Annotated in this window: 110 protein-coding genes, 2 pseudogenes and 1 riboswitch (1 of these 113 running past the window's edge); of the genes and pseudogenes, 40 read left to right on the forward strand and 72 right to left on the reverse strand. The window is 58.1% G+C overall.

Annotated elements, in window-relative coordinates; genetic code table 11:
- Window positions 1–254: 254 nt before the first annotated feature.
- Both K3727_19200 and K3727_19205 read right to left on the reverse strand, forming a co-directional pair.
- Complete coding sequence (locus K3727_19200) at window positions 255–602, reverse strand: AraC family transcriptional regulator (protein UWQ90850.1); 348 nt, start codon at window positions 600–602, stop codon at window positions 255–257.
- Between the two features lie 403 nt (window positions 603–1,005).
- Window positions 1,006–1,920, reverse strand: coding sequence for a LysR family transcriptional regulator (locus tag K3727_19205; protein UWQ90851.1), 915 nt, complete (start codon window positions 1,918–1,920; stop codon window positions 1,006–1,008).
- A 249-nt stretch (window positions 1,921–2,169) separates the two neighbouring features.
- Between K3727_19205 and K3727_19210 the strand changes: the two genes are divergently transcribed.
- The 4 genes from K3727_19210 to K3727_19225 are packed head-to-tail and all read left to right on the forward strand — an operon-like array spanning window position 2,170 to window position 4,342.
- The gene (locus K3727_19210; protein ID UWQ90852.1) at window positions 2,170–2,658 is read left to right on the forward strand and encodes a nuclear transport factor 2 family protein; all 489 of its coding nucleotides are present in this window, start codon (window positions 2,170–2,172) and stop codon (window positions 2,656–2,658) included.
- A gap of 24 nt (window positions 2,659–2,682) precedes the next feature.
- Window positions 2,683–3,339, forward strand: a complete 657-nt coding sequence (locus tag K3727_19215; protein ID UWQ90853.1) for an SDR family NAD(P)-dependent oxidoreductase — start codon at window positions 2,683–2,685, stop codon at window positions 3,337–3,339.
- 5 nt (window positions 3,340–3,344) lie between these two features.
- The gene (locus tag K3727_19220; GenBank protein UWQ90854.1) at window positions 3,345–3,743 is read left to right on the forward strand and encodes a hypothetical protein; all 399 of its coding nucleotides are present in this window, start codon (window positions 3,345–3,347) and stop codon (window positions 3,741–3,743) included.
- On the forward strand, window positions 3,740–4,342 hold the full coding sequence (locus K3727_19225) for an NAD(P)H-dependent oxidoreductase (GenBank protein ID UWQ90855.1): 603 nt from the start codon (window positions 3,740–3,742) through the stop codon (window positions 4,340–4,342). Before K3727_19220 ends, K3727_19225 begins: the two co-directional genes overlap by 4 nt.
- A gap of 43 nt (window positions 4,343–4,385) precedes the next feature.
- On the opposite strand, the pseudogene K3727_19230 reads toward K3727_19225, so the two are convergent.
- Together K3727_19230 and K3727_19235 are read right to left on the reverse strand one after the other, a co-directional pair.
- Window positions 4,386–4,478, reverse strand: a pseudogene (locus K3727_19230) (IS6 family transposase).
- Window positions 4,479–4,661: 183 nt separating this feature from the next.
- Complete coding sequence (locus K3727_19235; GenBank protein ID UWQ90856.1) at window positions 4,662–5,657, reverse strand: zinc-binding dehydrogenase; 996 nt, start codon at window positions 5,655–5,657, stop codon at window positions 4,662–4,664.
- Between the two features lie 92 nt (window positions 5,658–5,749).
- Here K3727_19235 and K3727_19240 point away from each other — a divergent pair, with 92 nt between their 5' ends.
- Window positions 5,750–6,586: a LysR family transcriptional regulator gene (locus K3727_19240; GenBank protein ID UWQ90857.1), complete on the forward strand. Its 837-nt coding sequence runs from the start codon at window positions 5,750–5,752 to the stop codon at window positions 6,584–6,586.
- 341 nt (window positions 6,587–6,927) lie between these two features.
- Here K3727_19240 and K3727_19245 read toward each other — a convergent pair whose 3' ends face one another.
- Together K3727_19245 and K3727_19250 are read right to left on the reverse strand one after the other, a co-directional pair.
- The gene (locus K3727_19245; protein UWQ90858.1) at window positions 6,928–8,433 is read right to left on the reverse strand and encodes a M81 family metallopeptidase; all 1,506 of its coding nucleotides are present in this window, start codon (window positions 8,431–8,433) and stop codon (window positions 6,928–6,930) included.
- A gap of 77 nt (window positions 8,434–8,510) precedes the next feature.
- Complete coding sequence (locus tag K3727_19250; GenBank protein ID UWQ93460.1) at window positions 8,511–10,085, reverse strand: ABC transporter substrate-binding protein; 1,575 nt, start codon at window positions 10,083–10,085, stop codon at window positions 8,511–8,513.
- Between the two features lie 160 nt (window positions 10,086–10,245).
- Between K3727_19250 and K3727_19255 the strand changes: the two genes are divergently transcribed.
- Window positions 10,246–11,055, forward strand: a complete 810-nt coding sequence (locus K3727_19255) for a helix-turn-helix domain-containing protein (protein ID UWQ90859.1) — start codon at window positions 10,246–10,248, stop codon at window positions 11,053–11,055.
- A 558-nt stretch (window positions 11,056–11,613) separates the two neighbouring features.
- On the opposite strand, the gene K3727_19260 is transcribed toward K3727_19255, so the two are convergent.
- The 7 genes from K3727_19260 to K3727_19290 all read right to left on the reverse strand — a co-directional run bounded on the left by K3727_19260 (window position 11,614) and on the right by K3727_19290 (window position 18,938).
- Complete coding sequence (locus K3727_19260; protein ID UWQ93461.1) at window positions 11,614–12,105, reverse strand: DUF2165 domain-containing protein; 492 nt, start codon at window positions 12,103–12,105, stop codon at window positions 11,614–11,616.
- Window positions 12,106–12,165: 60 nt separating this feature from the next.
- Window positions 12,166–13,827, reverse strand: a complete 1,662-nt coding sequence (locus tag K3727_19265; protein ID UWQ90860.1) for an ABC transporter substrate-binding protein — start codon at window positions 13,825–13,827, stop codon at window positions 12,166–12,168.
- An 85-nt stretch (window positions 13,828–13,912) separates the two neighbouring features.
- Window positions 13,913–14,797 (reverse strand): TauD/TfdA family dioxygenase, encoded by an 885-nt coding sequence (locus K3727_19270; GenBank protein UWQ90861.1) that lies wholly within the window; start codon window positions 14,795–14,797, stop codon window positions 13,913–13,915.
- 10 nt (window positions 14,798–14,807) lie between these two features.
- The gene (locus K3727_19275) at window positions 14,808–16,214 is read right to left on the reverse strand and encodes an FAD-binding oxidoreductase (GenBank protein ID UWQ90862.1); all 1,407 of its coding nucleotides are present in this window, start codon (window positions 16,212–16,214) and stop codon (window positions 14,808–14,810) included.
- Window positions 16,211–17,458 carry an amidohydrolase family protein gene (locus tag K3727_19280; GenBank protein UWQ90863.1) on the reverse strand — a complete coding sequence of 416 codons (1,248 nt, stop codon included), beginning with the start codon at window positions 17,456–17,458 and terminating at the stop codon, window positions 16,211–16,213. Before K3727_19280 ends, K3727_19275 begins: the two co-directional genes overlap by 4 nt.
- Window positions 17,455–18,246, reverse strand: a complete 792-nt coding sequence (locus tag K3727_19285; GenBank protein UWQ90864.1) for a creatininase family protein — start codon at window positions 18,244–18,246, stop codon at window positions 17,455–17,457. The genes K3727_19280 and K3727_19285 overlap by 4 nt, the downstream gene beginning before the upstream one ends.
- Window positions 18,243–18,938, reverse strand: coding sequence for a glutamine amidotransferase (locus K3727_19290; GenBank protein UWQ90865.1), 696 nt, complete (start codon window positions 18,936–18,938; stop codon window positions 18,243–18,245). Before K3727_19290 ends, K3727_19285 begins: the two co-directional genes overlap by 4 nt.
- Before the next feature lie 134 nt (window positions 18,939–19,072).
- Here K3727_19290 and K3727_19295 point away from each other — a divergent pair, with 134 nt between their 5' ends.
- A complete protein-coding gene (locus K3727_19295; protein UWQ90866.1) occupies window positions 19,073–19,462 on the forward strand; it encodes a RidA family protein in 390 nt (129 codons plus the stop codon).
- Between the two features lie 104 nt (window positions 19,463–19,566).
- Here the strand turns inward: K3727_19295 and gap are convergent, their stop codons facing one another.
- From gap to K3727_19355, 12 genes are all read right to left on the reverse strand, one after another.
- The gene (gene gap, locus K3727_19300; GenBank protein UWQ90867.1) at window positions 19,567–20,598 is read right to left on the reverse strand and encodes a type I glyceraldehyde-3-phosphate dehydrogenase; all 1,032 of its coding nucleotides are present in this window, start codon (window positions 20,596–20,598) and stop codon (window positions 19,567–19,569) included.
- Between the two features lie 142 nt (window positions 20,599–20,740).
- The gene (locus K3727_19305; GenBank protein ID UWQ90868.1) at window positions 20,741–21,145 is read right to left on the reverse strand and encodes a methylglyoxal synthase; all 405 of its coding nucleotides are present in this window, start codon (window positions 21,143–21,145) and stop codon (window positions 20,741–20,743) included.
- Window positions 21,123–21,617 carry a 2,4'-dihydroxyacetophenone dioxygenase family protein gene (locus K3727_19310; GenBank protein UWQ93462.1) on the reverse strand — a complete coding sequence of 165 codons (495 nt, stop codon included), beginning with the start codon at window positions 21,615–21,617 and terminating at the stop codon, window positions 21,123–21,125. The genes K3727_19305 and K3727_19310 overlap by 23 nt, the downstream gene beginning before the upstream one ends.
- Window positions 21,618–21,663: 46 nt before the next feature.
- Window positions 21,664–22,368, reverse strand: a complete 705-nt coding sequence (locus K3727_19315; protein ID UWQ90869.1) for an SDR family oxidoreductase — start codon at window positions 22,366–22,368, stop codon at window positions 21,664–21,666.
- A gap of 3 nt (window positions 22,369–22,371) precedes the next feature.
- Window positions 22,372–23,289, reverse strand: a complete 918-nt coding sequence (locus K3727_19320; protein UWQ90870.1) for a sugar kinase — start codon at window positions 23,287–23,289, stop codon at window positions 22,372–22,374.
- A gap of 68 nt (window positions 23,290–23,357) precedes the next feature.
- Window positions 23,358–24,548: an SMP-30/gluconolactonase/LRE family protein gene (locus K3727_19325; GenBank protein UWQ90871.1), complete on the reverse strand. Its 1,191-nt coding sequence runs from the start codon at window positions 24,546–24,548 to the stop codon at window positions 23,358–23,360.
- Between the two features lie 72 nt (window positions 24,549–24,620).
- A complete protein-coding gene (locus K3727_19330; GenBank protein UWQ90872.1) occupies window positions 24,621–25,271 on the reverse strand; it encodes an RraA family protein in 651 nt (216 codons plus the stop codon).
- A gap of 17 nt (window positions 25,272–25,288) precedes the next feature.
- A complete protein-coding gene (locus K3727_19335) occupies window positions 25,289–25,927 on the reverse strand; it encodes a bifunctional 4-hydroxy-2-oxoglutarate aldolase/2-dehydro-3-deoxy-phosphogluconate aldolase (protein ID UWQ90873.1) in 639 nt (212 codons plus the stop codon).
- Window positions 25,921–26,889: a C-terminal binding protein gene (locus tag K3727_19340; protein UWQ90874.1), complete on the reverse strand. Its 969-nt coding sequence runs from the start codon at window positions 26,887–26,889 to the stop codon at window positions 25,921–25,923. The genes K3727_19335 and K3727_19340 overlap by 7 nt, the downstream gene beginning before the upstream one ends.
- Before the next feature lie 21 nt (window positions 26,890–26,910).
- Entirely contained in the window at window positions 26,911–27,912 is a 1,002-nt protein-coding gene (locus K3727_19345; protein UWQ93463.1) for a DctP family TRAP transporter solute-binding subunit, read from the reverse strand.
- A 28-nt stretch (window positions 27,913–27,940) separates the two neighbouring features.
- Complete coding sequence (locus tag K3727_19350) at window positions 27,941–29,227, reverse strand: TRAP transporter large permease (GenBank protein ID UWQ90875.1); 1,287 nt, start codon at window positions 29,225–29,227, stop codon at window positions 27,941–27,943.
- A gap of 4 nt (window positions 29,228–29,231) precedes the next feature.
- Window positions 29,232–29,702 (reverse strand): TRAP transporter small permease, encoded by a 471-nt coding sequence (locus K3727_19355; protein ID UWQ90876.1) that lies wholly within the window; start codon window positions 29,700–29,702, stop codon window positions 29,232–29,234.
- A gap of 132 nt (window positions 29,703–29,834) precedes the next feature.
- On the opposite strand from K3727_19355, the gene K3727_19360 reads away from it, so the two are divergent.
- Window positions 29,835–30,503, forward strand: coding sequence for a GntR family transcriptional regulator (locus K3727_19360; GenBank protein UWQ90877.1), 669 nt, complete (start codon window positions 29,835–29,837; stop codon window positions 30,501–30,503).
- A gap of 516 nt (window positions 30,504–31,019) precedes the next feature.
- Here the strand turns inward: K3727_19360 and K3727_19365 are convergent.
- On the reverse strand, window positions 31,020–32,036 hold the full coding sequence (locus K3727_19365; protein UWQ90878.1) for an aldo/keto reductase: 1,017 nt from the start codon (window positions 32,034–32,036) through the stop codon (window positions 31,020–31,022).
- A gap of 254 nt (window positions 32,037–32,290) precedes the next feature.
- Here K3727_19365 and K3727_19370 point away from each other — a divergent pair, with 254 nt between their 5' ends.
- The 7 genes from K3727_19370 to K3727_19400 all read left to right on the forward strand — a co-directional run bounded on the left by K3727_19370 (window position 32,291) and on the right by K3727_19400 (window position 40,649).
- Window positions 32,291–33,436: an acyl-CoA dehydrogenase family protein gene (locus tag K3727_19370; GenBank protein ID UWQ90879.1), complete on the forward strand. Its 1,146-nt coding sequence runs from the start codon at window positions 32,291–32,293 to the stop codon at window positions 33,434–33,436.
- Window positions 33,433–34,233, forward strand: coding sequence for a 3-ketoacyl-ACP reductase (locus K3727_19375; protein UWQ90880.1), 801 nt, complete (start codon window positions 33,433–33,435; stop codon window positions 34,231–34,233). Before K3727_19370 ends, K3727_19375 begins: the two co-directional genes overlap by 4 nt.
- A gap of 10 nt (window positions 34,234–34,243) precedes the next feature.
- Window positions 34,244–35,392, forward strand: coding sequence for a dihydrodipicolinate synthase family protein (locus K3727_19380; protein ID UWQ90881.1), 1,149 nt, complete (start codon window positions 34,244–34,246; stop codon window positions 35,390–35,392).
- A gap of 3 nt (window positions 35,393–35,395) precedes the next feature.
- The gene (locus K3727_19385) at window positions 35,396–36,292 is read left to right on the forward strand and encodes a sugar phosphate isomerase/epimerase (protein ID UWQ90882.1); all 897 of its coding nucleotides are present in this window, start codon (window positions 35,396–35,398) and stop codon (window positions 36,290–36,292) included.
- Window positions 36,293–36,323: 31 nt separating this feature from the next.
- Window positions 36,324–37,082, forward strand: coding sequence for an electron transfer flavoprotein subunit beta/FixA family protein (locus K3727_19390; protein UWQ90883.1), 759 nt, complete (start codon window positions 36,324–36,326; stop codon window positions 37,080–37,082).
- Window positions 37,082–38,011, forward strand: a complete 930-nt coding sequence (locus K3727_19395; protein UWQ90884.1) for an FAD-binding protein — start codon at window positions 37,082–37,084, stop codon at window positions 38,009–38,011. The genes K3727_19390 and K3727_19395 overlap by 1 nt, the downstream gene beginning before the upstream one ends.
- 82 nt (window positions 38,012–38,093) lie before the next feature.
- Window positions 38,094–40,649, forward strand: coding sequence for a phosphoenolpyruvate carboxylase (locus K3727_19400; GenBank protein UWQ90885.1), 2,556 nt, complete (start codon window positions 38,094–38,096; stop codon window positions 40,647–40,649).
- A gap of 62 nt (window positions 40,650–40,711) precedes the next feature.
- On the opposite strand, the gene K3727_19405 is transcribed toward K3727_19400, so the two are convergent.
- From K3727_19405 to K3727_19420, 4 genes are read right to left on the reverse strand one after another with little or no spacing between them, the layout of a single operon-like run.
- Window positions 40,712–41,983 carry a glycerate kinase gene (locus tag K3727_19405; protein ID UWQ90886.1) on the reverse strand — a complete coding sequence of 424 codons (1,272 nt, stop codon included), beginning with the start codon at window positions 41,981–41,983 and terminating at the stop codon, window positions 40,712–40,714.
- Window positions 41,983–42,294, reverse strand: coding sequence for a Dabb family protein (locus K3727_19410; GenBank protein ID UWQ90887.1), 312 nt, complete (start codon window positions 42,292–42,294; stop codon window positions 41,983–41,985). Before K3727_19410 ends, K3727_19405 begins: the two co-directional genes overlap by 1 nt.
- 30 nt (window positions 42,295–42,324) lie before the next feature.
- Window positions 42,325–43,098 (reverse strand): enoyl-CoA hydratase/isomerase family protein, encoded by a 774-nt coding sequence (locus K3727_19415; protein ID UWQ90888.1) that lies wholly within the window; start codon window positions 43,096–43,098, stop codon window positions 42,325–42,327.
- Window positions 43,095–44,678, reverse strand: a complete 1,584-nt coding sequence (locus K3727_19420) for an acyl CoA:acetate/3-ketoacid CoA transferase (protein UWQ90889.1) — start codon at window positions 44,676–44,678, stop codon at window positions 43,095–43,097. The genes K3727_19415 and K3727_19420 overlap by 4 nt, the downstream gene beginning before the upstream one ends.
- Before the next feature lie 157 nt (window positions 44,679–44,835).
- Between K3727_19420 and K3727_19425 the strand changes: the two genes are divergently transcribed.
- Window positions 44,836–45,654 (forward strand): aldo/keto reductase, encoded by an 819-nt coding sequence (locus K3727_19425; GenBank protein ID UWQ90890.1) that lies wholly within the window; start codon window positions 44,836–44,838, stop codon window positions 45,652–45,654.
- A gap of 404 nt (window positions 45,655–46,058) precedes the next feature.
- Window positions 46,059–46,376 (forward strand): hypothetical protein, encoded by a 318-nt coding sequence (locus tag K3727_19430; GenBank protein UWQ90891.1) that lies wholly within the window; start codon window positions 46,059–46,061, stop codon window positions 46,374–46,376.
- Between the two features lie 271 nt (window positions 46,377–46,647).
- Here K3727_19430 and K3727_19435 read toward each other — a convergent pair whose 3' ends face one another.
- The 9 genes from K3727_19435 to K3727_19475 form a co-directional block, all read right to left on the reverse strand.
- Complete coding sequence (locus K3727_19435) at window positions 46,648–48,249, reverse strand: GMC family oxidoreductase N-terminal domain-containing protein (protein ID UWQ90892.1); 1,602 nt, start codon at window positions 48,247–48,249, stop codon at window positions 46,648–46,650.
- Between the two features lie 99 nt (window positions 48,250–48,348).
- Window positions 48,349–49,851: an aldehyde dehydrogenase family protein gene (locus K3727_19440; GenBank protein ID UWQ90893.1), complete on the reverse strand. Its 1,503-nt coding sequence runs from the start codon at window positions 49,849–49,851 to the stop codon at window positions 48,349–48,351.
- A gap of 54 nt (window positions 49,852–49,905) precedes the next feature.
- Window positions 49,906–50,205 (reverse strand): antibiotic biosynthesis monooxygenase, encoded by a 300-nt coding sequence (locus tag K3727_19445; GenBank protein ID UWQ90894.1) that lies wholly within the window; start codon window positions 50,203–50,205, stop codon window positions 49,906–49,908.
- Entirely contained in the window at window positions 50,205–50,774 is a 570-nt protein-coding gene (locus K3727_19450) for a flavodoxin family protein (protein ID UWQ90895.1), read from the reverse strand. The genes K3727_19445 and K3727_19450 overlap by 1 nt, the downstream gene beginning before the upstream one ends.
- Window positions 50,775–50,796: 22 nt before the next feature.
- Window positions 50,797–51,840 carry an alcohol dehydrogenase catalytic domain-containing protein gene (locus K3727_19455; GenBank protein ID UWQ90896.1) on the reverse strand — a complete coding sequence of 348 codons (1,044 nt, stop codon included), beginning with the start codon at window positions 51,838–51,840 and terminating at the stop codon, window positions 50,797–50,799.
- A complete protein-coding gene (locus K3727_19460) occupies window positions 51,837–52,787 on the reverse strand; it encodes an ABC transporter permease (GenBank protein ID UWQ93464.1) in 951 nt (316 codons plus the stop codon). Before K3727_19460 ends, K3727_19455 begins: the two co-directional genes overlap by 4 nt.
- A 25-nt stretch (window positions 52,788–52,812) precedes the next feature.
- Window positions 52,813–54,321: a sugar ABC transporter ATP-binding protein gene (locus K3727_19465; GenBank protein ID UWQ90897.1), complete on the reverse strand. Its 1,509-nt coding sequence runs from the start codon at window positions 54,319–54,321 to the stop codon at window positions 52,813–52,815.
- A 9-nt stretch (window positions 54,322–54,330) separates the two neighbouring features.
- Window positions 54,331–55,296, reverse strand: coding sequence for an ABC transporter permease (locus tag K3727_19470; protein ID UWQ90898.1), 966 nt, complete (start codon window positions 55,294–55,296; stop codon window positions 54,331–54,333).
- A 123-nt stretch (window positions 55,297–55,419) separates the two neighbouring features.
- Entirely contained in the window at window positions 55,420–56,544 is a 1,125-nt protein-coding gene (locus K3727_19475) for a sugar ABC transporter substrate-binding protein (GenBank protein ID UWQ90899.1), read from the reverse strand.
- A 319-nt stretch (window positions 56,545–56,863) separates the two neighbouring features.
- On the opposite strand from K3727_19475, the gene K3727_19480 reads away from it, so the two are divergent.
- The gene (locus K3727_19480) at window positions 56,864–57,502 is read left to right on the forward strand and encodes a TetR family transcriptional regulator (GenBank protein UWQ90900.1); all 639 of its coding nucleotides are present in this window, start codon (window positions 56,864–56,866) and stop codon (window positions 57,500–57,502) included.
- Between the two features lie 117 nt (window positions 57,503–57,619).
- Here K3727_19480 and K3727_19485 read toward each other — a convergent pair whose 3' ends face one another.
- Window positions 57,620–58,057 (reverse strand): heme-binding protein, encoded by a 438-nt coding sequence (locus K3727_19485; GenBank protein UWQ90901.1) that lies wholly within the window; start codon window positions 58,055–58,057, stop codon window positions 57,620–57,622.
- A gap of 653 nt (window positions 58,058–58,710) precedes the next feature.
- Here K3727_19485 and K3727_19490 point away from each other — a divergent pair.
- Window positions 58,711–58,967: pseudogene (locus K3727_19490) on the forward strand (IS3 family transposase).
- Between the two features lie 254 nt (window positions 58,968–59,221).
- Here the strand turns inward: K3727_19490 and K3727_19495 are convergent.
- The 7 genes from K3727_19495 to K3727_19525 form a co-directional block, all read right to left on the reverse strand.
- Window positions 59,222–62,680, reverse strand: a complete 3,459-nt coding sequence (locus K3727_19495; protein ID UWQ90902.1) for an indolepyruvate ferredoxin oxidoreductase family protein — start codon at window positions 62,678–62,680, stop codon at window positions 59,222–59,224.
- A 51-nt stretch (window positions 62,681–62,731) separates the two neighbouring features.
- Window positions 62,732–63,124: a RidA family protein gene (locus K3727_19500; protein UWQ90903.1), complete on the reverse strand. Its 393-nt coding sequence runs from the start codon at window positions 63,122–63,124 to the stop codon at window positions 62,732–62,734.
- Between the two features lie 11 nt (window positions 63,125–63,135).
- Complete coding sequence (locus K3727_19505; protein UWQ90904.1) at window positions 63,136–64,596, reverse strand: M81 family metallopeptidase; 1,461 nt, start codon at window positions 64,594–64,596, stop codon at window positions 63,136–63,138.
- Between the two features lie 21 nt (window positions 64,597–64,617).
- Window positions 64,618–65,118, reverse strand: a complete 501-nt coding sequence (locus tag K3727_19510) for a TRAP transporter small permease subunit (protein ID UWQ90905.1) — start codon at window positions 65,116–65,118, stop codon at window positions 64,618–64,620.
- A 5-nt stretch (window positions 65,119–65,123) separates the two neighbouring features.
- Window positions 65,124–66,059 (reverse strand): TRAP transporter substrate-binding protein, encoded by a 936-nt coding sequence (locus tag K3727_19515; GenBank protein UWQ93465.1) that lies wholly within the window; start codon window positions 66,057–66,059, stop codon window positions 65,124–65,126.
- A 170-nt stretch (window positions 66,060–66,229) separates the two neighbouring features.
- The gene (locus tag K3727_19520; protein UWQ90906.1) at window positions 66,230–67,510 is read right to left on the reverse strand and encodes a TRAP transporter large permease; all 1,281 of its coding nucleotides are present in this window, start codon (window positions 67,508–67,510) and stop codon (window positions 66,230–66,232) included.
- Entirely contained in the window at window positions 67,507–68,646 is a 1,140-nt protein-coding gene (locus K3727_19525) for an FAD-binding oxidoreductase (GenBank protein ID UWQ90907.1), read from the reverse strand. The genes K3727_19520 and K3727_19525 overlap by 4 nt, the downstream gene beginning before the upstream one ends.
- Before the next feature lie 38 nt (window positions 68,647–68,684).
- Here K3727_19525 and K3727_19530 point away from each other — a divergent pair, with 38 nt between their 5' ends.
- On the forward strand, window positions 68,685–69,650 hold the full coding sequence (locus K3727_19530) for a LysR family transcriptional regulator (protein UWQ90908.1): 966 nt from the start codon (window positions 68,685–68,687) through the stop codon (window positions 69,648–69,650).
- Between the two features lie 86 nt (window positions 69,651–69,736).
- On the opposite strand, the gene K3727_19535 is transcribed toward K3727_19530, so the two are convergent.
- Entirely contained in the window at window positions 69,737–71,134 is a 1,398-nt protein-coding gene (locus K3727_19535; GenBank protein ID UWQ90909.1) for an FAD-binding protein, read from the reverse strand.
- Between the two features lie 623 nt (window positions 71,135–71,757).
- Window positions 71,758–73,299: an amidohydrolase family protein gene (locus K3727_19540; protein ID UWQ90910.1), complete on the reverse strand. Its 1,542-nt coding sequence runs from the start codon at window positions 73,297–73,299 to the stop codon at window positions 71,758–71,760.
- A gap of 432 nt (window positions 73,300–73,731) precedes the next feature.
- On the opposite strand from K3727_19540, the gene K3727_19545 reads away from it, so the two are divergent.
- The 12 genes from K3727_19545 (at window position 73,732) to K3727_19600 (ending at window position 83,285) form a co-directional block, all read left to right on the forward strand.
- A complete protein-coding gene (locus tag K3727_19545) occupies window positions 73,732–73,962 on the forward strand; it encodes a hypothetical protein (protein UWQ90911.1) in 231 nt (76 codons plus the stop codon).
- Between the two features lie 300 nt (window positions 73,963–74,262).
- Window positions 74,263–74,649 carry a transcriptional repressor gene (locus K3727_19550; GenBank protein ID UWQ90912.1) on the forward strand — a complete coding sequence of 129 codons (387 nt, stop codon included), beginning with the start codon at window positions 74,263–74,265 and terminating at the stop codon, window positions 74,647–74,649.
- 32 nt (window positions 74,650–74,681) lie between these two features.
- Complete coding sequence (locus tag K3727_19555) at window positions 74,682–75,248, forward strand: DUF2796 domain-containing protein (protein ID UWQ93466.1); 567 nt, start codon at window positions 74,682–74,684, stop codon at window positions 75,246–75,248.
- Window positions 75,249–75,254: 6 nt separating this feature from the next.
- A complete protein-coding gene (locus K3727_19560) occupies window positions 75,255–75,950 on the forward strand; it encodes an ABC transporter ATP-binding protein (GenBank protein ID UWQ90913.1) in 696 nt (231 codons plus the stop codon).
- Window positions 75,947–77,197: an ABC transporter permease gene (locus tag K3727_19565; protein UWQ90914.1), complete on the forward strand. Its 1,251-nt coding sequence runs from the start codon at window positions 75,947–75,949 to the stop codon at window positions 77,195–77,197. Before K3727_19560 ends, K3727_19565 begins: the two co-directional genes overlap by 4 nt.
- 25 nt (window positions 77,198–77,222) lie before the next feature.
- Window positions 77,223–77,675, forward strand: coding sequence for a DUF3299 domain-containing protein (locus K3727_19570; GenBank protein UWQ90915.1), 453 nt, complete (start codon window positions 77,223–77,225; stop codon window positions 77,673–77,675).
- Window positions 77,669–78,172 (forward strand): DUF3299 domain-containing protein, encoded by a 504-nt coding sequence (locus K3727_19575; GenBank protein UWQ90916.1) that lies wholly within the window; start codon window positions 77,669–77,671, stop codon window positions 78,170–78,172. The genes K3727_19570 and K3727_19575 overlap by 7 nt, the downstream gene beginning before the upstream one ends.
- Window positions 78,173–78,706: 534 nt before the next feature.
- Window positions 78,707–79,870: an alpha-hydroxy-acid oxidizing protein gene (locus tag K3727_19580; GenBank protein UWQ90917.1), complete on the forward strand. Its 1,164-nt coding sequence runs from the start codon at window positions 78,707–78,709 to the stop codon at window positions 79,868–79,870.
- Window positions 79,871–80,119: 249 nt separating this feature from the next.
- Window positions 80,120–80,758: a 50S ribosomal protein L25/general stress protein Ctc gene (locus K3727_19585; GenBank protein UWQ90918.1), complete on the forward strand. Its 639-nt coding sequence runs from the start codon at window positions 80,120–80,122 to the stop codon at window positions 80,756–80,758.
- Between the two features lie 138 nt (window positions 80,759–80,896).
- The gene (gene pth / locus K3727_19590) at window positions 80,897–81,634 is read left to right on the forward strand and encodes an aminoacyl-tRNA hydrolase (protein UWQ90919.1); all 738 of its coding nucleotides are present in this window, start codon (window positions 80,897–80,899) and stop codon (window positions 81,632–81,634) included.
- Window positions 81,635–81,737: 103 nt separating this feature from the next.
- The gene (locus K3727_19595; GenBank protein ID UWQ90920.1) at window positions 81,738–82,901 is read left to right on the forward strand and encodes a beta-lactamase family protein; all 1,164 of its coding nucleotides are present in this window, start codon (window positions 81,738–81,740) and stop codon (window positions 82,899–82,901) included.
- Window positions 82,902–82,910: 9 nt separating this feature from the next.
- Window positions 82,911–83,285: a DUF2237 domain-containing protein gene (locus K3727_19600; GenBank protein ID UWQ90921.1), complete on the forward strand. Its 375-nt coding sequence runs from the start codon at window positions 82,911–82,913 to the stop codon at window positions 83,283–83,285.
- Between the two features lie 103 nt (window positions 83,286–83,388).
- On the opposite strand, the gene trpB is transcribed toward K3727_19600, so the two are convergent.
- The 18 genes from trpB to miaB all read right to left on the reverse strand — a co-directional run bounded on the left by trpB (window position 83,389) and on the right by miaB (window position 101,380).
- Window positions 83,389–84,642 (reverse strand): tryptophan synthase subunit beta, encoded by a 1,254-nt coding sequence (gene trpB, locus K3727_19605; GenBank protein ID UWQ90922.1) that lies wholly within the window; start codon window positions 84,640–84,642, stop codon window positions 83,389–83,391.
- Between the two features lie 414 nt (window positions 84,643–85,056).
- On the reverse strand, window positions 85,057–85,704 hold the full coding sequence (locus tag K3727_19610; protein ID UWQ90923.1) for a phosphoribosylanthranilate isomerase: 648 nt from the start codon (window positions 85,702–85,704) through the stop codon (window positions 85,057–85,059).
- Window positions 85,705–85,709: 5 nt separating this feature from the next.
- Entirely contained in the window at window positions 85,710–86,060 is a 351-nt protein-coding gene (locus tag K3727_19615) for a lipopolysaccharide assembly protein LapA domain-containing protein (protein UWQ90924.1), read from the reverse strand.
- Between the two features lie 9 nt (window positions 86,061–86,069).
- Window positions 86,070–86,351 carry an integration host factor subunit beta gene (gene ihfB, locus K3727_19620; GenBank protein UWQ90925.1) on the reverse strand — a complete coding sequence of 94 codons (282 nt, stop codon included), beginning with the start codon at window positions 86,349–86,351 and terminating at the stop codon, window positions 86,070–86,072.
- Window positions 86,352–86,663: 312 nt separating this feature from the next.
- Complete coding sequence (gene rpsA, locus K3727_19625) at window positions 86,664–88,340, reverse strand: 30S ribosomal protein S1 (GenBank protein UWQ90926.1); 1,677 nt, start codon at window positions 88,338–88,340, stop codon at window positions 86,664–86,666.
- A 794-nt stretch (window positions 88,341–89,134) separates the two neighbouring features.
- Window positions 89,135–89,668, reverse strand: coding sequence for a hypothetical protein (locus tag K3727_19630; protein ID UWQ90927.1), 534 nt, complete (start codon window positions 89,666–89,668; stop codon window positions 89,135–89,137).
- A 116-nt stretch (window positions 89,669–89,784) separates the two neighbouring features.
- Entirely contained in the window at window positions 89,785–90,399 is a 615-nt protein-coding gene (locus tag K3727_19635) for a cytidylate kinase (GenBank protein UWQ90928.1), read from the reverse strand.
- A complete protein-coding gene (gene aroA, locus K3727_19640) occupies window positions 90,396–91,745 on the reverse strand; it encodes a 3-phosphoshikimate 1-carboxyvinyltransferase (GenBank protein UWQ90929.1) in 1,350 nt (449 codons plus the stop codon). Before aroA ends, K3727_19635 begins: the two co-directional genes overlap by 4 nt.
- A gap of 115 nt (window positions 91,746–91,860) precedes the next feature.
- A complete protein-coding gene (locus K3727_19645) occupies window positions 91,861–92,592 on the reverse strand; it encodes a tRNA (guanine(46)-N(7))-methyltransferase TrmB (GenBank protein UWQ90930.1) in 732 nt (243 codons plus the stop codon).
- 63 nt (window positions 92,593–92,655) lie between these two features.
- Window positions 92,656–93,303, reverse strand: a complete 648-nt coding sequence (locus K3727_19650; protein ID UWQ90931.1) for an ATP-dependent Clp protease proteolytic subunit — start codon at window positions 93,301–93,303, stop codon at window positions 92,656–92,658.
- A 126-nt stretch (window positions 93,304–93,429) separates the two neighbouring features.
- Window positions 93,430–94,611: a methionine adenosyltransferase gene (gene metK / locus K3727_19655; GenBank protein UWQ90932.1), complete on the reverse strand. Its 1,182-nt coding sequence runs from the start codon at window positions 94,609–94,611 to the stop codon at window positions 93,430–93,432.
- Window positions 94,612–94,615: 4 nt separating this feature from the next.
- Window positions 94,616–94,665: riboswitch (SAM riboswitch) on the reverse strand.
- A 33-nt stretch (window positions 94,666–94,698) separates the two neighbouring features.
- Window positions 94,699–96,234: an apolipoprotein N-acyltransferase gene (lnt, locus tag K3727_19660; GenBank protein ID UWQ90933.1), complete on the reverse strand. Its 1,536-nt coding sequence runs from the start codon at window positions 96,232–96,234 to the stop codon at window positions 94,699–94,701.
- Entirely contained in the window at window positions 96,231–97,118 is an 888-nt protein-coding gene (locus tag K3727_19665; protein ID UWQ90934.1) for a hemolysin family protein, read from the reverse strand. Before K3727_19665 ends, lnt begins: the two co-directional genes overlap by 4 nt.
- A gap of 21 nt (window positions 97,119–97,139) precedes the next feature.
- Window positions 97,140–97,667, reverse strand: coding sequence for an rRNA maturation RNase YbeY (gene ybeY / locus K3727_19670; GenBank protein UWQ90935.1), 528 nt, complete (start codon window positions 97,665–97,667; stop codon window positions 97,140–97,142).
- A 102-nt stretch (window positions 97,668–97,769) separates the two neighbouring features.
- Window positions 97,770–98,777: a PhoH family protein gene (locus K3727_19675; protein ID UWQ90936.1), complete on the reverse strand. Its 1,008-nt coding sequence runs from the start codon at window positions 98,775–98,777 to the stop codon at window positions 97,770–97,772.
- A 142-nt stretch (window positions 98,778–98,919) separates the two neighbouring features.
- Entirely contained in the window at window positions 98,920–99,213 is a 294-nt protein-coding gene (locus K3727_19680; GenBank protein UWQ90937.1) for a hypothetical protein, read from the reverse strand.
- Window positions 99,214–99,225: 12 nt separating this feature from the next.
- Window positions 99,226–99,756 carry an OmpA family protein gene (locus K3727_19685; protein UWQ93467.1) on the reverse strand — a complete coding sequence of 177 codons (531 nt, stop codon included), beginning with the start codon at window positions 99,754–99,756 and terminating at the stop codon, window positions 99,226–99,228.
- Between the two features lie 301 nt (window positions 99,757–100,057).
- A complete protein-coding gene (miaB, locus tag K3727_19690; GenBank protein UWQ90938.1) occupies window positions 100,058–101,380 on the reverse strand; it encodes a tRNA (N6-isopentenyl adenosine(37)-C2)-methylthiotransferase MiaB in 1,323 nt (440 codons plus the stop codon).
- A 128-nt stretch (window positions 101,381–101,508) separates the two neighbouring features.
- On the opposite strand from miaB, the gene K3727_19695 reads away from it, so the two are divergent.
- Entirely contained in the window at window positions 101,509–102,378 is an 870-nt protein-coding gene (locus tag K3727_19695; protein ID UWQ90939.1) for a glycosyltransferase family 2 protein, read from the forward strand.
- A 145-nt stretch (window positions 102,379–102,523) separates the two neighbouring features.
- On the opposite strand, the gene K3727_19700 is transcribed toward K3727_19695, so the two are convergent.
- Window positions 102,524–103,321, reverse strand: coding sequence for a phytanoyl-CoA dioxygenase family protein (locus tag K3727_19700; protein UWQ90940.1), 798 nt, complete (start codon window positions 103,319–103,321; stop codon window positions 102,524–102,526).
- A gap of 97 nt (window positions 103,322–103,418) precedes the next feature.
- Between K3727_19700 and K3727_19705 the strand changes: the two genes are divergently transcribed.
- On the forward strand, window positions 103,419–104,342 hold the full coding sequence (locus tag K3727_19705; protein ID UWQ90941.1) for a LysR family transcriptional regulator: 924 nt from the start codon (window positions 103,419–103,421) through the stop codon (window positions 104,340–104,342).
- Between the two features lie 3 nt (window positions 104,343–104,345).
- On the opposite strand, the gene K3727_19710 is transcribed toward K3727_19705, so the two are convergent.
- Complete coding sequence (locus K3727_19710) at window positions 104,346–104,768, reverse strand: transcriptional repressor (protein UWQ90942.1); 423 nt, start codon at window positions 104,766–104,768, stop codon at window positions 104,346–104,348.
- A gap of 208 nt (window positions 104,769–104,976) precedes the next feature.
- On the opposite strand from K3727_19710, the gene fabA reads away from it, so the two are divergent.
- Complete coding sequence (fabA, locus tag K3727_19715; GenBank protein ID UWQ90943.1) at window positions 104,977–105,486, forward strand: bifunctional 3-hydroxydecanoyl-ACP dehydratase/trans-2-decenoyl-ACP isomerase; 510 nt, start codon at window positions 104,977–104,979, stop codon at window positions 105,484–105,486.
- A 190-nt stretch (window positions 105,487–105,676) separates the two neighbouring features.
- On the opposite strand, the gene K3727_19720 is transcribed toward fabA, so the two are convergent.
- Window positions 105,677–106,603: an ABC transporter ATP-binding protein gene (locus K3727_19720; GenBank protein ID UWQ90944.1), complete on the reverse strand. Its 927-nt coding sequence runs from the start codon at window positions 106,601–106,603 to the stop codon at window positions 105,677–105,679.
- A gap of 261 nt (window positions 106,604–106,864) precedes the next feature.
- Window positions 106,865–110,245, reverse strand: coding sequence for a hypothetical protein (locus K3727_19725; protein ID UWQ90945.1), 3,381 nt, complete (start codon window positions 110,243–110,245; stop codon window positions 106,865–106,867).
- Between the two features lie 461 nt (window positions 110,246–110,706).
- Between K3727_19725 and fabB the strand changes: the two genes are divergently transcribed.
- From fabB to K3727_19740, 3 genes are all read left to right on the forward strand, one after another.
- Window positions 110,707–111,936: a beta-ketoacyl-ACP synthase I gene (gene fabB / locus K3727_19730; protein UWQ90946.1), complete on the forward strand. Its 1,230-nt coding sequence runs from the start codon at window positions 110,707–110,709 to the stop codon at window positions 111,934–111,936.
- A gap of 6 nt (window positions 111,937–111,942) precedes the next feature.
- Window positions 111,943–112,734: an enoyl-ACP reductase gene (locus tag K3727_19735; protein ID UWQ90947.1), complete on the forward strand. Its 792-nt coding sequence runs from the start codon at window positions 111,943–111,945 to the stop codon at window positions 112,732–112,734.
- A gap of 99 nt (window positions 112,735–112,833) precedes the next feature.
- Window positions 112,834–113,385 carry a hypothetical protein gene (locus tag K3727_19740; GenBank protein ID UWQ90948.1) on the forward strand — a complete coding sequence of 184 codons (552 nt, stop codon included), beginning with the start codon at window positions 112,834–112,836 and terminating at the stop codon, window positions 113,383–113,385.
- 73 nt (window positions 113,386–113,458) lie between these two features.
- On the opposite strand, the gene K3727_19745 is transcribed toward K3727_19740, so the two are convergent.
- On the reverse strand, window positions 113,459–113,887 hold the full coding sequence (locus K3727_19745; protein UWQ90949.1) for a peptidylprolyl isomerase: 429 nt from the start codon (window positions 113,885–113,887) through the stop codon (window positions 113,459–113,461).
- Between the two features lie 146 nt (window positions 113,888–114,033).
- On the opposite strand from K3727_19745, the gene K3727_19750 reads away from it, so the two are divergent.
- Complete coding sequence (locus tag K3727_19750; GenBank protein ID UWQ90950.1) at window positions 114,034–114,720, forward strand: haloacid dehalogenase type II; 687 nt, start codon at window positions 114,034–114,036, stop codon at window positions 114,718–114,720.
- Window positions 114,721–115,343, forward strand: the 5' portion of a protein-coding gene (locus K3727_19755) for an alpha/beta hydrolase (protein UWQ90951.1). Its footprint extends 208 nt past the window's final position; 623 of the gene's 831 nt are visible here — the first part of the coding sequence; the start codon lies at window positions 114,721–114,723; its stop codon lies off the right edge, out of view.

The raw sequence follows: 115,343 nt of genomic DNA on the forward strand, positions 1-115,343 counted from the left end.
AACTCTCACCCCACTTTGTACCCCACACAGTAAAACTGCTTGGCGTTGCTGCCCATTTGCCCATTTTGAGCTGGGTCGTGCGCGCTTAATAGCTAACTGTACGGATGGCGTGACCCACTACCCGGCAGACAATCTGCAGCACGTGACCAAAACACTGGCCATTGTCCACTCGGAAAGCGGCGACCGTAGACTGGTAGCGATTGCAGGCGAACGCGCAGCTGCGGCAATCTAATACGGTCGATGGGCCTAGCGGATCACCCGGCCCGGAACGCTGCTGGGGTTGTGCCGCATTTCCATTTGAAATGCGGTCCAAACCGACTGAAATCCGGGTAGCCCGCGCGCCAGGTAATTTCGGCGACGGTGAGCTTGCTGGTCTTTAGCAGGACCGTGACCATCTCCAGCCGCGCAGAGATCACATCCTGCAGCGGAGAGACGCCCTTTGCCGCATTGAACGCTTTTAAGAAATGAGGCGCGCTTATCGCGGCCAGACGTACCATCGCGGTCAGGGACAGGTTCGCGCCTAGATTGTCGTGGATGAAATCCATAACGCGGCGCAGACGCGTATCGTCGGCCCCCCGGTGCCAATCCGGCGGGGGCTGCATCGACTCATTTTCCAGAATGCCGCCACCCATTGCGGTGCTGATGGTCAGGCAGAGGTTCAGCAGCTGCGGATCGATGTCGCCGACAACGGGCGCAAAGTCGAACCCTTGGCCAATGCCGAATCAACCCAGATTGCCATTGCTCAAATTGACCATGACAAATTCCAGTTCGTCATCCCATCAACAGATCCCGTCGCCACCGGCAGGCAGGATCCCCCCTTGATTTGTCGCCATTAGTTTATCGGCCGCCTGTCGCTGCCAAGGACAAAGCGATGCGATGGCTGGTCGGTCAGAAAATTCCGACTGACAGTCTGGGAAGTTCAAAGGAACCTCCGCGCGCATGCAAACTGGTCTTGGTTGAAACAACATTGGACATGGTCCAGACCCAATCGCAGCCGCCTGAAACTCAAACCTCGCCGCGCCGGAGGCAGGGTGAGCGTGCTTTCAGATGCTCCATGAACAGACGCAGCGGCATCATCGTGCGGTATTCACGCGGGAAGTAGATATAGATGCCGGGCGTGGTGCTCAGGTGATCTTCCAGCACGGGGATCAGTTCGCCCGTTGCAATCCGGTTGGCTACGTAATCGCGAAAAGTGAAAACCAGCCCCAAGTTTTGCTGCGCAAGATCAATCGAAGCAGGAAGCGTATTGGTGATCAGGTTGCCCTGCACATCAACGGTGTATTCACCTTCCGGACCGGTGAAGCTCCAGGGCGCAATCCGGCCGGCGGATTGAAACCGATATCGGATGCAGGTGTGATCCAGCAGATCGCGCGGTGTTGCCGGTGTGCCATGGGTCTCCAGGTATCCCGGACTGGCCACCACGGCCAGCTGCAAGGGTCCGGTCTGCCGCACGGCCACCATATCTTCGGCAATGCGATCACCCAGACGAAAACCTGCATGCAGTTCTTCCCCCAAGATGTCAGACAGGGCATCGGTCAGGGATAACTCCAGCTCGATCTCTGGGTAAGTCTGGCAAAAACTTTGCAAAATCGGGCTGACATAGAGGTGATAGACGAACTCTGGCATGACCAGCTTCAGAGTCCCGCGCGCCGCGTGCCCGGTGCTGCGGGCGCTATCCACAGCCTCCGACAGCTGATCAAAGGCGGGGCCGGCACCACGGATCAGGGCGCGCCCGGCCTCGGTCAGGCTGACCGACCGCGTGGTGCGGATGAACAGCGCCATGCCCAGCTGCGCTTCGAGAGATTTTAGCTGATGACTGACAGTCGAAGGTTTGAGGTCCAGCGCATCAGCTGCCGCGCGCAAACTACCGTGACGGGCGATCGCGGTGAAAACTTCAAGATTGGTAAGAGGCAGACGCATGGCAACTCTCGTCAGGTCAGATGGCGAAACGAAACAGCTCAACGGGTTGAAGCACCCCCCGCAAGCCTTTTGCGCCGAGGACAGAGTAGCACAATATTCGCCCACATTGTTCGATTTTATACATGAAAGAGGTGGGCAATGAGGGAATTATCAGCTCCTGCCCCATGGCATAGATGTTCGGTCAACAACGAAACAGCACACCGGATTGGCGCGCAAGCGTACTCCGGCAACGCCAGTACAGGACGCAACATGAAATCGCTGATCGCACCCGTTCTTGCAATGACAATCGCCAGCGGCACCGCATTGGCCGGGACCCCGAATGAAAACACCAAGGTCGTGCAGGCCTTCTTTGCGGCCTATGGAGCGAACGACCTGGATGGCATCGCTGCCGTTATGGACGAAGATATCCGCTGGCACATCCCGGGTCGGCATCCTTTGTCGGGCACCAAACATGGGCGGGCGGAGGTGCTGGCCTTTTTTGCCCAGCTAGGTGCGGCGGGGTTCAAGGCAGAGCCGATCTATTTCGGCGCGGATGAAACCCATGTGGTCGACATTCACCGCGGCTGGTCCAATGCCGAGGGCAAGCCCAACGTCGATACGATCTGGGCACTGGTCTACCGGATCAAGGATGGCAAAATCGTCGAAGCAACCAATCTGAGCGCCGATCAGGATGCGGCCAACACCTTCTTCTGGGCGCAATACGATCTGGCCCCACTGCCCAACAGGCTGGCCGACTGACCCGAAGCTGACGAGGAGAGGCCCATGAAACGCGCATTTGTAACCGGTGGCAACCGCGGTATCGGTCTGGCCATCGCCAAGGGCCTGATTGACCAGGGCTGCGAGGTGTTGATCGGATCGCGAAACCTGCAATCAGGTGAGAAGGCGGCCCAACGGATCGGAGCCTCCGTCATCGCGCTTGACCTGTCCGATCCGCTCTCGATTACGCGCGCGGCAGAGCAGACCGGCCCGATCGATATTCTGGTGAACAACGCTGGCATTCTAGGGTCCGGCAGTTTGCTGAATGACCCGCAGGACTTTGCCGACAGCCTGGCCATCATGGTGCATGGCCCCTACCTGCTGATGCATCACCTGACCTCGCATATGATGGCAAACGACTATGGTCGGGTAGTGAATGTCTCTTCGGGTTGGGGCGCGTTTTCGGACGGTGTGGCCGGGCCTGCAGGCTACGGCGTGGCAAAGGCAGGACTGAATGCGTTGACCGTGGCCGCCGCCCGCACCTTGCCCCGTTCGGTCAAGGTCAACGCCATGTGCCCCGGCTGGGTGCGCACCCGTATGGGCGGCCAAGGTGCCGACCGCGCCCCTCAAGAAGGCGCAGACACAGCAATCTGGCTGGCCACGCTGCCCGACACCGGCCCCACCGGCGGCTTCTTTCGCGACCGCAAACCCATCGCCTGGTAAACCCCATGACACACACAGATCACACCATAGTCCGCGCCTTTATCGCTGACTGGTTCGCCCGCTTTGACCGGCTGGAGCCCGTCGACGCCTTTCTGTCCGATCTTCACCCGCAGGTGGGCTGGGACATGATCGATATAGACCGCACCCTGTCCGGTCATGACCGCGTGCGGTCCTGGTATCAGGGCGTGCTGAACACCTTCCAGGCCCCAACAGAGCATCACGTCAGCGACATCGAAATTGGTGAGGGGAAGGTGTCCTTTACCGTGCTCTTTCGGGCCAACACCTTCGACGGAACCACAGTCGAGGCAAATGTTCGCGAACATTGGCGTTTTGACACCCGGCCGGACGGCCGCCCGCTCATCACCACTTACACCGCCGAACTTTTGGAAAAGGCAACCGAATGAAAACCCTTGTGCTGACCGCCCACCCGGAACTGGGCAAATCCCGTATCAACCGCGCCTGGTTTGAGGTGCTATCCAGGGCTGACACTGTGACCACCCGCGATCTCACCGCAATTGGCGGCACCGGGATGCACTTTGACCTGGAAAAGGAACAGGCGCTGCTTTTGGCGCATGACCGGATCGTGTTCCAGTTCCCGTTTTACTGGTATTCTGCGCCTCCTGTGATGAAGGCCTGGATGGATCAGACGCTGAGCTATGGTTTTGCCTATGGACCGGGTGGCGACAAACTGAAGGGACGCGAGTTCCTGGTCCTGGTGTCGACCGGTGGCCCTGCAGACAGCTATCACGCGGGCGGCTATAACAATTTCTCGATGGATGAACTGTTGAAGCCGTTCCAGCAGACCGCGCTGCTGACCGGGATGACCTACCTGCGCCCCTTTGTGGCGCATGGTATGGCCGTGGCAACCATCGAGCAGATCGAAGCCAGCGTGCCAGAGATGCTGGCTCATCTCACCGATCCGGAACTGGACCCCAAGGTGAAGCAGGCCCTCCTCCTTAAGGCGCTGGCGGAGGATCCGGCGAAAGCAGCGGCTGTGAGCTGAGGATGCCCGCAAAGGTCGTGCAAAGCAATGTCACGAGAGGGGCAATAAGGACTCTCGGTTCGCCAAATTTGGCAACCAGTCTTTTGAAAAACCGCTTCGCAGCCTTAGCATTTCGGCGTGTTTGCGCAAGTATATCGAAAGCCCTTCTGCCGCCGCATTTGGGTTGGAACGTTCATCAGTTTCCCATGCCCAGATCAGATGCGATCAACAATTTGGCAATACCTCAGGCGAAAGCCGGTGTCCGAGCGCTTTTGTCAACGCAAGGCCAACGCCATGGTTGGTGCCGGTGACGAGGGCGGTTCTGCTTATCAATACCTACCTAGTCGATTGTCAAAACCAGCTTGCCCGTTGTCTCTCCGGCCTCTAGACGGCGATGGGCTTCAGCCGCTTCGCTCAAAGAGAGTGTCGTGACGTGCGGGTGCAGAACGCCTTGGTCGAGCAGATTGAAGACACGCACCAAATCAGAGTTGAACGCGTCGGGGCGACTGCCGAAGTAGGTGTAAATGTCGCTTACCCGTATTGCGACGGACTTCTGGAAATGCTTGACCAAATCTTCACCGAATGTGCCCGCTGGCGGGCCAGCCAGGAAGCCAAAGATCACCGTGGTGCCGAGCGGTGCGAGCGCGTCAAGGTCTGACTTGAGGGTGTCCCCGGAGATCGGGTTCAAGGTCAGATCAACCCCCCGCCCCTCTGTGATCTCCATGATCCGGGCGGTAAGGTTTTCCTTGCGGTAGTCGATCACATAATCTGCGCCCTGGTCTAGTGCATAGCCCAGCTTGTCCGTGCTGGCAGAGGCAATGATCGTCATGCCCAGATGCTTGGCGATATGCTGGATCATGGTGCCGACACCGCCAGCTGCAGCATGAACCAAGACGGATTTTCCGGCTGCCGCACCGCCTAGGTTAACCAGCATATGATATGCGGTCATTGCGTTCACAGGTACTGACGCCGCGAGGCTGAAATCGATGCCATCAGCGATCTTGGCTACATAGGGTGCTGAGATCACCGAATGCGTGCCATAGCCACCGGCACCAATCGGACCCATCCAGGCCACACGGTCGCCAATAGCAAACCCCTCTACACCTTCGCCGAGCACCTCTATCACTCCAGCTCCTTCAACGCCCGGTACATACGGTAGTTCGGGCATCATGCCTTCTGGCATCTCACCGCGCCGAATGATCGTGTCGATAAAATTGACGGCTGCGGCATGGTTGCGAATGAGGATTTGTCCTGAACCCGGCGCGGGCACAGTTCGATTTTTGCGTTCCAGAAACTCTGGACCACCCGTTTGCGTGATTTCGACGGTATATGACATTTGAGACCTCTTTTGCGTTGTCCAGAAGGTAGCAAACTAGGGTATTCGCGATAATAGTTGAATTTAGGAAGTATAATCTCGAAAATAAGATAATGATATACAACGACCTCGCCTTGTTCACGTCAGTCGCCCGGCATTTGAGCTTTTCCGAGGCCGCCAATGCGCTCGGCATACCGCTTAGCCGGGTTAGCCGTCGAATTGCCGAATTGGAGGACCATTTGGGCGCAAAACTCTTTGAACGTACCACCCGGACAGTCCGGTTGACGGAAGAGGGGCGCAGACTGCTCGATCGCTGCCAGGAACCCTTCGAAGCCCTTCAGGATGTCGCAGGGTTCTCCGATGATGGTAAGCGTCATATGATCAGAATAACGGCTCCCCCCTTGGCCGCCCGCACCAGCATCGGGCCACGCCTTCTGGAGTTTGCCAAGCAGAACCCTGATGTGATGCTTGATTTGACAACGACCAACACAATGCTGGATTTCTTTCGCGATAACATTGATTTGGCGTTCCGGCTTGGTCCGCTTAATGACTCATCCTTGATCGCCAAACGACTTTGGTCCGTACCCTATTGCTTCGTTGCGGGAATTGGCTTCTTGGACCGCAATGGTTTGTGTAGCTCAGTGGACCTGCATCAGCTTCTTGAGTTACCTGCAATCACATCTGGCCAGCCATGGGTCCTAGCCGGCGGTGAAACGATTCAACCCAAGAAAGTAAGTCACAGCCTGGATGATCTGGAAGTCGTCGCAGATGCGGTGCGTAAAAACCTCGGAGTAGCCATGTTGCCCAGAGACTTGGCCAGCGAAGGATTACGCACCTTAACGGTGAAAAACGCCGCTCCGATGTCCCGCGACATGTATGCTGTTTATCCAAGCCGTCGTCTGCTTCCCGTTCGAATAAGAAAGCTAATCGAGTTTTTGGGGCCTGCGTAAGGCCCGAGACTATACCGAAGTAACAACTACCGCGCATCGCGGTCATTGGTGTTCACTGTAGCATCGGCCAAAGTGGGCTCGCTGCAGCCTTGCGGCAGCGCTGATGTGATCGCGGAACGTCTCGGCAGTGACAGATCTACAATTTTTCTGCGAACTCCGCCGCAATCATTTTCAGGACGTCAAAAGGATCGCAAATTGATCCGGTAATGTACTCAAGGCCAAGCGTCACTTCTGCTGTCAGGCTTTGTTCGATTCTAGCTGCCTTCCGGAAAGATGCTCAATTGAGAGATTGAATCTCCTTTGCCCCCGCTAACCATAACGGGATAACAGACAATTTGGGCTTAGCCCAAGGGCTGCGGATCACCTGCAAAGGGGTCGTTTACTGCTGGCCAGAATGGAATTTTTCTTTTTGTCAGGGGAATATTGTGGAAATTCGGCTGTGTGCCACCTGGTGTTGCAACTTGCAGCACAAGATCTGAGATTTGACTGAATGGACCATAGAAATGAAACAGCGATTTGACTGCTACGACCGTTTTCTCCGCTAAGCGGATGCCCATTTTTTCGAATGCCTCGGGGTGGTAAACCTGCACACGCAAATCGTTTACCAGCAGGTCAATACCCTCTGGCAATTGCAGCCAAACGACTGTTCCCATCGGTTCAAGACCTGCTCCCAGATGTTGACCCAATCCTGATTGAATGTTGATTATCTTTGCAACGACATCAATCGGATCGCCGGACATTGGACCGGTCTTGCCCCCTAACCGAAGTTTGAGAGTGCATCCGACACCTGCGTCCTGGCAGATACGAACCACGCCGGGATCCCAAAATAGCCCGCTGGCGAAATTGGTCATCTTCTGAGCCAGCATTTCTTTTAGCAAAACGGCGGAATCACCGGGAGCACCCCCCCCCGAATTGTCACCCATATCTGCCAGAACACACAGTTCACCGGTGTGCTCTTTGGCCCGCGACAACGCAGCCGCAACCGAAAGATAAGGAGTAACCACCTGCTCGCGCAGATCAAAAAACAAACGGCCCAATCGTTCTGCTTCTGATGTCGCCAAAGCCTGATCGCCATCGGCGACAACCAGCATACGCGCACCGACATCGGCCACATCGGCCCAGGGAAACCCATGACTAAGCGACGCCGAAAGAATGCCGAGCTGTTGTTCGCAGGCGTGCAGTTGCGAGACAAATTTCTGCATCTCATTGGTTTTGGTCAGGTAGAGATTCACCATACGCGTGTCAAAATAGGCCATCTTGGGCCGGATCTCTCCTAGATGCGTCCGAAACGCCAGATCGAACAATTCATCTGCCCGAGCTGTCGCGTCATCATGGGGGTATTCCTTGAACATCAGAATAATATCTGCCTCTTGCAGCATCTGATCGGTGAGGTGGCAATGAAGATCTAAAGAGACGCCAATCGTGGCCTTCGGGCATTGCGCTCGGACGCGGGCCAAAATATCGCCTTCGCAGTCTTCCAAGTGTTCGGCAACCATTGCACCATGCAACTGTAGAAGGATGACATCGGCACCGCCACAGGCCCGCAGGTCGGACAAGATCTCGCCAATCAGCGCTTCATAGCAGGTTTCCACGGTCCGCCCGGCTGGCTCAGCGATTGCTGAGAGGCTTTCAACAACGGTCCACCCCAAGGCTTCTGCCTTTCTCCGCCAAAGGTGCAGCGCCTCGGTCATCAGATTTGGCGGCTCTTGTGTGGCTGTTCCGTGACGCAGGTAATAGTCCCGATACCCTGACATGCCGGTCGGCATCGAACAGAATGTATTGGTTTCCGTTGAAAGCGTTGCAATGAAAAGCCGCATCGGCAGGTCTTTCTGAAACAATGTAATCATGGCTGCAATAGCCGCTCGGCCGTGAACAACGCGCGCCCAGTTTTGACCAGACGCGCGTGCCGTCGTGATAAGTCAGCCTAGTCTGCTTTCCACCAGCGTTCCATAAAGCTGCTGCCGTCGAGATCCAAATTGGACCCGAGCTGTTCTGGCATGCCTATGCTGGGGCGGGTGCCGAAAATGTAGGACGCGAACATTGGAATCGCAACGCCACCCTGATTGGCGACAATATCCTGCATCTCGCCATACATTTCCGCGCGCTTGGAGGTATCCAATTCGGCGCGCGCTTGTTCAAGCACACTGTCGAAATGTTCGTGGGTCCAGCGGGATTCGTTCCACGCCACACCGGATTTGAATGCCAGTGAAAACATCAGATCCTCGACTGGACGACCCGCCCAATAGCTGGCGCACCATGGTTTCTTGGTCCAGACTTCGGACCAATAGCCATCATTCGCAGTACGCTGAACGGTCACGTTGATTCCGCATTTTGCAGCAGAGTTAGAAATCAGCGTGGCGGCATCCACCGCTCCCGAGAAAGCAGCATCAGCGGTGGTCAGCTCAACATCCAGAGTGGTCAGTCCCGCCTGCTTCAAAAAGAACTTTGCCTTGTCCGGGTCAAACGTTTTCTGCTCCAGTTCATTGTTGAAATAGCGCTGGCCGGCACCGATCGGATGGTCATTGCCCATGCGCCCGTACCCCAACAGAATTTTGTCGACCAGTTCCTGACGATCAATACCCCACTTGATTGCCTGGCGGATGTTATTGTCATCAAATGGCGCGACATCGGTCAGCATCGGGAAAGAATAATGCTGAGTGCCTGCGACCGAATGTACGCTTACTGCCGGGTTGCGCCCGACCAGCTTGGCAGTTTTTGGATCAATCTTGTCTACAACATCCACGGCCCCGCTCATCAGCGCCGCCGAGCGCGACGTTGCATCCAAAATCACCAGCAGACGCCATTCGTCCACATGTGCCACATCCGAATTCCAGTGATTGCCATGCCGTGTCAGATGGGCCGATACACCCGGCTGAAAGTCCTTCAGCTGATATGCGCCACATCCGATGCGCGACGCCCAGTCGATGCCGCTCTGTGTCGCGGGCAATATGGCAATGTGATAGTCGCTGAGAATTGCCGGGAAATCGGCATTGCCACTCTCCAGCTCGAAAACCACTGTTTGCGGGCCGTCTTTTCGAACATCTTTCAAACCCGCCAACAGCGGGGCTGCCGCAGAAGTTGTCCCTTCGCCTCTGTGATGGTTGATAGAAGCGATGACATCATCAGCCGACACGCTGCGGCCATTGTGGAATTCAACGCCTTTTCGCAAATTGAATGTCCAAACCGATGCATCTGGCGAGGCCTCCCAGCTCTCGGCCAGCGAGGGTTGGACATTGCTGTTCGCATCAATCGCCGTCAGATAGCCATTCATACCCAATCCCAGCGGAATCAGGAAACCCGCCGAAAACAGTCCCGGATCCAGCGTCTCGGTTGCCGAACCGTGTCCGATACCTGCCGTCAGCATACCGCCGCGCTTGGGTGTGGCGGCAAGAGCGCTATCCGCCAGCATCGTCGCAGCACTTGCGCCGATTCCCGTTGCCAGCACCCCCCGCATGAACGTCCGCCGATCCAGCTGACTAGATTGCAATCGCCGCTGCATCTGCTGCAAATATTGCTGTTTATCCATGATAATACCTCCATCCCTCATTGGCTTTCGACAAGAGCATGACAAAGGTCTTGCATCGCACAACTACGCAACTTTATGCTATACTATGCTTGTTTAAGCTGTGCCTGATGATCCTGAGCCAAAAGCTGCCCCGATGTCCCCAACACCTGACACCCTGTCGCAAAACCTGCGCTACCTATGCGCCGACCGGCCATCTGTTGCGTCCGTGTGTCGTGACATCGGCATGAATCACCAGCAATTCAGCAAATACCTGAGCGGCAACACGCGCCCCTCACCCAACAACCTGCGCCGAATTGCACGCTATTTTGGCGTCACCGAAGCCCAACTGCTTGGTCCGGCCTCAGAGCTGGAATTGCGCGCCCAGCGGACCAGTCGAACCGAAAGCGAACGCCGGCGTGATCCGTTGATAGACGTTTTTCCCGGCGATCTCGGGCGTATGCGCCCAATACTTGGCGCATATCATGTCTATTTCCGCGCCCCATTTGATCCAACCAAGGTCGTCGTGAATGCAGCTTTCCTGGATGAACGCAATGGGGTCGTCTATAGCCGAATTATCGAAGCTTTGCGCCTGCCTCACATCGGCAGCAGACGATGGACCCGATGCGATGGTAAAGCCACACACCAGGCGGGCCAGATTTTTGTCATCGATTGTGAAAGAGGGTCCGAACCTGTACCGGGCTTTTATGCGCTCACCGTGCCTCATAGACAAAAAAGCCGATACCTTTTTGGCACCATGTCGTTTCTGGCATCCTTACCACGGCGAATCCCTGCTTCGTCGCCGGTGGTCTGGAAGCGGATCGACACTTTTCGGTCTGTGCGTGAAGTCTTTGAGGGCTGCGGTGTGATAGCTGGGACAGGTCAACGGGTTGACAGCACAATCCGAGACTTTCTTTTTGGTCCCACCTCCGGAGACAAATGCCTGCCTGAGACAGGCGAGAACTGAAAACCGAACAGGTCTTTGTATAGCTGAAATGAATGCGAACCGGACGGCTCGTTTGAACAGCACGGAACCCAATGGCTTTGTCTGCCCCAATTAGCGTGCTGCCAAGTGTGCCCATGATCGACTGTTGCGACAAAATTCGGCCTGGTCCAAGAGTGAGAGCCACCGGGCCAGACCAGAGCAGGAACTCTACCTGGATAGAGCGATATAGGGACTGACATCTGTTCGATCTCGTCCGACGCTTCATCATACTCCGCCTCGCCGTATCACAGTGCGCCGAGGTCGGTGTCGGTGGTGATGTTCTGGTCCAGACGCTGTACGGCCGAGGGTACATAGCCCGAGTATCCTCCCACCACAGTGGATCGCCACCAGATCGGCCATGGATGGCAGACCATCCTAGCGTTGATCAGCGGCCAGCCAGCGATCGCATCGGCATGGAGTTGCGTGGACGGCCGGCGCGAATGGTCATCGATACAGACATGAACATATTCCAGCCGACCCCGCGTGTGTTGCCCTGCCCGGTGCGTTTTCGGGTGATGCAGTGGCCTGCGCGCAGTTGGCTCAGCCGGCTGACACAAGGATCAGAGTTCCCAACCCCCAGAGGGTCATCTGGTAGTGCGTGTTTTGCGCACCCTCGTGGCAGAACCAGTAGCAGAACCAATTACCTCCAACCAGAAATCCGGCCCAGACGCTGGTAAAGGCCAGCGCCCCGAGCACAGCCAACCCCCGGGCTGTATCCGGATCAGTCAGACCTAGCAACGCCGTCACGAGGGCAACACAACCCACCCACAGCACCGCCGCCGCAAACACTTCCCACAGCACAATCAGCCGGAACAAGTTCTTTTGCACGGTCGGGTTGCTGATCCGGCGATAGGCCACGTCCTGATAGGCTTCGGGGTATTCTTCGCGCATACGGGCCATGTCCAGCACCTCGGCTGTAAAGGTGCTGTTCAGGCTCGCGTGAATGAGGTTTTCAAAGACACCTGTGGTCAGCCAAGCCGCCAAAAAAAACACGGTTACGACTTGAGACAAGAGGATCGCAGTTTCGAACATCATGGAAACACCCCAAGAAGAGATAACGTGGGGCGGCTATGCCGCCCCACCAGTACAGTCTCAGGTCCAATGCAGTTGCGCCGGGCGGATTTCGAACGAGATATGATGAGCACCACCCATCAATCCCTCGCGCGTGTGGTTATAGAGCGACCGCCAATAAGGCTGAATGGTGACACCTTCGTCCTGGACCAGCTTTTCACCCTTGGCCATCAACGCCCTGCGGGCTTCGGTGTCAGGGGTGGCCAAGGCCTGTTCCAGAATCGCGTCGAATTCGGCGTTGGCCCAGCCAAATTCGTTCCAGGCCTCACCAGACCGATAGGCCAGCGCCCAGATCTGTACACCCAGCGGGCGGTGGTTCCAGTTGGTCGAACTGAACGGGTATTTGGCCCAGTCGTTCCAAAAGGTCGACCCGGGAAGAACCGTGCGCCGAACTTTGAACCCCGCATCGCGAAGTTGAGCAGCCACCGCATCGGTCGTGTTCTTACGCCAGGCATCGTCAATCGAGATGATTTCATGTTCGAAATCCATCATCCCCGCTTCTTCCATCAACGCCTTGGCACCGACGGGATCGTATTTCGGTTCGCCTACATCGGCAAATTCCGGGTGTGCTGGACCGACATGGTGGTTCTGCGCGGTCACACCCCGGTTGTCATAGCCCAGTTCCAGCAAGATGTCGTTCTTCACGGCCATGGCCAGGGCCTGCCGGACGCGTTTGTCGGCATAGGGCTTCATATCGTCAACTTCGGCCAACTGATTGGGACGGATTACGATGCTCGCCATGGTGACGACTTCGTTTTGGACCCAGCCATCCATCGACGACAGGATGTCGATATATTCACCTTCGATGGTATAGAACATATCCACCTCTTCGGCATCAGCCGCCGCCACAAAGGCCGCTGGTTCCGTGCCGTAGTCGACATATTCGACCCGGTCTACCCAAGCACCATTACCTGCATTCCACCAGGTGTGATTGTCGTTCAGCACCAGTACTCCCCGTTCACCCACGCTCAGGCTTTCGGGCAGATAGGGACCGGTTCCGATCGGATTGCTCAGCATCGCATCGGCGGTATGGGACGCATGAACGATGGCCGCCGGGTAGTCAGCCATTCCTGCGATCAGCGAAATGTCCGGACGGGGCAAGTTCAGGCGGACGGTATGGCTGTCCACGACCTCGATCCCGCCATCGATCGCGACGTTGGTATCGGGATCCACCAGAACTGCAAACCGCCCAGCCATCGAGTTGCCTTCGATTGCTTTTTCACACCACCCCTTAATGTTGCGCGCCACATCCTCGGCCGTGAAATCATCGCCATTGTTCCACTTCACGCCCTTGCGCACATTCAGGGTATAGGTCTTGGCATCTGTCGAGATTTCCCAACTTTCCAGCAGCATCGGAGAGAAGGTGCCGTCATTTTCGTAAGAGACCAGATATTCCAGCCAGCCCCGGGTGAAGTTGGCGATCTGGCTCCAGTCAAAGGTACGCGGGTCCTTGAGCGCGCGCACTTCCATCTGAATACGCACGGTACCACCCTGCTTGGCCTCGGTGGCCGCAACCGCCGGGGCGGGCACCCCCAGCATTGCATAGGCGGTCGCCGTCGTCGCTCCGAATGAGCTGGCCAAAGCCAGGAATTCGCGTCGGCTGACCGGATCAGATTCGATCTTGCCAGCCTGCTTGGTGATGGATTCCGGCAGGGGTTTTCCGCTGCGTGTCAGAAATGCCATTTGTATTTCTCCTCTCTGTTGGTCGTGAGGGGGACCCTCGGTTCGTTGGTGTCTCCGGTTTCTCGTTTGTCCGGAATCGGGTGCTTCAGGCCGGCATCCGCATTGCCCCAAGACCGTCGGCTTCGGTGACGGTGGTGCAGATGCTCGACAGGGTGCGGGGTTGTTCATAGGGCCAGGGCCGCCCGCGGTGCAGAACCGCGCGTTGATCCCAGATCAGCACATCGCCCACCTGCCATTGATGGGAATAGGTGAACGCGGGCTGGGTGCAGAACGCCATCAGCTCTTCGAGCAGTGCCTCGCCTTCTGCATCATCATAGCCATCCACCTTGTAGGCGTGCGAAGCGATGTACAGCGCCTCACGCCTGTTCACCGGGTTCTCCCAGATCGCGTTCCAATGGGTTGCGGACCATTTGTGAAACATCGGATGCTTGGCCAGTTCGGGCGAAATCCGGGCACGCGACACCGAATAGTGATGCCAAATCCCCCGATCGCGGATTCGATTGCGCAGGCTTTCGGGCATGGCAGCCCAGGCTGCCCGGGTCGAGGCCAATTCGGTTGCTCCGCCTTTGCTGGCAACAACGCGGGCGGCAATGATATTGGTCAGCGCCGGTTCCGGCATAAATGTGCTGTCGGCATGCCACAGAAAATTCGATTCCAGATGCAGTTTGTGCAGGTCGCGGTCTTGTTTCAACGAACTATCGGCCTGTTCATTGGTTACTTTGGGGATGGTAAACCCCTCCCCCGGTTTGCGTTCATCCGCTTTTCGATCTTCGATCTGACCAAAGGCACGGGCCAATTCCAGATGCGCCGCATCACTGAAATTCTGTTGGCGAAACAGCAGCGCCGAGTGCTCTTCGAACAGCGCGCGCAGTTCAGCAAACCGCCCTGATGGGACGATTTCCGCCAAAGGTAACCCCGACACTTCGGCACCAAAAGCCGGACTTAGCGGAATGATGTTCAATTCAGTCATTTCAAGCTCCTCACTCAACGGCCTTTGCCTCAATTTCGTCGGCGTTTAGATGTTTGACTTGGGACCAGGCGGCAGACTTGGCGCTGTTCAGCAGCCCCTTGGGATCCAATCGCTTTTTCCAGGCAAGATGGGTGTAATCGGCATTGTGCAGCCCGCCGCGTTCAACCTCGTTGGTGTGGGCATCGTAAACCGTAAACCCATGTGCAGCGTAGGTGCGATTGATCGCCTCCAGCCGTTCGGGGCCGGAATACCAGATGATCGGCAGGTCGATGGCAACAGTTTCTCCGCCCAGGCGGATGAATTCATGGTGCGTCCAAACGTCATCGCCCAGATCCGCGCGCAGCCGTATGATCGCGGCCGCATCCGCTGGGTCCGGCACGCCAACCTGCTGATAGGTGGCTGAGCGATCCGATTTCAGAACCTGCAACGTGGTGTGGTTGAAACAGAATTCAAACACATGCGGGATTTTGGCGGCTTCGCGGTCCGCATCGTTTAACGCCAGTTCGACCGTGCCGCCGTATTCACCCACAAGGTCGCGCAACAGTTCAACATTTTCCGCCGGGACATAGCAGGCCAGCAGATCCCAACCTTCCCGCAGATGTCCCTTGAGACGCGGAAAATATGCGACAATGCGTTGGTCCACGACACTGGCCATCTTGGGTTCAATTGCAGCATTGGTCGCCACCGCATAGCCAGCACGATAACAGCGCTCATAAGCGTCGAATGTCGCCATGCAGGCGATCCAATCCCGGCTGGGCACGGTGCGCAGGGTTACCTCGGTGATCACCCCGTTTAGCCCCCAGGCATGGTGAATCTTCAACACATCAGCTCCGCGAAATATATGCTCCTGCGGATGCTCTTCCAGCGACAGTGCTTTGAGCTCGATCAGATTCCCAGGTTCACGCAAGGCACCGGTGGCCAGCGACCCGATTCCGACCGACCCTCCAGCTACGAAGCCGCCGATGGTGGCGATGTCCTGGGTCGAGGGGAACATCGCCATTTCCTGGCCGCTCTCGGCCAGCGCGCGGTTTATATCCGCCATCAGTGCCCCGGCTTCGGCACGTACAAATCCGTCGCCGACCTCCAGAACCCGGTTCATGGCTGTGGTCTCGATGATCAGCCCGCCTTCGACTGGAACCGCCTGGCCATAGTTTCCGGTACCGCCACCGCGCAAAACCACGGGCACATCGGCCTCAAAGGCCCGTTGCAGACAGTGTTTCATCTCTGCGGTGGTTTTAGGAACTGCCACCAGATCGCCGAAACAGCGCTTCAGTTCTTCATTCAGGATTGGACTGTACCAAAAGAAATCGCGTGATCGTTTCTTGACCAGCACCGGCTCTGTTATCACCTCAACCGGGGCCAGCCGTTCGGCAAAGCGGACCCAGTCGATATCGGTCTTTCCGGAAATGGACGTCATGAACGGTCTCCTTGCAATGCCTCGGCCATTGAAACGGGAGCGATGCCCCCGGCCAGCAGATCGGGCATTGTTGCGGCGTCGATCAAAATGAGATCCCCGATTGCAGCCCCATCGACTGTCGTGGGCACAAGGCCAAGCGCGGTCTCGGCGCTGGTGGTGATCATCGGCAAATAGTCTTCGAATGGCGGGTCCAGATGTGCCGCCAGCACGGTCAACGACAGCGCGTGCATCGGGTCATGGCGGCCCAGAGGGCAAAAGGCGTCACGCACATTGTCGGTCCCAGCCAGCACCCGCACGCCCGCGTCGCGCAGCTCGCGTAGGCGGGTCAGCCCGCGTCGGTCTGGTGTGCCAGCGTCCCTGCCCTGAAGGTACAGGTTGGTGGCTGGCAGGCAGACAACCGTGATCCCAGCTCGGGCCACCTTGTCCGTCAATCGGTTCAGCGCATCGCCAGACAGATTCATCAGGCTGCAGGCATGACCACATAGTACCGGCCCCTGAAACCCGGTTTCCAACACCACATCAGAAATGATTTCCAGCCCGTCCAGCCCTGGCCCCAGTCCTTCGTCCACGTGGAAATCCAAAGCCAGCCCATGCGTCTCTGCGGCGGCCAAGGCATTGCGGATGCCGCTGCGACGCTCTTGCTGATCCAGCACGAACACCCCCAGAACCCCACTCGCGGGGGCGATCTGTTGCGCGACTGCGTGGACGGCCCGGGGGTCCTGTAAATCATCAACCCCAAACAGCGGGGCCAATTGCACAGTGGCGCGGTCGCGATAATCCTCGACCAATTCGCACAGGACCGGCCAGGCCACCGGGGCCGCCAGCCCCGAACTGTCCGTCCCCCAATCCACATGGCTGCGAATGGATCCACACCCCGCCGCGATCAGTTCGTCCAACCCCCGTGCAGCCCGGGTGCGGATGTCCTGAGCGGTCCAGTTGCGGCGGTCGGCGGCCTGAGCCGCAATGGCGGCCTGCAAGTCACCCCCGACACCCTGCATCCGAGCAATGGTGTGACATTTGTCCAGATGTACATGACATTCGGTCAGCCTGGGCAACACCATGCGGGGGGTGGTGTCCGACGCCGCGCAGGCCTGCATCCGCACTGCGCGCCTGTCCCGGATCACCAGATCACCACGCAAACAGCCTTGCTCCCGCCGCCCCCCGAACGCGTCTGGACACGCCACCAGCGGCAGGGGCACTTTCACATCGCTCAAGATGATCTCTGACGGAGGGACCTCGGTCATGACCGACCCCGTAAATCGAACCGCGAGAACTCGTCCAGGAACAACGCGAAATTGGCCGCGGCTGTTGATAGTATCTTTTCGCCTTTTTCCACTGTCGCCGCCGAGGCATCGCCACAGGCGCCATCGGCGTTCAGATCATCGATGATCCACCCGGGGCGCGCCGCTTCGCTGGTCAGCCCGATAAATCGGTTCATCTGCTGCCAGGCCCGCATCTCGGGGATGAAGTTTCGCGCCTGGGCCATGTCGACCTGATCACAGCGCTCTGCCAACATGGCGGAGGTTTCGATGTCACCCGCATGGAGATCCACGGACAGCGCCGAAGGCGCAATCAAATCAGCATAGTCGGCGAACCCGAACCAGGAACAGGTCGCCACAATCATGTCATGGGTAATGCGCAGGTCACGGGCGACAATATCCAGAACCGCAGTATTGCCGCCATGGCCATTGAGGAGCACCAACCGGTCGACCCGCGCCCGCGCCACCGAAGCGCCAATGTCGTGCAGGGTGGCCAACAGCGTTTCCGCCGACAGGCTGAGCGTACCGGGGTGGTTGTCGTGTTCGCCACTTTTGGTGATAGTCAGCGTCGGCAGAACCAGCACATTCTGCTCTGGTGCCAGATGTTCCAGGCTGCGGGACACCACAGCCTCGGTCAGGTCGCTATCCACCGAAACGGGCAGATGGGGCCCATGTTGTTCGGTCGCCCCGATCGGCAGCACCGCCACCAGATCCTTTGGCAGGGAGCGAAACGTGGGGGCTTTTTGATCAGCCCAATGGCCTTGCAAACTCATTGCGGCCTCCCGAACAGGCCATCCAGAAACCCGTAAAACCACTCTGCCTGCGCGGCATCATGGGCCATCATCAACCGGGTCTGTTCCTCAAGCGTCTGCGCGCCAGGGCGTCCGTAGACATGGGTCTTTTGTCGCTGCCAGCGGCGGAACCCTTCAATTGTGACTTCGGGATGGAACTGCACACCATAAACGTTGTCACCATAACGAAACGCCTGGTTTTCATAGTTTGGATTCCCCGCCAGGCGCACGGAGCCTGCTGGCAGGTCAAAGGTATGAAAATGCGATTGCGTCACCCAAAGGGGCGCGTCCATAAAGCCCGCCGCCTGGGGCGACGGTTCCACCGGGTAATACCCAAATTCAAAGATCTCTTCGGGACGTGGCCCCGCCCAGGCCCCCAGATGATGAGCGATCATCTGCGCCCCCTGACAGATCCCCAACATCGGCACATCCGCCGCCAGACATTGCCCGATCCAGCGGTATTCTTCATTCAGAAACGGGTGTTCGGCGGTCTCATAGACGTTGTAGAGCCCGCCATAGATGACGGTCCCCGCCAGATCCTCGTCAGGCTCCCCCAGCAGATCGCCGGCAAAGGGTTTGCGGCTGTCGACCTCATACCCGGCCTCGGTCAGCCAGGAGATCACACGGTCATCCGCCGGCTCACCGCCGTGACGTACCAATAGGACACGCGCCATACTTATCGCCCTCCTTGACGAAAATAGTGTTGCGTGGCCCTTAGATTATGATCTGTGCCAGAGATGTTCTTTTAGGCTTGCAAAAATTTTTCCTAAAGACAAGTCTATTTGCGATCCGATAAAAGGCGTGCAAAATGAAAGAGTTAACTCCAGACACCCTGCGCCCTCCCTTTGCCCGATATGCCCATGGTGTCGAGATTCCAGCGAACTGGCGGATTGTGCAAAGCTCTGGCCAGTTGGGGATTCGAGAAGATGATTCCATCCCCGAAGATGCGTATGCGCAGGCTGTCATCTGTTTTGAATCTCTGGCTGAAATCCTGAGATCTGCGGGCATGGGCCCTAAGGACGTCGCGCATATCTCGGCTTATGTGACGGACCGTGAACACATGGCGGGATACATGCACGCCCGGGACGCGTTCTTGGCGGATGCTGACCGATTACCCAGCTCTACTTTGCTGATTGTTTCAGGCTTCACGCGACCGGAATTCAAGGTGGAAGTAGAAATTTTGGCAGCCGCACCTTGAACCACCTGCAAGTGCCTTTTCGTCTGACATACAGTATTGATAGGTGTCATCCGAGCAGGAGCAGATAGGAGGATCCAACTGGAATGACGCGGGTTGCCCTTGGCTCAACTCGCCAATTTGAGCGGATCAGAAGCCTGCAACAGCGCGCCGATACGGCGACCGGTGTCGATCATCCGATTGGAAAAGCCCCATTCATTGTCATACCAGCTGACCACGCGCACCATTCCGTCTGCGGTCACCGTGGTCTGGGCGGCTGCAAAGCAGGATGAGTGTGGATTATGGTTAAAGTCGATCGAGACCAGCGGGTCTTCTTCATAGGCCAACACCCCCCTGAGTGCGCCATTGGCGGCCTCCTTGATCGCCGTGTTGATCTCGTCCCGTGTCACAGAAGTTTCCGGCATGAACGACAGATCGATCAGTGACACGTTCGGTGTCGGCACCCGCACCGCAGAGCCCTCCAACTTGCCTGCAAGCTGTGGCAGCACCAGCGAGATGGCGCGCGCCGCGCCAGTCGAGGTTGGTACCATCGACAACGATGCCGCCCTCGCGCGGTAGAGATCCTTGTGGTTGGTGTCATGGCTCGGCTGATCACCGGTAAAGGCGTGAATCGTGGTCATGTAACCCGTCTTGATGCCAAAGGCCTGGTCCAAAACCATCGCCACCGGGGCCAGGCAATTGGTGGTGCAGGAAGCATTGGACACAATCAAGTCATCCGGGGTCAGGTCTGTGTCGTTAACCCCATAAACCACCGTCCGATCAGCATCTTTGCCCGGTGCCGAGATCAGCACGCGTTTGGACCCATTCCTCAGATGCCGCGCCGCCTGGTCGCGGGCGGTGAACAACCCGGTGCATTCATAAGCGATATCAACATTCCCCCAAGGCAGCTCTTCGGGGGACCGCAAGGCCGTCAGCCGGATGCTTTGGTGGTCGACAATCATATGGTCGCCTTCGATCTGCACATGAGTGTTCAAGCGGCCATGCACACTGTCGTATTTAAGAAGATGGGCTATCGTCTCGGCCGGTGCCAGATCATTGATGGCAACGATCTCGATATCACTGTCGCCGCGTTCCAGCAGGGCCCGCAGAATACCACGGCCAATCCGGCCAAACCCGTTGATTGCAATCTTGATTGTCATGATTTCAGTCTCCTTGTTGAGTTGGCGCACCGCACCATTCAGAAAAATGGTTGCGCTAACATTTTGAGCAAAACAGCGCCATATCAGGTCTGACCTTCGTGATGTATCATCACAGTTTCGGGCAGCAGTTCAGGTTAAAGTTTCACGCCCTTGCGGCAGCCAAGCCCTGCAGGACAAAATTGGCTGTGGTCGGGCTGTTGGCAAATGGCAGGTCATACACGATCGCCAAACGGCTGAGCGCCTTGACATCCACGTCGTGGGGCATCGGTGACAAGGGGTCGATGAAAAAGATTATGGCGTCTAGCCGCCCTTCACAGATCATCGCACCAATCTGCTGATCCCCCCCCAAGGGCCCACTTTTCAGACATGTGATGTCCAGCCGGGGCAAGTTCTCCTTGATACGGGCACCGGTCGTGCCGGTGGCAAACAGGATCGCATCCTGCATATGCGCAACATGATCGCGGGCCCACGCGATCAAGGCGTCTTTCTTGGCGTCGTGCGCCACCAGGGCCAGCCGCAGATCTCTACCGGATGAACTGGTCGACATAATCAGCCCCCAATCCCACTTCTTCATAGTGGTTTCGACACATCTCGATCTTGGTAAAGACGTCCTCGTACCCCATCGTCTTGCCCCAAGGATCGACATAAAGCATCACGCCGTTCACTTGGAAAAAGGTGATCATCTCATCCACATCGTCGGGAACAACCAGCGTGTGCGTCTCGCCCGGCGGCTCATAAACATAGCCGCCTTCACGGGCCTCCCAGTCGTGTTCCAGATAGTGCCACCGGCCTTTCAGAACAAAGCCATGCACTGGTTGCGGGTGGCGGTGGCGCGACAGCACGCCCGCCTTGCGCACGCGCAAAAGGTTCATCCAATAGCCTTGTGACCGGTTCAGACACAGCGGACGAAAGGACACGCTCGGGGTCTGCGGCACCCAGATCCGCTCGTCTTCCGCGATGGCCTGCGGGATGACAATCTCGTCCTGTGCATCCGGTGGGAACGGCAGCTGATAAGGCATTCTCGGGTCTTCGTCGGTTCCTTGTACGGGCATGGGCCCCTCCTCTTCACATTGCAGAATAACCGCCATCCACAGGATAAACGGCGCCGGTCACAAAGGCGGCCTCCTCCGACAGAAGCCACGCGGCAAGCGCACCTACTTCGGTCGGCCTCCCCCAGCGGTTCATCGGGGTTCGGCCCAGAATAGGCCCATTTCGGACCGGGTCGTCTCGCAGGGCACCGGTCATTTCGGTTTCTATCCACCCCGGCGCTACGGCGTTCACGCGCACACCATCAGCGGCCCATTTGCCGGCGAGTGCCTTGGTCAATTGAGCAACGCCGCCCTTGGAGGCGGAATAGGCTGGCACCAGTGGGCCACCAAAATAACTCAGCATGGATGCGGTGTTTACGATCGCCCCGCCCGACGACGCCAACAAGGGCTGCGCCGCCAGACAACAGCGCATTGTGCCATTCAGGTTGATGTCAATGACAGTCTCGAACATCTCCATGTCGTATTCTGCATCACGCGCCAGGATGCCGGCGCAGTTGACCAGGCCATCAAGTCTATCGAGACCGGAAAACAATTGGTTAACGGCCTCCGTATCGCGCACATCAAGTTGCACACAGGTGTCGTCGGACTGGTCCGCGGCATAGGCTGCCACTTCGTCTGCGCCCACGCCGGTTGCCGTGATGACCCACCCTTTTTGGCGCAGAACCTTGCCGATTCCCGCACCTATTCCCCGTGTCCCTCCGATAATGACGGCGTGTTTCATGCGTTAATTCTCCTCGGCCAAAAACGCCTCAACCGCCTCTTTCCTCGGCATCGGAGCCACTGCGCCATAGCCTTGGGTCGACAGGGCTGCCGCCGCATTGGCATAGCGCGCTGCCGCGAAAGGTTCGTCGCCTGCCACGATCCGCGACAGGAAGGCACCGTCAAACGTGTCGCCCGCGGCCGTGGCATCCACCGCCTCGACCCGGCGGCCCTTGACGCGCTCGCGTTTCTCGGGTGTCGCCACAAGGGTGCCTTCGGCCCCCAGCGTCAGCGCCACGATCTTGGCACCAATGCTCAGATAGAAATCGGCGATGGCATCGGGATCGGAGAGCCCGGTCAGTTGCGCGGCGTCATCCAACCCCGGCAGGGCAATGTCGCACTGTGCCATGGCCGCATGAGTGACGGCGCGGGCGCGCTCGATGGGCCACAGTTTCAGCCGCAGGTTTGTGTCATAAGACACCTGACCGCCCGTCTCCTTCACGATCCTTATCGCCTCAAAGACCGCATCGGCCGCGGTGTCGGAAATCGCCTGACTGATGCTCGAAACATGCAGGATCTTGGCCGTTTTCAGCGCCGAGATCGGCAAATCGGCGGGTCCCATGCGGCTGCTGGCTGACCCCGCGCGGAAATAGCTGAACTCGTGCCCGTCCTTGCCATGGGTCACGAAATAGACCCCGGTATGGGCGTCGCTCACTTGTTTGACATGTTCGACATCCACGCCCTCGGCCCGCCACAGATCCATGAACGAATTGCCAAAGGTATCGGCCCCGATATGGGTCACATAGCCCACCGACGCCCCCTGCCGCGCCGCCGCAATTGCGCAGTTCGAGGTATCTCCGCCATGTCCGGGCAGATAGTTTCCGTCGGGCTGCTGGTTAAACTCCAGCATCGGTTCGCCTAGGCACAGGATATCGGGGGTCATGTCGGTCGGTCTCTTCTGAATGGAAAAGGGCTGCGCCCCAGTGACAGGGCGCAACCAGTTGGGGAGTGTTATTCGGCCGTGTAGCTTTGGCCAACGCCCGGGATCTTCCAGATGCGGAAGTTCGGGATTTCGGGATCGTCAAAGTTCATGTCGCCATCAACCCAGACATGCAGGTGGTTGGACACCACATACATTTCGCCCTCCGGCCCCCAGGCCAGGGTGTCGGGCCAGTTCATCTCGGGGTGATGCACGAAACGGCTGACCTGACGGGTGCTTTCGTCAAATTTCATGACCCCGTCCAGCGACAGGGCGGTCATGTAGATGTTGCCCGCATTGTCCGCCGTCATCCCGTCCGTGTTCGACGGCAGTACTGCGGCGACCTCGACCGCGTTTTCGATCACGGTCTCGTTCGCCTCGAAATTGCGCAGCACCTCGGTCGGCAGGCTATACAGGTGATTGCCGGTCAGGTTAGTCCAATACAGCGTCTCCTTGTCGCCCGACAACGCAATGCCATCGGCGCCGGTGCGCATCCCGCCATTCTTCAGCACCGGACGGTCGTCGATGTTAAAGAAGAAGTTCGGCTCGTCATTGGTGAACCGGTGTTGGTCCAGAATCCGGCGCACCGAGTTGGTGTTGCTGTCATAGACAATCAGCCCGCCATGCAGCGGATCGCAGAAAATCCCGCTGTCGGCGATATAGGCGAACCCGGTGTCATTATCGACGGCCAGGTCGTTCAGGAACGAACAGTTCTCATCCGCCTCATCATCCGAAAACACATAGCGCTGCACTTCCTTGCCCGCCTTGATATCCCACAGCACCAGCTTGGCGTCGCCATTCTGATACGGAGGACCCGCCACATGGCCCTGATCCAGGATCCACATCACGTCATTGCGGTCGATCTCGAACCCCAGCACGGCTTTCAGACCGGCGGCGTTGGCGATGTCGTTCATCTCTTCGCTGGGATAGGCTTCCAGCTCCCATGTGTCGCCGTTCTGAACCAGCTTGGACAGGGTCGACGGGATTTCCGGCCCGCCCCAGCGCGCGGTCGACACATAGATGTTGCCTGCGCTGTCCACCTTGGCACCTTGCACCAGCGCCTTGCCGTGGATTTCGCTCCCCTCCCAGGCAGCTTTCGTCTCAGCGTCCTTGACCACATAGGGCAAACTGTTCCATTCCACGACCACCTCGGGCTCAGCGCTGAGCGCCGGGGTCGCCAGAACGGCAGTCAGGGCCACCGTGTTGAGCATTCGTTTCAGCATCTATTCCTCCCTTGCTGATGTTTTGGCGTCCCGCAGGTCGTTACAGCGGCCTGCGGGACACCGGCTTTGGGCTCAGATCCGGCCGTATTTCGCCAGACCTTCGCGCAGCGAACCGCTTTCGATGATCAGGCGGGCCTGTTCTGCTTCGCGCGCATCAATCTCGCGCGCCATTTCCAGAACCGCTTCGGCATGATCACGCGGCACCGCCACGACGCCATCCACATCCGCCACGATGATGTCGCCCGGATGCACGATCACACCGCCCATATCGACCTCGACGTTCGAGGCGATGGTCTTGATCCGGCCCAGCGTGGTGCCCGGAGACACGCAGCGCGAATAGACCGGAAAATCATAGTCGCGCTTGATTTCCACCAGGTCGCGCACACCACCATCCAGAACCGCGCCTTCATGTTTGTTGGCCACAGCGCCAGCAGTCATCAACCCGCCCCACAGCGCCACGTCCGTTGTGCCATTGGTGGAAATCACAATGACCGAGCCTGCCTCGGATTCATCAATCGCATCCAGGGCATGCTGGGGCGGCAGGAATTCATCGGTCGGACCTTCCAGAATGGTCACGGCCGGGCCGACGATCTTGTTTTCATTGATCCGCGGCTTCACCGACGCGGGTAAAAACCCGGTCTTGCCAGCGATCTTGTCCACCGCATCAGCGACCGAAGCCGTGGCGGTTTCGCGGAATCCCGCGACGAGTTCTTGGATGTTCATTGTCTTGTCCTCATTGATCAGGAGTTGTGAAAGGAAACAGCTGTCAGCGCCGCCTCGATCTGGGCGCGCGCCAGTGCGGCGTCACCTGCCTCGAGCGCGCGGGCGGGCAGCAGGTTGCCGCCCATGCCCACACAGACCGCGCCCGCATCCAGATAGGCCTGCGCCGTTTGGGCAGAGACCCCGCCCGTCGGCATCAGCGCCACCTCGGGAAAGACCGATTTCAACGCTTTCAGAAAGCCCGGGCCACCGGCGGCGTCGGCTGGAAAGATCTTGACCACCTGCGCTCCGGCGTTCGCGTGGTGCAGCACCTCGCCCGGTGTCACAGCGCCAGGCAGATAGGGGATTTTTGCAGCCAGGACGATCTCTGCCGCAGGCGCGCTCCAACAGGGAGAGACGACGAATTCTGCGCCCGCATCCAACACCGTGCGGGCCTGATCCACGTCAAACACGGTCCCTGCCCCGGTGGCGATGTCAGGGTAAGCCCTGCGCAGATCAGCGATCAGATCGGCAGCCCCGGGCACCGTGGTGGTAATCTCAAGCGCGCGGATCCCGGCCTCGGCCAGCAGGTCGCAGGCCTGGCGTGCAATGTGCGCATCCCCATGCCGGATCACCGGCACGATACGCGCATCGCGCAGTGTGTCGATGCAGCTTACCATGGATTCACCCAGTTCTTCGGGGCCAACCCATCAAGGACGCGTTTGATTTCACGCGCGGCAATGCTTTGCAACACCGCAACCGACCGCTCCGAATACCAAGCAGCATGGTCGGATACGATCGTGTTGGGCGCGCTCAGAAGCGGATTATCCCGGGCGACGGGTTCCTGTTCGAAAACATCAATTCCCGCACCAAAAATCCGCCTGTCACGCAATGCCGCAGCCAGCGCGTCTTCATCCACAAGCCCGCCACGCGAAACATTCACCACGATGGATGTTGGTTTCATCAGCGCCAAGCGTTCTGCATTCAGAATATGGTGGGTTTCGGCAGTCAGCGGCGCGTGCAAGCTGACCACATCTGCGGTTTGGAACAGCTCGTCCAGTTCGACGGGCTCGACATTGGCGGCCTGTGCGGCCTCGAGCGAAAGATAGGGGTCAAAAACCAAAACCCGCGCGAACCCAAGGGCGCGGAATTTGCATGCGGTCTGCAGCCCGATCTTGCCACAGCCAACCAGGCCCAGAACCGCATTCTCGCGGTTTGGGATCATCTCGGCTTGTGCGATGCCCCATTTGCCCTCGCGCACGTCGGCATCCCGAGACACAATTCTGCGCTGAACGGCCAGATATAGTGCGACCGCATGCTCACTCACCTCATGTTCGGCCCCGTAATCCGGAACGTTGGCAACATGGATGCGACGTGAACGCGCATAGTCGAGGTCTATATTGTCGACACCCACTCCATAGCGGACGACGACTTTCAAATCGGGGCAGGCGTCGATCACGGCTGCATCAACTATGCGTTCCCGCACCAGCAGAGCAACCGGGTTCAACGCCTGCAGTGTCGGGACCGCCGCCATATCCGCACCGACCGGCTCCACGCTCACCTCGTGGGAGGTCAGCACCGAACGTTCGGTGTCATAGGCAGCATAGCCCGGTTCCAATACGGCGATGGTGTGATGTGTCATTTGGCGATCCCGAGGCATTGCTTATTGTGCTTTGTAAGCTTCGACTGCAGCGTCGAGACGGTTGGGCCAGTCTTCGCCGATCTCACCCACGATGTATTCGCGCACGGCAGGCTGGGCCGCCTTGCGGAACATGGCCTTTTGCTCGGGACTGACCGGAACAACTTCCATGCCCAGTTCGGACAGGATGGCGGTTGCGTTGGCGTCCTGAGCGGCGGTCATGCCGCGGTGGATGGTCTTGGAAATCTCGACGCACTGGCTCACGGCGGCCTGTTCACCGGCCGTCAGAGACTGGTAGAACATGTCCGACATCAGATAGGCGTGCCAGCTGAAGACGTGACCGTCGAGAGAGACGTATTTCTGATGCTGATAGAGCGAGGCGTTCACGATGTTGGTCACACCGTTTTCCTGACCATCCACAACACCCTGCTGCAGCGCGCCCGGCAGTTCCGGCCACGGAACGGGGGTGGCCGACGCGCCAAGGCTTTCGACCAGAGTGATCCAGACCGGAGCGGTCATGACGCGCATCTTCAGGCCTTCCATATCGGCAGGTTCGGCCACGGGTTTGACGTTGTTGGTGAAATTGCGCACGCCGTTGTCGGCCACGCCAAAGCTGCGGATGCCGGTTTTGGCCAGCATGTCTTCGGCCAGCGCATCGCCAAATTCACCGTCCATCACTGACCAGGCCATCGCCTGATCATCAAACAGGTAGGGCATCGCCAATACCGAAAAGGGTTTGTGTACAGCCGAGATAGGACCATCATGGATTGCGGCCATCTGGACGGTGCCCAGTTGCAGGCCTTCCATGATCTCCGAGCCACCGCCCAGCTGCGAGGCCGGGAAGATTTGAACGTCAATCGAGCCGGACGTCTTGCCCTCTACACAGGCCTCGAACGCCAGCGCCGCCGCGTGCTTGGGTGAGCTCAGGTCAGCCGCTTGGAAATGGGCGTATTTCAGTTCCTTGGCCGAGGCAGCGCCTGCGGCGGTCATTGCGATGGTGGCGCTCGCCATCATCAGTTTCGACATGGTATTCATGAGGTTCCTCCCTTTCATGTCAGTTTGCAAATCCAAATAGGTTGGGGATGAAGGTGCTGATTTCCGGAACGAGAATGACCAGAAGGAGCACCACGAGTTCGGCCAGCAACAGCGGCAAGACAGCTTTGTACAGCGCCTCGAGCCGCAGTTGCCCGACGGTGGCAATCACGAACAGGACCGGCCCCACCGGAGGTGTGATCATTCCGATGGTCAGGTTCAAAACCAGCATCATGCCGAATTGCAGCGGATCAATCCCCGCCGAGTAGGCAATCGGCCCCAGGATTGGTGTCAGGATGATCAGCGCCGGAAGCGTATCGATAAAGAAGCCACAAATCAGCGCGAACCCGGCAAGGATGAACAGGATACCCAGACGGCTATCCGTGATCTGCGTGATCAGCTTGGCGATTTCCTGCGGGATCTGCAGATAGGTCAGCAGCCAGGCGAATATCGACGCCATAGACACGATCAGAAACACGGATGAGGTCACAACAGCCGCCCGCACAAACGCGCTGTATAGCACCGGCAGGGTAAAGGCCCGCATCGCCACGCCCAACAGCAGCGCATAGGCCGACGCCACCGCCCCTGCCTCGGTCGGGGTGAACACGCCGCCCAGGATTCCGCCCAGAATAATCATAGGCATGATCAGCGCCGGCAGGGCCGCCAGGCTCGCCCCGCGCAGCTCTGTCATCGTGGCGCGCGTGTCACGGCCACGATAGCCATGGCGCGTCGATACGATATGGTTCGCCACCGCCAGCGCCAGCCCCAGCAGAACGCCCGGCACGATCCCCGCCAGGAACAGCCCGGCAACGGTCACGCCCTTGGTCGAAATCGCAAAGATCACGGCCAGAATGGATGGCGGAATAATCGGCCCGATGGTCGCGGTCGCCGCCGACAGGGCGCCGGCGTAGTTCTTTTCATACCCCGCCTCGCGCATCATCCGCATGACGATCGCCGACGGTCCCGCTGCATCGGCCAACGCCGACCCGCTGATGCCCGCAAACAGCATCGACACCAGAATGTTCACATGGCCCAGCCCGCCTCGCACATGCCCGACCAACGCATTCGCGAACCGCAACAGCGCGCGGGTCAGCCCACAGGCGGTCATCAGTTCAGACGCGAGGATAAAGAACGGCACCGCCATCAGCGGGAAACTGTCGATCCCGGCAAACATCCGCTGAGTCGCCACCAGCGGGTTCAGCCCACCATTGATAAAGATCGCCGACAGCCCGGCAATGCCCATGGTGAAGGCCACCGGCACACCCAGAAACAGGGTCGCGAAAAACAGGATGATCAGAGTCTTGGCCATCCGCTTACATCCCCGCCTCGAAATCCTGCGCCACGAACCGCTTGGCGAAAAACGCCAGTTGGATCAGGAACAGCGCACATCCTGCCGGGATCGCCATATAGGGGATGCCGCGTGAAATGCCGGTCGACATGGTTTCCTTGTTCCAGCCGAATTCGACGAACTTCACGCCCAGCCACAACATCGTCGCCATGAACCCGAACATCACCAGCACGATGCCCCAACGCAGCATCCGCGCCAGCGTTTTGGGCAACGCATCGGGCAACGCCATGATCGCAACCAAACGACCTTCACGCAGTGCCAGACCCGCACCACAAAACGACCCAAAAATCATCAAGTGCCGCGCCGTTTCTTCGACCCAGGCAAAGGATGCGCCGAACCCGTATCGTCCGACGACGTTGGCAAAAACGATCACAAAAACCGTTGCCAGTGACACTGCGACAAGCGCCCGGTTCAGGTGAACTATCCAAGTTTCCAACCTCTCCAAAGTCACCCCTCCCGATGCGTCTTTGTTGTGGGAAATATAACTGGCATACAGTATGCCACGTGTCAACACTCCCATATTGTATGCCAGCTTGAGAGGTGCTAGTGTTTTCAGGAGGAGAGCGGCATGACCCCATTTAACCGACCAAAATCATTGACAGAATTGGTAACAGAAAATCTAAGAGACCGCATTGTCGGTGGAGAATTCGACTTGGGAGAACAACTGTCCGAGGCCCGAATCGCCAAAGATATTGAAGTCAGCCGGACACCGGTAAGAGAGGCAATCAACCGCCTGGAAATGGAAGGTTTGCTCGATATTGAGCCGCAAAGGGGCTCATTCGTCTTCAATCTGGAACCCTACGAACTGGCCAAGCTTTGTGATGCACGCGTTTGCCTTGAAACCACTGCTCTGACCCATGCGATACGGGAACGCCCCGAAGACTTGGCCAAGGCTTTGGGGGCCTGCCTAGATCGAATGACCGCGGCCAGAGAGGTTGGCGATGACGTCGAATATCTTGCACTGGACACGCTCTTTCATCAGTGCTTCTTCGATTGTTCGGATAATCGGTTCCTGAATGACGCCTACCAGACTATCGCCTTGAAAATGGCGGCTCTGCGCAACAGGCTGGGACACCATCCGGATCACATGGCCAAGTCGTATCGCGAACATCTCGAACTTGTCGAATGCGTCAAAGCGCGCGACACGCAGAAGGCGCTTGAGATCCTGACAGCGCATATTGACCGCAAGGAAGGATCATATTGGAACGATGTGACAGAGGACAAAAGTGCCGACTGACCTCAGAAGGTGCAATGGCTAGATCGTTCAGGCCGTTAATAAACGGGTTATGTCGCAGACCTTCGATAGATGGGCGTGTGGGTCGAGCTATGATATTTGTCGGCCTCTAATTTGGCAGGTTGGTAACACAACGTGACGATATGAGTTCAAAGGCAGCCATTATCTCAAACCCATGATCCTGTAGTCGTGTTTTTCTGTCCGCCCTACGCCGTATCCTATCGCCATCTGGAAGAGATCACTGCAAAGCGCGGGTTCAAGGCGTTTCATTCAGCGGCTGCTACGCCCAACGGGATTGAAGTTGCTCATATGATCCTCAATGGACAATTCGGTGAGGTTGGAAATCACGCTTCAAGCAGTTTTCCGCGCTCGCAGGATGAGTGCATCCTGCGCTGGAACATCCATTCCCCACTGAGAAAGTGTGCGACACACCCCATCGCCCAAGCCGTAAAGACCAGGGGGGGCAACGCCGCCCTCCCCTGTCAGGGCCCTCATGAGAAGTCCCTTTCAAATCCGGACTTATGCCGGGGTGGGCGCATCTTCGCGCAACAGGCCCTTGGCCTTGAGGTCGGCCCAGAACTGTGCCGGGATCTCGTGGCTGAACCATGTGAGGTTCTGTTCGAGCTGTCCCACCGTCCGTGTCCCCGCCATGAAGGACGAAACAGCAGGGTGCGCCACTACAAACTGCAGCGCCGCCGCCGCCAGGGGCACGCCATATTCGGTGCAGACCTCTTCGATCTTGGCCACTTTCTGCATGATTTCGGCCGGAGCCGGTGCGTAGTTGTATTTCGCGCCTTCCTTGGCCCCGGTGGCCAGTATGCCCGAATTGAAACCACCGCCGACGACCACTGCGGCACCGCGCTCTTCACAAAGAGGCAGGAATTTGTTCAATGAATCCTGTTCCAGAAGAGTGTAGCGACCCGCCAGAAGGAAACAGTCGAAATCGCGTTGCTCCAGTGCGGCGTGGCAAACCTCCCATTCATTCACGCCGACGCCAATGGCCTTGACCAGACCCTGATCGCGCAGGCTTTCCAGCGCTTTCCACGCCTCATCCATGGCCTGTTTGAACACCTCGGGCTGCTCGTCGCCGCGCGTAAAAACGTCGATGTCGTGAATGAAACAAATGTCAATCCGCTCCAACGCCATGCGCTGCAGGCTGTCTTCGAATGAACGCATGATCCCGTCATAGGAATAGTCGAATTCCATGTTGAAAGGTGCCGCATTGGTCCAGGGTTCAAAATTGATTTCACTGCGCTTGGCCGGTTTCAGAACGCGCCCGACCTTGGATGAAAGCACGAAATCGTCGCGGTTCTTCCAACGCAGATTTTGCCCGGTGCGCAGTTCTGACAGGCCGTGCCCATACATTGGCGCGGTGTCGAAATAACGCACGCCCGCATCCCAAGCGTGATCATACATCGCGGTCGAGGTCGCTTCGTCGATCTCGCGGAAAATGTTGCCGACGGGGGCCGTGCCGAAACCAAAAGCCGAAACCTCCAGATCAACGCGACCGAATTTATTCTTGGTGTTCGGGTTCATACCCAGTCTCCCTGCCATGTCATGACGTCTTCTGCTGGGCTGGCCCGATCCAATCGTCATGGTGGAAATGGTGCGCAGCTCAGCGCAAGTAACTGTTTGGTTATTTATCGCAACCTGCCCCATGGATCAAGCCCTGTTCCAAGCGACCGCGCGGCATCCGGTCACCAGGCGCGAAGACAACACTCTTGACGGAGTGATTTCTTCAATCCTATAAGTAACTAACCAGTTACTGTAACTCCAGTGAGAGGCGCGCTATGTTCCTGACGGAAACACATGAACAAGTCCGTGATATGACCCGGCAATTTGCACAGGAAGAGATCCGCCCCCTGGCAGAAGAGCTGGATCGCGATTCGCGCTTCCCGACGGAAATCTATGACCAGATGGGTGAATTGGGTCTGTTCGGCATTGGCGTTCCCGAAGAGATGGGCGGCCCCGGTTTCGACACGCTGACCTATGCGCTGGTGATGGAGGAACTGTCGCGCGGTTATGCCTCGATCGCTGATCAATGCGGGCTTCTGGAGCTGGTTTCAACGCTTCTGGTGCGCCATGGCACCGGTGCGCAGCGCGACAGATGGCTCGGTGGGTTGCTCACCGCGAAACTGCGCCCGGCCTACTGTATCACGGAACCCGAAGCCGGCACTGACGTGTCCGGCATACGCACCACGGCGGTGCGCGACGGGGATGGATGGGTGCTGAACGGCGGCAAGATCTGGATTCACAATGCGCCGGTAGCGGATGTGGGTTTCGTGCTGGCGCGCACTGACCCCGAGGCGGGTCATCGTGGGATGTCGATTTTTATTGTCGATTTGCACACAGACGGGGTCACGCGCGGCCCAAAAGAAATAAAGATGGGGCAGCGAGCAAGCCAGGTTGGGTCACTCACTTTTGACGACGTTCGCCTGCCCGCCGACTCCTTGCTGGGCCAGGAAGGCCGTGGGTTCCACATGATGATGAGCGTGTTGGACAAAGGTCGCGTGGGCATCGCGTCGCTGGCTGTTGGCATCGGTCAGGCCGGGCTTGAGGCCGCCACCGAATACGCGCAGGAACGCAAGCAGTTCAGCAAGCCCATCTCTGAATTCCAGGGTGTGCAATGGCTGTTGGCCGACATCGCCAAGGATGTTGAGGCGGCGCGTCTGCTGGTGCATTCGGCAGCCGTCAAAATCGACCGGGGGAAGGACGCGACCAAGGCGTGCTCGATGGCGAAATGTTTTGCCGGCGACATGGCTGTGGCGCGCTCGGCGGACGCGGTGCAGGTGTTTGGCGGGTCGGGCTATATCCGGGGTTTCGAAGTGGAGCGGCTCTATCGCGACGCCAAGATCACTCAGATCTATGAAGGCACCAACCAGATTCAACGCATGATCATTGCCCGCGAATTGTTGGCAAAAGGGGCACAGGCATGAACGCGGCAAACAACTCTCCCCGTTCAGCTGCGCGCCAGGTCGCCCTGGTCACTGGATCGGCGCGCGGCATTGGACTGGCCGCCGCTGTCGCGCTGGCCCGCGAAGGTTTCGCCATCGCCTTGAACGATAGGGAAGAGAGTGACACGCTGCGCAACGCCGCCGATCTGATCCGCGCCGAAGGGGTCCCGGTCATGGCGGCCGCCTTTGACGTGTCCGACATCGCCGCCCATGACGCGCAGCTGGCTGCCATCGAAGATACGTTTGGCCCGCTGACCACCCTGGTCAACAATGCCGGTGTTGGCGTGATGCAGCGCGGCGACCTGCTTGAGGTGTCCGAGCAAAGCTTTGATCGCTGTATGGCGGTGAACACCAAAGCGATGTTCTTTCTCAGCCAAGCCTTTGCCAAACGGCTGGTCGCGCGCGACCGGGATCCGGCGCTGTTTCATTCCATTGTCAATGTCACCTCGTCCAACGCCGTGGCCGTAGCCGTGCCGCGCGCCGAATATTGCGCGTCAAAAGCCGCCGCCGCCATGGTATCGAAAACCTTTGCGGTGCGGCTGGGCCAGGAAAACATCGCCGTCTATGACGTGCAGCCCGGCCTAATCGCCACCGACATGACCGCCCCGGTGATCGAGATGTATGACCAGCGCGCCCGGGACGGGCTGACCCTGTTTCCCCGCGTCGGCCAGCCCGAGGATATGGGTGGCATCATTGCGTCGCTCGCCAGCGGCAAACTCCCCTACACAACCGGACAGGCGATCTCGGCGGATGCCGGGATGCTTGTGCCCCGTTTCTGAGGTTTTTCTGATGAAGATCCAACTGCCCGACACCTCTGGCGCTATGCACGACTATGTTCTAACGGGGTCGCCCGTGCAGCCTTCGCAGCTGACCCCGAATTCGGCCCGCGTGCTGTATTCGGCCGCCCATGTGGTCAGCGACCCTTTTGGCGATCATGACCCGACCGGCCCGGCCAATGTCGATTGGGCCAAGACCATGGAATTTCGCCACTATCTGGCCGACATGGGCATGGGCATCGCCGAGGCGATGGATACCGCGCAGCGCGGCATGGGGCTTGACTGGCCCGGCGCGCTCGAACTGATCCGGCGCACCCGGGAGGAGCTGCCCGACGCGCTTGTCGCCAATGGTTGCGGCACCGATCATCTGGACCCGGGTGATGCGCAAACGCTGGACGATGTGCGCCGCGCCTATCTGGAACAGGTCGAAGCGATCCAGAAGCTTGGCGGACGTCTGATCCTCATGGCCTCGCGCGCGCTGGCGCGGGTGGCGCGGGGGCCGGCGGATTACGTCGCCATCTACAATGACGTGCTGACCTCCTGCGACGAACCCGTGATCCTGCACTGGCTGGGCGACATGTTCGACCCGCAGCTTGCAGGGTATTGGGGCAGCGATGATTTCGACGGCGCGCTCGACACCGTGGTGCAGATCATCGAAACCAACGCGGCCAAGGTGGACGGCATCAAGATCTCGCTTCTGGATGCGGAAAAAGAGGTCCTTCTGCGCCGCCGCCTGCCGGAAGGCGTAAAGATGTACACCGGCGACGATTTCAACTACCCCGAGCTGATCGAGGGCGACGCGCTGGGGTATTCCCACGCGTTGCTCGGAATTTTCGACCCGCTGGCCCCGGCCGCCGCTTTTGCGGTCAGCAAACTCAGCGAAGGGGACGCCGCCGCGTTTCGCGCGACCCTGGACCCGACCGTGCCGCTGGCGCGCCATATCTTTCGCACCCCGACGCAGTACTACAAGACTGGGGTAGTGTTCTTGGCCTGGCTCAACGGCTTTCAGGATCACTTCGTCATGCTGAACGGTGCCCAAAGCACGCGTTCCCTGCCGTATTTCGTCGATTGTTTCAAAATGGCAGAACAATGCGGATTGCTGCGTGACCCGGATCTGGGGGTCGAGCGCATGGGGCACCTTATGAAGCTTTACGGGGTCTGACCGATGGTCGATCCCCTCCCCTCCTCTGCGCCCCTGCCCCAGCGCGACTTTTCACAGGATCATTCCGCCCTGGCGCTGAACACCGCCACGCTGGGTCACAATCTGGACGGATATGGCGCGGGCTGGTCGCCCGAACAGGTGATCGACGCCTGCGCCGAGCGCGGCTATGGCGGCATCACGTTTTGGCGGCGCGAGCTGGAAGGCCGCGCGGTCGAGATCGGCGCGCGAACGCGGGCGGCTGGGATGCAGGTTGTCGGGCTGTGCCGCACGCCATTCCTGACCGGCCCTCTGGCCCTGCCGTCGGATGCCGAGATCATGGCGGATTTTCACCGCTCGATTGATGAGGCCGCAGCGCTGGAAACAGAGGTTCTGACCATTGTCACCGGCGGGCCGGAACCGGGCACCAAGGGCGTGTTGGAAAGCCAGAAGATCCTGACCGACCGGGTGGCGCGGGCGGCGGACTACGCTGCGGTGCGCGATGTGAAACTGGCGCTGGAACCACTGAACCCTGCGATGGGTGGCAACCGCACCTGCCTGATGACCGCCGCCGATGCGCTCAATGTCTGTGATGCGATCGGGGCGGAAAATGTGGGCGTCGCCATTGACGTCTTTCACGTCTGGTGGGATGCGACCCTGGCCGACACGCTGGCCCGTCGGGGCAAGGGGCGCGTTTTCGGCTATCACCTCTGCGACTGGTTGGCCGACACCACGGATGCGCTGCTGGATCGCGGCATGATGGGCGATGGCGTGGCCGATCTGCGCGCCCTGCGCGGCGCGGTCGAAGCCACCGGTTACGACGGCTTGTGCGAGGTCGAAATCTTTTCCGCCGACAATTGGTGGCGACGCCCCCCGGAGGAGGTGCTCGACACGATCGTGACCCGCTTCCACAGCTGTTGCTAATCACCCCTGTTCAACATTGAGGAACGCAGAAATGAAGGTACTCGTGCCTGTCAAGCGCGTGATTGACTATAACGTTAAGGTCCGCGTGAAGACGGACGGCAGCGGTGTCGATCTCGCCAACGTGAAGATGTCGATGAACCCATTCGACGAAATCGCGGTGGAAGAAGCCATTCGTCTGAAAGAAGCAGGCAAGGCCGATGAGGTCATTGCGGTTTCGATCGGCGTGAAGCAAGCTCAGGAAACTCTGCGCACGGCTCTGGCCATGGGTGCAGACCGCGCGATCCTGGTGATTGCAGCGGATGATGTGCACACCGACATCGAACCTCTGGCTGTTGCCAAGATCCTGGCAAAAGTTGTCGAAGAAGAGCAGCCCGGTGTTGTTCTGTGCGGCAAACAGGCGATCGACAACGACATGAACGCCACCGGTCAGATGCTGTCGGCGCTGCTGGGTTGGTCCCAGGGCACCTTTGCCTCGGGCCTGGACATCGATGGCGACAAGGCCGTCGTGACCCGCGAAGTCGATGGCGGCCTGCAGACCATCAACGTGTCGATGCCTTCGATCATCACCGTTGACCTGCGCCTGAACGAGCCGCGTTATGCGTCGCTGCCCAACATCATGAAGGCCAAGAAAAAGCCGCTGGACGAGAAAACAGCCGCCGACTATGGCGTCGATGTCTCTCCGCGTCTGGAAATCGTCACCACATCCGAACCCGAAGCCCGCGCTGCCGGCATCGTTGTTGGGTCGGTTGATGAACTGGTCGAGAAACTCAAAGAAGCGGGGGCTGTGTAATGGCTGTTCTTCTCCTTGCTGAAGTGACCGACGGCGAACTGGCGATGGACGCCACCGCCAAGGCCGTGACCGCCGCCAAAGGTTTGGGCGATGTGACTGTGCTGGCTGCGGGCGGCACTGCTGCTGCTGCCGGTGAAGCCGCAGCCAAGATCGACGGTGTGGCACGGGTCCTGGTTGCCGAAGATGCGACACTGGGCCACCGCCTGGCAGAATCCACCGCGGCGCTGATCGTCAGCCTGGCGGGCGATTACGAACACATCGTTGCGCCTGCCACCACTGACGCGAAAAACGTGCTGCCCCGCGTGGCGGCTCTGTTGGACGTGATGGTGATTTCGGACGTCTCCGGTGTTGTCGATGGCAACACATTCGAGCGCCCGATCTATGCCGGCAACGCGATCCAGACCGTGAAATCCTCGGACGCCAAAAAAGTCGTCTCCTTCCGCACCGCGACATTCGACGCGGCTGGGACCGGTGGCTCTGCGTCGGTTGAAACCGTGTCGGCCGTTGCCGATCCCGGTCTGTCCTCGTGGGTCGAAGACAAGGTCGCCGCCTCTGATCGTCCCGAGCTGACCTCGGCCGGGATCGTTGTGTCCGGTGGCCGTGGCGTCGGGTCCGAAGAGGACTTTGCCCTGATCGAGAAACTGGCTGACAAGCTGGGTGCCGCCGTTGGCGCATCCCGCGCTGCGGTCGACTCGGGCTATGCCCCGAACGACTGGCAGGTTGGTCAGACCGGTAAAGTTGTGGCTCCTGACCTGTATGTTGCCGTTGGCATCTCGGGCGCGATCCAGCACCTGGCCGGCATGAAGGACTCCAAAGTGATCGTCGCGATCAACAAGGACGAAGAAGCACCGATCTTCCAGGTCGCAGACTTCGGCCTGGTCGCAGACCTCTTCACCGCTGTCCCGGAACTCACCGAAAAACTCGGCTGATCCCGAACCGCGTCCCAAATCGAAAAGGCCCGCCAAATAGGTGGGCCGACGCTCTGGTTCGCGCATCCAGATAGGAGCTCTCATGACGCCCGAATATTCTTTTCGACTGATGTCCGATGCCCTCAAACGGACAATGACAGCCCATGCGGGTGACAGCGTCGCAACGGACGTGGATGAGATCCGGCAATTCGGGTCGCTCTCCAAGCCCATTCATGACCGCTCCGATATTCTGCGGGCGCAGACGATGTTGCTGCAATGCGCCAACCTGGCCCAGGTGGCCCCTCCACAGGCCGCAAACCTCGCCGTGCAGGAACTGGTGGGCGATCTGGCCGGTTTGCGCGCCAGGGATCCGGCTTTCTTTGACCGAATGATCAGCCAGGTGTCGCTGGAACTGGTGCTGACCGCCCATCCAACCGACATCAAACGACAAAGCGTTCAGCGCATTGAACGCACGCTTCTCGATGCATTGTCCGACCCTCAGGAGGAGACACGGCAAGTCGCTTTGGACCGGGCAATGTTGACCCTTTGGCACACAGCGCAATCCCGTGGGGCCAAGCTGTCGATCTTTGATGAGATCCGCAATGGCGTCTCTGTTCTGCGCGATGCCATTTTGCCCGCTATGAGCGAGGTGGCACAAGCGCTGGACACTCCAAAAGCGCGCGGCATGGTTCGCTTTGCCAGCTGGATCGGAGGGGATCGTGACGGCAACCCCTTTGTCGACGCAGAAACGCTAAGGTTCGCTGCACGTGAACATGGCAGCGCAATTCTGACCCATTACCGTGGTCAGATCAGGGCGCTGGAAGCGCGCCTGTCGGTGGATGACCGTCTGGTGAACCCGCCCGCTTCGGTTCTGGCCTTGGCGCAGGGCTGCCACACTCCGCCGCAGCACTATCAGCATGAAAGCTTTCGCTTGGCGCTGACTGGCATCGCGCAGCGGTTGGATCATGCGCAGAATAGATTGCAGGATCTGCCGTCGGCCGCTGCAGAAGACTATACTCCAGAACAGTTCCGCGATGACCTGCAAACCCTGTCGACCGCGTTGTCGGATCTTGGCCTGTCCGCGCTGGCGGGAACCGAATTGGCGCGGCTCATTGATACGGTGGATTTGTTCGGGTTTCATCTCGCTTCGATAGATCTGCGCCAAAACTCAAGCAAACACGAAGCGCTGATCGCCGAGCTGTTTGCACAGGCGGCTCCCGATCATTCGGCGGTGGATTATGCTGCGCTGAGCGAAGTGGAGCGGATCGCCCTGTTGACAGACGCGTTAATTGCAGGTGAACCGATCTGGCGCGCTGACATGCACCTGTCGCAAGAGACCGCGCGCGAGATCGCCCTCTTTCAGACCGCAGCCCAACTACGGCAAGAGCTGGGTACCCGTTTCATCACCAACAGCATCATTTCAAACACCGAAAGCCTGTCGGACATCCTGGAATTGACGGTGCTGCTGAAAAGCTTTGGTCTAATGGACCCTGACCTGGAACAGGCGGTTCTGCCCATGCCGTTGTTTGAAACAATCGACGACCTGCGCCGCGCACCTGCGATCGTGAACGACCTGTTGTCCATCCCTGCCTATCATCGGATCATCGCCACGCAGGGAGGCTGCCAGCAGGTGATGCTGGGCTATTCTGACAGCAACAAGGATGGCGGCATCGTCACCGCACGTTGGGAAGTGGCTAAAGCCGAGGCTGCGCTTGTCGATGTGATTGCCAGCCACGGTTTGCGCGCCCGGTTCTTTCATGGGCGAGGCGGTTCAATTGGACGAGGCAGCGGTACCGTGACCGAAGCGATCGCCGCGCAGCCCAAGGCCCCGTCATCGCTGAAGTTTCGCGTAACCGAACAGGGCGAGGTTTTGTCGAAACGGTTCGCCAACCCGCATCAAGCAGTATTGCATATCAGTGATCTGGTGTCGGGTGTGGCGCGGTTCGGCATGACCCTTACCGATGATACGGGCGACATCGCCGAAGAGGCCGCACAAACTGTGCTGATCGAGCGGCTCTCGCAGCAGGCCTATCATGGCTATCGTGACCTTGTGGCCGGCACGCCCGGATTCATCACCTTTCTGCGTCAGGCGACGATCCTGGATCACATCGCGTCACTCAACATGGGGTCGCGACCGGTGTCGCGCGGTAGCATCGACAATTTGGGACAATTGCGGGCCATTCCATGGGTCTTCAGCTGGGGGCAAAGCAGGTTCATGCTGCCTGCCTGGTACGGGTTCGGAGGCGCAGTGGCCGCGCTTGACCCGGCGGATCGCACCAGCCTGCCTGCGCTGTATCAGAAATCGGGGATGTTTCGCAGCATGCTGGACGGAATGGCGTTGGCGATGAGCAAGGCGGATATGACCCTGGCCCGCCGGTACGGCGCGCTGGTCGAAAACGCGACGATCCGCAGCGACGTGATGGCCAAGGTCGAACGCGAATGGGCTATGTCCCAAGACGCGGTGACAGAGATCCGGCAACAGGGTCTGCTGTCCAGCAATCCCGGCTTTGCCTCACGCCGGACGCTGGTGGATCACCTGAACAACACGCAAATCGCCCTGTTGCAGGAGCTTCGGCGAGACCCCGGCAATGCGGAGCTGCAAAGCGCCCTGAAGCTGAGCGTGAATGGGATCGCCGCTGGTCTGCAATATACCGGGTGATCCGGTATATTGAACGTTGCTGTCCGGCCTGCGGGACGGTTGCGCGACATGGACGCCAAAGATCAGCGTATCAGGATCGCACGGAAATCATTCACATTGGTGCCGGTCGGACCCGGGGAGAACAGATCCCCGATCGCCTCGAACGCGCTGAAGGCGTCGTTGCCTGCCAGATCCGCCGCTGGGTCGCGACCCACAGCCCGCAGCCGGGCACAGGTCGCGCCGTCGACAAAGGCGCCCGCATTGTCTTCGGACCCGTCAATGCCATCCGTGTCCGCCGCAAGGGCACTGACGCCCTCGACACCATCAAGAGCTTGCGCCAAGGACAAAAGAAATTCGGAATTGCGACCGCCTTTGCCCCCTTTGCCGCGCAGCGTCACGGTGGTCTCGCCCCCTGACAGAATGACGACGGGTTTTGCAAAGGGGCGCCCCCTCGACACGACCTCGCGGGCAATGGCGGCGTGCACCTTGGCCACATCGCGCGCCTCGCCTTCGATTGCGTCCGACAGGATCACTGCGGGGATTCCTTGCGTTTCCGATGCCTGCGCCGCCGCTTCCAGCGATATGCCAGCCGAGGCAATCACCGTGACGGTGTTTTGCGCGAAAGTCGCGTCGTCCGGATGCGGTGCGTCTGCCAAAGCCATTTCAAGATGCGTCATGATTCTGACCGGCAGGACGATGCCAAGCCCTTTGATCAAGGCCAGCGCCGCAGAACGGCCCACCGTATCCGGAACGGTCGGACCAGAGGCCACCTGAGCAGGATCGTCACCTGGCACATCCGACACGACCAGCGATACGACCTTCGCGGGATGGGCCGCAGCAGCCAGTCGTCCGCCCTTGATACCACTGACATGTTTGCGGATGGCATTCATTGCTGAAATCGGTGCCCCCGAGGCCAAGAGCGCTTGGTTGAGCGCCATTTCATCGGCAAGGGTCAGCCCCTCTGGCGGACAGGGCAAAAGCGATGACCCGCCGCCGCAGATCAGTGCCACAACCAGGTCATCGGCACACAGCCCCTCAACCGCATGAAACAGCGCTGCACTGGCCGCCAGCCCGGCGGCATCCGGAACCGGGTGGGACGCTTCCAGCACATCGATGTGTCTGCAGCTATCGCCATAACCGTACCGCGTGACGACCACGCCAGACAGCGGGCCCTGCCCCGCCTCTTCCCACAGGTCTTCGAACGCGCGCGCCAATTGCGCCGCGCCCTTGCCAGCGCCGATCACCACTGTGCGTCCTTTGGGGCGAACAGGCAGATGCGGGCGTAATGCGCTGTGCGGATCGGCGGCACCGACTGCCGCGTCAAAGAGCCTGGTCAGGAACGCAGCGTCCTGCATCACAGCTCGATATCGCACACAAAGACGCCATCTGCGCCCCCGTCGAGCAGCTCTACGATCCGCCCGCCAATCGCCTGGTGCTGGGCGTCAGCCAGATAAGTGTCGCGCACGGATACATCGCGGAAATCGAACCAGAACATGTCGAGGAAATCGCGCACCAGCGGCGTTTCGACCGAGACATTCTTGTGATGCTGGAAGTCTTCAATCCCGTCGATATGGTCGGACAAGCCCGCCAATTCGATATACAGCGCGGTCTTCTGATCTTCGGTGACATCCACGCGAAAGCGCAGGTGGACGAGGTGACGGATCATGTGATCCTCCTGGTTTTGTGAAAGTTGAAGTTATGAGACATCCCAGAAATCAGCCTTGCGCCGATCTTTGAATGCGGCCAACCCGGTTTGCAGTTCCGGCTGAGCGGCAGCGATCCGCCCGGCCATCGCATCCAACACCCGCTCGCGCTCTTCGCCTTCGGCGGCGTTGATCATCATCTTTGCCAATTCGGTAGCCACGGGCCCGCGATGACGCAAGGTGCGGGCCAGTTCGGTGGCGGTTTTGACGCCTTCGCCTGTTTCGACCACATGGTCCACGATCCCAAGGTCCAAAGCATCCGTTGCCGTGAACACCTCGCCAAACAACACCATGCGGCGCAGGAGCTGCGGACCAAAACGGCGCGCGGCGCGCTGGGTTCCCGACCAGCCGGGAATAACACCCAGCCCCGGCTCGGGCTGGCCAATTCGGATATGGCTTTCCGCGATGCGCAGGTCCGCGCAAGCAGCCAGCTCCAATCCGCCGCCCAGCGCATGACCATTCAGGACCGCGATCACCGGTTGGCGCAGACGTGCCAGTGCATCAAGCGCTTGATGCCCATCCCGGATCCAATGGCGGGCGAAGTGATCGGCGGAAAGACCCGACCAAGCGTCGATATCGCCGCCCGCGCAAAACGCGCGACCTTCTCCGCTAAGGATCGTGACATGCGCATCCTTGGCCTTTTCGATCCGACGGCAGATCGCCATCAGATCATCCATCATTTCCGAGGTCAGAGCATTCAACCGCTCGGGACGCCTGAGGGTCAGCTGAGCAATGCCATTGGAAATATCAAGCTGGAACGACGTCATCCGTCCGCAGCCAGCACAAGCCCCATCGCAGCCGGGTCAAAGAGCGCCGCATCCATGGTTCTCAGATCATCGGCGACCGACAACGACGTGGCGGCCTGATCCAGGATATCGCGTTGCAGATCCAGGCCCGGCGCGATCTCGGTTACCACCAACCCTCGGTCAGTCAGCTTGATCACGCAGCGTTCGGTCACATAAGTCACATCCTGACCCTGCGCTATTGCACGTTTGCCCGAGAACGAAATCTGGTCGACCTCGTCGACGAATTTCGCGACCTTGCCTTCCTGATGGATCTTCAATTCACCGTCTTCGATGCTCATCTTTGCGCCGGCGTTGAAATTTCCTGAAAACACGATCTTGCGCGCCCGCGCTGTGATGTCGACAAAGCCACCGGAACCAGCGGTTCGGTGGGGAATGGCCGACAAGCGCGAGACATTGACCGAACCATGTTGGTCCACTTCGAGGAAGGACAGCAGAGAGGCGTCGAACCCACCTGCCTGAAAATAGCAGAACTGGTGTGGAGACGCGACAAAGGCCTCGGCATTGGCCGAACACCCGAATTTGAAGTCAAGGAGCGGCACGCCGCCCACAGCCCCCTGCTCGATCATCCAGGTGACGGCACCGTGCAGTCCCTCTTCGACCAGGATACGGGGCACATTGGCCGAGATGCCAAAGCCGATATTCACCGCCCAGCCCTGCTTCAGTTCCAAGGCCACGCGACGGGCGATCACTTTGCCCACATTGAAATCAACGGTCCGAAAGCTGTCGAGCGGACGGGTCAATTCGCCCGAAATCGCCGGGTCATATTCTGTGGCGGTGGTTTGCAACTGATCCGGGGCTTCGACGATTGCGTCCACCAGAATGCCGGGGACGTGCACGTCATGTGGCCGGATCGATCCGGCTGCCGCGACGCGCTTGGCTTGGGCAATCACAACGCCGCCATTGTTGCGCGCAGCCAGGGCCATTTCCATCGCCCCCAGATAGGCGCCTTCATGTTCAAAGCTCAGATTGCCCTTTTCATCGGCGGTGGTGGCGCGAATGATCGCCACGTTGGGGGCCATGGATTTGAAGTAAAGCCAATCCTCGCCTTCAAACGCCATTCGTTTCACGATCGGTTCAGCCCGGGCCGCGTCATTCATCGCGCAGCCTTCGATCTGAGGATCGACAAACGTGTCCATCCCCACCTTGGTCAGGACGCCGGGGCGCTTGGCCGCAGCTTCGCGCAGCATGTCGAAGATGATGCCAGAGGGCACATTATAGGCGCGGATCTGTTCCGCCGTGATCATCTGCCAGATCTTGGGCGGCTCGGCCTTGGACGGACCCGATGGGTACGACCCGCCGATGATCCGGGTCAACAGGCCGGGTTTTGCAATATGATCCACCCCTTTGGTGCCAAACATATCGCCAGCGGCGATCGGATGGATCGAGGTCAGGTCCCTTGGCGCGCCTACTTCGTCATAGCGCTCACCAATGCCTTTGAGAACCGCGTCGGGACAGCACAAGCCGGAAGAGGAATTGACCGCTACGGTGGCCCCATCGGGGATCAGGTTTGCTGCCTCGCGCACTGTCATCTGCTTGGTCATGCGATCCTCACATTAGTAACTAACTGGTTATATATTGTATGACTCGGAGGCTGAACAAAATCAACACAAAACTCTGGCATGATCTCGGCGCTCAGACACAATTGACCTATCATCAAGTAACCATTAAGTTACTTGATGAGAAACTAGGAGGAACCAGATGAACATCTATTTTCGAGGTACGAACCAGCGTACTTTCGGCACCTTCCCTCTGACCGGAGAGACACTGCGAGATGCCGTCGCGCATGCGGCAGAGGTTGGGTATCGTTCTTTCGACACTGCGCAAATGTATGAAAATGAAGCGGATACAGGCGCAGCTTTGGAGGCGTTGGGCCTTGCGCGGGATGAACTCTGCGTCACCACCAAGGTGCACCCGGACAACTTTACCGCGGCTGATTTCCTGCCTTCGGTCGAAGAGAGCCTAAAGAAGCTCAAGCTCGATTATGTGGACGTCCTGTTGTTGCATTGGCCGCCGATTGGTGGTGACATCGCCCCGTCGCTGAAGCTGCTGGAGCAAGCGCACAAGGCAGGGTTTACCAGAAACATCGGTGTTTCGAACTATACAGCGCAAATGATGCGCGACGCCGTGAAAATCATTGATACACCGCTTGTCACCAATCAGGTGGAGTTTCACCCACTGCTGAATCAGGACATCCTGTTGGCGGCGGCAACGGAAACGGGCATTCCACTGTCGTCCTATTGTTCGGTGGCGCGCGGCGAAGTGTTCAAACACCCCATTTTCGGCGAGATCGGCCAGTCCTACGACAAATCCGCCGCGCAGGTGGTGCTGCGCTGGATCCTGCAAAAGGGCGTGTCGATCAACACCATGTCCACCAAGCGCGCCAATATCGAAGCCAATTTTGACGTGATGGATTTCACCCTGTCGAACATCGACATGGACCGCATCGACGCCATGACCCAAACCGGTTATCGCATCGTCGGCGAGGACCTGGTGCCTTGGGCACCTAAATGGGACTGACGCCGATCCAAATCACACTCCAAGGCGGCCCCTGTTTGGGGCCGTTTTTTGTTCGTGCCCAGGCTGGCAGGCCGCAATGCTTGGGCACCCATCCCCCACCCGACACTTTCCAGATTTTTACAAACAGCCGTTGTTGCGCAATGGTCCATAGCAATGCCGCGCTATGATCTTCGCAGTAGATATTTGAGACTGGGCTATCCAGAGCGCACCACATCCGTAGTAGCCATGCTGACCAGCGAAGGTCATCGCGTTCACCATCACCTTTGGTATTTTGTTCGTAGCAAAGACAATTGGAACGATCTCCCGCAAGAGGATCGCAACAGCTAGACAGCTGAAGGCTGCGCCGCGTCAAGGTTTGAACAGCAGTCGGGTTCGGGTATCAATTTTTTGGCATGCATCGGCAGATGATCAAAAAAACAAGCAACACCATGGCCGCTGCAGGCAACCCGAACTGGCCCAATGTTACCGGTCGTTTTGACGACGATAACGCCAACTGGCCCGTTCCGGAATGGCAGGCCGCAACACCGCTCTGGGCAACGCTGGCGCAGTGGACCCAGTTCACCGACTTCGCAATTCATGCCAGAAGCGCCGTACGAGTCGAGGAAATGAAAGAGATCGCGGCGCTGTTCAAGGATCCTGCACCTGTCTGTTCGGACGAGCTGAGCATTCAGATGGAATGGAGCGGTGCGCCTGCGGATGGCGCTTTTCGGTGGATCCAGTGAATGACGGGTTGTTCCTGCGCTGGTCCTATCCTGTGAACTCGGTTTCCTGGAAACTGCATGGGTGGATTGATAAACGTATCTCGGATTGGAAAGCCGCAGACGGTCACATGATGCACCTGACCGAAGTGCGGTTGTTGGCACACGTTCCACCCCGGCAAGCACCGCCAATGTCGATGTCCATCCGCGAACCGGTGGTAGAGGGGCTGTTGCAGCCCCCCCGGACACCAAATCAGTCAGGACGTTTCGCGAGCTACAGAGAGTGCCATCGTGATCAATGGTTCCCCCGGATCATGTCGGCAGCTTTTTCCGCCATCATGATCGTCGGCGCATTGGTGTTGGAGCCGATCACGCTGGGCATGGCCGAGCTGTCGCAAATGCGCAGCCCATCAATACCGTGAACACGCATTTTCGGGTCCACAACGGCCATATCATCGACACCCATCTTGCAGGTGCAGGTCGGGTGATACGAGGTGCGGCCATACTGGCGCGCATAGGCTTCGTAGTCGGCCTGGGTCTTTACGCCGTCATCGGGGAAACGGATCTTGCGGATGTATTTCTGCAGGCTGGGCTGGCGGAAGATTTCCACCGAATGTTTGATCCCGTCCACCGAAATCCTCAGGTCATCGGGGTGACCCAGAAAATTGGGATCAACCAGCGGCAGATCTTCGATCCTGTTTGACCGCAGGCGCACCGTGCCGCGCGCCTTGGGCCGCAACGTATAGGAGTTGAGCGTGATGCCGGAACTTCCCTTGGGCACGCTGGGAACACCTGCCTCGGCACCGGCACCGGCAAGGAAGTGGAATTGCAGATCCGGCACTGTCGCGGTCTTGTCGCCATACCAGAAGGCGCCGCCCTCCACGACGTTTGACGCAACGGGGCCCGAGCCAAACAAGACATATTGCATCCCGGCCCAGATGGCCCAATGGGGTTTGCCATATTTGTCCAGGCTTTGATGGCCGTTCAGTTCGGCCACGATATCAACACCGAAATGATCGTTCAGGTTCTCACCCACGCCGGGCAGATCGTGGATCACGTCAACTCCGACGTCGCGCAGATGTGCGACAGGACCGACGCCTGAATGCAGCATCAATTTTGGCGTGCCGATGGCACCCGACGTGACCAGTACCTCCTGATCCGCGCGGACCACGGTTCTTTGTCCGTCCCGGGCGTATTCCACCCCGGTTGCCCGACCGTTTTCGATCACGACCCGATGCACCTGGCAGCCGATCTCGACCGTCAAATTCGAACGCTTCAGCGCCGGGCGCAGATAACCCACCGCTGCCGAACAGCGTTTGTTGTTCCAGATCGTGGTCTGATAGACCCCGGCCCCTTCCTGCACCGGACCGTTGAAATCCGGATTATAGGGCAGACCCGCCTCTTGCGCCGACCGCACAAAGGCGCGGGTCATCTCTTGCGGAGCCGACAGGTTCGACACGCCCAGCGGGCCGTCCGTGCCGTGCCAGTCGCCGGACAGGATCGCGTTACGTTCAGAGCGGATAAAATATTTCTTGACCTCGTCAAAGGACCAGCCGTCACAGCCTTCCTCGTTGGCCCAGCGGTCGTAATCCACGGGGTTGCCACGGGTGAACACCTCGGCATTGATCGAACTGCCCCCGCCAATCACGCGCGCCTGCGCATAGGGGATTTCACGGTTGTTGGCATGGACCTGCGGAACGGTGGTAAACCCCCAGGTGTGCGGCCCGTCGGTCATCTTGGCGAAACCAACCGGCATGTGAATAAGCGGATGGTTGTCCTTGCCGCCCGCTTCCAGCAACAGGACCCGCACCGCGCTGTCTTCGGTCAGACGATTGGCCAGCACACAGCCCGCCGATCCGCCGCCAACAATCACATAGTCATATCCAGACGTCGCCATCCCGGCCCCCATTTCCCGATATACCGTTGCGGTCCCGCCAGCGTTTTCGAACTGGCGTGACCGCTTGTTTCAAACCGGATCAGACCTGACCCGCCGCGATCATTCAACCCAATGGCTGCGTTTGCCGAACTCGATATGGATTGATTTCAACTGGGTGTATTCCTCGACCCCGTGCATCCCCGCCTCACGCCCCCAGCCCGAGGCCTTGAACCCGCCAATCGGCAGCTCGGGGCCACCAGCGAGGGTGGTGTTGACCCAGAACCGTCCGGCCTGCACGCGCCGCGCCACGGTCAGCGCCTTGTCAATATTTTTGCTCCACACACTGGCGGCCAGCCCGTATTCCGTGTCGTTGGCGATTTTGATCGCGTCTTCGATATCGTCAAAGGGGATGACACACAGAACCGGGCCAAAGATCTCTTCGCTGGCGATGGCCATATCCGTGGTGACGTTGGTAAAGACGGTTGGCTCGATATATTGCCCGCCGGAAACCTGGAGCGTTCCGCCGCCGGAAATCAGTCTGGCACCTTCTTCCTGACCCTTGGCGATGTAGGACAGGATGGTGTTGTTTTGTGCGCCCGTGGTGATAGCACCGGCCTGTGTCGCCTCGTCCAGGGGATCGCCTATGCGTACCTTGTGCAGCTTGGCCGCCACCTTTTCGGCGAAATCGTCTGCGACCGACCGTTCCACCAACAGCCGGGACCCCGACACACAGCACTGGCCAGTATTGAAGGCGATACCAAAGGCCACGCCATCGGCGGCGTCATCCAGATCGGCATCTGCAAAAACGATCTGAGGGTTCTTACCGCCCAGCTCCAACGCCAGCTTCTTGAAATTCGAAGCCCCGGATGCGGCGACCACAGACCGTCCCACGCCGGTCGATCCGGTAAAGGACAGCATGTCCACATCCATGTGTTCTGCCAACTTCTGCCCGACACTGCGGCCCGAACCGGTCACAACATTGAACACCCCATCGGGCAGGCCCGCCTCGCTCAGGATTTCGGCCAGGATCAATGTGGTCGCGGCCGTGACTTCGGACGGTTTCGCAACAATGGTGCATCCGGACGCCAGGATATAGGGCACCCGTTCACACAGGATCAGAAACGGAAAGTTCCATGGCGTGATCAGCCCGACAACCCCGACCGGTTCGCGGGTGACAACGCCCATCGCCCCGTCGCCCGAGTTGTTGAAACTGTCACCATGCAAACCGCGCGCCAGACCGGCGGCGAATTCGAACATGCCGACGCAGCCGCCCACCTCGGCGCGAGCCTGTGAAATCGGCTTGCCGTTTTCCAGCACCTCCCAATAGGCGATCTCATCCGTGCGCTGGCGGATTAGTTCGGCGGCTTTGAGCAGAACGCCCCCGCGATCAGCCCCGGACAGTCCCGACCAACGCCGGTCGTCAAAGGCCTTGCGGGACGAGGCCACAGCTGCGTCAAGATCCGCCTCGGTGCAGCGCGGCATCCGGGTGACCGGCACGCCATGCCCTGGAGAGCTGCGTTCGAACACGTCGCGATCTCCGGCCGACACCGGCTTGCCATCAAGAAAGAAACCGAAATCGCGCGGCTCGCTGGGCGGGGGCAGGATTGAGCTGGAATGATCCATGTTGTCCTCTGTCTGGAATGCGCCCGGCGCAGTTCGCCGGGCGTCAGATCTGTTTCAGTCTTCGATTGACGAAAGTGTGCGCACAACAAGGGGAGTCGCCTGCATCGCCTCGAGCTTTGGTCCCCAAATTGCGAACCAATCCTGGGCCAGATGCATGTCGAGATCGGCCTTTGAGCTCCAGACCTCCACAATGGTCATCTTGTCGGGGTTGGAGCCATCACGCCAAAGTTCATATTGCTCGCAACCCTGTTCGCCGCGCGAACGGGGGATGAATTCGTCGCGGAACATGGCCACGAATTCTTCGGCCAGGTCCGGTTTAACATCCAGTTCCACCAAAAGACGCATCTTCGCCATCAGCCTGCAAGCTCCCAAAACCGTTGATATTTTGCTTCCAACGGATGCAGTTCCTTGCGCCCGTCAACATAGTAGCCGACCCATTCCGCCAGGCGTTGCCCCGCGCGGCGGCAGGCCTCTTTGGCATGATCCGCACGCGGTTCGCCGGCGACCACCGCGCCGTAATGCAGGCTTTCTTTCTTGGCAACGTAATCGGTGATGCCGAACACGAAATAGCCCATATTCATCATCATGATGGACAACGCCTGGCAGGTTAGTTCGCCACCGCCGCCCAACGACCCGGCCGAGGTAAACGGCACCGCGAATTTACCATCCGTCTTGAACCAGATGTCCGGCGTTCTGTCGTCCCACCATTTTTTCATCTTCCAGGAGATCCCGCCAAGATGGGTCGGGCAGCCAATCGCAATCCCGTCTGCCCAGAACACGTCTTCGGTTTCGGCGTCATCCACGTGGCGCACCCGCAATTCCATGCCTTCGACACGCTCGACACCCTCCTGCACCAGCGGCACCATGGTCGACGTGAATTTGCGGTCGCTTTCGCTGTCATAGATGATCAGGATCTTCGCCATTTTGTCCTCCCAGACAATTTGATCAGAATGTTATTTGTGTTTTCAAATCGCCGGGACGGGCGGCCAGCGTGTCAAACGCCGCCTGAATATCCGCCAGCGAATAGCTTGCCGCGGTGAAACGTTCGGTCTTGATCCGTCCGTGGATCAGCAAGGTCAGCGCGTCATGCATGTCTTCCCCCATGCCCGCGACCGATCCCTTGATCGAATTCTCGCTCAGAACCGTGTCCAGGATGTTCAGCGCCAGCGCATCGTCCGGACCAGTGATGCCAAAGGCGGCGATATGGCCGCCTCTACGGATCAGCCGGGTCGCTTGTTGGTAAAGCCGTGGCAGGCCGACGCATTCGATCACCACATCCGCGCCGCGCCCATCGGTATGGTCGCGCACCACCTGCTCCAACTTGTCGGGATCTGTGACGCCCACATCCGCCCCGGCCTCAACCGCCATTTGCACCCGGTCTTCGGACAGGTCCGCAACAATGATCGGTGCCGCGCCGATGGTGCGCAACAGCTGGACATGCAGATTTCCGATTGGCCCGGCGCCCAGCACCACCACCGATTGGCCAAATGTTACCCCGGCCTTGCGCGCGCAGCGCACCACGCAGGCAAGCGGTTCGGTGAGCGCCAGCACCGCAGCTGGAACGTCTGCCGGGACCGGGATCACCAGCCGCGCGGGGACCGCCACATATTCGGCGAACGCACCGTCCATCGTGATCCCCAGCTGGTTCATCTCCGGACAATTCAGAACCTCGTTGCGGCGACACCAGAAGCAGGTTCCGCACCCGATGTTCATGTCCACCACCACGGGCTGATCCAGGGACAGGCCGGTCACGTCTTCGCCCAGCTCGGCAATCACCCCGGTGAACTCATGCCCGGGAACCATCGGCAGATTTTCCGCTGCATAATGGCCATTGAAGATATGCACATCGGTGCCGCAGATGCCGACGCGGGTGACACGCACCAGCACCTCGTCCCGGTCGGGTTTGGGGCGCGGCACGTCTTTGACCTCGAACTTTCCCGGTTCCACCAGAACGGCGGCGCACATGGTTTCCGTGTCGGAAGGGGTCATTTCACCACCCGCAGTTTGGTACGGTCAATGGTGAGCGCGATGGCTGCAATCAGGATCAGGCCGAACACCATCTGTTGCTTGGTCGCATCCACTTCGAAGTAAAGCATCGAAGAGCGGATCACCGCCACGATCAGCGTGCCGATCAGCGTGTTGACCACGCCACCCACACCGCCGGTCAGCGGCGTGCCGCCCACCAGCACCGCCACGATGGCAGGCAACAGGAACCCGTTGGCCAGGGTAGGTGATCCACCCGAGAGCTTGACCGAGAAAAGAAGACCAGCAATGGCCGCCAGCCCGGCAGAGACAGCAAAGGCAAGGATCTTGATCCGCGTCACATTGAGACCCGACGCCACAGCGGCCGGTTCGCCCGCTCCCACGGCTTTCAGGGCTCTACCAAATGTAGTGCGCGATTGCAGGAACCAAGTGGCGATCACCAGCGCCGCGCCAATAAAGAGCTCATGCGGGATGCCTGCGGTTACCCTGGTCATCCAGCCAAAATTCGCATCGCGCATGGATGCATCCATGAACAGCGCACGCTGCCCTGACAAATATTGCGCCGCCGAATAGGCCACGCCACCGATTGCCAGCGTCGAAATGAAGGACGGGACCAAAAGTTTGGTGGTCACATAGCCCGACACCGCCCCCATGACCAACCCGGCCAAGAGACAGATCACAGCAGCGCCGATCCCAAAGGTCGGCAAGGTCAGGGTGGCAATCACCGTGGTCATATTGGCAATCGACTGCGCCGACAGGTCAATCCCACCGATATAGATGGCAAAGGTCATGCCAAGCGCCATGATGAACAAAGGCACAATGTCAGCCGCCATCGACACTAGATTCACCGGGCGAAGGAAGTTTGAGTCCGCCACCCCGACTATGAGAACCAGAGCCAGGAGGGTCATCCACGGCAGGTGCGGCTTGATCCGTTCAAAACTTACAGCGGTCATCGTGTTGGAAGTCATCTTTCGGTCCTCAGATCATGTGGTGGACAAGGTCATAGAGCGACGGCTTATCCCCTGGGCTGCAATCGAAACGTTTCTGCGCGACGCCATCCTTCAACACGATGATCGTGTGGCTCAGGCCAATCGCCTCTTCCAGCGTGTCCGCCACCAGGATGATCCCCACCCCGTCATCGGACATTTCACGCACCATGTCGTAAACGTCTTCTTTGGCTCCGATATCGAGCCCCCGCGTCGGGTGATCGAGCAAAATGATGTCTGAGCCGGCGGAACGCCATTTCGCCAGCACCACCTTTTGCTGATTGCCACCGGACAGCCCGCCGCAATCCTTATAGACATCCGGGGTTTTGATCGCCAATCGATCAATCCATTGCCGCGCCAGAGACTTTTCCTCGCCGATGCGCAAGATGCCGTAATTGGCGTAGTTTCCGAACTGACTCAGGGTCATGTTCTCATAAACATTCATCCCAGCGACAATGCCTTCGACCTTTCGTTCGCGCGGAGTATATCCCACTCCGTTGGCCACGCCGGACTGTGCATTGAAGGTCTTTATTGCATTGCCTTTGATAGCCACCTGACCCAAATTCGGAGTTTCAAGGCCAAAAACCGTGCGCAGGATCGCTTCGCGGCCCGACCCTTCGGTGCCAACTAGGCAAAGCACTTCGCCGGGATGCAGCTCAAACGAAATATCGGAATATTTACGGTCAACCGACACCGTATCAAAGGACACCAGCGGCTGGGTGTCAGCCTGATAGGGTTTCTGTTTCTGCTCGCGGTAATATTCCTTGTCGACATCGCGCCCCACCATCTTGTGCTGGATCGCGTCCACATTTGCTTCGTCATGGCTGACCACATCAACCACTTGTCCATCTTTCATCACATAGATACGGTCGGACAGCTCCAACACCTCATCCATCCGGTGACTGACAAAGATAAACGACGCACGGTTGGTCAGTTCGCGCACGAGGCTGAATAAAAGCTCTACCTCTTCTTTGGCCAGAACCGAGGTTGGTTCGTCCAACAGGATCACCAGATCACCGTCTATGCGTTCTTCCAAGGTCAGCACCTTGGCGAGTTCAACCAGTTGCCGCTGGGCAAACGACAGTTTTGAGGTGATCATTGCCGGATCAATATCCAGCTTGACTTTGGCCAGCTGCATGCGTGCAGCTGCAGCCATCGCTTTCCAGTTAATCACACCGAATTTGACGAATTGGCTTTCAAAGCCAAGAAAGATGTTTTCCATCACCGTCAGGTTGGTGATCAGCGATTGTTCCTGAAACACCATGCCGATGCCATGATCCATGGCCTGTCGCGGGTTCTGGAACCGCACCTTGGTGCCATCGATTGTGATGTCGCCGCCATCGGGTTGATAGGCACCATAGATCACCTTCATCAAGGTCGATTTTCCGGCACCGTTTTCCCCAACCAGCCCAACGATCTCGCCGCGCCCGATTTTAAAATCCACAGCCTTGAGCGCATGCACCCCGGGGAAGATTTTGTCTACTTTTTGAAGCTCGTACATATCCCGCCCCTATTTCACGAAGGTTACGGATTTGCGGTCGGTAGAAAGCACCACAGCGACAATCACCAGCGCGCCGAGCACACCATCCTGCACGTAACCGGGCAGGCCGATCACCACCATGCCGTTGTTGATCACGTTCACGATCAACACTCCGATCAGCGTGTTCCACACACCACCAATCCCACCCCAAAGCGCGGTGCCGCCGACCACAACCGAGGTGATGGAAACAAACATAAAGTTCGACCCGGTTGCGGTTTCGGCGATGCCGATCCGGCCCACGGCCAAAAGCGCGCCCACCGCATAGAAAACGCCTGCCAGTGTAAAGCCCAGGATTCGCACCCGGTTCACGTTCAGCCCCGAAGCATGAGCCAACTCTTCTCCGCCGCCAACAGCATAGAAATTGCGGCCCAATGTGGTGCGTGTCTGAATAAACCAACCGATGAGCAAAAAGCCGAGCGCCACATAGCACATGATTGGAAAGCCGAACCAACGCTCGGTCAGCAAAGCGCGGAACAGGTCGTCTTCGACCCGGATGCGGTCGCCGCCCGTCAGCAACAGCGCAAAGCCGGTGCCGACAAAACCCATCGCTAGCGAGGCCATGAAGGACGGGATCTTTAGCCAGACATGCACCAGCCCGTTCACCAAACCAACCGCAGCCCCCACCAGCAACGCCAAAGGCAGCGCCAGCCAGGCGATCGAGGCCAGTGTTCCGCCCAACGCAATGAACGCAAAGGCGAACACCACGGCACAGACTGACACCGTGCCCTCCATTGACAGGTCAATGGACCCCATGATGATGATGAATGTCACCCCAACTGCCACCATCAGCGCAGGAGCCGAGGAAATCCCAATTCGGGCGAAGTTGCGCAGCGAAAAAAATCGCGGCTCCATCGCTGCAAAAAACAGCACCAGCACCAGCAGGACGATCAACGGCGCCCATTTGATTAGAACATCCCGTGTCAGCACACTGCCCACTGTTCCACTCCATGAAATGAAATTGCTTCAGCCATCTTAACCAGACCTGGCTGAATAAGTCGGACCATTCCTTGAAATGATCCATCGCCGGGGCGACGCAGAACGCCGCCCCGATCAGGGAGGTTACTTGTACATGATCTGGCCGTTGGCCGGACCCCAGAAGTCGCTCCAGTCATATTTTGGAACGCTGTCGATGAAGTTCGACTGGAACTCCACCGCATCTTCGGGCGTGATAAACACGGCCGGGCCATAGAACTCGCGGTGGGCGTTCGGCTCTTCAGAAGGTTTGAAGGTGCCGATTGCCGCGTGATAGGCCAGCGCAGCAGTGATACCGCCACCCCAATGCGGGTTGGTGAACACAGTGGCGAGGATTTTTTTCTCGGCCACAAGCTGCACAGCCTGCGGATTACCGTCATACGAAACGATCGGCATGTCGTCGATGCCTTCGGCCCGCAGCGCCTCCAAAACGCCATATGCGATAGTGTCGTTGGCGCAGTGGACGCCTTTGATCTCGTCGCCATAGCGAGTCAGGAAGGCCGACATCACCTGGTTGGCTTTCTGGGTGTCCCAGTCGGCCGGTTCTGCGGCCAGCAGCTCGACATCCGGATAGTCCTTCAAGGCGTTTTTCAGACCCTGCAAACGTTCGATCGCCGGGTTGTTCGAAGCGATGCCGCCCAGATGCACGACGCCGCCCTTGCCGCCCATCGCATCCAGCAGGATACGCGCGGTCTGTTCTGCCGGACCTTCGTCCGACCAGGTCATGTGAGACACATAGTGGTCGCCGAAATCCCACGGGTGCAGATCATCGGTCTTGTTCCAGATGGTCGAAACATACCCACCAGCTGCGGCAACGGCTTCAACCACCGGACGGCAGTTCGGCGCATCGTTGGTGTCGATGGCCAAAGCCAGTTCGCCATTGGTTTTCGAAAGCAGCGCCTTGACGTCCGCCAGCGACTTTTCCGACGACCCTTCATTGATCAGGTGGGTCAGGAAATCCTTGGATTTGCCCAGACTTTCGACAAACGCCTCACCGCCGGAAACGATCTCGTTCCAATAGGGGTTGGTGCGGTTGCGATAGCTCCATGCCACAGTCGGATCAGAAATCGCGGCCTGCGCCATTCCGCCCATCATGCTCGATGCAGCTACGCCGCCTACGCCATAGGCTGACGCCAGCAGGAAATTACGACGGTTGACCGTCTCCTGCTCGATGAATTTTTTGATGAATGACATGGTTTCCTCCCTTTTCATTCGGTTTCCGCCAAGCGCGATTGGCTTGCGGTGTTTTGTATTCTTCGTCCCGGCGGCTGAGCCCTCCCAGACCCGTGAATCAGATCCCGATGCGGGGTTGATGTTCACTTAATGCACTAACTGGTTACTTCACTGACAAAGCGCATGTCAACCCTCTCCAGTCAGAGCCAGTTAGGAAAACTCAACCTCGGAATCGACGTTTTCTCCTTGACTACTCCCCCTGTGAGGAGTGATTTGACTCGAGTGCTGAGACTTTGGTTTCTTAAATGAAACGAACAGTTCCCCAAGCGAGCGCATGCATCAAAAGGACAGAAGCATCATGGCTGAAGCGCCAAAGAAACGAAAAAGAGACGCAGAAGCCACCCGCGCCCGTATCCTTCTTGCGGCCAAGAAAGAGTTTTCGAAACACGGATTGGGCGGTGCACGGGTTGATGAGATCGCGGAGCGGGCCAACGCCAACAAGCGCATGATCTATCACTATTTCGGCGGTAAGGAAGATCTGTTCAGCGCTGTACTGGAAGAGGCCTATCTTGACATTCGTACCGCAGAACAAAAGCTGCGTCTGGACGATTTAGCCCCGGCTGAAGCGCTCGAGAAACTCGTCCGTTTCACTTGGAACTACTATCTCAAAAACCCGGAATTCATCACTCTGATTAACAGCGAAAACCTACATCGCGCCAAACATATCAAAGGTCTGGCGACCCTCCCCCAAGCCATGCGCGGGTTGGTCGATATGGTGTCGTCGATCCTGAAACGCGGAGAGGACAGCGGTGATTTTCGCACCGGCATCGACGCTACGCAACTCAACATCACCATTGCCGCAATCGGGTATTATTACCTCACCAACCGCTTTACAGGGTCCTATCTGTTTGATCGTGACATGATGGACAGGGAAGCGTTGAGCGCCCGGTTGGATTTCAATGTGGACACGATTATGCGCCTGGTTGCGGCGGATTGATCCGACCCGATACCATGTTTCCAAACCATGCTACGGGTGTGCCCCGAGTGAACAGGCAAATACAATCGCACCACTTTGGCAGCCTGCGTTCTGTGCGGGTTCCGGTGATCTTGCCAATCAGGCCTCAACAGCTGCGGACAGACCTGCGTCCCTGATCGCCGCCAGCGCGCATTCCACGTCCTCCGGCTCTTTTGCGCCCGACACGCCGATTGCGCCGATCAGTGCCCCCTGCTCATAAACGGGCACGCCGCCGCCCCAAGTCAGCAGGCGTTCTCGCGTCCCAACGCCAAGGCTAAGAGTGGCGCTTTTCATCATGCCGGCACCAAATTCGGCGGATGGTTTGCGCAAAGTCGCCGCAGTATATGCCTTATCAAGTGCAAAACCGCCGATTGGCGGGGCTGTGGCGTCATCCCTGCCAAAGGAGACCAACCCGCCATGGGGGTCGCACACCGCCACGGCCACCGCCCACCCCCGTGACTGTGCATAGGTCAATGCGGCCGAGACCAGAGTTTGCGCCGCGTCATAGGTAATGATGCACTGTGAGAAACTGTTCATGGCTATTGGATCAACCTGTTGATGAGAGTTTTGGGCGCATCGCAGTTCTCTGCGCAACTTTGAAGCGGTGACAGGGGCAAGCCCCGTGCCAGACCGATAGCAACATATCGCACGAACGCACAAGCGCCATCAATAGCACCTGAACCAATCCAGGACTGCGCAGGCGTATGATCCCACGAGTTGATGGGGCGATCCGTTCGTAGAAATGGAAGGAAGCGCTTTGGGCAAATTCGTCACGATAGCGCTTCGCCCACGCACCCCGCTGCCGCTGGACGGCTGCCTCTATGCTTCGCAGCCTTCGCCATCGCATCTCACAGGATTCTCTCTCCATTGTTGCTGGCAGCGTCACGGAAAATCACGCGTCTAGACATCGATGGGGACAAGCCCAAAACGACATCCCATTGGTCATTTTTATATCGACATCGCCGACGTCAGAATCGAAGAAAGTTAGCTTTTTCTCTTTGTGGCGAATGACCGAACCAGCAAGTTCGCCGTTGCGCAACTGGTGGAGAAGGCCAATCGCAAGACAGCCTGAGAGTTCCTTGAGCCTTCTGGAATCTGTGCCTTGGTCTGGGTCCTGGGTTTGGCGGCCACAGTTTGTCCTCCCTCTTGCTGTGACCCAGAACAACGGAACGCCACAGCCGGTATTTGGCGTGATAGCCGGAGTAGCGCTGACCAGTGGGCTCACACCCAAGCCAGTAGCGGATGATCTTGGCGTCGGAATGTCGACGCTGAACAAATCGATCACAGCCCACCGAGATACGGATGTGTTGTCGAAAGTGGATTTGGGCCTCGCCCAAGAGAATGACCGGCTTCGGCGTGGGAGCCGCATTCCCAATGAGACAAGGGAAACCTCAAAAAAGGCCCCGGTGTTCTTTGCGCGCCAAAAGCCGTGAGGTTTAAGTTCATCTAAGAGCACCAATCTTCATTTCCCTTGGCCGGGTGTCAGGGCGTCGCAACCTGAAATTGTTCAGGTAACGTGGGATAATTCGCGAAGTCACCTAGCAGGACCCATAGGGTTTTTGAACGGTGGATGTGTGAATGGTCAGCTGATTAATTCTTGCTGCAAAACCAGCTTTGCACCGCAAGCGGCATGAACAGAAGATCTTGAGAACATCTGGTAAAATATTCGGCGGCTCACCCGCTTGCAATCATACTTTTCCGCTACGCAGCTTCGGTTTCGTTGATCGCAATTCGTTGGCGAATATCTGTTCTTTGCTCTGCAACGGCTTCGGCGTGGCGCTGTCGGACGTGACCATAGCCACGGATCCGGTCGGGCAGCAAAAGCAGCTCGGTCACTTCGGAAGCATTGTCGCCTGTGGCATGTTCCAGAGCAAATTCGATATCCGCCTCGTAATCCGCCAAAATTTGCCGCGCCAGCACGGCCTCGGCATTGTTGCGGAACGGGTCAAAGCGGGTGCCGCGCAATCCCCGGAACCGGTTCATCAGGGCAAAGAAGCGCATCGCGGTCTTGCCTTTGACCGGTCCTTTGACCGGTTTGCCGGTTTTGGGGTCCGTGCCGCCATAGGGCCAGGCCCCAAAATGAAAGGTCAGCTCCATATCGCCTTCGAACGCAGCCTCAAGCGAGGCCTTGAACTCTGGCTTGCAATACAGGCGCGCGACCTCCCATTCGTCCTTGACGGCCAACAGCTTGTAGTACCCTCGGGCCACAGCCATGACCGACGCGGTGCTCAGCCCGGCATCGCGAACGCGAGCCACCATAGCGGAATATCGATCAGCCAGACCCTGCCCCTGATAGTCGACAAGTTCACCCACCCGATGCGCAACGACCTCCTCGACGCTTTGTTCGCGACGATCATCCAGCAGCACGGGTGCCTGTGGGCCCATCATGCGGTCGACGGTTTCGGGTTCGGCAATGGCAAGACGCCCAAGCGCAAAGGCGCGTTTGTTTTTCTCGGCAGCAACCCCGTTCAGGTCAATCGCCCGGTGCAGCGCCTCGATCGACAACGGAACACCGCCCTGCTGCCAGGCCGCACCCAAAAGCAGCATGTTGGCAAACACCTGATCGCCCATCAGCTTGGCGGCCAGAGTCTGAGCGTCCAGAGCTACGACATCATCACCCAGCACGCGGGTCAGGCGTTCGACCTGTTCGTCCCCGCTCAGGGTCCAGTCCGGGTTTTGCGAAAATTCGGATGTGGGAACCACCGTGGTGTCCGTCACGGCCAACGAATTGCCCGGTGTCAGCTTGGACAGCGCCTCGTCCCCGGCAGCCACCACCAGATCGCAGCCGATCATGGCGTTTGCTTCACCCGCCGCGATCCGGGTTGCGCGCATTTGTTCGGGCGCGGTTGCGATCTTGATGTGGGAATGCACCGCGCCGTATTTTTGGGCCAGACCGGTGATGTCCAGGTTCGAGGAATAATATCCATCGGCATGGGCCGCGACCGCCAACGTCTGCCCCACGGTCACGACGCCTGCGCCGCCGATGCCGGACACGAGGATCGACCACGACCCGTCGATCGGACGGGCCGCAGGCATCGGCAGGTGGCTGTCATCAATGGTGATGTCGCTTGCCTTGGCTTTGCGGGGCTGTGCGCCGGTCACGGTCACAAAGCTGGGGCAGAACCCTTCGACACAGGAAAAGTCCTTGTTGCACGAGGATTGGTTGATCTGCCGCTTGCGGCCAAATTCGGTTTCCAGCGGTTCGATGGCCATACAGCCTGAAACGGTCGAGCAATCGCCGCAGCCTTCGCAGACCGCCGCGTTGATAAAGGCGCGTTTGTCCGGGTCCACCCATTTGCCGCGCTTGCGCAGGCGGCGGCGCTCGGTTGCGCAGGGTTGGTCAAAGATCAACACGGTCACGCCAGGAAGCTTGCGCAACTCGGCCTGCACCAATTCCAGTTCGGTCCGGGGGTGTACGGTGACGCCGTGGCCCAACGCCTTGCCGTCGAATTTGTCGGTCTCATCCGTCACCAGGGCGATACGTTCGACACCTTCGGCCCGGACCTGTTCCACCATCTGTTCGGGGCTGATCTCGCCGTCATGGGGTTGTCCGCCCGTCATCGAGACAAAGCCGTTGTGCAGCAACTTGTAGGTCATCGGGGCCTTGGCGGCCACGGCGGCGCGGATCGCCAGCAGGCCGGAATGGAAATAGGTGCCGTCGCCCATATTGGCAAAGACATGGGCCTCATCCGTGAACGGATACTGCCCCAGCCACATCGCGCCTTCGCCGCCCATGTGGCTGATGGAATTGGTCTTGGACAGGTCACGAAACACCGCCATCGTGTGGCACCCGATCCCGGCCAGCGCGCGGCTACCGTCGATCACCTGCGTTGACCGCCCATGCGGGCAGCCCGCGCAAAACGACGGCGGGCGCACCGCCCCGCCCCCAAGCGCCGGGGGGGCGTCGGGGCGGTTCGGCAGTTGCAAGGTGCTGTCGGGTGCCAGATCTTTTGCCGTGCGCACGATCACCTGCGACACAAGGTTAGGGGTGATCTCACCCACCCCCGGAAAGGCGCATTCGCCTTCGTTGGCCGAATAGGGTCGGCCCTGATAGGTCTTGCCAACGATGCGCGGGGCAAGGTCCGAGCCATAAAGCGCCGAGCGGATTTGATCTTCGAGCAGGGCGCGTTTTTCTTCGACCACGATGATCGTGTCGAGCCCTCGGGCAAACTCCTGCAACACCACGTCATCCAGCGGCCAGACCATGCCAACCTTGAGAAGCCGGACAGGCATGTCTGCGATCTGGCCATCACGATAGCCCAACCCGGCCAGCGCTTGATTGAGATCCTGCCAGGACTTGCCCGCAGCCACGATGCCGATGCGCGCGTCCGCGTTGCCCTGAATCTGATTCAGGTGGTTGGCGCGGGCATACTCCAGCACCTTGCGCAACCGCACGTCCCACAGCTTGCGTTCCTGCTCCAGAATGGGCTGGAACGGCTTGATCGAGGTGTCTTCAAGCCCGGTGTCATCGGGCGTGACAATCTGCGGACTGTCGGGGGCCACATACACAGACCCGCCGCCTTCGACCACGTCAGTCACCAGCTTCATTCCCACCAGGGTCGAGGAAAAGCGGCTCATCGCGATACCGTGCAGACCCATGTCCAGCACATCCTGCGCATTGGCCGGGGCCAGCAACGGCATGCCGAGCGAGGCAAAGTTCAGATCCGAATAACACGCCACGGTCGAGGATTTGGCCCCGTGGTCATCGCCCACCAACAACAGAGTGCCGCCCTTGGGGTTGGTCCCTGCCAGATTGGCGTGGCGCAGCGGGTCCATCGAGCGATCCATGCCCGGTGCCTTGCCGTACCAGATCGAAAACACCCCATCGACGCGGGCACCGGGAAACAGGCCCACCATCTGGGCCCCCCATGTGGCCGTGGCGGCCAGATCCTCGTTCACGCCGGGCTGAAAGTGGATGTTGTGCGCCTTCAGCTCTTTTTCGGCCTGCCAAAGGCTCATGTCATAGGTGCCGACAGGCGATCCGCGATAGCCCGAGATGTAGCCGCCCGTGTTCAGCCCCGCCGCCGTGTCCCGTTTGCGCTGCTGGATCGGCAGCCGCACCAGCGCCTGCATGCCGGTCATGTAAACCCAGCCTTCGTCTTGCGACAGGCGGTCATCAAGGGTCATTTCAAGGCGCTTGGCGCGGAGGTGTTCACTCATCTGGGGTGCTCCTGGAGCAAATGGGTCAGGCGTGTGGGTCAGGCGTGTGGATCAGGCGTTTGGATCAGCTGCGATGGCTTCGATTTCGACCAGCGCGCCCGGAATGGCGAGCGCCGATGTGACCGTGGACCGCGCCGGGATGTCCGCGCCAAACGCTGCGGCATAAGCGGCGTTGAATTCGGCGAAATTGGCCAGATCGGTCAGCCAGACTGTGGTCTTGGTGACATGGGACAGGTCGGCCCCGGCCGGCGCCAGAACAGATTTCAGGTTGGCGATGGCCTGTGTGGTCTGCGCGGCAATACCGCCATCGACCAGCTTGAAATTTTCATCAACGCCCAAAGCCCCCGAGCAAAAGATCAGCCCGGCGGCGCGGGTGGCAGGGACAAGCGGCACAGTTGCGCCATTGGGCAGGACCGGTTGGGAACCGATGCGGGAAACACTCATGGGTATCCTCTCTATTCAGCGATTGCGGCAAAGGGGTTTTCGACCCGTGGCCAGTAATTGGTATCACGTTTGGTAAATGGAATGATGGTCATGTCTGGTGTCACGATACCCGGTCCACGCACATGAACAACCTCTGATGCTATTGGGGCAAAGGCGGCGTAGAAATGGTTGGTCGATTTAACCACCAGCGCGCGCATCTGCGTGATGTCCAGTCCCAGATCGGTAAAGGCCGACGGGTTGAAACATTGGGTGCGTTCCGACGACAGGATGACATGCACCCCGTCCGCCTCAAGCCAGACGCCGGTGCCCATCGCCATCTCGGTGTCGCCCAGTTTCATGCTCATATTTTCACGGATGGCGCGGACCGTGACGGTCAGGTCAATCGGATGGCCCGAAAACGCGCAGATCTTGCCGCCCAAACGCACCCGCATCGTCGCGCCGACACCTGCGTTCTGGCACATGCCGATCAGAACCGGCTCCCAGAACAGGGCAAAGGCAATATCCTTTGTCCCGCGATCCAACGCTTCTTGCAGGAAATAGGTGGAATCGCTTGGCGCACCGCCCCCGGCATTGTCGGCCATATCGGCCAGAACAACCGGGAATTGGGTCGCCTGATCCACCCGGTCCAGCGCGGTTGCAATGTCGGGATAGACCCCGCGCAGCCCTTCGCGGATAGACCACAGATCAGCAGCAAAACGTTCGGCTGTGTCCGTGGCCTTAGCCGCATTGCCGTCGGCAATCACCAGCATGCGGGCCCCAACATCGGCCACATCCGCCCAGGGAAACCCGTGGGTCAAGGACACTGACAGAATGCCATCCTTGCCCTCGGCGTCTTTCATCGCCTGCACAAAGCCTTGCCCCGGTTCCTTCATCGTTTCGATGATGGTCAGCATCCGGCAATCGGCCATGGCCATCACCGGGTTTACCTTGCCTGTCGCCGTATCCGCCGCCATCTGGAACAGCTCGCGCGCGCGGTCTGGGCTGTCGATATGGGGGTATTCCTTGTAGTTCACGATCAGCGTGGCGTTGGTGATCATCTTTGCGGTCAGGTGGTTGTGCGGATCCAATTCCAGCCCGATGACGGCCCCGCTGCCAAGGATCGCGCGCGCGCGTTCCATCAGATCGCCTTCGCAATCGTCATAGCCATCCGCCACCATCGCGCCATGCATCGAGATCAAAAAGATGTCGGGCCTATGAGTTTCCAAATCGGCCAGAATTTCGTCGCGATACCCTTCGTAGACCTCGCGCACCGTGGGGCCGGCGGGTTGTGCCACGGCCGTCAGACTTTCGATCACCTGCCATCCGCGCGCCTCGGCCGCCATGCGCCATTCGATCAACGGGGCGCTGAACAGGTTGCCGGGCTGCTCGGTCGCGGTGCGCGTGACCATCGCCTCTTCAAAGGACAGCCGCCCTGTCGGGATGGGGGAAAAGGTGTTCGTTTCGGTCGCAAGACCGGCAATCAGGAGTTTCATCTTGTTGTCCTTGTTGTCCGTTCAGTCCCGGCTCAGGTCCTTGGCCAATTGCGCCGCGACGTGAACGGTGATGATTGCAAAAGCGATTGGAATGGCGACCGCAAAGACGATCATCGACAGATCCATGGTTTCGGCCTGACGCCCCGATTGGCGGGCAATAAAGCCGCGCGCGGGGTTCATGTTTGCGCCGAACACCGAATACCACAGGATCGGTGCCACAAAGATCATCGTCGCCCCGGCCCGCAGAATGGCCCAGATCCCGCCGCGGGCCTGCATGGCCGGAAACAGCGAGGGATCGGCCCGCAGCCGAAAGGCGCAGGATGCCCCCAGAACCCCGGCCCAGACCATCGTGTAACGGGCCAGTTCCTCGGTCCAGACGGGGGGCTGATCCAACAGGTAACGGGCGACGACCTGCCAGCCTGCGATAAGCACCAACAGGATCACTCCGATCATGGCACCTGTCATTGCAAACCGGTTCAACACCGATGAGAGCTTGTCCAGTGTCTGTGCCGCCGCCCGCATCCCCGTTACTCCGCCACGGCTGCTTTCCAGGCGTCCAACGCGCCCTCGGGCAGCGGCAGCACACCATACAGCGGCTCGGTTGCCGCCCGAAATTCGGCGCGCGCCTCGGGGCTGAGTGCGGTGACGGTGATGCCCGCCGCCTTCAGCTTGTCGATGACCGCGCCCTGATGACCCAGCCAATCCCGGTTCGCCGTCCGCGCCGCAACAACCGCTGCTTCGACCTGTGCGCGTTCTTCATCGCTCAGGCTTTGATACCAGTCTTCTGACGCCAGAACCGCGCGCGAGGATGGCACCAGATTGGCGTCGGTGAAATGTTTGATAAAGCTGGTGTGCCCGAACATCAGCGGCACGATGGGCGGGTTCAGATACCCATCAGCCACGCCGGTCTGCAGCGCGTTTGGAACCTCGTCCCAGCTGACAACCGTGCCGGTCGAGCCCCAGGTCTTGAAGACTGCGATCTGCACGTCATCCAGCGCCCGCATCCGCAAATCCCCCAGATCCCCCATCGAGGCGACCGGATGTTTGGTGTTGAAAATCCCGGCGCCGCCACCGATCAGGGCCACGTCCAACACCCGCACGCCCTTGGCTGTGGTGGCTTCGTTGATGCGTGCCAGCATACCGTTGTCGATCAGCGCGCGGTCCAGCTGCGCCACATCGTCAAAGAAAAAGGGCAGCACCATCGCCATGATCGTGCCGTCCAACTGACCGGCGGCTTTGACATCGCTCAGCGACACTTCGAGCAGGCCCTGAGACACTTGGTCCATCTTCTCGGCTTCACCGCCAAGCGCGCCGCGCTCGAACTCTTCGATCTCGAACCCTTGGGCCTTGAGGTGTTCACCAAAGGCATGGGCCCAGACATAGCTGCCCGAGTTTTCCAGATCACGCGGTGTATCCAGTGCGATCTTGGCGGATTGCGCCGACAAGGGTGCTGCAAGTGCCAGAGACAGCACAGCGGCCAGTCCGGTCAATTTGGGTGTTATCCAGCTCACGTCATGTCCTCCATTGGAACTGTTTTCAGATCATCAGATCCGGTCTGGTAAGAAGATGGAGAGTGCGAGTTCTTTCGTCCAATCGATTTATTTCACCGGTTTAATTCAAAACTCTTATTGCCCTACCAGATTCCAAACAGGCGCGGCAGCCAGAGGCTGAGGTCAGGGACAGCCACCAGCAGCGCCAGCACAGCGATCTGCGCGATCACAAACGGCATCACCTGGCGGGCAAGTTTCCAGTAATCCAGCCCCGTCACTGTCGACACCACCAGCAGACACCCGCCCATGGGGGGCGACACCAGCCCGATCGACAAGTTGAAGCAGATGACAATGCCCAGATGGACCGGGTCAGCCCCATTGGCGATGGCCACGGGTGCCAACAGCGGCACCAGCAGCGCCAGCGCGACCGGAATGTCAAAGACCATGCCCGCGATGATGAACAGAATGTTCATCGCGATCATGTATTCGACAGGCCCCAGTCCAAGATCCTGAATGGTCGACGCAATCGACTGTGGAACCCGTTCCAGCGCGGCCAGATGACCAAGGGTTGCCGCCGCGCACAGGATCACAAAGATCGACCCGGTCAGAACGGCGGTGCGTTTGACGCTCTCGCTTAGATCGTTCAGCGTGAACCCGGCATAGGCGTACCCGGCCATAAACGCGGCAACGACGGCCACCACGGCTGCTTCGGTTGGTGTGGTCCAGCCCAGAACGATGCCGCCGACAATGATCACCGGCAAAGCCATGGCAGGCAGCGCCGTCAGGAACGAGCGCCCGATCGGCGGGGCCTCACCCTTTTCCAGGCGGGGGTGGTCGTCGCGGATGGCAAACCAGGCGTTCAACGCAAACAGCGCCGAGGCCAGGATCAAACCGGGCACGATCCCGGCAATGAACAGCGCCGCAACCGAGGTCTGCATGATCGCGCCATAAAAGATCAGGATGATCGACGGGGGCACGATGGGCCCGATGATCGACGACGCCGCCGTGATCGCACCAGCGTAGTATTTGGAATAGCCACGCCGCTCCATTTCGGGCACCAGCGTGTTGGACAAGGCCGCCGAATCCGCGATGGCCGAGCCCGAGATACCGGCAAAGAATACCGAAGTCATGATATTCACATGCCCCAGCCCGCCGCGCAGTCGGCCAACCAGCGACATGCTGAAATCGATCAGCGCCTTGGTGACACCGCCGCGGTTCATCAACTCTCCGGCCAGAATGAACAAGGGCATCGACATCAAGGAAAACACGCTGATCTGCGAGAATACTTTTTGCGGCAGAATGGCCAGATAGCGCGCATTGTCGGTGGCAAAGAACCCCAGCACCGCCGCGCCACCGATGACATAAGCCACCGCCAACCCCGAGGCGAGGAACAGCCCCGCCGCAACCCAGACGACCCCGATCATGAGGCCACCAAAGCGGGCCGAGCGGGCGACAGCGCCGCCGGGTCCAGACCGGCGGCCATGATATCGCCCGGAAGAGCGCGACCCAGAACATCGGCGGCCGCAAACCGCGCCAAGGCCGGTGCGGATTGGATGCCATAGCCCCCTTGCCCCGCCAGCCAATAAAAACCCTCCACGCGAGCCGAATACCCGGCAACTGGTGCCTTGTCGGCGACAAAGCTGCGCAAGCCCGCCCAACGGCTGTCGATGCGGCGCACCTCTAGCTGAAACGCCTGTTCGATCCGGTGCACACAGACCGCCACATCCATTTCGTCGGGTTGCACGTCCGACGGTACGTCCGGGTCTTCGTTTGCGGGTGAAATCAACAGCTTTCCCGCATCCGGTTTTAGATAAAACTCTTCGTCCACATCGATAATCAACGGCAGGTCGTCCACTTCGACTCCCTGTGGGCCCTCAACCATCAGCGCTGTGCGTCGCAAGGGTTTAAGGCCGACGGCTTCGGCCCCGGCCATCGCACCGATCTGATCCGCCCAGGCCCCGGCGGCATTCACGATGGCGGTGGCCCTGACCCTGCCCGCGGCAGTTTCAATGCACCACTGGTCCGCGTCACGGGTCAGCCCAGTGACCTCGGCCCCGGTCAACAGATCGCCGCCTTGCGCCTTGAAACTGCGCAGATAACCCTGATGCAGCGCCGCGACATCGATTTCGGCCATGCCCGTATCCCTAAGCGCGCCTGCGGCATAGCCCGGCTGCAACAGGCCAATGCGCTCATTCAGCCACGGTGCATCAACCTGCTGAATGCCCGGAACATCCCCCAGCTCAGCTTTCATCGCCGCCAACCTGTCCATCTGATCGTCGCGCGCCAGAAACACCGCATCAATCGGGGACAGCAATGGCGCGTCGGCGAACCCCTGGGGCGGTGCATCAAAGAACCCGCGTGAGGCGCGCGTGAGCGCCCGGATCGGTGCCGGCCCGTAGGATGGCGCATAAACGGCGGCCGATCGCCCGGTGGTGTGATAGCCGGGCTGGCGCTCCATCTCGAGCAAGAGCACGCGGGAATGGCGCGACAGCTCGGCCGCCACCGAGGCCCCGGCGATGCCTGCGCCGATCACGGCAATGTCGAATGCGTTGTTCTGCATAGTCACTCCATTCGCTTTGTTTATTGTCGGGGGCGGTTTTGACCGATACCCTGCATGACGCCAAACCGGGGATCCTGCCCATGAACCTTCGCCAGCTTGAACATTTCGTCCTTGTCGCCGAGGAACGCAGCTTTCGCCGTGCCTCGGAACGGGCGCACCTGTCGCAACCGGCGTTGAGCCATTCGATCAAGGCACTGGAAACGCAGCTGGACACCCAACTGTTCCGGCGCACCAACCAACTGGTCGAGATGACCGCCATTGGCGAGGCGCTGCTGAGCCACGCGCACAAGGTCCTGTTTGATGCCCGCAATCTGCATGATCAACTGTCGGTCCTGAAAACCGGCGGCTCGGGACATGTGCGCATCGGACTTGTGCCAACGTTCGCCTTCAGCTTTGGCGGTCAGGTGATTGCGGATTGGCTGTCGGACCGACCGGGTGTCAGCATCGAGGCGGTGTATCAGACCACCGCGACGCTTGAGACAATGCTGCGCGCGGACAAGATTGACCTGTTTGTCTGCGACATGCGCAACATCGAACCGGACGCCGAAATCGAGCTGACCCCCATCGGTGTCTTTCCCGGCGGTTTCTTTTGTCGCGACGGGCACCCGCTGTTGGAGCGTGACGGCCTCACCCTGGCAGATGTGGCCAATTACGGGCTGGCGACGGTCCGGGTTCCGCCGAGCCTGCGCAGTGTGCTGGTCAAGGAGATGCAGATTTCCAACCCCGAGGCCCCCGGCATTCGGGTCGAATGCGATGCCATTACGGTGCTGCGTGACGTGACGCTGAAATCGGACGTGGTGCTGATGGCCAATCCGTTCAACTTTCGCGAAGATCTGGAAAGCGGTCGGCTGGTGCAGTTGACGCTGGACTTTGACCTTGAGATTCACTGGGCCATTGCGCGATTGCGCAACCGGATCCTGTCGCCTGCGGCCTTGGTCTTGATGGATATGCTGCATGACACCCCCAAACGCGCGCTGGATGAATTGCAATTGTCGGCGCCTTGATCCCAGCCATGATTTCAAAGCCCGCACGCTCAGCAAAGCGAATTAAATTCATGACTTCGATAAAGTAACCAAATGAACCTGAGAGTTCAGCCCGTTACCTGATCATCAACCGCAAAGATTTTGCCTGGATTGAACAGGTTCTGCGGGTCAAACGCCTGTTTGAGCTGCGCCATCACGTCATAAGCGTCACCATGTTGCGCGGCCATATAGGGAATCTTGCCCATTCCGATCCCATGTTCGCCCGAAATCGTCCCGCCCAGTTCCAGCGCCAATTCGTTCAGCTGCCCAACCAGATCATGTGCGGCGGCAACTTCGGCTGTATCCTTGGGATCAATCAGCACGCCCATGTGAAAATTGCCGTCCCCCACATGGCCCGCCATCGGTGCCAACAGCCCATACCGATCCGCCAGATCCCGTGCGCGCTGTACGCAATCGGTCAGGGCCGCCAGCGGAACACAGCAATCCGTGATCAGGGGCACCGCGCCGGGGCGCAACCCGCGCGCGGCAAAGTAAGCTTCGTGGCGGACCTTCCACAGACGGTTTCGGTCTTCGGTCTTGGTGGCAAAGGCAAAATCGTGAACACCCAGGTCCTGCGCGATTTCGCGGAACCGCGCGACATCTTCAGCGACGCTGGTTTCAGTGCCGTGAAATTCCAGAAACAGATGTGGTTTTTCCGGCAGGTTCAACACCGGGTCATATTGGTTCATGCCGCGCATCTGCACCTCGTCCAGAAATTCGGCGCGGGCCACAGGTATGCCGCACTGTATGGTCGAAATGACCGTCTGCACCGCCGCTTGGATGCTATCGAAATGGCAGGTGGCGGCGGCGATGTGTTCAGGCTGACCAAACAGGCGCACGGTCAACTCGGTCATGATGCCCAACGTCCCTTCGGAGCCGACAAACAGCCGCGTCAGATCATAGCCCGAAGACGATTTCCTGGCCTGTGTCCCGGTTCGGATCACGCGCCCGTCGGCGGTGACAACTTCGAGCGCCAGAACAGTATCTGCCATTGTGCCATAGCGCACGGTGTTGGTGCCCGACGCTCGCGTGGCCGCCATGCCGCCAATCGTTGCATTGGCACCCGGATCGACGGTGAACATCAGGCCGGTCGCCCGCAACTCGGCCGCAAGCTGCTCGCGGGTGACGCCAGGCTGCACAACGGCGCACAGGTTTTCTGGCTGCACATCAAGCACCCGGTTCATCCGCGAAGTATCCACCGACACCCCGCCATGAACAGGAATGACATGCCCTTCGAGCGAGGACCCGATACCAAAGGGAACAATCGGACAGGCGTGTTCGGCGCAGATCGACACGATCCGGGCCACTTCGGCGGTTGTTTCGGGAAACACGACCGCATCCGGGAGCGCCACTTCAAAGCGCGATGCATCCCGTCCATGCAGGTCACGAACGCTGTTCCCGGTCGAGAGGCGATCACCAAAGACCGCGCGAAGGTTGTCGATGGCAAGGTGGCGGTCTGACGTCATGCGGCTTGATCCCAGCTGAAGCGAAAAGAGGCACCCGAATGGCTGTTCGGACTGATGCTCTGGATATGGATGCAAGCGCTGATCTGTCTAATGAAACAATCTCATTGCGTTGATAAGGGACGAAAATACATGAATAAAGTCAACAAGATGACCTCAATGTCGAGGCCAGTATTTCTGTTGGGCGTTTGCCGGGCTTTGATGCACAAATCGACTGAGCGACACACTGTGTGAATCCAGCACGACCGCTGGGAGGCATGAGCAGTTGGGCCCTGACAAAAACAAGACCACGAACTGGTCGTCCTACAATGATGCAGTGAGGCAGCGGGGATCGCTGTTGATCTGGTTAAACCGGACAGGATCTGAATCCCGCCACCGTCGGAAAGCGTGGTCGCCAGCATCGTTTCTCGTGCACGCAAACATGCACTACCGGGCAATGGGTGGAACTAGTATCGCGCGCGAATACGACGATGCGATTGCCACCCGGAATGCCCATGTTGTTATTCCGCATCCCGGTGCTCAACCGCTACACCGCTCTTGGCATACCTGTCACAGAGGCCGTAGGGCAAGTTCGTCCGGGGAAAGGGGACTTTCGTTTGGAACCCGACTTGTGCCACCAAGCTCAACTACTGCATAACCTCGCGGCGAATTGGTTGACCATTGTCTGCGTCAAGAATCAATTTGCTGTCGTGAACAACCAACTCACCACCAACCAGCAGCGTCTGTACACCGGTTGCTGGCCGATTGGCATTGGCGAAAGTTGCGTTGTCTTTGATTGAGTTCGGATCAAATACCACAATATCCGCATCCATCCCAATCTGGATACGGCCCTTTGAACGCATTTGCGGTACGAACTCTTCCAATGTCTGCGCAGGCAACAACGACATCTTACGTATTGCTTCGTTCAAAGAAAGCAAACCGCGTTCCCGTACATAGGACCGCAGCACTTTGGCAAAGGTTCCTGCAGAGCGAGGATGACTGAAGACATTTTCAGGCAGCGGCCAAGCGTCACCAGTGTAAGTCTGAATCACGCCATTTTCATCAAAGTACGACCAAAACACGGCATCGGACGCAATCACAACAGCAGGATGCATGATTGATGCATCAATAAGCGCCAATTCCTGAGGCAGATCTTCGTCAAGATAATGCCACGTCACAAAGGTGCCGGGTTCGTTGGTTTGATAGTCGGTCAACTCTTGTTCCGTGAGCCTTCTGTCGCCAAGCTGGAATGCCTCGGCCGAGGTGTTCAAACGCTCTTGCCAGTTGTCGCCACTGAACATGGCTGATCCAATGACCGTGTTCCCCGCACCATAGGGATAGGCCTCAATCGTAACCGGAATACCGGCGGATTGAGCCCGTTCAAACAAATCAAGGTTCACCAACGCATCTCGGACCGAGGTGCTATTGATGTGGCATATGTGCATGTGCGCACCCGTCAGGGCCGCATTGGAAATCAGCTCCTTAACGGCATCAAAAGACCCATTGGGTTGCTGTTCACCGATGTAACGAACATGCGTATAGGTCGCGACGTCATACTGTTTCGCCAATTCAGCCAGCGCAAAATACTCTTTCTGACCATATCCCGGGGCGTAGCCGGCATTGATGCCAATCCCCAATCCACCTTCTTTCAACCCTTGTTCAACAAGACCAAGAATGCGTTTGCTTTGTTTGGGAGTAGCGATTTCGTTTTTCCAGTCGGATTGTGCCTGCGCATCCTGAAAATAGGAGGGTATCGCCAAAGGATCATTGCCTGCAAAGGTTGCGATCCGTCCAAATGTCCAGGCTGCCGACGCCCCATAGTTTATCGGTGTCATTTGCTTGGCCTGCGCATCATACCAATCGCCGATCGGCAAAACACCGGATTCCAACTCCAGAATTGTTGTGACACCCTGCATGGCTTGCATTCGCATATCACCAACGGCCATCCCATGAGCGTGAAGGTCGATAAAACCGGGCGCAACAACGTGGCCCGCAGCATCGATCACAACCTCGCCCTCCAAAGGAAACTCGCTGACGGAAGCTATTTTGCCATCCTTAATGGCCACATTGCGGATCGCATCCAGACCGGTTTCGGGATCAATAACTCGACCATTCTCAAGGACAATATCGTTGGCGAATGCTGAGGTCACTGAAATGCTGAGCGCCAATGCAGAAGCGAAAAATTTCATAGAGTATCTCCCTATTTCGAACCTTAGGTGCTTGGCCGAGGCAACCATTGTTTCGGGCTGTGGACATTGAGATCCAAATACGACGTGTCTAGAACCTGATGAGTACCTTCCAAACAGGCGGCAGTCTGCGCAAGTAAAATTCGTCCATGACGTGCATCCATCGCACGACACGGGTGCTTTTCAATAAAATACTTGCATTGGATTTTTGTCACAAGGGGCCATTGCCCGCCACCGGCTGCAGCCTGCATCCTGATCCGTCACAGCGAAGGTCAGCTTTCACAACCCTCGTCAATTGCCTAGCCTAAGACCCGAACAAATACCACCGAGGGCCGAATGAGGTGTTCTGCTTATATCGACAGGCGCGGATGGATTCATTGCCAGAACGGATAGCAGCGTTAATTGGCTACAACTGCTGGAAAACCAGAGGCTGATATGGACGAGAGTTATATCGACTTTGCGACCGCCATGAACACGGTTGATTGCATGATCATGGGGCGCAAGTGCATGGAGAAGATCAGCAGCTTCGATCTTTCGCCCAAACAATGGCCTTATGGAACGATGAAGGTCATCGTTCTAAGCAACACGGCTCAAACACCCCGGATCTGTCATATCGGGGATGCACCCCACATTGCCGACATTCGTCGCACCTCCAAAAACTCTTAGGTCGTGACCATGCACTGTGCGGGACACTGGGCGGGACAAAGCCGCCCCTCATCGGGATCAGTTTAACAGGGTCTTCCTGCGCCTTCCCGACATTGAGCGGCGGTTACGAATGCTGCAACGCGATCCATACACAGGAGACGCGCATGCGTTATGCAGAATTTTGGGGCGCGCATGACGACACAGCAGACGAAATGAGTTTCCACTGAGGCGATTGAAACGGCAGATTTGAAAAACCCGTTGTCATGGCTTACAGAATGTTACTTTATAAAATAACGAACTTGAAATGATGGAGTCCAACACATGAGAAAACGCGCGGCGGCCCGGCAAGATGACGTCCTGAGCGTGCTAAAATCATGCGACAGGCCGATGACAGCCTACCAAATTCTTGAACGACTTCAGGTCGGGGAACCTGACATTGCCCCGCCGACCGTTTATCGCACGCTTTCGGCGTTGACCGATCAGGGACGTGCGCATCGTTTGGAATCCATCAAGGCCTTTGTCCCGTGTCGCTGCAGTCACGTTGAAAGTGTGCCTGTTCTCGCGATCTGCGAGGATTGCGGGTCGGTCGATGAACACGATGGAAGCGACCTCCTGCCACAACTCACAGCGCTCACAGATCAAACTGCATTTCGCGCGGATCGGCACATTGTTGAGATTCACGGGCAGTGCAGGACCTGCGCGGCCTAACCCACCCTGCTTTCAATCATACCGGATTTATCATGAAACAGTCCCTATCTCTCTTTGCTCTCCTTGCAACGCTGCCTGCATTTGCCGAAGACACACGTCAGCTTGACGCCCATGAACATGGCGTTGGGGCGCTGAACATTGCGATTGATGGAAATATGGTCGCGATGGAGTTCCATGCCCCTGGCGCGGATATTGTGGGATTCGAGTATATAGCGGAAACTGACGCTGATCTCGCCGCGATTGATGCAGCCGTATCGACCTTGGGTTCACCACTTGATCTATTCGTTTTACCCGCTGGCGCTGGCTGTACGGTAACTGCTGCTCAGGCAGAATTGGAAAGTGATGACGAACACGACGAACATGAAGAAGAACATCATGGCGACGACCATGATGAACATGCCGACGAAGCGGGTCACACCGAATTCCACGCGGAATATACGCTGACCTGCGGCAAACCCGAAGCGTTGACTGAGATTACCTTTGCCTATTTTGAAGCGTTCCCGAACGCAAAAGAGGTCGACGTTCAGATCATCAGTGCCTCTGGGGCACAGGCATATGAAGTGGAACGCGATGCGCCTGTGTTAGATCTTGGGCGCTGAACTCAGGTGACACAGGCGGTTCTTTCACTTTCGGATGTCAGTTTCCAATGGCCGGGGCGGGCAGGGTTTTCCCTGACCGTGCCCGATTTTTCGGTCTCAAAGGGTGAGTCGGTGTTGTTGCTGGGGGAAAGCGGGTCGGGAAAGTCGACACTCTTGTCGTTGATCTGTGGCACAATTCTACCGAACAGGGGTGTTATCACAGCCGCGAACCAAGATGTCACGGCGTTGTCTGGTGGTGCGCGTGACAGGTTTCGGGTCGAACAGATCGGCGTGATTTTTCAGCAGTTCAATTTGCTGCCTTTTGGCGCGGTTATGGACAACATCCTTCTCCCTTTGCGCTTTGCTCCCGAACGCCGCAAACGCGCAGGGAATACCAAGCAAGAGGCGGTACGTCTTTGCGCGGCGTTGGGTCTGCCGCAAGGGGTGATCCGCGCCAAGGCCAACACCCTGAGCGTGGGTCAGCAACAGCGCGTGGCGGTTGCACGGGCTCTGATCGGGCAACCGCCCTTGATCATCGCGGATGAACCGACGTCGGCGCTGGATGCCAACAGTCAAACTGCATTTCTCGACCTGCTGTTTGAACAGATAGACGCGCACCAAACCTCGCTTTTGATGGTCAGTCATGATCCCCGCCTTGGGGAGCGCTTTGACCGCGTTGTCCGTATGGAAGATATTGCACATATTGAAAGGGCGGCGGCATGATTTTTCGCCTCGCCATCGCGTCGCTGTTTGCCCGCGCTCTGACAGTTGGCATGACCATTCTTGCAATCGCTCTGTCCGTGGCGCTTTTTCTTGGTGTTGAAAAGGTGCGCACAGGGGCCAAAGCCAGCTTTGCCGACACGATTTCCGGGACTGATTTGATTGTTGGTGCGCGCTCTGGTTCCGTGCAGCTGTTGCTTTACTCGGTATTCCGCATTGGCAACGCGACGAACAATGTGACGTGGGAGAGCTATCAAGACATCGCAGCGCGACCCGATGTCGATTGGATTGTTCCGATTTCATTGGGGGACAGCCATCGCCAGTTTCGGGTCATGGGCACGACCCATGCTTTTTTTGAACATTACAAATATCGCAGAGGCAAATCCCTGGAAATCGCTGATGGTGCCATTTTGGACGATCTGTTTGACACGGTTATCGGCGCAGATGTCGCCGCGTCTCTGGGCTATACCGTAGATGACCCGATCGTTGTTGCGCATGGGCTCGCCTCTTTCACAGAACACAAGGATCAGCCTTTCCGCGTGTCAGGTATTCTGAAAAAGACGGGTACTCCTGTGGATCGCACTGTGATCGTGAGCATGGAAGCGATTGAGGCGATCCACGTTGATTGGCAAGGCGGCGCACAAGTTCCGGGTCAATCTACACCTGTCGACGCGATCCGTGCCATGAATCTGACGCCAAAAGCTGTGACTGCCGCCCTTGTTGGCGTCAAAAGCCCTTTGCGGAGCTTTGCCCTACAGCGGGCGATCAACGAGTATTCAAAAGAACCGTTGCTTGCGATCTTGCCCGGTGTCGCCCTGCAAGAGCTTTGGGGCATTGTCGGAATTGCGGAAACAGCCCTTTTGGCGGTATCTGCTATGGTGGTTGTCACTGCGCTGATCGGCATGATGGCCACAATTTTTTCGAGCCTCAATGAACGCCGCCGCGAGATGGCGATCTATCGGGCCATGGGCGCGCGGCCTGTAACAATCCTCGGCATGCTGGTTTTTGAAGCAACGATAATTGCAACCATCGGTGCTTTGCTTGGGCTGGCGCTTCTCTACGTGGGCCTGATTTTGGCGCAGCCTATTGTCGACAGTGCTTTTGGTCTTTGGCTGCCGATTGATGCGCCCGCGATGCGCGAAGTCTGGGTCATGCTCGGTGTCGTCTGTGCTGGCGCAATCGTGAGCCTTGTACCTGCACTACGGGCTTACCGAATGTCTGTTGCCGATGGTATGATGGTAAAAACCTGATGCTGAACCTATGGGTTTTCAAAGGATGAATCGTAGGTCGACACAGATGCTTTTGACCGGCGCTGCGATTACGCCACAGTCGACGCTTGCGGCGACACCGCAAGAGATCATGTGGAACGATCTTATTTCACCTGGTGTGGCGTATTCCGAAATTATCGGCCAAGGCGAGATGGACGAAACCAACGACCAGCGGACTTCGATCGACGATGCAGATGCCGCCAAATTGAACGAAGAACTTGACGGCGCGTACATAAAAATGCCCGGGCTCGTTGTTCCCTTTGACCTTGGCCCGGAAGGCGTGACAGACTTTATGCCCGTGCCTTATTTCGGCGCATGTATCCACACGCCTCGGCCAACCGATAATCTATGGGACCCCATTTGGGTCACTGGGCTGATGCGCACACAATTGCCATCCACCAATCTTAGCCAGACTGGATACGCGATCACGGCCGATGAAATGGAGATCTATGTATGGTGAGCAAACTTTTTAAAAGACGTATGGTTTTGGCCAGCATGGCTGCGACTATGCTCGTGCCCGGAAATGCGCGGGCCGAAGATTTCATCGACCTCGTTTGGGAAGACCTGCTCCCCGAAAACGAAACAGCGATCCCCAACTCGTTACGTGGGTTCATTGAACACGACAACAATAGCCTCTCAAGTCAACAGCCGACGTCCAGTGGCGTTCGGGCGGACTGGAATGGGAAAGTCGTTCGCTTGCCCGGATACATTGTTCCGGTCGACTATGACGGCACCGGTGTCACGGCGTTTCTGCTTGTGCCTTATGTTGGAGCTTGCGTGCATGTACCGCCACCTCCCGCCAATCAATTGGTCTTTGTAACGACAGAAACCCCCTATGAAAGCGCTGGCCTGTTCGAGGCGGTCAACGTGATTGGGAAGTTTAGCGTGTCGTCCATTCAGACCCAGCTCGCCGACGTTGGGTATATCCTGTCGGCAGATGATATCGAACCATTCTAAGGTAAGTGCCAGCTGAGCATCAGGAACATCACGCTGCTGATACCAACGTTCAAATCCATATTCTGTTTGCCAGGAATACGTTTTACCAAGGTGACCCAAATTTAAGCCGAAACCTCACAAACCGCCATTGATACCCTGCACAGCGTTCGTCAGTTTGAGCTCAGAACTGTCATGCGGTGCCACAGCAGGCCCCTCTGAAACCTCACTGATTGAAGATCGGCTTTCAGCATTGCTGCCTGATTGCTTGGCGACTGCGGAGAAGGACCGGCGATGGGTGAAAGAACCATCCTCTCGCAGTGGTCACAATGACCGCTGGCCATGGACAGCTTCCTTAGTGGCCGTGTGTGAAAACGAGGCACCACCCCTCCCCACGAACCGGGGTGGGTTCCCTACTATTGAGCGTGTCTAAAGTGGAAAATGGGAGTCCGCGGCCCGTCGTCGGGGCCCGCGCCATTCGGCCGCGACCATTCGTGCGTTGCGTCTTATAGTCAATATTGGTAAAAAAGCTTTACCACCTCGAGAGGAATCGCTTCTATGCCCGTGATTACGAATATTGATGATCTCAAACGCATCTATCAGCGCCGGGTCCCCCGGATGTTCTATGACTACGCGGAAAGCGGCAGCTGGAGCGAGCTTACCTTTCGTGAGAACACCACCGACTTCGACCTACTGCGCCTGCGCCAACGGGTGGCAATAGACATGACCGGCCGCAGCACGGCCAGCCAGATGATCGGTCAGGACGTTTCTATGCCCGTCGCATTGGCACCTGTTGGATTGACTGGTATGCAGCACGCCGATGGCGAAATCAAAGCCGCCCGCGCTGCTGAGAATTTCGGGGTTCCCTACACACTGTCCACCATGTCGATCTGCTCGATCGAAGATGTCGCCGAACACACGTCAAAACCGTTCTGGATGCAGGTATATACCCTCAAGGACGATGATTTCATGCAACGGCTGTTTGATCGGGCCAAGGACGCCAAATGTTCCGCCGCAGTGATCACCGTGGACCTTCAGCTTTTGGGTCAACGCCACAAGGATCTCAAAAACGGCCTGTCGGCTCCCCCCAAACTCACTGTCAAATCTGTCACCAACATGATGACCAAGGTCCAATGGGGCCTTGGAATGCTGGGAACCAAACGACGCTTCTTTGGCAATATCGTCGGCCACGCCAAGGGCGTCAAAGACCCTTCGTCGCTCAGCACATGGACCGCCGAAGCCTTTGATCAGGCCCTGGATTGGGATCGAATCCGCGAGTTTCGCAAAATGTGGGACGGACCGCTGATCATCAAGGGCATCCTGGACGCCGAAGACGCCAAGGCTGCGCTGAATGTCGGTGCGGATGCGATTATCGTCTCCAACCATGGGGGGCGCCAACTGGACGGCGCACTCAGCGCCATCCGTGCCCTGCCCTCCATCATGGATGCGGTGGGAGACAAGATCGAGGTCCACCTGGACAGCGGCATCCGCTCTGGCCAGGACGTGCTCAAGGCCCTGTCGCTGGGTGCCAAAGGCACCTATATCGGACGTGCCTATGTTTACGGACTGGGCGCGATGGGGGAACAGGGCGTCACCAAGGCGCTGGAGGTCATCCACAAGGAACTCGACACCTCGATGGGCCTGTGCGGCGTGCGCAAGGTGTCCGATCTTGGCCGTGACAACATGCTGGTCCCCGAAGATTTCGCCGGTCGTTGGGCCTGAGGAGATTGGTAAACTTGCTTTCCCGGGTGGATTTCATGCCCCGGGAAAGCATGCGCGGAACACCCTGGAATGGTGAGGTGCACAACCAGTCCTCAACTGGGGCCCGAACCCGGCGTCACCTGAACACGAACAGGCCGCCGAATTTGCAGCGATTGCCCCTTCCCAACCCCGGCAAAACCGTCTATATGCGCGGCTTCACGCGGGGATACAGCCTTGGAGGATCCCTGCCCTAACATTTGGAGAATTATCATGGCTGGAGAGATTCCTGATCTCGTAGCTCTGGAACGGACGGGGACAGGCAAGGGCGCCGCTCGTCAGGCACGCCGCGACGGCATGGTTCCGGGTATCGTTTTTGGTGGCGACGTTGACCCGCTGGCAATCAACATCCCGTTCAACGAACTGCTGAAGAAGCTGAAAGCAGGCCGTTTCAAGTCGACCCTGTTCAACCTGAAGGTTGAAGGCCACGACGATGTGCGTGTGATCTGCCGCGACGTTCAGCGTGACGTTGTCAAAGACCTGCCCACCCACCTGGACCTGATGCGCCTGCGCCGCACCTCGAAAATCAACCTGTTCATCCCGGTTGAATTCATCAACGAGGAAGAAGCGCCCGGCATCAAAAAGGGCGGTGTTCTGACTATTGTTCGCCCCGAAGTCGAGCTGGTCGTGACCGCCGGCGACATCCCCGAGAAACTGACCGTCGATCTGACAGGTCTGGAAATCGGCGACACCGTAACGATCTCGTCCATCACGTTGCCCCAGGGCAGCAAGCCGACCATCGACCGTGACTTTGTCATCGGCAACCTTCAGGCTCCGTCGGGCCTGCGGTCGGCTGACGATGAAGAGAGCGAAGAAGGCGAAGCAGAAGTCGAAGTGGCTGCAGAAGAATAAGATCTCATTGCCCCTGTGGCATGATGATTGTGAACGGGACCCAGTCGGGTCCCGTTTTTCGTTAATCTGCCTTGTCACTGGAATTCCGAGCTGTTTACAGGCATTAGACGTCCCATAGGTTTGTCGGAGAACTCTGCCATGAAATTGTTTGTCGGCCTGGGCAATCCAGGGTCCAAATACAGCGGGAACCGCCACAACATCGGATTCATGGCGCTGGACCAGATTGCAACAGATCATGGGTTCGGTCCCTGGAAATCCAAATTCAACGCCCTCATCACCGAAGGAACGTTGCAAGGTGTGAAAACGCTTCTGCTCAAGCCACAGACTTTCATGAACAGGTCCGGGCAGTCGGTCGGCGAAGCCATGCGGTTTTACAAACTGACACCGGATGATGTTTTCGTCCTTCATGATGAATTGGATCTGGCACCGGGCAAGGCCCGCGTCAAACAAGGCGGCGGCCACGCCGGCCACAACGGATTGCGGTCGATCCACGCCCACATCGGCGCGGACTATGGCCGGGTGCGGCTGGGAATCGGGCATCCCGGCCACAAGGACCAGGTGGCGCGCTACGTGCTCAACGATTTCGCCAAAGCGGATGCTGATTGGCTGGATGATCTGATGCGTGGCATTTCTGATGGGGCCGGAGCGTTGGCAAAAGGCGACGGCGGCAAGTTTATGAATGCCGTCTCGCTGCGCACGGCACCGCCGCGCTCCTCAGGTGGGCAAAAGTCTACCGGCCCAAAACCTGCAACGCCCCAGCCGAACCAAACGGCCCCGCAGCAGCAGCCACAACAGCAACAACCGCGGCCCGAAGCCAAAGAAGATGCGACATCCACCAAATCCCCCCTGCAGCGACTGGTTGATAAATTTCGATAGCTCCCGGTGACCCCAAGGCGGTGGCATCAGGGCGGTTGCCGCAAGGTCCCGATTGCCAAGTCAGGCCCAGACCGCTTTCCTTGACCTGCGGGGAGGAACGCACATGCGCAGATTCGGAAAATGGCTGGGGCGTATCCTGGTCTTGTTGGTTTTGGCCGCGGCCTTGGTCGGGTTCTGGAAACGCGAAGAAGTCAATCGCCTGCTCGCGGTCAACTCGCTGTTTTCACCGGAGAAGATTGTTCACAACTTCTCCAACATGGATTCCGCGTTCCTCAGTACGCCAGTGTCCCGCGGCAATGCGCCGGTCTCTCCCCTACTCCAGGGGGCCGAGATGGAATTGCCCGATGGTGTCGATCAGTGGGTAATAGACAGAAGCGTCACCTCGATGCTGGTGATGCACGGCGGCGAGGTGCGATTTGAGGCCTATTACCTCGGCACCAACCCTGATGACAGGCGCATTTCCTGGTCCATTGCCAAAAGCTATCTTTCGGCGTTGTTCGGGGTCCTGCTGGACGACGGTACCGTGGCGTCCATAACGGATCCCGTCACCAAATACGCGCCCAAACTGGTCGGGTCGGCCTATGACGGTGCCAGTATCCGCGATGTGCTGAACATGACAAGCGGCGTGACATTCGACGAAGACTACTTTGACAAGCTGTCGGATATCAATCGCATGGGATATGTCGTGGCTTTGGGCGGAACCCTGGATGATTTCACAGCCAGCTTTACCGACCGCTTTGCCGATCCAGGCAAAGTCTGGGAGTATGTGTCGATCGACACCCATGTGCTGAGCATGGTGATCCGCGGTGCCACTGGGCGCAGCATTTCCGATCTGTTGGCAGAAAAGATCATTGCCCCGCTCGGATTGGAACAAGATGGCTATTACGTCACCGATGGTGCAAGCGTCGCCTTTGTTCTGGGCGGCTTGAACTTCACCACACGGGACTATGCCCGTTTTGGGCAGATGATCCTGCAAGATGGTCAATTTAACGGGCAACAGATTGTTCCCGCCGACTGGATCAGAGCATCAACAACGGCTACCGCCCCCACAGAACCAGGCAAGCTTGGCTACGGCTATCAATGGTGGATCCCCAAGGGCGCCCACCAAGGCGAATTCATGGGCCACGGTGTGTATGGGCAGTATTTGTATGTGGACCGGGCCAATGACGTGCTGATCGTGACCACCGGTGCCGACAGGCGGTTTCGGGACACAGGAATAAGCGACAAGAACGTGGAAATGTTTCGCAAGATCGCTCAAAGCCTGTAGGCTGCCCCCATGAAACCAGATGCGTCTATCAACGTTTTGGGAGGCCCGCTGCACTCCTGCTCGACTGATCCGATCACCGGGTTCTTTCGCGACGGCCACTGCAACACATGCGAACAGGATCAGGGCAGCCACACCGTCTGTGCGGTGATGACGGCCGAATTCCTGGCATTCTCGAAATATGTCGGCAACGACCTCAGCACCCCACGGCCGGAATTTCACTTTGCCGGACTAAAGCCAGGAGACCGTTGGTGCCTGTGTGCCGCTCGTTTTCTGCAAGCGGCCGATGAGGGGTGCGGCCCTGGGGTCCATTTGGCGGGAACACACCAACGGGCGCTTGAAATTGTGCCGTTAGACGTTTTGAAGCGACACGGCACTGACGTTTGACACGCCGCGACACTGCCCCGACCGTTCCAGGCAAAAAGAGGGCGACGCATCCCCCCGGAGGCGCCGCCCTTGTACTCGTCGCGGTTGACCCGTCAGTGCAAAATCAATCCGTATCGCGGCCTTCGGTGTCGGACATGTCAAAACCCAAATGCCGTGCAACGGTAAAGATGTCCTTGTCGCCCCGCCCACACATATTCATGACGATGATGTGATCCTTTGGCAGGTTCGGTGCGATCTTCATCACATGCGCCAAGGCATGAGACGGTTCGAGCGCGGGAATGATCCCTTCCAGAGCACAGCTGACCTGAAAGGCTTCCAGCGCTTCTTTGTCGGTGATCGACACGTATTCGGCGCGGCCAATTTCGTGCAACCAGGCATGTTCCGGCCCGATACCAGGATAGTCGAGCCCAGCCGAGATCGAGAAGCCTTCCTGAATCTGACCGTCTTCATCCTGCAGCAGATAGGTGCGATTGCCGTGCAGCACGCCCGGTCGACCGCCAGTCAACGAAGCACAATGCTCCATCTTTTCGTCCACGCCTTTGCCGCCGGCTTCGACACCGATGATCCCGACAGATTTGTCATCGAGGAACGGATGGAACAGCCCCATGGCGTTCGACCCCCCGCCGATGGCCGCAATCACTGTATCCGGTAGACGTCCCTCGCCTTCCTGTTCCGCCAGCTGCCAGCGGACTTCCTTGCCGATGATCGACTGAAAATCACGAACCATCGCAGGATAAGGGTGCGGACCAGCAACAGTACCAATGCAGTAGAAGGTGTCGCGCACATTGGTCACCCAATCGCGCAGGGCGTCGTTCATAGCATCCTTGAGCGTTCCGCGGCCAGAGGTCACCGGGATGACGTCGGCCCCCAGCAGACGCATTCGGAAAACGTTGGGGGCCTGCCGCCGAACGTCATGAGCACCCATATAGACAATACATTTCAAACCGAATTTGGCACAAACCGTGGCGGTGGCCACCCCATGCTGGCCTGCTCCGGTTTCCGCGATGATACGGGTCTTGCCCATGCGACGCGCCAGAATGATCTGGCCCAACACGTTGTTGACCTTGTGCGCGCCGGTGTGGTTCAACTCGTCACGCTTCATATAGACCTTGGCACCACCCAGATGGTCGGTCAGTCGTTCCGCAAAATACAGCGGGCTCGGACGGCCGACGTAATGCTTCCAAAGATCATCCATTTCCGCCCAAAAGGTCGGATCATCCTTGGCCCGGTCGTACTCCTCTTCGAGGCTCAGGATCAGCGGCATCAGGGTCTCGCTAACGAAACGTCCCCCAAAAATGCCAAAGCGACCCCGTTCGTCGGGACCATTCATGAAGCTGTTGAAAAGATCGTCGGCCATATGTCACGCCCTCTGTTGGCTTTGCTTATGTCCTAGAGCGCAAAGCCGCCAAGGGCAAGCCAAGGCATTTCAAAATGCCTGGTAAACCGCGTCAAAGCCGCTCGCTAGCGACGTTCACGATCGCTTTCAATACCCCTGTACCCGCAGGCCCTACCGCACACGACGCATGGGACACTTATTGCAGAAAATCACAAAATGCCTTCTGTGTTCCACAGCTTGAAATCCAGGCCTATCCGCCGCACGCACGAAAACCTGTCGGCCAAACAAACGTTCCACGCCCCCACCTGACGTTGCACAATTCCACCGTGCATCGCTTTGGTCGGCCTGAAGACCTGGCGGAGCCACGTTTCCGGGGTCAAATAGTCAAACACACGTGAGATGCCCAAGCATCATCAACGCGTGGTTAAAGTCTCGTCACGCTTGAGCCGCACGCACCAAAGCCGCAATCATTTCGGGGTCTTTGACACCCGGAGCGGATTCCACCCCGGAGGAAACGTCCACTTGCCGCGCGCCAGTCATCCGCACCGCTTCGACCACATTTCCGGGGGTCAGGCCGCCGGCCAGCATCCAGGGTTTCTGCCAGTATTTCCGCCCGGCCAGCAACCGCCAGTCAAACGCGAGCCCGTTACCACCTGGCAAATCAGAGCCTTTTGGCGGTTTGGCATCGATCAACACCTGATCAGCCACCTGAGAATAGAGGTCAATTTTGTCTAGATCTTCGGCCGTAGCAACACCAATCGCCTTCATCACCGGCAAGCCAAAACGTGCCTTGACCTCGGCCACACGATCCGGGCTCTCGGAGCCGTGCAATTGCAGCATATCCAGCGGCACAGCCGCAACAATCGCATCCAGATCGTCGTCAGTGGCATTCACCGTCAAGGCAACCTTGCAGATCCCCGCGGGCACTGCCGCAGCCAATTCTGCCGCCACAGTCACCGTCAAGTGTCGGGGAGATTTGGGAAAGAACACAAAACCCACATAGGCTGCGCCAGCTTGTGCCGCAGCTGTCACGTCGGCCTGTGTGCGCAGCCCGCAAATCTTGACCCTGACATCCTGGGACATGGTGTTCAGCTTGCCTCGTCCAGAATGGCAAGCACTTCATCCTTGCCCTGGTTCTTCTGCTTTTTGAGCTTACTCACTTCGCGAGACAGCTTGCGCACTTCACGGGCCTGAGACCCGGCTTCGCGGCGATGTTTGTGTTCACGGAACCATTCCCAGATGAATCCAACAATCAACCCGACAACAATCCCGCCCAAAACAACCACGAACAACGGCAGCGTGATCCCGAGATTGAAACCCAGCAATTCCGCGACAGCATCAGGCATCAGCTTCAGCTCGACCATGGCACGATTGGCCAGCGACACCGAGATCAGAATAATTCCCAGCGTGGCGAGAAAGGCATAGCGAATATAGCGCATTTTTTCGTTCTACTTTCCGTTTAGTCGGTCCCGCAGCAGCTTGCCGGTCTTAAAGAACGGCACGTGCTTTTCCTCTACATGAACCGTTTCGCCGGTTCTTGGATTGCGACCAATGCGCGCGTCCCGTTGTTTGACCGAAAATGCGCCGAACCCACGCAATTCGACCCGATCACCCCGGGCCATTGCATCAGTCACTTCTTCGAAGACCGTATTCACGATACGTTCGACATCGCGTTGAAACAGATGCGGATTCTCGTCTGCGATCTTTTGGATCAATTCGGATCGAATCATTTTCGTGTTCCCTCCCCAGAGACCTGGCGGCATTGCGCCCATTTTCTGAACTATAGGAAGAATTTGACGATCCCGAAACAGCGAGTATGCGCTAGAACCCGCAAATTTCCCCTCTCCGGCATGTTTCTGCCGTCCAGGTCACCAACTGCGCGTCATTTCCCGCCCCCACTCACTCGAATTGGATTGGCGCAATAACCTATTGATTCGGTTCACTTCACTCCCGGCACCCGATCCACATCGCCCCGCACAACCAAAAACGGCCCCGCAAATATGCGAGGCCGCCTTTGAATTCTTGTGAGTCAGAAGACTGGATCAGTCGCCGGTTTTCAGCGCTGCACCCAGGATGTCGCCCAGCGACGCACCGGAGTCCGACGAACCGTACTGTTCCACGGCTTCTTTCTCTTCGGCGATCTCGCGTGCTTTGATCGACAGGCCCAGACGACGGGTCTTGCCGTCGACATTGGTGACGCGCACGTCGACCTTGTCGCCAACGCTGAACCGCTCAGGGCGCTGTTCGGCACGATCGCGCGACAGGTCCGAACGACGGATGAAGGATTTCATGCCTTCATACTCGACTTCGATGCCACCGTCTTCGATTGCGGTCACGTTCACGGTCACGATCGACCCACGCTTCACGCCACCAACGGCTTCGGCGAACTTGTCACCACCAACGGCTTTGATCGACAGCGAGATGCGCTCTTTGTCCACATCCACTTCGGAGACAACGGCCGAGACCATGTCGCCTTTGCGGTAGTTCTGGATCGCGTCTTCGCCACGTTCGTCCCACGACAGGTCGGACAGGTGAACCATGCCGTCGATGTCGCCGTCGAGTCCAACAAACAGACCGAATTCGGTGATGTTCTTGACTTCGCCTTCGACCTGAGTGCCCTCGGGGTGTGTTTCTGCAAACACTTCCCATGGGTTGCGCATGGTCTGCTTCAGACCCAGGGAAACGCGACGCTTGGAACCGTCGATTTCCAGAACCATAACGTCGACTTCCTGGCTGGTCGAAACGATCTTGCCGGGGTGAACGTTCTTTTTGGTCCAGGACATTTCGGACACGTGAACCAGACCTTCAACGCCGGGCTCGAGCTCAACAAATGCACCGTAATCGGTGATGTTGGTCACGCGACCTTTGTGCACCGATTCCAGCGGGTACTTGGCGCCAACCAGATCCCATGGATCTTCCTGCAGCTGCTTCATGCCCAAGGAGATACGGTGGGTCTCTTTGTTGATCTTGATGACCTGAACCTTGACGGTTTCGCCGATCGCCAGGATCTCGGATGGGTGGTTCACACGGCGCCATGCCATGTCGGTGACGTGCAACAGACCATCAACGCCGCCCAGGTCAACAAACGCACCGTATTCAGTGATGTTCTTGACCACACCATCGACGGCCTGACCTTCGGACAGGTTGCCAATGACTTCGGCGCGCTGTTCGGCGCGGCTTTCTTCCAGGATGGCACGACGCGATACAACGATGTTGCCACGGCGACGGTCCATTTTCAGGATCTGGAACGGCTGCTTCAGGCCCATCAGAGGGCCAGCGTCGCGCACGGGGCGCACATCAACCTGTGAGCCGGGCAGGAACGCAACTGCGCCACCCAGATCAACGGTGAAGCCACCTTTGACACGGCCAAAGATCGCGCCTTCGACGCGCTGGTCGTCGGCATATGCTTTTTCCAGGCGGTCCCAGGCTTCTTCACGGCGGGCCATCTCGCGCGAGATGACGGCTTCGCCGCGGGCGTTTTCAGCCGCGCGCAGGTACACTTCGACCTCATCGCCAACAGCGATTTCAGGTGCTTCACCGGGATTAGCGAATTCTTTCAGATCAACGCGGCCTTCCATTTTATAGCCGACGTCGATGATGGCCTGGCCCGCTTCAATCGCGAGAACCTTGCCTTTGACAACAGACCCCTCTTCGGGTGTGTCCATTTCGAAGCTTTCTTGCAGGAGGGCTTCGAATTCCTCCATAGTTGTATCAGCCATCTGGCGTTCATTTCCTTTTTTAGTCATTTAACTGGCCGTGCGGTTGTCTCCGCCGGTCTTGTTTGACGTCCCACATAGACAGCGGAACAGGTTGGTCAGACGACCTGATATCGTGCCGCAAAACAAAGAGGGCCGGTGGTCCGACCCTGCTCGTCTCTTTATTTTATGGCTCAAATCGCCTTGTCGACCGGGGCTCTATAGCGATTCCACCCCACATTCGCAAGGGAAAAGCCACACGCCGGGCGTCGCGGCCAGACCATGGTTGGCGAGGATAAGGAACCGGACTGTTGTGGTTCGAAAACGGGAACGAGTCAGACCATGACAGAACCGGAGGCAGTAAATTTCACGATGGCGGATCAAAGACAGTGGGCTTCATGCCGGTCTGGGGGCGTGAAAGTCTGCTCACGACGTCGGCCAGGCCCTTCAGTTGCTTGGCCTTGCCAACGATCCGCAGGAACAAGATGACCGGGCCGGAGATCCCAGAACGGATCTGGCCATCGTCGCTATTCCATCAGAAAGGGAGACACGACTACGTGCGATTTGTAATCCCGATGCGGTCAAGGCCCATACCTGCTCCGACCAAGAACACCGGGTCGCCAAATTGGGAGGCGTGGACACCAGTCGAACTGCGTGCGTGTTCACCGATACACCAACATCCTCCGAACCAGACCAGTTGTGCAAAAGCCCGCCTTTGCGAAAAACATCACCCCAGTGTGCCAAAAGTTTTAGGAAAAACTTTTGGCAATTTTCTTTTCAAGAAAATTGCACCGCAACATGTGCAAGCGGGGCGCAGATCAAATTTCCTCGCCCCGTTCCAACAAGTCTTCGATAAGCTGCCGCTGCAGATCATTGCTGTCACCGCCGCCAAATTGGACACCGCCGCCTGAATACAAGGTCCCATATGTCTTGGCCACATTCACGGCCTGCCCCAGCCCCAAGATGAGTTCATTCTTCTCCAACGGCGACAACGGGTGGATGAAGACAGCCCACAAGGTTCCATTTGCCACCGCATATCGTGCATCCAGCGCGCTATCAAAATTGGCTTGCATCATTCGCATCAATTCCTGTGCGCTGATACCGGCTGCATCGCGTATGGGAACCATGGCCCGCATCCGATCTGCCCGTGTATCGGTGACAACCAGCACACCGACATCCGCAATGGTCAAGCGAAACCCAGTTCCCTGCGGTTGCGCTTCGGGATCAAGCGCAAAAATAATCTTGCCCAATCGCTCATAGCTCATCGGTGGCTCTGGCGCTTCCTGCGCCGAGGCCGCGCCGACCAAGGCCGCCAAAATGACACTCAACAGGCTCAACAATACACGGGGCATATGTGATCTCCTCTTCACCCCGACCAGCCTAATTGACCTGTGGCATCCGCGCGATGCACAGATCGGTGAACATCAAGTGACCCATTTGGCGGTCGGGAGAAGACCGGTTGGAGCGATCAAGAGGTCGGCATCTGCTGTTCAATGGCATCCAGCGCCACACGCAGTGCACCTGGAATGTCCAACGTGCTGGTATCCAGAATCACAGCATCTTTGGCAGGCTTCAATGGAGCTTCGGCGCGGTTCATATCACGATCGTCTCGGGCACGCACATCCGCCAGAACATCTTCGAACGACGTGACCAGCCCCTTGTCGCTCAACTCCAGAAAGCGTCGGCGGGCGCGCACGTCTGCGCTGGCCGTCACGAACAATTTGACCTCGGCATTCGGGCAAATCACCGTCCCGATATCACGCCCGTCCAGAACAGCCCCCCCCGCGCGTCGCGCAAATGCGCGCTGAAAATCGACCAAGGCGGCCCGCACTTCGGGCAAAACCGCTACCTTGCTCGCCGCCTGGGCAACATCTGGGGAACGCAAAGTATCACCGACCAGGTCGTCGGCCACCAAAGCCTGCGCCGCCTCGATTGCCGCAACACCTTGCAGGGTTTTGGCCCCCACAGCACGGTACAGCAAACCTGTGTCCAGATAAGCAAACCCAAGCCTGTCGGCAATCGCCCTGGACAGGGTTCCCTTTCCAGCAGCAGCCGGACCGTCGATGGCAATCGTGAACCTCATGTTTGAGTGTCCAGATTGGCACCCAGAGCAGTCATCAACGGCGTGAAAATCGGGAAGGAAGTCGCAATCGGACTGCCATCATCTACGGTCACGGGGTTTTGCGCGGCCATCCCCAGAACCATGAAGGACATGGCAATACGGTGATCCAGATGGCTTTCGCAGATCGCGCCACCGGGAACACCTTCTGGACCCAATCCCGTGACGGCCCACCAGTCTTCCCCCTCATCAACAGTCACGCCACAGGCCCGCAGACCCACGGCCATCGCGTCAATGCGATCGGATTCCTTGACCCGCAGCTCCTTGACCCCGTCCATCATGGTCTGCCCGCTTGCATGGGCGGCAACGACGGACAAAACCGGATATTCGTCGATCATGGATGCAGCCCGCTCAGGTGGCACCACAAAACCCTTCATATTGGGCGAATAGCGGGCCCGAAGATCCGCCACTGGTTCACCCCCTTCTATGCGTTCGTTTTCATAGGTCAGGTCAGCCCCCATATCCCGCAGTGTGGTGAACAGACCGGCGCGTGTCGGGTTCAGTCCGATTCCAGGTACCAGAACATCTGAACCCGGCACGATCAGGGCTGCACATACAGGAAACGCTGCGCTGGACGGATCACGTGGCACTTCGATGACCTGAGGCTTTAATTCAGGGCGCCCGGTCAGGGTGATAACTCGACCCTCGTCAGTGTCCTCGACCGTAATTTCCGCCCCAAAGCCAGCCAGCATACGCTCGGAATGATCGCGGGTGGCTTCCTGTTCGACAACCACGGTCTTGCCCGGTGCGTTGAGGCCAGCCAATAATACCGCTGATTTCACCTGAGCCGAAGGAACCGGAACCTCATAGCGTACTGGCACGGGGTCCGCTGCGCCGACGATGGTCATCGGCAATCGACCACCGGACCGCCCGACAGATTGGGCACCGAACAGAGCCAACGGATCCGTGACCCGCGCCATAGGGCGTTTGTTCAGGCTCGCATCACCGGTAAAGGTCACCGAAATCGGACAGGTTGCCATCGCGCCCATGATCAGCCGGACCCCCGTTCCGGAATTGCCGCAATCAATGACATTGTCTGGTTCTGCAAACCCACCGACACCGACGCCATGTACCGACCAGTGGCCGTCCCCATGATTGGTGACTTTGGCGCCAAATGCCTGCATGGCCTTGGCCGTATCCAGAACGTCTTCTCCCTCCAACAACCCTGATATCCGGGTCTCACCAACCGCCATGGCCCCCAAGATGAGCGACCGATGCGAGATTGATTTGTCTCCGGGCACATCGGCAATACCGCTCAAAGGGCCGCAACTGTGCGAAGTCATCGGGGTGGGGGTGGCAGAACCGGACATGGGCATCCTTTGTCATTCGGGCGGTGTCATTCGGGTGGCACCAATTGGACGTTTGCGCTATCGGATTAGCGAATTGGCTGGCTGGGGTCCAGCGCTTACCGCCAAAATCCAGCGACTATCCCAACCGGCGGAAGGTCAAATAGTGAGGCGTGCGCCCCTCTCGCAAGGCCTTTTGTTCATAGCGCGTCGAAATCCAGTCCGGCCATGCGTCACGCCAATCTGTTGGCCGCTCGGCCAACCATTCAAACCCGGCCTTGGGCACTTCCTCCAGCGTCTGGCGGACATAGTCGGGAATATCGGTCGCTACGCGGAAAATGGCACCGGGCTTTAGGCAACGGGCCAAAGGCTCCAGATGTTCCTGGGTTACAAACCGACGGCGGTGATGGCGCTTTTTCGGCCAGGGGTCCGGGTACAACAAAAAGGCCCGCGAAATCGACTCCTCGGGCAGCACGTCCATCAGGTCGCGCGCATCCCCTGGATGAATGGCGATATTGTCACCCCCCGCTTGACGGATCTTGCCCAACAGCATTGCCACGCCGTTGATATAGGGTTCGGCCCCGATAATCCCGACATCCGGGTTTTCTGCCGCCTGATGAACCAGATGTTCGCCGCCGCCAAAACCGATTTCGAGCCAAACATCACGCCCACCAAACAAACCATCGAGATCCAGGTTTGTACGATCCGGGTTTTCGTCCCAGCCCACAGCACCAGGACTCAGATCGCTCAGATCTTCTTCCAGATAGCGTTGCTGGCTTTGCTTCAGTGTCTTGCCCTTGAACCGGCCATAAAAATTCCGCCAAGGTGCGCCAGACGTGTGCTTGCCGGTGCTGTCGGTGTCATCTGTCATGTTTTCAGGCCTTTCGGGTCGATCACGTGCTGCGCGTCCGTGTGCCGCAACCGCTCTCCGGGGTCAATCCCGCAGCACTCCGGCATTGGTCAGTTCCAACCGGCTGGGGTACCAGAAATCCGAATTCCGAATACCTTTGGTCCGGATCGCAAATTCGGGATCAACGCCGCGTTCGATCATATAGGTCAGATCCTCGAACACTTCGGTCTGCGTATCTGCATAGACCCACGCGGCAAAATCAAACGGAGTTTCCCACCCCTCACTCTCGCGCCATTCGCCATAATATTCCGCGATTGCCGCAGGCGGCCAGGCCGTCTGATGAAAGCCGATCTTGGAGCCGAGCATCATCTGCCGTTTCGCTCCGCCCAAAAAAATCGTGACACAGGAACTGAAACATTCTCCGGAAACAATGGTGTCCAACCCGAAATCAATGACGATCCGTGCCATTTCCATCGCAGCGTAGACACTGCCTCCTTCACTGTTGAGTTCGAGCACCGATATGTCAGGGTTGGCCCGCAGCAAGGTCAGGAGAGTATCAATGTCTTCATTGGCGACTTCATCATTGTCGCCCACAACGGCCAGATCCGAATTGTAGATCAGCGTATGTCCAGCCACCATGAACTTGCCGTTATTGAAATCCCTAGCCTGGGTATCCAGCGACCCGGCCAATGTCCCAACGAGCAAAGCAAAAAATGTCAAAAACAGATGCATCAGGGTTTCCAAGTCAGCTGTGGCGATTACATCTAACCCTGCGCCGGCGCGACTGTCCAACCTTCCACACCCAGAAGCAAAAAAGACGGGCCCAAGCCCGTCTTTTCCTGTACAATTCGAAATGGATCAGATGGATTTTTTTAGCGCATCCACCAGATCAGTCCGCTCCCAGCTGAAACCACCGTCGGCTTCGGGCTCACGTCCAAAATGGCCGTAGGCTGCGGTGCGCGCATAGATCGGGCGGTTCATGCCCAGCTTTTCACGAATCCCGCGCGGGGTCAGATCCATGACCTGATCAATGGCTTTTTCGATATCGGCCGGTGCGACATCACCGGTGCCATGCGTGTCAGCATAGATCGACAACGGTTTGGACACACCAATCGCATAGCTCAGCTGGATAGTGCAGCGTTCCGCCATACCCGCGGCAACCACGTTCTTGGCCAGGTAACGCGCAGCATAAGCCGCCGAACGGTCCACCTTGGTCGGGTCTTTGCCTGAAAACGCACCGCCGCCATGCGGGGCGGCACCACCATAGGTATCGACGATGATCTTGCGGCCGGTCAGGCCAGCGTCGCCATCAGGCCCGCCAATCACGAATTTACCAGTCGGGTTCACGTGCCATGCAGTGCCGTCAGTCAACCAGCCTTCCGGCAGAACTTCGTGGATATAGGGTTCAACGATCGCGCGAATGTCGCTGCTGGTCAGCGACGCATCCAGATGCTGTGTCGACAAAACCACCGAACTGACACCAACCGGCTTGCCATCTTCGTAGATCACCGACAACTGCGATTTTGCATCCGGCCCCAATGCGGGCTCGGTTCCATTTTTGCGCACTTCGGCCAGACGACGCAGGATCGCGTGGCTGTACTGGATCGGTGCAGGCATCAATGCCGGAGTTTCGGTTGTGGCATACCCGAACATGATACCTTGGTCGCCTGCGCCCTCATCCTTGTCGCCCGAGGCATCGACGCCCTGAGCGATATGGGCGGATTGTTCGTGCAACAGGTTGGTCACTTCCACAGTCTCGTGGTGGAACTTGTCCTGCTCGTACCCGATGTCCTTGATGCAGGCGCGGGTAATACCTTCGATCTTGTCCATGTATTCGTGCAGCTTGTCCTGATCGGACAGACCTACTTCGCCGCCGATCACAACACGGTTGGTGGTGGCAAAGGTTTCGCACGCGACACGGGCTTCGGGCTCTTCCGCAAGAAATGCGTCCAGTACTGCGTCGGAAATTCGGTCACACACTTTGTCGGGATGCCCCTCGGAAACCGATTCCGAGGTGAATGTATAGTTCTTACGGGCCATGAAACGCTCCATTTGGGTTAACCCCATCACGCCAGGAAGCCGTTGTGACAGGTGATCTAGGGGAATTAGGGGGCCAACCTCTTTCGGTCAATCCCCAATAGTGTCCCGACGACTGTGTGCAGATCGGGAATGCAGCAATTGCAAGCCACCGAGACAGAAGAGCAACACACCCAACACCGGCCAATCCCCCGATCTGGAATACAAAGTCGCCTGAACGGGCTTGGGCACTCGGGCATCCACAAATCCCGCCTGCCCCAACGCCAGAGACGCAACAATGCGCCCAGCTGGATCAATCACAGCGGAGACCCCTGTGTTGGCCGCGCGGATCATCGGCACGCCCTGTTCGATCGCCCGCATTCGGGCCTGTACGAGATGCTGATAGGGGCCCGAATAAGTCCCAAACCACGCGTCATTGGTGATCTGCACCAACAAGTCGGGACGCTGGGAACCCGATTGAATTTCTTCGGGAAACACGGCCTCGTAGCAAATCAATGGGCGCACGACCCCAAACCCGGTCAGGGTCACGATCGGCTCGTCCGTTCCAGGGGAAAATCCGCTGCCCATCTGCGTTGCAAAGCCAAAGATGCCAACACGCGCGAGCAGATCACCAAATGGGACGTACTCTCCAAAAGGCACAAGATGACGTTTGTCATAGCGCGCAATCAGATTTCCCTGTGGGTCAATCACAGCAAGGCTGTTAAAGTATTTTTCACCGTCAGAGCGTTGTTGTCCCAGAATAACCTGTGCCCCACCCGCCTGAAGCGCAATCCTGTCAAACACAGATCCTGAATGTTCCATCATCACCGGAACCGCCGTCTCCGGCCAGACAATCAGATCAGGCTGCCCCAACTCTCCCTCGGCAGCGGTAAACCCCATCTGGCGCGAGAAAAAGAGATCCCGATACGCAGGGTCCCATTTTTGGTCCTGCGGGGCGTTGGGCTGCACCAAGCGCACGACTTTTTCACCGGTGGCAAATGCAGAAGGTTCCGGCAAGGCCAGGGCCAATGCCACACCCAGCATCGCCGGGAGCAGCGCCACGGCGCGCCCCAACAACCGCACCCCGGGCCGCGCTGCCAGACCGACGGACAATCCGGCAAAGACAGTCAGCACAGCCAACCCCTGAGGGCCAATCCATTGCAAAACTTGTGCGGCCGGAGTGTCGATCCAGAACTGGCCGAATGCCGCCCAGGGCAACCCGGTCAGCACATAGGCCCGGGCGAACTCGGCCAGAGACATCCAAACCGTCAAGGCCAGCACCGCACCCCATCCTTGTCCACCGGTTCGTGCAGCCAAACCAAAGGCAACCGCCCAGAACAGCGACAGACCCCCAGCCAGAAAAACCAGTGCAAAAGGAGCCATCCAGGCATGCCGGTCGGGGTCCACCTGAAACGGTTCGACGATCCAGGACAGCCCCGCACCAAAATATCCGACCCCGAATATCCAGCCGATCCAGGCCGCTCGTCGCATGGTTTCCGCCCGGGTAAACAGAACGAATACACCGCCCAACGCCATCGGCACAGTCAAAACAACATGCAAAGGTGCCAGTGCCTGAGCCAGCAAGACACCCAGCCCAAATGCCAGGACCAGACGTCCACGCCAGCGCCAATGCGCCGGGTTGATCATCCGGCGGCGTCCGGCAACAGCACCCGCAGGCGTTTGATCCGGCGTGGGTCGGCGTCAATCACCTCGAATTCTGGACCTTCCGGATGCGGGATGACCTCTCCCCGTGCGGGAACCCGGCCTGACAACATGAACACCAGCCCCCCCAGCGTTTCGATCTCTTCTTCGTCCACATCATCATGGTTGGTCAAAGAGAGGCCAATCTCGGCTTCGAACTCCGGCAACGGCGTTTTGGCGAGCGCAGTGTAACACCCAGGCTTTTCCATAACCCAAGTCTGATCTTCGTCAGTATCGTGTTCATCGGCGATTTCCCCGACAACCTGTTCGATCAGATCTTCGATCGTCACAACACCATCGACGCCACCATATTCGTCGATGACCAAGGCCATGTGACGCCGTTCCGTCTGCATTTTCGTGAGCAAAACCCCGATCGGCATTGACGGTGGCACGAACAGCAATTGCCGCAACATGCCTGCCAAATCGAATTCCTCGGCGTCACAGTTGAATCCATGCGACAGGGCCAGATCCTTGAGGTGCACGAATCCCAAAGGAGTATCCAATGTGCCCTCGTACACAGGAATTCGGGTAAAGCCGCTGTCGCGGAAAACCTGAACCAGGTCGTCCTTGGCGATCGTATTTGGCACCGCGACGATCTCGGCAGTCGGAATGGCAACATCCTCGATCCGCATGCGTCGCAGGTTGATCATCCCATGCGGTTGGGATGCGGGTCGGTCATGACCGTTCACAACGGCTTCTTCCGGTTCATCGGTCGGGGTCAGCGCCTCGAAAATTCGCCCGAAAAACCCACTGCGTTCTGCGGTCGTGTCACCGCTGTTGTCCTGATGCGCGCGTTGCGCTGCATTAGAACTGCCGTCTATGTCGCCCATTTATCCTATCCAGATAGCGTCTCAAAATTCGGACCGCGTTGGCCCGTCTCTCTCTTTATATGGGTCATCAATACCCATAATGCCAAGTATAGCGACCTCAATTCCTTCCATCAAAGTGGCATCCGGGTCACGGATGTGATCATACCCCAGCAAATGCAACAGACCATGAATGACCAAATGGGTCACATGATCGGCCACCGGCCTGCCCGCTTCCAACGCTTCTCGGGCGCATGTATCCCAGGAAATCGCAATGTCGCCCAACGCAATGTCGCCCGTAAAATCCGGCTTGGGCCGCGTCGGGAGACCACCGGGGTCCTTGGCCGAAAGATCGTCGGCGGGCCAGCTCAGCACATTCGTCGGGCTGGGCTTTGCGCGAAACTCTGCATTCAGTTCGGCGATCCGTGCATCATCGCAGGCGAGAACAGAGATTTCACAACACTCTGGGTCGATCTCAAATTTCTCGAGAACCGCACCCACCGCGCGGGTTGCCAATGGTTCAAAATCAATGTCTTGCCAACGGTCGTCTTCGATCGAAAATTCCAGCATCAAAAGACCCTTGTCAGACCAGGTATCACCACCGCTGCCGACCTGGCGCGTCCCAGAAAAGCAACAGGCGATGGCCCCTAAACAGTTGACCGGAAGAACAGGCGTTCAACCCGGTTTGGTGTCGGCCTCATAAGCTTCGATGATCGCAGCCACAAGAGGGTGTCGCACCACATCGCGCGACGTGAAGTAGTTGAAGCTGACCTTGGGGATCGACGTGAGCAACCGCTCTGCATCAGCCAGCCCCGACGGAACCCCTCGAGGCAGGTCGATCTGGGTGCGGTCGCCAGTGATCACCATCCGCGATCCTTCGCCCAATCGGGTCAGAAACATCTTCATCTGCATCGACGTGGCGTTCTGTGCCTCGTCCAGCACTACAAAGGCATTGGCTAATGTCCGGCCCCGCATAAAGGCCAGCGGCGCGATCTCGATCCGTTTTTCTTCGATCAACTTGGCCAGCTGCTTGCCTGGAAGGAAATCGTTCAACGCATCATAGAGCGGCTGCATGTAAGGATCGACCTTGTCCTTCATATCGCCAGGGAGATAGCCCAGTTTCTCACCCGCTTCGACCGCAGGTCGGGACAAAATGATGCGATCCACATGGCCGGTGATGAACATCGACACACCGACGGCGACCGCCAAATAGGTTTTGCCCGTGCCGGCGGGACCAATGCCAAAAGCCAGCTCATGTTCAAACAGGGATTGCACATAGGCTTTTTGTGCGTCTGTGCGCGGTTCGACCAATTTCTTGCGCGTCTTGATTTCCACAGCGCCGCCACGAAACATTTCAAGCTGGTCGCCCGGTGCCGGATCCGCCTGTGCACCCATGCGCAACTCCCGATCAATGTCGGCGTGTTCAACCGCCCGTCCGGTTTCAAGTCTATCATACAACGCTTGCAGGACTTCTGCGGCCTGTGTCCGCGCCTCTTCGACGCCCATGATCGACAACTGATTACCGCGGCGCACGATCTGCACGCCCAGTTTCTGTTCGATATCTGCAAGGTTGCGATCATATTCACCGCAAAGGTCGATCAACAATCGGTTGTCTGGAAATTCAAGCAGCACCTCGTGCGAGGTGGATTGATCAAGCGGTTCGGTCAGGGCACCCAGAGCCATCAGATCTCCTGTGTTGGCGTTCTGGGTTCAGTGTGCAGAAGCTGACGGTCCGGCGCAAGCAAAGCGTGAAAGATTTCATGATTTTGAGACAAAAACGGCCACCCGAACTGGGTGGCCGCCTGAATTTCAAACTGATCTGACGTCAAAGAATGTCAGGGATGGTAGAGCCCGATTTGAACGGGCCGGTTGCGACGCCGGATGGCGCAGCCCCAGAACAAATCGGTTTGCCATCTGGGCCCAAGCGCGCCGACAGATACCCTTCAAGCCCATCATCGATGATCCAGTGGTCACACCCCTGTGGATCAACCCAGATCCCCGCCTTGAGCTGGGACAGATCCTTGGCATCAATGCCACGGTCACGGGTTTTGTCTTCGATCGTACAGGCCGACATTCCACCTGCAACGGCCAGGAGAGCGATGTATTTAACGAGTTTCATGATCGTTCTCCCTTAACGGACACAGATAATTTCAACGCGGCGATTCTGGGCCATGTTGGCTGCTGAATTGTTTGGCGCGCGTGGATTGCGTTCGCCATAGCCCCGAACATCCAGGATCCGGGCACCGACGCTGCGACCGACACGAGCCACAGAATCCGCACGCCGTTCACTGAGACGCATGTTATAGGCATCGGACGCACGACTATCCGTATGTCCAGTAATGATAAACCCGGAAGCGGATGCGCTTTGGAAGAACTCCCGCAGGCGCTGTTGACCAGCGGAATTGATGGTGTGCCGATCGGTGGCAAAGAACTGATCTGACGGCATCACACCGCAGACATTGCCACGGCGACAGACCGGGATGCCCTGACGGTTGACGTGCGGGGTCATATACCCTTCGGCACCATCATCCATCACCCAATGCTCACACCCGTCCGGGTCCACCCAGATGGTCGGAACATACCGTTCGCCAATCACGGTCTTGGTTGTTGTTGTTGTTGTTGTTTGCGCCTGTGCAGGACTGAACACGGCACTGGCAGCCATTGCTACTACAGCCAGGGCGGGCAGCAGGCTTTTCAAATTGAATTTAATCACCACAGATATCCTTCACCTTTCCCCAGAATTGACGCCAGAGCCCCAAAACTTCAGGTACTCTTACTAACCATTTTTACTAAGCTTAGGAAAATACGTGTGAATTGTGAAGCAAATTCCACCATATATTGTGTCGCCAAGCAACACACTCACCGTCAAAGACCGGAATTGTTAACGCGCTGGCTTCAATCCCGTTTTCCTGGGGGTCAAACGAGGATTCGCACCAGGCCCAAGCTGCGAATCCTGACCTGGGTCAGCCGATCAATTCACCGGCAAGCGAGTTGGGCCCTGACGATGCGATCCGGACCTGAACCAAATCACCCACCGACGCGTCCGGTGCCTGAACATGCACCGCGTGCAAATAGTCGGATTTGCCAACCATCTGCCCCTCAAAGCGGCCCGGCTTTTCAAAGAGCACCCCGACTTCGCGCCCGACCATGCTGTCCTGAATTTCACGCTGATGACGGGTCAACAATGCCTGCAACCGCTGCAAGCGATCGTCCGCCTCGGCTGCAGGTACCTGGGCCCGTTCGGCTGCCGGAGTTCCCGGGCGGGTCGAATATTTGAATGAATAGGCCGTTCCATATCTGACCTCTTCAATCAGATCCAATGTTGCCTGAAAATCTTCTTCGGTTTCTTCGGGGAAACCCACAATAAAATCGCCTGAAATCAAGATGTCGGGCCGCGCGGCGCGGATCCGTTCGATCAGGCGCAGATAGCTTTCTGCCGTGTGGCTGCGGTTCATCCGCTTGAGAATCTTGTCAGATCCGGCCTGAACAGGCAGGTGCAGATAGGGCATCAACTTGGTACAGGTGGCATGCGCTTCGATCAGATCGTCCTGCATGTCATTGGGGTGGCTGGTGGTGAACCGGATGCGTTCCAATCCATCAACCTTGTCCAACTCCCAGATCAACTGCGCCAGCGTCATATCACCGTTTGGCCCGGCACCATGATAGGCATTCACATTCTGCCCCAGCAGCGTGATCTCACGCACACCGCGTTCGACAAGATCCCGTGCCTCGCGCAAGATCCGGTCCGCCGGGCGGCTGACTTCGGCCCCACGGGTGTACGGCACCACGCAGAAGGCGCAGAACTTGTCACATCCTTCCTGCACCGTCAGGAATGCGGTTGGACCACGTTTCGCCTTGGGACGGCTTTTCAGTTTCTCGAATTTGTCCTCTTCGGGAAACTCCGTATCCAGCGCCTTTTTACCCTCACGGGTTTTGGCCTCCATTTCTGGCAGGCGGTGATAGCTTTGCGGCCCCACGACCAGATCAACCAACGGCTGGCGCCGCATGATCTCTTCGCCTTCAGCCTGCGCAACGCATCCGGCCACCCCGATCTTCAGATCAGGCTTTGCTGCCTTCAGCCCCTTGAACCGCCCCAATTCGGAATAAACCTTTTCGGCGGCCTTTTCCCGGATGTGACAGGTGTTCAGAAGGATCATGTCCGCATCATCGGCCGATTTCGTCTCGACATAGCCCTGACCGCCCAGCGCTTCGGCCATGCGTTCACTGTCATAGACGTTCATCTGACAGCCATAGGTCTTGATAAAAAGCTTCTTGGGCGCGGACATTGGGACGACCTTCGACAAAGGAGTGGATCAGCAGCCCCACATAAGGGGAAATACTGCCGCTTGCAATGCACGTGCGATTAACCGATTTTGGTCAAAAATGCCAACATCAAGCACGGGCAGAGGCGCACATGGACCATTCTTCACTGGACGCATTCCTCAGACATGGGGCCGACATCCTGGTCAAGGGCCCGATTGCCATGATCTTTGTCGAAGACGATATCGAAATTGCGACAACCCTGCGCCACCATATGCAAAGCGGCTTTGACACTATTTTGGTTTTTATTCCGGATGCGTTCGATCTGCCCGCTGATGTTGCGGCCAAAGTGCATCGTATTCCCTTTGACTGCGGCCCGCGCACGGCCGTGTTTGATGCCATTAACAGGCTGATTGCCCGGTCAAAACCCGGGACCTGGCTGTATTACTGCTATAACGCAGAGTTCCTGTTCTACCCGTTCTGCGAAACCCGAAGCGTTGCGGAAATGCTGGCTTTTCACACCGAAGAGCGACGCAATGCGATGCTGACCTATGTCATCGACCTTTACGCCAATGACCTCTCATCACACCCCAATGCGGTCTCGCTGGACAAGGCCAGCCTGGACAAATCCGGGTATTATGCCCAATCCCGCAAGGACCCGGTCACCAACCATCCACGAGAGCGACAATTGGATTTCTTTGGCGGATTGCGCTGGCGGTACGAAGAACACATTCCCAAAAACAGCCGCAAGATCGATAGAATTTCGTTCTTTCAGGCGAAACCAGGGTTGATCCTCAATCCTGACCACACCTTTAACGACCAAGAGTACAATACCTACGCCTGTCCGTGGCACCACAACCTGACCGCGGCCATCTGTTCGTTCCGCACCGCCAAGGCGCTCAAACGCAATCCAGGCTCTGCCTTCGACATCAATACATTTCGCAGCTACAACTCGACAGCGTTTGAATGGCATTCGCGCCAACTGCTGGACCTTGGGCTTATGGAACCGGGCCAGTGGTTCTAGGCACCGCTCCCTAGGTTGGCCCTGCCCTGTGGCCCAAAAGACCACAGGGAATTCGGTTGCGGAACCAGGGACACAGCCCCCGGTCCACACGTACTATTTCCCCACCAAAGAACACGCACCGCGCGTCCCTGGCAATGACCGTCGATCAGCGTTCCAACAGAAAGGGAAACCAATCCTGACGCAATATCTGCCCCGGGATCATGTCATGTCCCGGATAGGGCGGAGACGTCCGGCCCGGGCGTTCGATATACCGCGCATCGTCGCCAACAAGACGCAACGAAAACGCACGCCGTCGCTGATCGCTGGTGTTGCCGCGGGCACCATGCAGAATCTTGTAGTTAAAGGCCACAGCGTCCCCGGGCTGCATCTCGTACTCGAGAACGGTCATATCTTCGGCGTCTGGATCCGGGATCGGCATGTATTGACCTTCGTCGGCAAAGAACCCTTCTTCGGACACCCAACGGGTTGGCAACACTTCCTTTTCCCAGCGATGTGACCCGGCGACACAGCGCAGGGTCGCTTCCTTTACCGGATCCAGCGGCGACCAGAAGCTGACAGTCTGCTGACCTTCGACAAAATAATACGGTCCGTCCTGGTGCCAGGGAGTCGGCATAGACGTGCCGGGCTCTTTGACCAATACATGATCATGGAACATCTGAACGCGTTTGGACTGCATCAGATCGGCCGCAACATCCGCCACAGGAGAGTCCAGGATCGCCTGCTTCAGCGCCGGGATCCGCTCCCAATTGCAATAGTCATCAAAGAACAGCCCCGTCTGACCATCCTTTTTGTTGTTCGAGGCAAAGGGCCCCGGGTTTGCCATGTTCTCGGCTACACCCTGGCGCAGCAGATCGACCTGATCTGCAAACAATCCTCGGATCAGCACAACCCCATCGCGCTGAAACTGTTCGACGTCAGCTTTGGAAATCAGTGAATGGACCATTTGTTTTGCCTTTGCTGAAAAGATGCATGTTTTACAATCTTTATCCGACTGCCTTTGTGCCTTTCAAATCATATCTCGCAAAGGTAGTCTTAATCTCATGTTATACCTAACCCTGCGCCACTATGAATATGTCACCGCCGTCGCCCATCATGGCAGCCTGTCGGCCGCGGCGCAGGCCGTACATGTCAGTCAACCGGCGCTGTCCAACGCATTGACCAAAGTCGAGGAACATCTGGGATATCCCTTGTTTCTGCGCCGACGCGGCGCAGCGTTGATCCTGACCCCTCAGGGGCGCAGCTTTGCCGCCCGTGCCCAGGCTGTTCTGGATCAGGCAGCACAATTGGAGAATGCAGCGACGGCACCCCCGGGACTTCAGCGGCTGGCGGTGGGATGTTTTGCCGATCTGGCACCGTTTCTATTGGCTCCAGCCCTGCAAATCCTGCGCCTCGCTTTGCCGGATGTTTCGATCAGCTACCGGGCAGATCCGTTTGACTCCATGATCACGGCCTTGCTCAAAGGCGATATCGATCTGGCCATCACCTATGATCTGGGGCTGGATGCCGGATTTCACCGGATCGAACTGGACAGAGTCGCTCCGCATGCCCTGATGTCTCCGTTGCACCCTCTGGCCGCGCAAGGCAGCGTTACCCTGCACGAACTGAGCCTCCACCCATTGGTGCTCTCACAGGAAGGCCTGTCGATCCAACACATGCTCGGCTTGTTCAAAACCCACGACCTATTGCCCAAAGTAGCACATCGGGCATCATCGCTGGAATTGTTGCGCAGCCTGGCCGCAAATAACGAAGGTGTCGGCATCAGCTATAGCCAGCCGCCTGGAGTGATCAGCTATGATGGCAAACCGCTGGTCACCATCCCAATCAGCAATCCATCGGCCCAAGAGCCAATTGTCCTAGTCAGCCACATCCAAACCCGGCTTGGCGAAACGGTCAACACCGCACAAACGGCTCTCGCAGCACAGCTGAGCCATCAGCACACGGCATCACAGCCGATACAATCATGAATGTCAGCGGTTGATTTTGCGCAATCGGATTACAACGTCGACTGACGCGATTTCGACACCCTCAGGCGCGTCCGGAACCCTTTGGATTACCAGTTGATCCGACGGGGCGTCGGTCAAACGGCCCTCATCTTCCCAGAAGAAATGCGGATGGTCGTGGGTGTTGGTGTCAAAGTAGCTTTTGGAGCCGTCCACCGTGATTTCCTGCAGCACCCCAGCATCGCAAAAGGCCCGCAGCGTATTATAGACCGTCGCCAACGACACCGCCGCTCCGGTATCTTTGGCAGCGTCAAACAGACTTTCTGCAGTGACATGACGGTGTTTGCCGTCCCCGACCAACAATTCGGCCAACGCCACCCGCTGCCGGGTCGGACGCAACCCGGCTGTAACCAGCCAATCGGTTACAATTTCCAAACTGTTCGGCGTCATGGACGGACCTGCTTTGATGCTATTGATCGTATATATAGGGCCAGTGCGAGTTGGAATTCAAATGAATTTCATTCGCAACAGTGACGATTTACCTTGAAACGGGGCGCTTTCGCACACTTGCGGGACCCTTTGGCCCAATGCTAGAGGGGTCAGGATACTCGTGCGCGAGATCAGAAACGCAAAGACCCTACCCAGGAGACGGATCAGCATGTCCCAATACCCCACCAGCTTTGACAAGGACGACCTGCTGAAATGTGCCCGTGGCGACTTGTTCGGCCCAGGCAACGCTCAGCTGCCCGCACCGCCCATGCTGATGATGGACCGGATCACCGAGGTGAGCGCCGATGGCGGTGCCCATGGCAAAGGTCATATCGTCGCCGAATTCGACATCAACCCGGATCTGTGGTTTTTCGAGTGCCATTTCCCTGGCAATCCGATCATGCCCGGCTGTCTGGGACTGGACGGTTTGTGGCAGCTGACCGGGTTCAACCTGGGTTGGCGTGGCTGGTTGGGCCGTGGTTACGCGCTGGGTGTGGGCGAAGTCAAACTGACCGGCATGGTCCGCCCTGACCGCAAGATGCTGACCTACAAGATCGACTTTACCAAAGCGATCCAGACCCGTCGCCTGACAATGGGTGTCGCTGATGGTATCGTCGAGGCCGACGGTGAAGTGATCTATCAGGTCAAGGACATGAAAGTCGCATTGAGCGAAAGCTGATCAGAACAACACTGACCAGGATAGTGAAAGAGGCCCTCGGGCCTCTTTTTTGATTGTCCGCTGCCTGGCCCAATACAAAACGGGCAATTGCCATGCGTTCAGGCCACCCAGGGCCACTCACGCTGATCAGGCCGCGACACCGGACCAAACGACGTCGAACTGGAGTGGTTTCCAGACGCCCAAACCCGCCTCAGGCGCGTTCAGATTCATTTTGGTTTATCAAGCCACGCAACAGTTCAAATTTTACACGGTTTGCGCTGACCTGACGGTAGAATGAAATCAAGAACGCTGTTGGCCCATTCAGCCTGCTCAGCCCCATCGTTGCAGCAACAACGGTTCCAACGTCCGTACGACCCTCCAGAACAAGCACACCGCCAATCATGAATACAGCAACCGTTCCAGCACCATTGATTGCGCTCAACAGGAACTTGGTCGACAGCTTCCATTGGAACATTGATTGCCTGACCTGATAGATGCGGTCGAATTCCTGAAAAACCGTTTGGACAATGGCGTCAAGCTCGGTGGCGGTTATCTGGTCCGTTGCGCGCCGTAAAACCCGGATACGCTCGGCCAGCAGCACGTTCACTTTGCGCTGCGTCAACAATACGATCAGCACCTGAGGGGCAATGATCGAAAGAGCTATGATCCCGAGACCGGGTTGAGTGGATGCCACAAAGCCAACCACACTGATCAATGTTCCGATTTGCATCACAGGTTCGGAAAAAGCGCTACCTGTGAACTTGCCCAGCTCTTCGGCCTCGGCCGAAATGGCCGTTGACAGCGTACCGGTCGGAATTTTTACCCGATCGCGCCCTCCGCCAGCAGAGTCTTCCAATAAACGTTTCCGGATCAACCGGATAACATCTTCACCCAGGATTTGAGAGCGATACCCCATCAGCCATTTGAACCCCAGACTGAGCAAGACAACCCCCATCATCCCTGCGCCAAGCGTAAAAAGCTGCGACACCCCGTAAGATCCCTTTGTCAGCAGGTTCACGATCTCTTTTTGGAAATGCAGGGGTGCTGCCGCGAGACCCGCAATGGCGAGCGATAGCAGGATAAGAATGATCTGGCGCCGTCCGCTGACCCGCCAGATCGCACGATAGAGTTGAAGCATTTGGCCCCCTTGCGCGACAACATTGACACCTGATGGACGCCCACGACTATTAAAAAATACAGGGCCGGGATCAACGGGCCACTTTCATGAACTCACAAGTACCGCGGCTAAACCCGCGAAAGCCACAGGCAATCGCTCTTGGGCAACCGCTCTTGGGCAACCGTTCTGGCACCGCCCCTACCCATGTACCAGGTCTCCGAACCCAGAACGCCGCCGCTGACTGGCAACGCCTGGTGTTACAGCCTGTAATCCGTGGCCGGGTCAGACCAACAGGTCAAAGGTTTCGCCTGCGATCCGGAGATTGATTTCGTCCTGGCCCTGACCATCAACCAGCGCCCAGATGATTTGACCGGTGGGCCTGTAGATCACAAAGGCCTCCTGTTGCAAGTCCTCGCCCGCGCGTTCACCAACACCATTGGCGGTGTGCGCAAAATTGACCTGAAAATCGCCTCGGGCCGCGGCCCCGCCACCCCAGAGCAGAATATCCCCATCATCAGATGAATAGTCCTGAATCCAGTCGGACCCATGTCCCGGAACTCCGACATGAAAGAAACGATCCGCACCGCTTCCGCCGTTGAGCCGATCATGCCCAAAGCCGCCATTCAAATAGTCATCTCCATCGCCGCCAAACACCTGATCCGAAAGCGCCCCTCCGCTGAGCGTGTCATTGCCCTGCTGACCAACCAATGTGTCCGCACCCAGACCACCCAGAATACGGTCATTGCCATCCTGGCCAAACACATGATCATTTCCTGCGCCTGCAAGCACATGATCATCACCGTCACCCGCCAGAATCATGTCTGCCAGATCAAATTCGGCCATGTCGCTTCCGCCGATGATCAGATCATCGCCCACACCCCCATTGATCGTGTCAGAGCCCTGCCCACCATTGATCGTGTCGTTTCCTGCGCGCCCGAACAAATAGTCACTGCCCTCCTGGCCACGAACGTAATCGTCCCCGTCGCCACCATCCGCGAAGTCATTTCCTTCGTTCCCGTCGATGGTATCGACCCCGCTTTGACCATACAAAACGTCATCCGCATTCCCACCCCACAGCCGGTCGTCACCCGCGCCGCCTTCCTGGGTGGTCGGGCCGTACCATCCGTTCAGAGAGTCGTTGCCATCCCCCCCACGCAGAACGTCTCCTTCTCCGCCTCCAGATTGCAATTCGTCGTCTCCGGGCCCACCATCCAACGTGTCGTTTCCAAAATCACCTTCCAGCGTGTCGTTGCCCCGGCCGCCTTCGATGGAATCATCGCTGAAGGACCCATTCAGGTAGTCGTTGCCCGGGCCGCCAAAAATCAGGTCATTGCCTGCGTCTCCGTCGATCTGGTCATTCCCGATGCCACCGGTAATAGTATCAGCACCTGGTGTGCCATTCAGGTAAAGGTTGAACGTCCCCGCTTCGAGCAAGATCTGATAAGCGCTATCGCTGCGATCCGCGAAAACCAAGTCTTCTATATTATAGAGGAAATCTGTCTGATCATCACCCAGCGCATCGTCACGCGCGGTCACAACAATGGCCTGCCCCTCCCGCTCCAAAGACATTGGAATCTCGGGTATCGACGAAAACCGCTCCGGTATTCCCGTCAACGCAAAGTCATAGTCCCGCCAGTTCCCGGAAAAGACGGCTGTATCGGTGCCTTCTCCTCCATCCAGAACATCGACCCCGTCACCGCCAACTAGCGTATCGTCGCCGGATCCGCCCTCCAGCAAATCGATATCCTCGCCCCCGACAAGAGAGTCGTCACCATCCAGGCCGCGCAGCGTGTCGTTCCCGATGCCCCCGTCAAGTGTCTCATTCTCTCCGGGTACACCCTCGATCACATCGTCAAAGGCACCTGTCTCGCGCAGAGTTTCCGTGACCAGTTCGTCAAGTGTCATCCGACGGTTATCAAAAACAAGCTCTTCGATCCCAAGGATCAAATCCTGCCCATCCCCGGTGCGGCTGTTGCGCCCCGTGATAGCATACACTGGCCCCATATCCCGAAGGTGCTCGGGAACCTCCGTCTCCGCGACCAAAACGGCGGTATAATCCTCCCAGTTTCCAGCCCAAAAGGCGACATCCGTGCCATCGGAGCCGTGAATCGTATCGTCGCCTGCACCGGCAAGAAACAGATCATGACCCAGCCCGCCGCTCAGCATGTCGTTGCCGGTGCCACCGATCAGGCGATCATCCCCGTCACTGCCAGTCAATGTATCGTCACCGGCGGCCCCATCAACAAATCCAGGGCTGTCCAGTGTTTCCAAATCGGCATCGTCTGTCAGAATACGCGGCGACAGAACGTGAAATGCTGCCCCGTCAATCAATCGTCCGACATAGGGATCACCAGGTTCGCCTGCATTATCCCAAACCGCAGTAATCAAACCATCCGCCGTGACGTTCAGTTCTCGCCAGTCGATGTTTCTTTTGTCTCCAAGGCGAATTCCCGGTCCTTCGCTTTGTCCGTCAGCGGCATAGGTTGACAGATAAATCACGTCTTCTTGGGGCCCGCCGGTATCCGCAAGCTGCCCGCCTCTGAGCAATACGACACCACCGTCGGGGCGAATTTCCGCGATCGCGGTTCGTTCATAAAACAGACCAGCCAGAGGATCCTCTGCCTTGTCGACCAAATTGATGCTGACAACCTCTGTCCCGTCATCCGGCACAATGTGTTTGTCGAAGCCCGACCTAACCGAAGACGTTACCAGAACCAAAGCCCCATCCGCATTCAGCTCCACATCCAAAAGCTGGACAAAGCTGGCATAGGACGCGTCGAACCGCACCAACTCGCGTGCTTCGCCTGTCAAAGCACCGTTTGCGTCGATCCCTTGCATCATGATCGAAGCATGATAATCCAATGACCCGTCTGGGGTTTCACCAACGACAAAGCCGCGCACGCTCAGAAACGCGGACGTTCCATCCCCAAGCGTCACAATCTGCCACTGTTGGATTTCACCGTCCTGGTCCCAAACAGAAGACGGATTTGGGTCAGACAGCGGGTTATCGAACAACGTTTGACGCGCGCCCAATGTGCCGTCAGCCTGCAGAATATAGCTGTAAATGTGGGCAGGCGGTTCGAGACCGTAGGAACGGGATTCGGCACCAAACGGCTCTGCCACGATCACAAGCGCAGTGCCATCCGGGCGTTCAAAGATGCTCAAAACTTCCGACACTTCGACGCCACCACGGCCCAGCCCAATGTCACGATCCAGGACTGCAGCGCCCGGGTTGGTCCAAACAGATGGTGAACCAACCGGGTTGCCATCAGCGTCAAATCTTTGCAACAGACTGTCCGGATCGGGTATGGACGCCGCAGTATACCCCCCGGGCGAGGCGGGCGCGATCCAGTCCTTTGGTTCGCCCGAATACACAAGCGCCAGACCACCATCATTCAACGCCGTAAGGCGGAGTTCCGGAATGTACCCGGACCAGCTGGCAAGACTTTGTGTTCCATCCAAAGCACCGTCTTCGGTCAGCCTGACGTGGCGAAGTTCCGTTTCCACACGATCCCCGGCAGGCACCTTGTGAGAGTGGAAATAGGACGTGCCTGTAACCACGCTATATTGGATGGAAACGTCACCAGTAGACCCAACAACAAAATCGCCTCTCAAATACCCACTGTCCTTTGGCACCGAGGCGAGAACAATTGGGGATCCCACGATTTCTCCCGAAGCATCGAACACAGAATACGTGAGAGTTCGAATTGCCTCGGTCGTGCTTTGAGTTATCACGCCAAGACCGCCATTCGGCAAAATCTGCCAGACAGATCCTGACCCGTCATTCGGTGTCAGTGTGAGGGTTTTTTCAAGATAACGGTCTTCCAAAAAAATCGACTGAGCCATGAATTCACCAATCTCGTAAATAACTTTATTCTATCGTGTGCAGGCTAAACCCCTGCACGGAAACTTGTCTAGAAATTGTTCGTAAACAATTGCCCTATCCGGTTCTGTAACAGGAAACAGGATGTGGCCCTGAAGATGGACACCCCTGTTGTTTCAACTCGTTTGGCACCCGCGTCCCGCCGCGCGATTGGAAACGCCGACTGGGCTCTGCCCCAACCCATCTTGCACCTCTCCCCCTCAAAGCCTACTAAGGCTTAAGCAAACAAGGGAGTGCACGTATGCGTCGTGTCGTCGTCACCGGGCTGGGGATCGTCTCGTCGATCGGGAACAATGCTCAGGAGGTCATCACCTCCTTGAAAGCCGGAAAATCGGGCATCGTTGCCAGTCCTGAAATGGTGGAACACGGGTTCCGCAGCCAGGTTGCTGGTACGCTCAAGCTCGACATCAAGGAACTGGTGGACAAACGCACCCTGCGGTTCATGGGACCCGGTGCTGCCTATGCTCATATTGCGATGTCTCAGGCGATTGCAGACGCGGGTCTGGGCGAAGACGATGTGGTCAACACCCGCACCGGCCTGGTGGCCGGATCCGGCGGGCCATCGACCAGCGCCATGCTGGCCGCGCATCAGGTGGTGGCCAAAACCGGCGCGACCAAACGCATCGGGCCGTTCGCCGTGCCAAAATGCATGTCCTCGACGATTTCGGCCAATCTGGCCACTGCGTTCAAGATCAAGGGAATCAACTATTCGATCACCTCTGCCTGTTCGACCTCGCTGCATTGCATCGGCAACGCTGCGGAACAGATCATGATGGGCAAACAGGACGTGATGTTTGCCGGCGGCGGCGAGGAACTGGACTGGACCCTGTCCTGTCTGTTCGACGCCATGGGCGCGATGTCTTCGAAACAGAACGACAACCCGGACAAAGCCTCTCGTGCCTTTGACGAAGACCGCGACGGGTTCGTGATTTCGGGCGGCGGCGGCATTGTCGTGCTGGAAGATCTGGATCACGCCTTGGCGCGCGGTGCCAAGATCTATGCCGAAGTCACCGGTTTTGCCGCGACTTCGGACGGACATGACATGGTGGCCCCGTCGGGCGAAGGTGGCGAACGCGCCATGCGTCTGGCCCTGTCCACCCTGCCCGAAGATCGCAAGGTCAGCTATATCAATGCCCATGGCACATCGACCCCGGTCGGCGATGTCGGCGAAGTCGAAGCCTGCCGCCGGGTATTTGGCCAAGGGTATGTGCCGCCCATCAGTTCGACCAAATCCATGACCGGCCACGCCCAGGGAGCAGCCGGTGCGCTGGAGGCAATCTTTTGCCTGCTGATGCTGGACAATGACTTCATAACACCGTCGATCAACGTCGAAACGCTCGCCGAGGGTATTCAACCGGGTGAAATTGCCACTGAACTGGTCGAAAACGCAGGTCTTGATTCCGTAATGACCAACAGTTTCGGCTTTGGTGGCACCAATGGGTCGATGATCCTGAGCAAGTACAAGGGGTAAGCGCTGATGTCGGGACTTTTGCAAGGCAAACGCGGCTTGATCATGGGCGTCGCCAACGACCGGTCGATCGCATGGGGAATCGCCAAGTCCATGGCCGAAGCCGGGGCCGAACTTGCCTTTACCTATCAGGGCGACGCCTTTGGCAAGCGGTTGGAACCGCTGGCCGCCAGCGTCGGTTCGGATTTCATGGTCGATGTGGATGTCACCGATGACGCATCATTGGATACCGCATTCGAACAATTGGGCGCGCGGTGGCCAACGATAGATTTCGTGGTTCATGCCGTCGCCTATTCGGACAAAACAGAGCTGACAGGCCGGTTCCTGAACACCAGCCGTGCGAATTTCAAGAATTCGATGGATATCAGCGCCTACTCTTTCATAGAGGTGGCGCGCCGGGCCTATCCGCTGATGCAGGAAAACGGTGGCACCCTGCTGACACTCACCTATCAGGGGTCAAACCGTGTCGTCCCCAACTATAACGTCATGGGCGTGGCCAAAGCGGCGCTTGAATCGGCCACCCGTTATCTGGCCAACGACCTGGGCCCCGAAGGTATTCGCGTCAACGCGATCTCGCCCGGCCCCATGAAGACCCTGGCCGGGGCCGCAATTGGTGGGGCGCGCAAGACATTCAAACATACTGACCAAAACGCCCCCATGCGGTCGAACGCAACGCTGGAGGCCGTTGGCGGTACGGCAGTTTACCTTGCATCGGACGCAGGTGCCTGTACGACAGGTGAAATCATCCGCGTCGACGGCGGGTTCCACGTTCTGGGCATGCCGCAGCCGGATCATCTCTGATCACCTCGCAACTGGCGAGATTTCAAACCCAAGGCAATTGCCGTGGCTCCGTCATGGCATTGCCCCTTGGTTGCCATGATTCGTTGCTAGACAGACGACATGAAACAGGAAACCGCTGCCGCCTCATCCGTTCCCACGCTTCCCGACGAAATCACGCTCGGGGCCGTTTTACGGGAACCAACACGTAAACCCGTCTATCTGCGTGTAGCAGGCTGGTGTCTTGTTGTTGGGTGCGCCTTGTCCATGGGTGCCATCCTGGCCAGCACACCCCAGGTAACGCAAAAGCTGTCGTCCTGGACCAACCACGTGCCCGCCGCGACCCAGGTAGATACCGCGACGCTGACCACTGAAACGGTCTCTGAGGCCAACCCGGACACACAAAACCCCGAATTCACGACCGACGGAACGCCACTCGCAGCACCGGGGAAGCTCATGTCTGCTCTGGGGGCATTGTCGCGATCAGCCCGCAGTGCACTGGGGTATGGCGACCCGATGGACTATGTTGAACTGCCCACGGAAGAAAACACAGATCCTTCCGAAGGTGGCTTTTCGGCGTTTTTTGCTTCTGACGAGGATCCGGTAGCCCGGCCAGCGGTCAGCGCCATGCCCCAGAACCGCATTCCAATACGTCGCGCAGGCGTCAGCAACTGACACACCCAGGCATCACATGTGGCAGCACAGATGCTGGCACATGCGGGGATTTCTGGGCGCAGGCCGGTTGTGATCAGGCGATCGACACCAATTCAATGTCAAAATTCAGATCTTGGCCCGCCAGCGGATGATTGGCATCCAGAGTCACCGTTGCGTCATCAACTTCTACCACAGTCACCGGCAAAACTTGCCCTTCGGGGGTTTGCATCTGCAACTGAGTGCCGACTTCCAACGGAATATCGTCTGGGATCCCTTCGCGCGGGATTGCCTGACGTGCGGCCGGGTTGATTGGGCCATAGGCTTTCTCGCAGGCGATATTGATGGTCTTTTTGTCGCCAACCTTCATGCCTGCCATTTCCGCGTCCATACCCGGAATAACCTGACCGGCCCCCACAGTGAACGACAGCGGATCGCGGCCTTCGGAGCTGTCAAATACGCTGCCATCGGTCAAGGTGCCCTTGTAGTGGATATGCACCGTGTCGCCGTTCTTCACTTCTGTCATGAGGGGTCCGATCCTGTTCGGGTTTCAAAGGCGGCAAACCCTATAGCCTCTCACAGGAATGTAAAGACGCGCAGGGGTTTTCCGTCAAAACCGCCCTTTCCCCATCTGCAGGCCTGTGCCACTCTCCGCGTCAAGGAGAACCCGTCATGCCCATTACCACCTGTATTTTTGATGCCTATGGAACCTTGTTCGACGTCGCAGCCGCCGCCCGTCAGGCCGCCCAAGACCCCAAGTTTCCACAACTGGCAGATCGCTGGATGGCACTGGCCAACCATTGGCGGCTGAAACAGCTGCAATATACGTGGCTCAGGGCCGTGGCCGATGCACATGACAATTTCTGGGAGGTGACCCAGAACGGGCTGGATTGGGCATTGGAGGCAACGGGGCTGGACGGCGACGCGATTTTGCGCCAGCGATTGCTTGATCTTTATTGGGAGCTGCAAGCCTATCCCGAGGTGCCCGCCATGCTGGCCACTTTGAAACAGGCGGGGCTGAACACCGCGATTCTGTCCAACGGGTCTCCCGATATGTTGAACGGGGCCGTGCAATCTGCACAGATCGGCGCTCTTTTGGATGATGTCCTGTCAGTCGAAAGCGTTGGCATCTTCAAACCCCATGCCAATGTGTACGATCTGGTCGGGCAACGATTCAGCTGTGGCAAGGACGAGGTATTGTTCGTCTCCTCTAACGGCTGGGACGCGGGATGCGCAACCGGCTATGGGTTCACGACAGCTTGGGTCAACCGGGCAGGAGAACCGATGGATCGCCTGCCCTGGACCCCAGCCCATGTATTGTCCGACCTGACCACGATCCCACAGCTGGCAGGAGTCTGAATGCCCCGGTTCCCAACCGCCGATGGCCTGTCCCTGCACTATACGGATCAGGGCACCGGTCACCCCCTGTTGTGCCTACCCGGCCTGACCCGCTGTGGTCGCGATTTTGATTTCTTTGGCCCCCATGCCCGCGACCTTCGGTTGATCACGCTGGATTATCGCGGACGTGGAAAATCTGCGTACGACCCAACCTATGCCAACTACAATGTGGTGCAGGAATCCTGTGACGTGATCGAATTGCTCGATCATCTTGGATTGGAAAAGGTCTCACTTCTCGGCACCTCACGCGGGGGGCTGATCGCCATGGTGTTGGCCGCAACCCATGCCCATCGTCTGTCAGGCGTCATCCTGAACGATGTCGGCCCGGAAATCAGCCCAGATGGCATCGCCCGGATCCTGACCTATGTGGGCAAACCGCCCCGCGCCAAAACGCTGGAGCAGGCCGCCAGCGCCCTTGGGGATGCAATGACCCCACAGTTCCCGGACGTTCCCCTGTCCCGCTGGCAGCAACAGGCTGAAATCCAGTATCTGGAAACGGACGACGGGCTGACCCTGCGCTATGATCCGATGCTGGCCCAGGCCTTGCAGGATCAGGCGGCTTCTGGCGAAGCCCCGGACCTTTG

This window comes from Rhodobacteraceae bacterium M382 (assembly GCA_025141015.1).
Taxonomy (GTDB): domain Bacteria; phylum Pseudomonadota; class Alphaproteobacteria; order Rhodobacterales; family Rhodobacteraceae; genus Aliisedimentitalea; species Aliisedimentitalea scapharcae.

What these genes read in the sequence shown, in the direction of transcription:
- ihfB (UWQ90925.1), bottom strand. Translation starts at nt 86,351, where the DNA reads ATGATTCGATCCGAATTGATCCAAAAGATCGCAGACGAGAATCCGCAT.
- trpB (UWQ90922.1), bottom strand. Translation starts at nt 84,642, where the DNA reads ATGGCCGACGATCTTTTCAACAGCTTCATGAATGGTCCCGACGAACGG.
- K3727_19215 (UWQ90853.1), top strand. Translation starts at nt 2,683, where the DNA reads ATGAAACGCGCATTTGTAACCGGTGGCAACCGCGGTATCGGTCTGGCC.
- K3727_19720 (UWQ90944.1), bottom strand. Translation starts at nt 106,603, where the DNA reads ATGCTTCAACTCTATCGTGCGATCTGGCGGGTCAGCGGACGGCGCCAG.
- K3727_19320 (UWQ90870.1), bottom strand. Translation starts at nt 23,289, where the DNA reads ATGACCCCCGATATCCTGTGCCTAGGCGAACCGATGCTGGAGTTTAAC.
- K3727_19630 (UWQ90927.1), bottom strand. Translation starts at nt 89,668, where the DNA reads ATGCCCCGTGTATTGTTGAGCCTGTTGAGTGTCATTTTGGCGGCCTTG.
- K3727_19305 (UWQ90868.1), bottom strand. Translation starts at nt 21,145, where the DNA reads ATGTCGACCAGTTCATCCGGTAGAGATCTGCGGCTGGCCCTGGTGGCG.
- K3727_19445 (UWQ90894.1), bottom strand. Translation starts at nt 50,205, where the DNA reads ATGGCGAAGATGCGTCTTTTGGTGGAACTGGATGTTAAACCGGACCTG.
- K3727_19635 (UWQ90928.1), bottom strand. Translation starts at nt 90,399, where the DNA reads ATGAGGTTCACGATTGCCATCGACGGTCCGGCTGCTGCTGGAAAGGGA.
- K3727_19360 (UWQ90877.1), top strand. Translation starts at nt 29,835, where the DNA reads ATGACCCCATTTAACCGACCAAAATCATTGACAGAATTGGTAACAGAA.
- K3727_19700 (UWQ90940.1), bottom strand. Translation starts at nt 103,321, where the DNA reads ATGGTCCATTCACTGATTTCCAAAGCTGACGTCGAACAGTTTCAGCGC.
- pth (UWQ90919.1), top strand. Translation starts at nt 80,897, where the DNA reads ATGAAATTGTTTGTCGGCCTGGGCAATCCAGGGTCCAAATACAGCGGG.
- K3727_19545 (UWQ90911.1), top strand. Translation starts at nt 73,732, where the DNA reads ATGGACGAGAGTTATATCGACTTTGCGACCGCCATGAACACGGTTGAT.
- K3727_19585 (UWQ90918.1), top strand. Translation starts at nt 80,120, where the DNA reads ATGGCTGGAGAGATTCCTGATCTCGTAGCTCTGGAACGGACGGGGACA.
- K3727_19595 (UWQ90920.1), top strand. Translation starts at nt 81,738, where the DNA reads ATGCGCAGATTCGGAAAATGGCTGGGGCGTATCCTGGTCTTGTTGGTT.
- K3727_19260 (UWQ93461.1), bottom strand. Translation starts at nt 12,105, where the DNA reads ATGTTCGAAACTGCGATCCTCTTGTCTCAAGTCGTAACCGTGTTTTTT.
- K3727_19570 (UWQ90915.1), top strand. Translation starts at nt 77,223, where the DNA reads ATGAATCGTAGGTCGACACAGATGCTTTTGACCGGCGCTGCGATTACG.
- fabB (UWQ90946.1), top strand. Translation starts at nt 110,707, where the DNA reads ATGCGTCGTGTCGTCGTCACCGGGCTGGGGATCGTCTCGTCGATCGGG.
- K3727_19750 (UWQ90950.1), top strand. Translation starts at nt 114,034, where the DNA reads ATGCCCATTACCACCTGTATTTTTGATGCCTATGGAACCTTGTTCGAC.
- fabA (UWQ90943.1), top strand. Translation starts at nt 104,977, where the DNA reads ATGTCCCAATACCCCACCAGCTTTGACAAGGACGACCTGCTGAAATGT.
- K3727_19575 (UWQ90916.1), top strand. Translation starts at nt 77,669, where the DNA reads ATGGTGAGCAAACTTTTTAAAAGACGTATGGTTTTGGCCAGCATGGCT.
- K3727_19565 (UWQ90914.1), top strand. Translation starts at nt 75,947, where the DNA reads ATGATTTTTCGCCTCGCCATCGCGTCGCTGTTTGCCCGCGCTCTGACA.
- K3727_19390 (UWQ90883.1), top strand. Translation starts at nt 36,324, where the DNA reads ATGAAGGTACTCGTGCCTGTCAAGCGCGTGATTGACTATAACGTTAAG.
- K3727_19220 (UWQ90854.1), top strand. Translation starts at nt 3,345, where the DNA reads ATGACACACACAGATCACACCATAGTCCGCGCCTTTATCGCTGACTGG.
- K3727_19415 (UWQ90888.1), bottom strand. Translation starts at nt 43,098, where the DNA reads ATGACGTCGTTCCAGCTTGATATTTCCAATGGCATTGCTCAGCTGACC.
- K3727_19295 (UWQ90866.1), top strand. Translation starts at nt 19,073, where the DNA reads ATGAAAGAGTTAACTCCAGACACCCTGCGCCCTCCCTTTGCCCGATAT.
- K3727_19440 (UWQ90893.1), bottom strand. Translation starts at nt 49,851, where the DNA reads ATGGATCATTCCAGCTCAATCCTGCCCCCGCCCAGCGAGCCGCGCGAT.
- K3727_19400 (UWQ90885.1), top strand. Translation starts at nt 38,094, where the DNA reads ATGACGCCCGAATATTCTTTTCGACTGATGTCCGATGCCCTCAAACGG.
- K3727_19375 (UWQ90880.1), top strand. Translation starts at nt 33,433, where the DNA reads ATGAACGCGGCAAACAACTCTCCCCGTTCAGCTGCGCGCCAGGTCGCC.
- K3727_19695 (UWQ90939.1), top strand. Translation starts at nt 101,509, where the DNA reads ATGGACCATTCTTCACTGGACGCATTCCTCAGACATGGGGCCGACATC.
- K3727_19420 (UWQ90889.1), bottom strand. Translation starts at nt 44,678, where the DNA reads ATGACCAAGCAGATGACAGTGCGCGAGGCAGCAAACCTGATCCCCGAT.
- K3727_19235 (UWQ90856.1), bottom strand. Translation starts at nt 5,657, where the DNA reads ATGTCATATACCGTCGAAATCACGCAAACGGGTGGTCCAGAGTTTCTG.
- K3727_19665 (UWQ90934.1), bottom strand. Translation starts at nt 97,118, where the DNA reads ATGGGCGACATAGACGGCAGTTCTAATGCAGCGCAACGCGCGCATCAG.
- lnt (UWQ90933.1), bottom strand. Translation starts at nt 96,234, where the DNA reads ATGATCAACCCGGCGCATTGGCGCTGGCGTGGACGTCTGGTCCTGGCA.
- K3727_19245 (UWQ90858.1), bottom strand. Translation starts at nt 8,433, where the DNA reads ATGATTACATTGTTTCAGAAAGACCTGCCGATGCGGCTTTTCATTGCA.
- K3727_19210 (UWQ90852.1), top strand. Translation starts at nt 2,170, where the DNA reads ATGAAATCGCTGATCGCACCCGTTCTTGCAATGACAATCGCCAGCGGC.
- K3727_19385 (UWQ90882.1), top strand. Translation starts at nt 35,396, where the DNA reads ATGGTCGATCCCCTCCCCTCCTCTGCGCCCCTGCCCCAGCGCGACTTT.
- K3727_19380 (UWQ90881.1), top strand. Translation starts at nt 34,244, where the DNA reads ATGAAGATCCAACTGCCCGACACCTCTGGCGCTATGCACGACTATGTT.
- K3727_19335 (UWQ90873.1), bottom strand. Translation starts at nt 25,927, where the DNA reads ATGGTAAGCTGCATCGACACACTGCGCGATGCGCGTATCGTGCCGGTG.
- K3727_19200 (UWQ90850.1), bottom strand. Translation starts at nt 602, where the DNA reads ATGCAGCCCCCGCCGGATTGGCACCGGGGGGCCGACGATACGCGTCTG.
- K3727_19645 (UWQ90930.1), bottom strand. Translation starts at nt 92,592, where the DNA reads ATGACAGATGACACCGACAGCACCGGCAAGCACACGTCTGGCGCACCT.
- K3727_19510 (UWQ90905.1), bottom strand. Translation starts at nt 65,118, where the DNA reads ATGCGGGCGGCGGCACAGACACTGGACAAGCTCTCATCGGTGTTGAAC.
- K3727_19540 (UWQ90910.1), bottom strand. Translation starts at nt 73,299, where the DNA reads ATGAAATTTTTCGCTTCTGCATTGGCGCTCAGCATTTCAGTGACCTCA.
- K3727_19495 (UWQ90902.1), bottom strand. Translation starts at nt 62,680, where the DNA reads ATGAGTGAACACCTCCGCGCCAAGCGCCTTGAAATGACCCTTGATGAC.
- K3727_19650 (UWQ90931.1), bottom strand. Translation starts at nt 93,303, where the DNA reads ATGCATCTGTTTTTGACATTTTTTGCTTTGCTCGTTGGGACATTGGCC.
- K3727_19475 (UWQ90899.1), bottom strand. Translation starts at nt 56,544, where the DNA reads ATGAAAAGGGAGGAAACCATGTCATTCATCAAAAAATTCATCGAGCAG.
- K3727_19580 (UWQ90917.1), top strand. Translation starts at nt 78,707, where the DNA reads ATGCCCGTGATTACGAATATTGATGATCTCAAACGCATCTATCAGCGC.
- metK (UWQ90932.1), bottom strand. Translation starts at nt 94,611, where the DNA reads ATGGCCCGTAAGAACTATACATTCACCTCGGAATCGGTTTCCGAGGGG.
- K3727_19255 (UWQ90859.1), top strand. Translation starts at nt 10,246, where the DNA reads ATGTCCCCAACACCTGACACCCTGTCGCAAAACCTGCGCTACCTATGC.
- K3727_19675 (UWQ90936.1), bottom strand. Translation starts at nt 98,777, where the DNA reads ATGGCTCTGGGTGCCCTGACCGAACCGCTTGATCAATCCACCTCGCAC.
- K3727_19520 (UWQ90906.1), bottom strand. Translation starts at nt 67,510, where the DNA reads ATGATCGGGGTCGTCTGGGTTGCGGCGGGGCTGTTCCTCGCCTCGGGG.
- K3727_19240 (UWQ90857.1), top strand. Translation starts at nt 5,750, where the DNA reads ATGATATACAACGACCTCGCCTTGTTCACGTCAGTCGCCCGGCATTTG.
- K3727_19450 (UWQ90895.1), bottom strand. Translation starts at nt 50,774, where the DNA reads ATGGCGAAGATCCTGATCATCTATGACAGCGAAAGCGACCGCAAATTC.
- K3727_19365 (UWQ90878.1), bottom strand. Translation starts at nt 32,036, where the DNA reads ATGAACCCGAACACCAAGAATAAATTCGGTCGCGTTGATCTGGAGGTT.
- K3727_19480 (UWQ90900.1), top strand. Translation starts at nt 56,864, where the DNA reads ATGGCTGAAGCGCCAAAGAAACGAAAAAGAGACGCAGAAGCCACCCGC.
- K3727_19330 (UWQ90872.1), bottom strand. Translation starts at nt 25,271, where the DNA reads ATGAACATCCAAGAACTCGTCGCGGGATTCCGCGAAACCGCCACGGCT.
- K3727_19735 (UWQ90947.1), top strand. Translation starts at nt 111,943, where the DNA reads ATGTCGGGACTTTTGCAAGGCAAACGCGGCTTGATCATGGGCGTCGCC.
- K3727_19205 (UWQ90851.1), bottom strand. Translation starts at nt 1,920, where the DNA reads ATGCGTCTGCCTCTTACCAATCTTGAAGTTTTCACCGCGATCGCCCGT.
- K3727_19550 (UWQ90912.1), top strand. Translation starts at nt 74,263, where the DNA reads ATGAGAAAACGCGCGGCGGCCCGGCAAGATGACGTCCTGAGCGTGCTA.
- K3727_19455 (UWQ90896.1), bottom strand. Translation starts at nt 51,840, where the DNA reads ATGACCCCTTCCGACACGGAAACCATGTGCGCCGCCGTTCTGGTGGAA.
- K3727_19525 (UWQ90907.1), bottom strand. Translation starts at nt 68,646, where the DNA reads ATGCAGAACAACGCATTCGACATTGCCGTGATCGGCGCAGGCATCGCC.
- K3727_19485 (UWQ90901.1), bottom strand. Translation starts at nt 58,057, where the DNA reads ATGAACAGTTTCTCACAGTGCATCATTACCTATGACGCGGCGCAAACT.
- K3727_19500 (UWQ90903.1), bottom strand. Translation starts at nt 63,124, where the DNA reads ATGAGTGTTTCCCGCATCGGTTCCCAACCGGTCCTGCCCAATGGCGCA.
- K3727_19265 (UWQ90860.1), bottom strand. Translation starts at nt 13,827, where the DNA reads ATGGCATTTCTGACACGCAGCGGAAAACCCCTGCCGGAATCCATCACC.
- K3727_19310 (UWQ93462.1), bottom strand. Translation starts at nt 21,617, where the DNA reads ATGCCTTATCAGCTGCCGTTCCCACCGGATGCACAGGACGAGATTGTC.
- K3727_19280 (UWQ90863.1), bottom strand. Translation starts at nt 17,458, where the DNA reads ATGACCGAGGTCCCTCCGTCAGAGATCATCTTGAGCGATGTGAAAGTG.
- miaB (UWQ90938.1), bottom strand. Translation starts at nt 101,380, where the DNA reads ATGTCCGCGCCCAAGAAGCTTTTTATCAAGACCTATGGCTGTCAGATG.
- K3727_19325 (UWQ90871.1), bottom strand. Translation starts at nt 24,548, where the DNA reads ATGCTGAAACGAATGCTCAACACGGTGGCCCTGACTGCCGTTCTGGCG.
- K3727_19275 (UWQ90862.1), bottom strand. Translation starts at nt 16,214, where the DNA reads ATGACGTCCATTTCCGGAAAGACCGATATCGACTGGGTCCGCTTTGCC.
- K3727_19555 (UWQ93466.1), top strand. Translation starts at nt 74,682, where the DNA reads ATGAAACAGTCCCTATCTCTCTTTGCTCTCCTTGCAACGCTGCCTGCA.
- K3727_19370 (UWQ90879.1), top strand. Translation starts at nt 32,291, where the DNA reads ATGTTCCTGACGGAAACACATGAACAAGTCCGTGATATGACCCGGCAA.
- K3727_19680 (UWQ90937.1), bottom strand. Translation starts at nt 99,213, where the DNA reads ATGAAACTCGTTAAATACATCGCTCTCCTGGCCGTTGCAGGTGGAATG.
- K3727_19315 (UWQ90869.1), bottom strand. Translation starts at nt 22,368, where the DNA reads ATGAAACACGCCGTCATTATCGGAGGGACACGGGGAATAGGTGCGGGA.
- K3727_19425 (UWQ90890.1), top strand. Translation starts at nt 44,836, where the DNA reads ATGAACATCTATTTTCGAGGTACGAACCAGCGTACTTTCGGCACCTTC.
- K3727_19535 (UWQ90909.1), bottom strand. Translation starts at nt 71,134, where the DNA reads ATGACGTCAGACCGCCACCTTGCCATCGACAACCTTCGCGCGGTCTTT.
- K3727_19705 (UWQ90941.1), top strand. Translation starts at nt 103,419, where the DNA reads ATGTTATACCTAACCCTGCGCCACTATGAATATGTCACCGCCGTCGCC.
- K3727_19405 (UWQ90886.1), bottom strand. Translation starts at nt 41,983, where the DNA reads ATGCAGGACGCTGCGTTCCTGACCAGGCTCTTTGACGCGGCAGTCGGT.
- K3727_19465 (UWQ90897.1), bottom strand. Translation starts at nt 54,321, where the DNA reads ATGTACGAGCTTCAAAAAGTAGACAAAATCTTCCCCGGGGTGCATGCG.
- K3727_19290 (UWQ90865.1), bottom strand. Translation starts at nt 18,938, where the DNA reads ATGGCGCGTGTCCTATTGGTACGTCACGGCGGTGAGCCGGCGGATGAC.
- K3727_19345 (UWQ93463.1), bottom strand. Translation starts at nt 27,912, where the DNA reads ATGTCGAAACTGATGATGGCGAGCGCCACCATCGCAATGACCGCCGCA.
- K3727_19270 (UWQ90861.1), bottom strand. Translation starts at nt 14,797, where the DNA reads ATGACTGAATTGAACATCATTCCGCTAAGTCCGGCTTTTGGTGCCGAA.
- K3727_19460 (UWQ93464.1), bottom strand. Translation starts at nt 52,787, where the DNA reads ATGACCGCTGTAAGTTTTGAACGGATCAAGCCGCACCTGCCGTGGATG.
- K3727_19285 (UWQ90864.1), bottom strand. Translation starts at nt 18,246, where the DNA reads ATGAGTTTGCAAGGCCATTGGGCTGATCAAAAAGCCCCCACGTTTCGC.
- K3727_19225 (UWQ90855.1), top strand. Translation starts at nt 3,740, where the DNA reads ATGAAAACCCTTGTGCTGACCGCCCACCCGGAACTGGGCAAATCCCGT.
- K3727_19740 (UWQ90948.1), top strand. Translation starts at nt 112,834, where the DNA reads ATGAAACAGGAAACCGCTGCCGCCTCATCCGTTCCCACGCTTCCCGAC.
- K3727_19610 (UWQ90923.1), bottom strand. Translation starts at nt 85,704, where the DNA reads ATGTCCCAGGATGTCAGGGTCAAGATTTGCGGGCTGCGCACACAGGCC.
- K3727_19435 (UWQ90892.1), bottom strand. Translation starts at nt 48,249, where the DNA reads ATGGCGACGTCTGGATATGACTATGTGATTGTTGGCGGCGGATCGGCG.
- K3727_19685 (UWQ93467.1), bottom strand. Translation starts at nt 99,756, where the DNA reads ATGGCTGCCAGTGCCGTGTTCAGTCCTGCACAGGCGCAAACAACAACA.
- K3727_19505 (UWQ90904.1), bottom strand. Translation starts at nt 64,596, where the DNA reads ATGAAACTCCTGATTGCCGGTCTTGCGACCGAAACGAACACCTTTTCC.
- K3727_19710 (UWQ90942.1), bottom strand. Translation starts at nt 104,768, where the DNA reads ATGACGCCGAACAGTTTGGAAATTGTAACCGATTGGCTGGTTACAGCC.
- K3727_19745 (UWQ90949.1), bottom strand. Translation starts at nt 113,887, where the DNA reads ATGACAGAAGTGAAGAACGGCGACACGGTGCATATCCACTACAAGGGC.
- K3727_19615 (UWQ90924.1), bottom strand. Translation starts at nt 86,060, where the DNA reads ATGCGCTATATTCGCTATGCCTTTCTCGCCACGCTGGGAATTATTCTG.
- rpsA (UWQ90926.1), bottom strand. Translation starts at nt 88,340, where the DNA reads ATGGCTGATACAACTATGGAGGAATTCGAAGCCCTCCTGCAAGAAAGC.
- K3727_19430 (UWQ90891.1), top strand. Translation starts at nt 46,059, where the DNA reads ATGATCAAAAAAACAAGCAACACCATGGCCGCTGCAGGCAACCCGAAC.
- K3727_19350 (UWQ90875.1), bottom strand. Translation starts at nt 29,227, where the DNA reads ATGGCCAAGACTCTGATCATCCTGTTTTTCGCGACCCTGTTTCTGGGT.
- aroA (UWQ90929.1), bottom strand. Translation starts at nt 91,745, where the DNA reads ATGTCCGGTTCTGCCACCCCCACCCCGATGACTTCGCACAGTTGCGGC.
- K3727_19340 (UWQ90874.1), bottom strand. Translation starts at nt 26,889, where the DNA reads ATGACACATCACACCATCGCCGTATTGGAACCGGGCTATGCTGCCTAT.
- K3727_19250 (UWQ93460.1), bottom strand. Translation starts at nt 10,085, where the DNA reads ATGCAGCGGCGATTGCAATCTAGTCAGCTGGATCGGCGGACGTTCATG.
- gap (UWQ90867.1), bottom strand. Translation starts at nt 20,598, where the DNA reads ATGACAATCAAGATTGCAATCAACGGGTTTGGCCGGATTGGCCGTGGT.
- K3727_19410 (UWQ90887.1), bottom strand. Translation starts at nt 42,294, where the DNA reads ATGATCCGTCACCTCGTCCACCTGCGCTTTCGCGTGGATGTCACCGAA.
- K3727_19395 (UWQ90884.1), top strand. Translation starts at nt 37,082, where the DNA reads ATGGCTGTTCTTCTCCTTGCTGAAGTGACCGACGGCGAACTGGCGATG.
- K3727_19600 (UWQ90921.1), top strand. Translation starts at nt 82,911, where the DNA reads ATGAAACCAGATGCGTCTATCAACGTTTTGGGAGGCCCGCTGCACTCC.